Here is a 114064-nt window from a genome sequence, read left to right as displayed (position 1 = left end):
GCAGTCTCCGCTCTTGTTGCGAAGGTAGTTAAGTAGGTTGTTATGACTCGCTGGCGCGGCATTATCGAAGAATACCGGAAGTTTCTGCCGGTGACGGCTCAGACGCCGGTCATCACGCTGGGGGAGGGTAATACGCCCCTCATTCGTGCGACACGGCTGGCAAAAAAAATCGCCCCCGGGGTGGATCTCTACCTCAAGTATGAGGGGATGAATCCGACGGGATCGTTCAAAGATCGCGGCATGACGATGGCCATTTCCAAGGCTGTCGAAAAAGGCGCGCGAGCGGTCATGTGCGCCTCCACCGGCAATACGTCCGCCTCGGCAGCGGCCTACGGAGCCCGGGCTGGCATTGCCGTGTATGTGCTGATTCCGGCTGGAAAAATCGCTCTCGGCAAGTTATCGCAGGCCATGATGCATCAAGCCACGGTCATTCAGGTGGAAGGAAATTTTGATCAGGCCTTGACCATCGTCAAGGAGTTGTCGGCGATCTATCCGGTGGAGCTCGTGAACTCGCTCAACCCGTTCCGCATTGAAGGTCAAAAAACGGCCGCGATGGAGATTTGCGACGATCTGGGTGATGCGCCGACCGTCCATGTACTTCCTGTGGGGAATGCGGGTAATATCACCGCCTATTGGAATGGGTATCGCGAGTATCGTGCGGCCAATCAAACGACGCGCTTGCCTCGGATGATGGGTTTTCAAGCCGCCGGGGCCGCGCCGATTGTCTTAGGGCATGTCGTGGAAGAGCCGCAGACCGTGGCGACGGCGATACGGATCGGCAATCCGGCCAGCTGGCAGTCGGCCCTCACGGCGGTCGGAGAATCGTCTGGCGCAATCGATATGGTGACGGATGAAGAAATTCTTCATGCCTACGCCTTGGTCGCGAGGGAAGAAGGGGTCTTTTGCGAACCAGCATCTGCTACTTCGGTGGCCGGTGTGATTAAGTTGAGCCAAGCCGGGCAATTAAAGGAAGGTGCCACGGTCGTGTGTACATTGACCGGGCACGGTTTGAAGGATGCCGATACGGCGATCGGCATTTCACGTCAGCCTCAAACGGTGAAAGCCACCCGCGATGATGTGGCCCGCCTCCTTCATGTCTGATTACCTCAGGAACATTGCATGAAATATTTGATCCTGCATGCCGACGGGATGGCAGACCTCGCCTGTGCGGAACTCGGTGGGAGTACGCCTCTCCAGGCCGCCAAGACTCCCTTTCTTGACCAAGTCGCCCAACGCGGAGAAGTGGGACTCTTGAGTCTCCCTTCCGACGCAGGCACGACCGGCAGTGATGTCACCGCGGTTGCTGTCCTGGGCTATGACCCCAAGAAGTATTATCCAGGCCCCGGTCCGCTGGAGGCCGCAGGTCTCGGTGTGACGGTGGGTGAGCAGGACGTCGTGTTCCGTTGCACCATGGTCACGGTGCGAAGCGAGTCTGCCTCCGGCGGGAAAGACCGCGCGGCCGACATCAAGAAGCTGGGACCGCATGTGGTCATGGAAGATGCGACCGCCGGGCTGATCGAGACGGAGCAGGCCCGTGAGTTGGTCGAAGCCGTCAACGAACAGTTGGGATCGGAGAGCATTCAATTTTACCCGGGGTCCGGGCATCGGCATTTGATGGTGTGGGTTGGAGGGAAATCGCGCGCGACCTGCGTAGACCCTCAGCAGCTCGTTGGACAATCCATCGCTGAGGCCTTGCCAGCGGGCGATGGCGCCGATGTGCTCCGAAAAATCATGGACGCCTCCTTTTTTATTCTACGCGATCATCCGGTCAATGAGGAGCGCGAGCAAGAAGGGCTCAAGCCGGCCAATTGTCTGTGGTTGTGGGGGCAGGGGCGCGCTCCGTTGTGGCCGCCTGTACCTGAGCGCTATCAGATCGCCGGTGTCGTGGTCTCAGCCAGTGATGTGCATCGCGGACTTGGTCTCTGCGCCGGCTTGGACGCGGCCGACTTGCCGGCCGATAGTGGCGATGAATCAGAAACCTTCGCCGGCTGTGTGAACGCGGTCGTTCAAGAGTTGGCCAAGAAAGACCTTGTTTATCTCCATGCCGGTCTATCGGATGACGTGCTCCATGCGGCCAATGTTCAGGACAAGGTGCAGGCCATTGAGCGTTTCGATGCTCAGGTGGTCGGGCCGATTCTTGCGGCCCTGGCAAAGTATCCGGCTCACCGGCTGCTCGTCGTGTGTGATCCAGGTCTGGCGAAGGGGCACGGTTCAGAGGCTCCGCCGATCTTGTATGCCCTATGCGACGGTGCCGCCCAGCCATCGGTCGGCTCGGCAACCCGCTTTCATGAACAGGATAAGGCCATCGCCGGATCCGCGCCTCGCGATGCCACCAAACTCATGCTGCGGCTATTCCATCGTGGAGCGTAAGGGTTGTGGCACTGATCGTTCAGAAATACGGCGGGACTTCGGTCGGGAACATTGAGCGGATTCATCGCGTCGCCGAACGAGTCGAGCGCGCGCAGAAAGACGGGCATCAGGTGGTCGTGGTGCTCTCGGCTATGAGCGGCGAAACGGATCGACTGCTCAAGCTAGCGCATGAGGCGGCGAACTCACCGGATGAGCGTGAACTAGACATGCTGCTTTCAACGGGCGAGCGGGTCACCATCGCCTTGTTGGCCATGGAGCTTCGAGGGAGAGGAGTGAATGCCCGTTCCTTCACGGGCCGGCAGGTGGGCATTCATACGGACAGTGCGCATACCAAGGCGAGAATTTCCCGTGTCACGGCTGACCGTATCAAAGAAGCCCTCGCCGGCGGGGTTATCCCGGTTGTCGCCGGGTTTCAGGGGATTAACGCCAGCTCGGATGTCACGACTTTGGGACGAGGCGGATCTGATTTGACCGCGGTGGCGTTGGCTGCGGCACTCAAAGCGGATCGCTGCATCATTTATACGGACGTTGACGGGGTGTATACCGCCGATCCCAACATCGTGCCATCCGCGCGTCGTCTCGACAAGATTTCTTACGAAGAGATGCTGGAAATGGCGAGCCTGGGCGCCAAGGTGTTGCAGAGTCGCTCGGTCGAATTTGCGGCGAAATATTCCGTTCCGGTGGAGGTCAATTCAAGCTTCAAGGAAGGAAAGGGAACCCTCGTGACACGTGAAGATGCCGATATGGAAGGGGTCATGGTGTCGGGTGTGACGGGAGACCGCAATCAGGCCAAGATTACGATTGTCGGGGTGCCGGACCGTCCCGGTATCGCCGCGCGTGTTTTTGGTGCTGTGGCGAATGCCAATATCGTTGTGGATATGATCATCCAAAACGTCAGCCAGGCCTCCATGACCGATATCTCCTTCACCGTGCCAAAGCCAGACCTGCGCAATGCCGTTGATCTCGTTCAGCGTTTGTCGCAGGAAATCGGGGCTCGATCGGTCGCTGTGACCGAATCCATCGCCAAGGTGTCTCTTATCGGCGTCGGCATGCGATCCCATTCCGGAGTGGCGGCGAAAATGTTCGAGGTGCTGTCACGCGAAGGCGTCAATATCATGATGATCAGCACATCGGAAATCAAAATTTCCTGTGTCATCGAGGAGAAGTATCTGGAATTGGCCATGCGCACGCTCCACACTGCGTTCGGCCTGGATCGCGTATCAGCGCCGGCGTTGAGCTGATTGCTATGAACGGAACCGTCCGCTGAAGAGGCGGGCCCCGCGACTCTTCAAGACAGGCCGAGCAGCGCTCATATTTATGAAACGTCGAACAACAGCCTCACGCCGGTCTTCTGCTCCAGAATCACCCCGCGTGCTGACGCTCACCGCCGCGCAGGCTTCCGCACTCGAGATCTACGATACGACCTTGCGCGATGGGGCTCAGGCGGAGGACGTCAGTTTCTCGGTTGAGGATAAGCTTCGCGTCGCGCAACAGCTCGATGAACTCGGTGTGCACTTCATCGAGGGCGGATGGCCTGGGGCGAATCCCAAAGACATTGAGTTCTTTCGACAAATCAAAACCCTGCCGCTTCGGAATGCGACTATCGTGGCGTTCGGCTCGACGCGAAAGGCCAGCAATCCGGTCCGGAAAGACAAAAATCTTCAGGCACTGCTGGATTCGGGTACGCCGACCATCACGCTCTTCGGAAAGAGTTGGTCCTTTCAGGTCACGGATGCCCTGGGCATTGCGCTTGCCAAGAATTTGGAACTCATCGAGGATTCCATCCACTACCTGCGTTCCAAAGATCGGCGCGTATTCTATGACGCGGAACATTTTTTTGACGGGTATAAGGCCAATCCCGAGTATGCGCTGCAGACCATCCGTCGTGCCATCGCCGGCGGCGCCGAGCGGGTCATTCTGTGCGACACGAACGGCGGCACGATGCCCTGGGAGATTCGGGAAATTTGCCGGGTCGTGAAGCAGGAGTGCCCGGTACCCTTGGGCATCCACGCGCACAATGACAGCGAAATGGCCGTGGCCAATTCACTGGTCGCCGTGGAGTCGGGAATTTTGCAGGTGCAGGGCACGATCAACGGAATCGGCGAGCGGTGCGGCAATGCCAATCTCTGTTCCATCATCCCAAATCTACAGTTGAAAATGCAGCGCCCGGCACTCGGCAGCAAACTGACACGTCTGAAAGATGTCTCAGGATTTGTGACGGAGATCGCCAATCTGATGCCCAATAAGCGGCAACCCTATGTCGGGGATGCGGCATTTGCGCACAAGGGAGGCGTGCATATTCATGCGGTCCTCAAAAATGCGGCCACCTACGAGCACATTGATCCTGCCGTTGTGGGGAATCGTCGCCGGATTCTGGTCTCCGATTATGCGGGACGCAGCGGATTAATGGAAAAGGTCGAGGCCTACGGCATTTCGTTGACGAAGAATCATGCGAAGCTCCAGGAGCTTGTCGAGACGCTCAAGGAGCGTGAAAGCCAGGGGTATCAATTCGAAGGCGCCGAAGGGTCCTTTGAATTGTTGATGCGCAAAGCGATGGGGAGCCATCGTCCGTCCTTTCAGTTGCTGGGCTTCCGGGTGATCGTCGAAAAGAAGCAGGAACATGGGCTTCTGCTGTCGGAAGCGACGGTCATGGTGAAGGTCGGGGACGTGGTCGAACATACGGCGGCGGTCGGAGCCGGACCTGTGAATGCGTTGGACCATGCGCTGCGCAAAGCGTTGGAGAAATTTTATCCGCAGCTTCGTGAAGTGAAACTGCTCGACTACAAGGTGCGCGTGTTGTCTGCGGACAAGGGCACGGAATCGAAGGTGCGCGTGTTGATTGAATCAGGGGATCATAAAGACAAGTGGGGGACGGTCGGGGTCTCAGAAAATATTATGGAAGCCAGTTGGCAGGCGCTGGCCGACAGCATCGAGTACAAATTGCTCCTTGCCGGTCGCTGACGCGGTTTTCCCTCCATTCGGCGCATATAATCCTTGACAGGCCAGGTAACCTCACGTAACTTATGGGGAAATTCTTTGTCTTGGACGCTCGACACCAAGAAGCACTTCCTAAGGAACGACTCTAGTGGATGGCGGGGGGAAAGGCATGAGAAAGGCGGATATCGCGAACGAAATCTTCAAGCAGGTTGGAGTGTCTAAAAACGATGCAGCTGATATCGTCGAACTCGTGCTCAATCTGCTGAAGGGAGTGCTGCAAAAGGGTGATGCAGTCAAAATCGCAGGATTTGGAAATTTTGTCGTTCGAAGCAAAGGGGCCCGCAAAGGGCGTAATCCGCGAACCGGTGAAGAAATCGGCATTACCCCCCGTCGCGTGGTGACGTTTCGGCCCAGTCAGGTCTTTAAAAAGTACGTGAATTCCTAGTCGCTACCTTGCCACGAGCACACGCAGCATGAGGACCGGTCATGGGGAATGATCCCAGACTGGGAAGTAAGGTTTTTTATAAAATCGGCGAAGTCAGCAAGATTTCTAAATTGCCGGCTTATGTCTTGCGGTTCTGGGAGTCGGAGTTTAGCTTCCTGAGGCCCAAGAAAAGCCGTGGCAATCAGCGTCTGTATGTGCAACGTGATGTGGATACGGTGTTGGAGATTAAGCGCATGCTCTATGATGAAGGGCACACGCTGGCCGGAGTGAAGCGGTACTGGGCTCGCCGGGGACGGGCAACCGTCAAGAAAAGCGGGTCGCGGAAAGAACTGGCACAACGTGTCAGGGGCGATCTCCAGGCGATCATCCGCATGATCGATTCACATTCAGTGTGAACTGTTCCGGTGATGCGGGCGGCTGCGTCCAACCGTGTGGGTAACATCGATGTCGGCCGTGTCGGGGCGTAGCGCAGCCCGGTAGCGCACTCGCTTGGGGTGCGAGGGGTCGTGGGTTCAAATCCCGCCGCCCCGACCATCGGCACGATGGAGTCCCTCACGCACGAATCCTAAAAAACGTTGGTCATTGAGACCGACCATCTTCGCCTACCGGTGATTCTTCTCGTTTTTCTCACCACCACCCTCAAGCCGACGGTTCCGGTACTCCCGTTCACGGTGGTTTCCATGCAGAAGGAGTCTCTGTGGCGCGCGTACGAATTCTGGTAACCAACGATGATGGGATTGCGTCCCCCGGAATTCATGCCGTCGCAGCTGCGCTCGACGCGCTGGGGGAAGTGTGGATTGTCGCACCCGACCGCGAACGAACCGCGGTGGGACATGCGGTCACCCTGCACAAACCGCTGCGCATCACCAAAATGGCGCCCCGCGTGTTCATGGTGAACGGGACACCCGTGGATTGTGTCAATCTCGCGTTGGTGAAAATCTTGCCGGGATCTCCGGCGCTGATCGTATCGGGGATCAATCGCGGCGTAAATCTCGGCGATGATGTGATGTATTCCGGTACCGTGTCAGGCGCCTTGGAGGGAACGATTCTCGGCATTCCATCGGTAGCTGTATCGCAGGAAGGCGGGGAGACATTCCGGTTTGAGGTCGGGGCGAGGTATGCGGCTCGAGTGGCTGCTGAAGTGCTGCGGCACGGATTGCCGGCGGAGACCATTTTGAACGTGAATATTCCCGATCTTCCGTTACGTTCCATCAAGGGGGTCAAGGTCACGTGTTTGAGCCGGCGCCGCTTCAATAATCCCATTGTCGAGAAAGTGGATCCCAGAGGGCGCAAATATTACTGGATTGCGGGGACCCGCCAATCGTGGAGCCGTAAGCAGGATGCAGACCATGAAGCCTTGGAGCGCCGGATGGTGTCCGTGACGCCGATCCATCTCGATACGACCCACCACGCGATGCTGGAACACTTTAAAGCCTGGGAGCAGCCGCTCTCCAAACGGTCCACGACCGGGACCGCGGCGAGCCGGCGTGCGCATAGGAGGTCTCACGCGTGACCGCACTGATCGAGTGGTTGATCGAAGTCCTCGGCAGATTTGTCATTGCGACCATCTCGACCCTTGGCTACACCGGCATCGTGGTGACGATGGCGATCGAAAGCGCCTGCATTCCCCTGCCGAGTGAAATCATCATGCCGTTTTCCGGCTATCTGGTCTCCACCGGCCAATTTACTCTGCTGGGCGTCACTCTGGCCGGTGCGATCGGGAACGTGCTGGGGTCCTTAGTGGCCTATTATGTTGGTGTGTGGGGTGGGCGGCCGTTTGTCGAGCGATACGGCCGATATGTGCTTGTGTCGCAGCATGACATGGAAGTGGCCGACCGATGGTTTGCGAAACATGGAGAGGCGGCGGTGTTGATCGGCCGACTGCTGCCCGTGGTTCGAACGTTCATCTCTCTCCCGGCGGGAATTGCGCGCATGGACATTAAAAAGTTCGTGCTGTATTCGTTTGTCGGGGCGGTTCCGTTCTGTTATGCGCTCGCATATGTGGGATTAAAGATGGGGGAGCACTGGAATGAATTACACCAGTATTTCCATCACGCCGATCTGGTGATCGGTGTGTGTCTCGCTGTGGGCCTCGGCTATTTCGTTTGGTCGCATTGGCCCAGGCGCCGCCACTCCATGGAGTAATGACGCATCATGTTGCGCCTCTATAATACATTGACCGGAAACAAGGAACCGTTTGAGCCCATGGTGCCTGGCAAGGTCCGCATGTACGTGTGCGGAGTGACGGTGTATGACTATTGTCATATCGGACATGCTCGCAGCGCGTTAGTCTTTGATGTGTTGCGGCGCTATCTGGAATACTCCGGCTTTGGCGTGGAGTTTGCCAAGAACTTCACCGATGTCGATGACAAGATTATCAAGCGCGCTCACGAACAAGGGGTCAGTTGCGAGCACATCACGACGACATACATTCAGGCGTATTACGACGATATGGATAGGCTCGGGGTTCGGCGGGCTACCCTTGAGCCGAGGGCGACGGAACACATCGCCGACATTGTCGCGCTGGTCGATACTTTGGTGGCCAAGGGGCTGGCCTATCGCGTCGACGGGGATGTCTATTTCCAAGTTGACCGGTATCCGGTGTATGGCCGCCTCTCCAAACGAAAGATTGATGAGTTGCAGGCCGGCGCGCGCGTGGATGTGGACGAGCGCAAACGCCACCCTATGGATTTTGCCCTGTGGAAAGGGAGCAAGCCCGGTGAACCGTCATGGGACAGCCCGTGGGGCCCGGGTCGTCCGGGTTGGCATATCGAATGCTCGGCGATGGCGATGCGGCATCTTGGTGAAACCTTCGACATTCACGGCGGCGGGATGGATCTCATCTTCCCGCACCACGAGAACGAGATCGCGCAATCGTGTGGAGCAACCGGCAAGGAATTCGCGCGCTATTGGGTGCATAACGGTTTTGTGCAGATCAATCAAGAGAAGATGTCCAAGTCCTTGGGGAATTTCTTTACCATTCGAGAAATTTTCGACAAGTCTGAATGGCCTGATGCGGTGACGGGCGAGATGTTGCGATACTTTTTGCTGTCCACGCACTATCGCAGCCCGTTGGACTTTTCCGATCAAAGCCTGGCGGAAGCCAAAAACGCCCTCAACGGATTGTATGATCTCTTTGAACGACTGAAGGAGTCGGCTCCTGCCCATGGCGCGGCCGATCAGCAGATCCGCGAGGCGAATACCCGAACGCGGCAGGCGTTTGTTGACGCCATGGACGATGACGTCAATACGCCCAATGCTGTGGCCGCGCTGCAGAAGTTGCGCGGAGAAACGAACAAGGCGCTTGAGGCTGGACTGTCCGCTGAGATGCGGCACGCCGTGCGGAGCGAGTTTCGTTCGTTGGGGGCGGTGCTGGGGCTGTTACAGCCTGACCGGTGGCAGTTCAACAGTCAGGTGCGGGATAAAACTCATGGCGCTCCGGGTGTCCCAACGAAGGTTTTGTCCGACGAAGACATCGCTGACAAAATTGCTGCCCGACTGGCCGCAAAACAATCCAAGGACTATAAGCTGGCGGACCGGCTCCGAGCCGAGCTGGCGTCTCAGGGCATTGTGATCGAGGACCGGCCGGATGGCACCAGTCGATGGAAAAGATAATTCGTCGGAAGTGATTTACGGCCTGCATGCGGTGCGCGAGGCGCTTCGTGCCGGGGTCCGTCCTCTTCAGCGGCTGCTCGTGTTGGGAACAGATCGGCAGTTCGGGGAAGTCGTGCGGCTCGCCAGAGAGCGACGCGTGCCGGTGTATGTCGAGCCACGCGCGGCCTTTGATCGGCTTGTTCCCGCCGGCCACCACCAGGGCGTGATCGGCCTGGTCGCCGCCAAGTCTTATGCCGACCCGGATATGATTCTCGCTTCGGCGCAGACCCCTGATCAGACTCCTCTGTTGGTGCTGCTCGACGGTGTCGAGGATCCGCACAACCTCGGGGCGATTCTTCGGACGGCTGAAGCGTCAGGGGTGCAGGGGGTATTCATTCCCGAACGCCGGGCGGTGGGATTGACGAGTGTGGTGGCCAAGGCGTCAGCCGGAGCCATGGATTATATGCCGGTCGGCAGAGTGTCCAACCTGTCGCGATGGATCGAGCGTCTGCAACAGGCCGGCGTCTGGGTATATGCGTTGGATGCCGAAGCGCCGAAGGTCTACACGCAGCTGGACTTCCGCGGGCCCGTCGCCCTGGTGTTTGGCGGAGAAGGGAAGGGCGTGCGGCCAGGAGTTCGCGGTGCCTGCGATGATGCGGCGCACATTCCCATGTCGGGGAAGGTTGGTTCGCTCAATGTCTCTGCGTCGGCGGCCATCGTCCTGTATGAGGCTGTGCGTCAGCGCCGGGAACGAGGGGAAGGGAAGGCCTGAAAGTGAAGATGGCGGATTACCGGAGCTTGAGCATTTTTCCTTGAATGGCGGCCTTGAGCAGCTGCGCGGTGTTAGAGACCCGAATCTTTTTCATCATGTTGGCCCGGTGCGCTTCGACGGTCTTCACGCTGATCTTGAGCCGTTGGGCGATTTCCTTATTCTTGAAGCCAGTCCAGATCAGTTCAAGGATTTCCTGTTCGCGGGTGGTCAGTGCTTCCGGACGACGTTTGCGAACCGGAAGAATCGGCTCGGGTAAGAGGGGTCTGGTTCGACCTTTGGTAGTCCTGGCAGCTGTCGGCATGTACGTCTCGCTCCACTTGGGATAAGGACAATTCTCAGATTGAGTCGTTCGACTTCTCAGGCCCAAACGTTGTCGGATTATACGCAGCGCTTCTGGCGTTTGTAAATGAAAAGAGGCGGGTGCGGAGGGGCGAATGCATGCTCTTATTGTCCTAGGGCTGTATACGTATAATTAAATCCACGCGTGCGGGCATGAGACGAGCGAGCCGTGGCGGGAGGCTTGATGATCCCCTATGTGATAGTGCTGCTGTTCGGTGCGGTCATCGGCAGCTTTCTCAATGTCTGTATCTACCGATTGCCGCGCGAGGAATCTGTGGCATGGCCCGCCTCCCGTTGTCCCGCCTGTGGCCGGCCTGTCGCGGTGTACGACAACATCCCCATTCTGAGTTATCTGATCCTGCAGGGTCGGTGTCGTTCCTGCCATGCGCCGATTTCTATTCAATATCCAGTGGTCGAAGCGGCTAACGCGATCGGATATGTGCTGATTTTTTGGATGTTCGATTTTTCCGCCGAAGCCTGGGCCTATGCGGCCGTACTCTCGGCGCTGATTGTCATTACGGGGACCGATCTTTCCCATACGATGATCCCTGATGCGGTGACTCTGCCGGGGATTGTCGTTGGTCTGGCGTGCGCCGCCGTCATTCTGCCGATCAGCCTGATGGACTCGCTTCTCGGCGTCCTTGTGGGCGGAGGAATTCTATGGTTCTTGGCCTGGGTTAGCCCCTATGTCTTCGGAAAAGAGGGAATGGGCGGCGGGGATATTAAACTCATGGCCATGGTCGGCGCCTTCATCGGGTGGCAGCCGGTGTTGTTGGCCATTATGATCGGATCGTTTTTGGGCTCCGTGGTCGGTGTCGGCCTCATTGCTGCCGGAATCACCCGGCGCGATCAATATATTCCCTTCGGACCGTTCCTCGCGGTGGGATCGCTTCTCGCGCTCCTGTTTCACCAGCCTCTCCTCAACTGGTATTGGTCTCTCATCAATCTGCCACAGTGACTGTCTGCAAAACGGCTTCCATAGCCGCTTTACAGACAGTCATGCTCCTGCGATCTGTATCCGAATGGATGGGGCACTGTATCTGATTTGGAACAGTTCACAATTGTCCATGCCCGTTGACACTCGTCATACGATGGTGTGCGAGCGTCTTCGCTCGCGCACAACCTCGCAATCTCGACATCTTTTCCCGGGTTTCGAAGAAGCCTATCGATGGACTTCCTGGCACGCTGCCGAGCGAGGCAACGGCACGGAACTTGGAAATGCTCTACGCGCTCGACGAAAGGAGCGGACATGAACGAACGGGGAGTCAGTGTAGTGGAACTGTGTACGGTGCTCGCCATCGTGGCGATTGTGATGGGGGTCAGCGCGCCCGGATGGTCGGCTCTCGTCGCGAAACAGCGTCAACGGGCGGTTGTGACAGAGATTGCCTCGGAATTACGCATGGCCCGGCAGTTAGCGATGGCGCGGCACGAACGTATTCGAGTCGTTCTGAACAGGGAACAATCTGAATTGCGCACTGAATGTGTGGACTGTGACCCGAAGGTGCTGCGTCGTTATGAGTTCGCGCACACAGGCACCGTTGTCGATTCGATGAGCACCAGGCCTGAAATTCTTTTCCAGGCCAGCGGCCGTTCCGCTACGGCAACGACCATGGTGCTGATCGATTCCAGGCGGGTGACACATCAGGTGACGGTAAGCATCACGGGACGGGTGTCGATGTCATGACACGACCTGAGGTGAGGTATATGAAACAACACGGTTCGATGACGAGTGCGTCGGGGTTTACGCTGGTGGAAAGCATGGTGGCCTTGGTGGTGCTGTCGATTGGAATCATCGGGACGATTGGAATGTGCGAGTGGGCTCAGCGTGGCCTTCAGCGCGGTGCGATGACGACAACGGCTCTGGCTTTGGCGGAATCGTGCCTGGAGGCGAAACGAAGCCTGCCGTGGGATCAGTTGTTGGCGGATGATCTCGATCAGAACGGGACTCTGGAGTCCATCATGCGCGACGACGGTCTAGTGGACGATGAAATAAATGGCGACGGCATCTTCACCGGCAGTCAGACGCGCTCCAATATCAGACTGGTCTGGACGGTGGAACTGAATCGCGCAGGTCAGCCAGGGTCTTCGAGCCTGGCGACGATCGAGGCGCGGGCGACGTTCACCACGCTCGGCGGGCAGGAACGCGAAGTGCGTGTGCGTACGATCCGGGCAAATCCACGCGTTGTCGGCTCGGTGACGTTGTCATGACACATGCAAGCCTTCTTCGCTCACAACAGGTAGTGCCGATGCGCACAGGATGGTGTCTCAACACCAGGGGCGTAAGTCTGATCGAACTCCTCATCGCCATGGCCATCAGCAGCGTGGCGATATCGGGAGCGATTCAAGCCTTTGCCGCCTACGGTCTTCGGTTGAGCGCCCAGCACGCCAGCATGACGGCCAATCAAGAACTGCGGCTAGGGCTGGATGTGCTGTGTAGCGAACTGCGGTTGGCGGGAGGCGGGTTATTGGGTGGAGAGACGGCTTTTAGGAAGATGGCGGTGGACGAAGTCGAATTTTTTGCCAACTTGAGCGGGTCGTCAACCGTCCTGACCCAAGTTGCGGAAGCTGGTCGGCAGGACTTGCCGGTCGAAGATGGCGCCGATTGGCCAAGGGGCAAGCAAGTGCTGCTCTGTACTGCCGCGCGTTGTGCCTGGAATCGTTTGGCTACTGACGGCCGGAAGCAAACATTGATGCTCATGGCGCCGACTTCCGAGCAGTATCAGGCGAAAAGCGCCGTCTTTCTGCTGAATAGGGTTCGCTATTACGTGAAGCGCCTTGATGAGAAGACAGGGCGATTGATGCGAGAAGTGGACGGCATAGCGAGCACAGTGTTGAGCGATGTGAGCGGAGTGCAGCTGCAGTATTTCACCAGCAGCGGAGGCATAGCGACGGATGCGCGTGATGTCGTGCGGGTTCGTGCGACGATACAGGTTGGACAACAAGGATCGATGCTCTCGCGAGATATTGCGATCCGGATGTAATCAGCAGAGAGGACAAGAGACATGAATAGGAGCGGGGAGCGGTCATCGAGGGCAAAGCAGGGGGATGAACGGGGAATGGCGTTGTTGGCGGTGCTGATGGTGGTATTTCTCCTCACGTTGTTGGGAATGACCTCCATGCAGCTGGCGGGGCAGGAAGTCGTGGGCGCCAGTGCGTTACAGGAAGAGCGGGTGGCGCATCACGCTGCGGAGGCGGCCGTAGATGTGGTGATGGGGTGGTTTCACGATCCGGCACTGCAACCGCAGGAAGTCGCCACGACCTGGTTTGCCAAACGACTGATCAATGCCCAGGGGGATCCTTCTTATGTTGACGCGCAGGGTCATGCGCAATTCGTCGGGACGAGCGCCAACCCTGATATGGTGTTCGATGCAGCGAATCTCCAACACGACCGATTATTGAACGATCCTCAGACAGGCTGGTTCAAATCGATGAAGGGCCTCGCGAAAATTCTCAAGTTGCGAGTATACGGGGCAACGCGGCCGGGTTTGCTCTGCACGGTAGAAGTGACGGCGGGGGCTGGCCCTGCCTCGCGTGTCACAAAGACGTTGAGTATGGAATTCGGCGCCTATGCCGTTCCCGCGCTACATGCGCCGTTGCAGAGCGGCGCTCTTGGAAGTGAGTCGGTGCAGTCCCGATCCGGATCCGTGTTCGCGCATTGGGGTGAAATGGTGATTCGTGGTCGAGCCTATTTCCCCCGGCCGGAAGATGTGCCGATCAAGAGCGGAGTGGCTCCGGTGAGCGGACAGGCGTATGACGAAATGGGTCACCGCGAGGATCGGTGGCTGACGATCCGGCTCGGGGGCGATGCGTTTTTCGCCCAGCTTCCGATCGAGGCCTGGTCAGCGGTGCCATTGAATGTTCATGCTCACCAGGAGCCGGTCCCCGGCATCAAGGCGGATCAGTGGGACTACGCGACCTTGAAGCGGATGGCCATGCAGTTTGGCCGATTATACGGGATCGATCGGGACGGGCTGTTATATGAGGGGGGTGTGATTCAGCCCGGTTTGGGGCGTCCAGCATCCGAGGTGTTTGCCTCAAAGGGGCCGGGAGATCATCGGGGGCTCGTGTTTGTGGACACGCTGGATGGGATGCCGCCCCGCCTCGACAACTTGGGTTCCATTGTGCTCGATCAGGACTATGCCGAAGGCATCTTTATTGTGAACGCGCATGTTCTGTGGAAGGCAGGAAGTTCCGGAAGAGCCGTACCGGCGTTGAGCCCGCCGCCTGAGGGGCAGCAGTCGCTCGGGACGCGGATACCGGTGCAGCTGTCCGGCATTCACCTTCAAGGCGTCTTGTATGCCGCAGGTGATGTGCGATTTACAGGCCATCTGAAAATCTACGGCGGGGTGGCGGCACAGGGGGCGATTGTGGAAGGCGCCAATGGTTCGGGAATGTTGGAGGTGTGGTACAACCACGATCTTCGCGAAGGGCTTGTGCAGGGATTGCCGGTGGTGTTTGTCGCTCCGGGCAGTTGGCAGACCAAAGTTTGAGGCGACAGGTGTTCTCTCGACATCGGGCAATCGGCTCATCGTCAACGTAGGTGGAAAGGGATCAGCGCTATGATTCGCGCAACTTCGACAGGGGTATTGTCAAGCGGACCGACATCAGGGAAACCATGCTCGCCCCGGATACGTCCCTCGGGCCTCTATGAGCCACTCGTTCGTCAGGGGTTTATCCGGCAGGAGGAGCTGACGCTTGCCCTTTCAGAAGCGTGGCGAAAGCGGATGGATGTGGCCACGCTTCTCATGGATCGCTATCGAATTCCCAAACCGGTAATCGGCGCAGTTTTGGCAGAATTCTACGGCTGTCCGTTTCTCGCCTATGATGAGCAGACGGTCGTGGAGCCTGAGTTGCTGAAGAACCTCAGCCTCGACTATCTGAGAATGAATCATTGGGTTCCTCTCCGGCGGCAGGACCTGGGGGTAGAGGTTCTGATCGACGATCCTCAAAACCCTGACAAGTTGCTCGATGTGCGGCGTGCATTTCCAGGTCAGGCGGTCTTGTATCGCGTAGGTTTGCGGGCGGATATCGAGCGCGTGTTGAGTGACATGTGTGGGCGTGAGGTCGGCGATCCGATCACGGACATTCTCGGCGAGCTGGTCAGTGAAGCACAGTTGGAAGAACAGCAGAATGCGACCATTGCCGCAATCACCGAAAACGATTCGGCGATCGTCCGTCTCGCCAATCAGATTATTGCGGAGGCCTATCGGCGTGGCGCGTCGGATATTCATATCGAGCCTTATGCCGACCGTAAAGAAACGGCTGTGCGTTTTCGAGTGGATGGGACGTGTTTCACCTACATGAGGATTCCCGCCGCCTATCGTCGGGCGATTGTCTCGCGCGTGAAGATCATGGCCAGCCTGGATATCGCCGAACGGCGTAAGCCCCAGGATGGAAAAATCCGCTTCAAATTGACTACGGGGCAGGAGATTGAATTGCGTGTCGCAACGCTTCCCACCGCCGGGTTTAACGAAGACGTGGTTCTCCGCTTGCTGAGCGCCAACGGTCCCAGGCGACTCGAAGAGTTCGAATTCAGTGCCGAGACTCGCCGTCTGGTTGAACATCTCGCCCATAAACCGCATGGTATTGTCCTGTGCGCCGGTCCGACAGGGTCAGGCAAGACGACGACGTTGCACGCCATTCTGGCTTCTATCAATACGGACGAACGAAAGATCTGGACGGCGGAAGATCCGATAGAGATCACGCAGGATGGCCTACGGCAGGTGCAAGTCCACCCGAAGATCGGACTGACGTTTGCCGCCACGATGAGAGCCTTTCTGCGGGCCGACCCTGATGTGATCATGATCGGCGAAATGCGCGACAAGGAAACGGCGGATATTGCCATTGAAGCCTCGTTGACAGGCCACCTGGTGTTCAGCACCATCCATACGAATAGTGCCGTGGAAACGGTCGTGCGGCTGCTTGATATGGGTTGTGATCCGTTCAATTTTTCTGATGCCATGCTGGGTGTGCTGGCTTTGCGGCTGTGTAAACGTATTTGTTCGCACTGCCGGGAGTCCTACCATCCGACTCGCGGCGAATACGATGAATTGGCGCAGGCTTTCGGAGAGGAAGAATGGGCAACTCGGCGACCGACGTATGATGGGGCGTGCAGATTGTTTCGCGGCCGAGGATGTGAGGTGTGCAATCACACCGGGTACCGTGGGCGGGTTCCAATCCATGAGTTGATGGTCGTCTCAGAGCGGATGAAAGCGCTCATTCAAGGGAGAACCCGCACCGGGGAATTGCTGGCGCTTGCCAAAAGTGAGGGCATGCACACCTTGCTGCAGGATGGCATTGAAAAGGTCCTCCAAGGGCTCACTACATACAAGCAAGTGCGCGCAGTGGCTATGAAATAGCGGCCTTCCCTTCGGTTGTGCCCATTGCCTGTCGCCCCTTTCCACCCTTCAGCGAAGGTCAGCCGGTTCCAGGCACGAATCGCTTCCAGCGCGGGTCGATTCGTAGAAAAAGATGCCTGTGCTGGTATCCTTCCATTTTTCTAATCTTGCGAACCCTGCCTCGGGCTCACGACAGCCTCTCCCTTCTCTTAGCCCATGGTGTTGACCTGCCACGTGTGGGCAAAGATCGCCCTACATCAGACGAAAATTGTCATCTCCGTGATCAGCAAACGCTCGGAATTGTGCGGCAGCGGATATGAATGCGGCTGAGATATCAATTGCTTAGACAAGTATTTTTCTGAGAATTCATCGGCATGGCACTTGCTCATCTGCCTGTCGCTATGGGTGTCTCTTCTTTCCACCACCGGTCCTCCGTTGCCCGTTGCCAGAGGGGTTTTACCCTCATTGAAGTGATGATCGCCGTTGCGATTGTCGGCATTCTAGCAATGGTAGCCGTTCCGAATTATCTGCAATGGAATGCTCGGTATCAGCTGAAACAAGGCACGACCGAATTGGCCGGCAGCCTGAACCTGGCCCGGATGGCTGCGATGAATCGCAATCTCGCCGTCACCGTGACGTTGGCGCTGGTGTCCGGCAGGGTAAATGTGGATTTTGGCGGTGCGCTGGCCCCCATCCTGCTGCCTCAGGCGATCGTCGGATTTACCGGTGGTCCGACGGTGCAATTCACTCGGCAGGGATTGAGTGGGGCGACGGCGAACGTGCCGCTGACCCTGGTCTCTCAACAAGGGACGGTCTATTCCTTGGTCGTCACTCCCTCCGGCAAGGTGAACTGGTGCGCTCAGGCCACTTGTCCATAGAGGCTGAATGAAACACACGAGACAGCAAAAAGAAGCGTCCGGCCTGATGTCGACCATGCAGCAGGGTTTTACCCTGTTAGAGGCAATGGTTGCAGCAGGAGTGCTTTCAGTCGGGCTCTTGGGTCTCGCGGGATTGTCCGGGATGTCGCTGGGAAAAAATGTTGATGCCAACGATATGGCGCGCGTCACCAATATCGCCGCCGATATGGCTGAGCGCATTCAAAATAATCGGCAACGTGTGTTGGATTACCACAACACCACAACGGCCGCAGCATGTCCGCAAAGCGTCAGCACGCAACGCATGGCCTGGGGCGATTGTGCGCAGTGGCAAACCCTGGTGGCCAATTCCGGTCTCCCCAATGCCGGAGGAGTTGTGACGTCAACCCGCCTCGATCCGGATCCCACTGCGAATCCGGTGACGATGAATCGCTTTTTGGTGACCATCACAGTGAATTGGCAAACCAGAAAGACAGATGTGAGCACCGCTCGGAATAAGACCGCCGTGTTTACGACGGTCGTCGCGCCTGAATAGACATGATGTGGAGCATGCCGATGCGTCGATGTGAACGGAACCAACAGGGCTTTACGCTGGTGGAATTGATGGCCGCCGTGTTGATCACGGTCGTGATTGTGGCGGCTACCATGACCATGGTTGTCACCTCGAATCGTGCCAATGTCGTGAACACGCAGGTGGCGGATACCCAGCAGAATGTCCGGCTGGCGACCGATCTCCTCAGCCGGGACATCAAGCTTGCCGGCTTCAATTACAACGCGACTGATCCGGCGACGGCCGCGGTGGGTAGCTGCAAGGCCACGATCGGCGCTGTGACAAAACCGGTCGGATTGCTTCCGCAGGATCAATCGCCGAATGGAGCTGATACCGGCGCGGATGGTGTGTCGATGGTGTTGCCGATCATGAACACGACGGGATGGACACTGACGGCGGCTGCGGGCGGAACCGCCAATGCGGCGACATTTGACAATTCGATCAGCCTCTCAGGCACCGCCATTACAGAAATGCTTGCTCAGGGCCTTGCCGTCGATTCCACGATTTCAATCGGAGGGGCGGTCTCAAAAACCGTCAAAACTATCGGTGCGACGTCCATCGGATTCGGGGCCGGAAACTATGTGAGCGGGCAATTTCCCATCGGTACGCCTGTGTATCTCATGCAGTGCGTGCGATACCAAATCGTCGTGAATACGCCGGCCACCTGCGGAAGTAATGCGCCATGCCTCGTCAGAGACAACGTGCCGCTCGTCGATGGCGTCGAAGATCTCCAAATCACGTATGCCTGTGACGGATGCAACCAGGCGGCGCCAAATCCGCTCTATGCTGACGGGATCATCGATGATCAAGACGGGACGTCGTCCGGTGGATTTCCGACCTTTTCTCAGGGCGATTTTGTCTCCGACGGCTCCTGGGCGATCACGCCGAGGACGCCTGACAAAATCAGAATGGCGCAGGTGAGTCTCGTCGTCAAGCCGACGAAGGCGGACGACGGCTTGGATGAGAAGGGCACCAAAGCCGTCAACACGACGGGGCCTGTGATTGTCGGCGATCATAATCCGTCGGCCGACACGGGCTATGACGCCCAGACCTACCAACAGCAACGAAGACGGGTGCTGGTCCGCACCATCCAACCGAGAAATCTGTAGCGAGAGACGCCGCAATGAACCCACGACAGGCAGGATCTGCTGCGACAACAGCGAACGGGGAATGCGGGCGACGAAATCAGCGGGGCATTGCCTTGCTGACCGTGATGCTGATGTTGTTGATTCTTTCCATTCTTGGCATTGCCTCTATTACCGTGACGAGCATGGAAAACCGTATGGCTGGATTTTTTCGTACAACCGAAGCCGTGGTCGCGGCTGCGGATTCATGTGAAGGCCTTGCGGCCAACATCATCCAGCAAACGTTATCTCCACCGGGCGTCTTGCCCCCTTCATTTATTGCCCCGGCGGGTCCGGTTCCCGCAGCCAACTCAGCGATTCTTTGGCAGGAGATCTACGGCTCCTCTCCTCTTCCCTCCCCTGCCCCTACCGGCACGCTGGCTGAGAACTATGCCGACTCTGCGGCGACGGACCCCAATTTTGTGATGACGAATCTGCCCGGCTTTATCGTCAATGGCGACATCGACCGTCTCTACGCACATCCGAAGTCCGGGCAGGGCACCGGGGTGACCTCTACGGAATTCGTGTACAGAATCACTTGTACGGCGACGAATGCCGCGACCGGATCAAGCAGTACGGTGACCTCGGTCTATGGCTGTTTGGACGGCGATACATGTGTGAAAAAGGTCAACTGAGAGGAGAGAGCGTGATGAACAACAGGATGCTCCTTGTGGTGCTTGGCCTCCTGGCACTCGTGCTGGTTGGGTCATATTCGGTGCAGGCGGAGACCGAGCAGAACCAGGAGTTGACGCTCTTTTCGACGGTCGGGTTTCAGTCCGGTGTGATTGATGAAGTGCAGGGATCGACGATTCGCATTGACGGGCGGACCTATGTGTTGAAAGCGAACGTTTTGGTGGTCGACCACAGAAGTCGACCCTTGGAGTTGGAGCGCATTGTGCCGACCTCGCTCGTCAAATTCCATCTGAAAGAAGGCCACATCGACAAGATGATGGTCACCTTGCCTCAATAGCGCATGAAAGGTCTTGTCTCAACTCGTAGCCACACTGTGGCGCTGTTGTCTTGCTTGAGATGAGGAGGAAGCACGCATGAATCGCAGAACTTTTGCCTCGCTGATGGTTCTTGTCGGTAGTGTCAGTGTCGGTCTGTTTGGCTCCAGCGATGCGGCAGCCGTCGTCTCCAACGCGGATTACACGGCGTCACCGCCCTTCGTCTCAGGTGCAACGACGCCGAATATCATCATCCTGATGGATAATTCCGGCAGTATGAGCAATCGGGCTTGCGAGTCGACCTCGTGCGGGACGTTAGCGGACGGAAGTACCTCGACCACCACGACATGGACCAATACCACGCGCTATTCTGGCTACTTTGATGCTCTCCGCTGCTATACCTACAACACGACCGACAAGAGATTTGAAAGCGGCACTGCAAAGGCAGCAGTGTCGACGGCTTGCTCGACGACGGAGTGGGATGGGAATTTTCTGAATTGGGCAACACTGCGCCGGTTCGATGCGGTGAAACGGGCGATGTCCGGAGGCGACTGTGCCATAGCCCGAGCGACGGATGGCACCTGTCCGACCAGTGGAACCCCTGCCTTGAAAACTGTCCGCGCACAAGGGAGCGGGGTGAATAATGAACGGGCTGACGTCACTTATAGTGGCGGAACGGGTCTCAATACGTATGTGGATCGCATCCCGTCGACCGACCGTGGCAGCAATCCAGCAACTATCTCAATTCATGTCTCGGCGGCATCTGGGGTGCCGTATTTCTGCGTTGAAGATGATACGAGCTTCAATAGCAATTGTGGCGACTCATTCAGTGTTCGCAAGTATGAATTGAAGGTTGGGTACTCATCTGAACCAACGGGAGTCATTCAGCAGATCGGGAGCAAAGCACGCTTTGGCCTCGTGGAATTTAAGTCCAGCAGCGAAGGCGCGCGCATGTTGGTGGGGGCGGGTTCCCGTCAGTCCATCGACTGGAACGGTACGGGCGTAGAGACGTTCAATACGAACATGGCAGCGATGGTGGACGCGGTGCAGGAGTCTTACCCCTCGACCTGGACACCACTGAGCGAATCGCTCTATGAGACGGCGCGGTATGTCGCACAGATTCAATCGACATTTACAACCGGCTATGTCTATCCGATTGCCTTTTCCGGTGGAATCTCCAACGGCGTCAATTTTGCCACGAGCGGCGCCGGTTCCATTGGGACGGACGAAATCACGGCGTTAGTCGGTACGGAAACCTGCCCTGCCGGATACATCACGAGCGCCTGCGGCCGCGATCCGTATTTCTTTGGTCAGAACCATACCCCGCCCTGGGCGTCGACCTCTCAGGTCGTGAATTGTTGCAGGACGTTTGTCATCATTTTTACCGATGGCGAGCCGACGCAGGATGTGAATGTGCCGTCGGCGATTCAGGACTATGCCCATGCCCATCATGGGCAGCATTGCAATGGCAGTGACAACGGTGTTCCGCCTCGCCCCATCAACGGCACCTGTAATACCAATGCGGCGACGCCATTCAGTGATTTGTTGGCCGAACACAAAACTGACTACAATGATAGCGGCAGTCACTATCTGGACGATGTAGCTTACTGGGCTCATACGAGCGATCTGAGGCCCTGCAGTGGAACAAATGACGGGACAATTGCCGGGTTATCCGTCACCGGCCATTGCATGCCCGGTACTCAGAATCTGACTGTGTATTCATTTTTTGCGTTTGGCAATATCAATGGTCGAGGAATTCTTGCGCAAACGGCCCGTTTGGGAGGCTTCGAGGATTCCAATGGCGATGGCATCCCGCAGACCTCTGAATGGGACAAAGAGAATAATTTGACCGGGGCCTCCACTCCTGACGGCATTCCGGACGCCTATTTCGAATCTTCCAATGTCGATGACCTCCAGGACAAATTGCTGGCCACCATCGCGAGCATTCTTCGGCGCAGTGCCTCAGGGTCCTCCGTGTCCGTGTTGGCTACGGCCTCGACGGGAGAAGGCGCCCTGTATCAGTCCTACTTCTATCCCAGCACTATCGAACCGTCCACACTGAGTGACGTTAAATGGACAGGTTACACGCAAGCGCTTTTTATCGACACCTTCGGCAATACCCGCGAGGACACGAACCAGGATGGCCGTCTCGACTACAAAGTCGACAAGATCATCAAGACTCGTTTTGATTCTGTCTCCAACTCGGTGAAGGTCGATAAGTACGTCGATACGGACGGTGACGGACTGCCGAACGATCAGAATAGCGACGGTCAAGTGACATTGGCCGATTGTAATCCCTGCGGAAAATTGCTGAGTGATATCCTTCCGATTTGGGAGGCCGGCAAGCAGCTGGCGCTGAAAGATTCATCGACTCGTACCATTCTCACCTGGGTCGACTCCGACCATGACGGAGTGGTCGATTCCGGTGAGCAGCTCGCGTTTTCGACGGCGAACGAGCCGACACTTCGTCCCTACCTGCGTGCCACGTCGAGTGCGGAAGGAACCAAGATCATCAACTTTGTGCGCGGATGTGATGCCACCACATGCACAGAACAGGCGACGACCAGAGATCGCCGTCTCCAGGTCCCGGCCGGAAGTGGCACGCTGAAAGTGTGGAAGTTGGGAGATGTGATTCATTCGACGCCGACAGTAGTAGCGGGGCCCAGGGACCGGCACGATGCGATCTATGGAGATCAGAGTTATTCGGCGTTCCTGCAGAAGTGGTACAACCGCAGGCAGGTGGCCTACGTCGGCGGAAACGACGGCATGCTGCACGCCTTCAATGCCGGGTACTACCACCCCGGCGACGATACGAGCGCCTCTGCTCCCGCAAATACCACCGAGCATGGCTGGTTTACGACGGCTCCGGCAGACAATTCATCCGGGGCTCCATTGGGTGATGAATTGTGGGGATTTGTGCCCTATGAACTCCTGCCGCAGCTGGAGTTTTTGAGTCGAGCGGATTACCAGCATGCCTACTACGTCGATTTGCCGCTCAAGGTGGCCGATGTGCGAATTTTTACCAACGACACCGATCATCCCAATGGATGGGGCACGATTTTGATCGGCGGATTCAGAATGGGTGGGAGTTGCGGCGCCTGTACGGCCGGAACCGGTGCGCCACCGATGACGGTCACGATCAGCGGCACAAACTATAATTTTTATAGCTCCTATTTCGTCATGGACGTCACCAATCCCGACAATCCCAAACTGCTCTGGTCATTCAATAGCTCGGATTTGGGTTTGACGACCAGTGTGCCGGCGGTGGTCCGGGTGAACCCGGGCGGGGATGCCAAGGCGAGTAATACGAACGCGAGGTGGCACATGGTCGTGGGATCCGGCCCGACCGGATATGACGCGAGCGTGGCGCAGAGTGCCAAAGTCTTTGTGGTCGATCTGGCCACAGGACCGGGAAGCAGCAATAGTCTCGTGACATCGTATTCCGTAGGGTCTTGGGATTCGTATATCGGAGATATAACGGCGTTCGACAGGGACCTCGATTATCGTCATGACGTCGTCTACTTCGGTCGAGTCATTAACGATGGGGCGCTCCCGTGGAGAGGAAAGATCTACCGGTTGACAATGGGCGCTGGCGGGGCGACGTCGAAATTCGGCACGGTGACGAATCCTGCGCAATGGGGTATCGCTTCCGGCAGCAATCGCGTCCCGACGGAAATGCTGGATACCTTTACCTCCGGAGCGGAAATGGGACCGGTTGCCACCGCGCCATCGGTGACGCTGGATGATGCGGCCAATGTCTGGGTGTTTGTGGGTAGCGGACGCTATTACAGCAAGTCGGATAAGACGGACATCTCGACCCAGTATTTTGTAGGGATGAAAGATTCCGTGCTCAATGCCGGGTGTAATCAATCATCCGGGGTGTCCAGCTGCATGGACAACGACCTTGTAGATGTCACTGCTGCAACCGTCTGCGTGGTAGGCGTCGGCGACTGTGGACTGGCCAGTGGCACCAATCAGGTGACCGGTGTGACCGGTGCGACCACATTTACGGGGCTGATTAGCCTTGTGCAGAGCAAAGATGGGTGGGTGACGAAATTGGTCGAGCCGGCCAACCCGCCCACGAAGCCGGTTCCGTATGGCATCGGAGAGCGGACAGTCAGTAGTCCGACGGTTTTCGGAGGGGTGGTGTTCTTTCCCACCTTTATTCCTACCAATGATATTTGCGTGTCGTCCGGAACAAGCCGGCTCTGGGCGCTGTTTTACAAGACGGGGAGCGCCTATCAAGAACCGATTATCGGTACCACTGCATCGGGCGCCAATCAGACAGTGAATAAATTCGGTTCCCTCGGTGAGGGCTTGGCGTTCGGGATCGTGGTCCATATGGGCTCAGGCCGGGACGGCGGCAGTCCCTTCGGCCTCCTTATCAACATGAGTCAGGGAAACTTCGGTGATTGTTCAACATGCGGAGGACCTGGAGGTGCGCCGAGTTCGGGCATCAATGTTCCCGTCGCCATCGATCCACGAAGTCATTTTTTCTCATGGACAAACCAGTGACACAAGGAATTGGTCGGGTCGTGGAGGGGAGAGTGGGTGAATTACGCTCTCCCGGCCTTCCTCACATGTCTCGTTTAGGGGTGATCGGTGTCGTCATGGCGGCGTGCTGGGGTTGTTCCTCCTCGCCTCAAGACGGATCGGTTGCCAGTGGTGCGCCAAAGAATAACCATCCTCCCGCGGTTCGTCTCGTGACGATTGTGCCCAATCCTCTCGTACTGGCGGGTCCCATCACGGCACATGTGGTGGCAGATGATCCTGACGGGACCGAACCCACGAAGCGATTTCAGTGGATCATCAATGGCACTCCTGTGCTGGGTGCAACCGGTGCTGAACTAGACCCGGTCCATGTGAAGCGGGGTGACCAGGTCGCGCTCGAAGTGGTGGCCGCGGACGGGGAGTTGGAGAGTGCTCCCTATCGCACGGATCCGCTTCCTGTGGTGAACACCCCCCCGCTCGTGTCCCGTGTCACGGTCGAGGGAGATGCCTCTGAAAAGGGTGGTCGGGTTCTTGCCAAGGTCGATGCGGTCGATCCTGACCGGGATGAGATTCACTACAGCTATCGTTGGTGGAGAAACGACAAGCTAGTACAGGAAGGTGAGGACAACGTCCTCGACACCACGGGATTTGGGCGAAAAGATGTGGTGGTGGTCGAAGTGACTGCGCGGGATCACGATATGGCCGCTGCGCCGGTCCGGTCCGCCCCGAGCGCGTTGGGCAATTCCCCACCGTTGATTGTTTCCAGTCCGGCGGCGTTGACGAATCGGGAGCAGTACGAGTATATGGTCCAGGCTAAGGACGTCGATGGCGATACGGTCACCTATGGTCTGGAGACAGGACCTCCAGGGATGACCATCGACAAGGCAACGGGGCAGGTGAACTGGAAGGTCATTCCGGGCGTGGCGGGGACTCATCGGGTGAAGATCATGGCGGAAGACGGGCAGGGAGGGATCGCCTGGCAGGAGTTTGAACTCTCGATTCCCTCCACGGCCCAATCGCAGGCGTCTTTGCCGCCGCAAGGGTAGCCTGCTTTTCAAGACGTCTGATCGCCGAATTTTCCCCTCACACTCCGTTCCGGCCTTGTTCCCCCCTTTCGCTGTTTGCTAGAATCTAGACATACGTTCGGCGAAAGGAGTTTTCGACACAGGCGTGCGCAAGATCAAACTACGTGAAGGCACGAACACCGCGGTTCTGTTTGGGCACCACGATCGCCACCTCAAGTTGATTGAGGAAGAGTTCGGGGTGCGGTGTTCCGCACGGGGCGAAGAAGTCACGGTAGAGGGTACGCCCGAAGCTGTGAAGCAGGCGGAACGGATACTCAATGAACTCGCATCGCTGACCAACGAAGGATACGATCTCAGATCAGATGACGTCACGCACGCGCTGACCGCCCTCCGCCATAATCAAGACGCCTCGCTTAAAGACTTGCTCTTCAGCGCGTCCCCCATCGTAACTCGAAAGCGCTTCATTGTCCCCAAGACCCCGACGCAGAAATACTACCTCGACGCGATCGAAAAGCATGACATCGTCATCGGTATTGGTCCTGCCGGAACAGGCAAGACGTACCTGGCCATGGCCATGGCGGTGAGCGCGCTGATGAAAAAGGATGTCAGCCGTATCATCCTCGCCCGACCGGCGGTCGAGGCTGGAGAAAAGCTCGGCTATCTGCCCGGTGACATGTATGCCAAGGTCAATCCGTACCTTCGTCCGCTCTATGATGCGCTGTTCGACATGATGGAAATGGAACGAGCCAATCGTCTCATCGATCGGGGAGATATTGAAATCGCTCCTCTGGCGTTTATGCGTGGCCGGACCCTTAACGACTCCTTTGTGATTCTGGACGAAGCGCAGAATGCCACCGCTGAGCAAATGAAAATGTTCCTGACCCGGTTAGGTTTTCATTCCAAAGCCGTCGTGACGGGAGATATCACGCAGATCGACTTACCATCCGACCGCGTCTCCGGCCTGATTGAAGTGCGGGACATTCTCCGGGACATCGCCGGTATTGAGTTTGTGTATTTCGATGAACGGGATGTCGTGCGGCATCGCCTCGTTCAAGAAATTATCAAAGCGTATGACCGGCATTCGGTCGCGCCGGCGAATCCCGGAACATCGAGAAAAGGCGGGAATCTCGTGAAAGGGCAGCGTCCTGATCCCAAGGTTTCCCGTTCCTCATCTTCTCCCACAGGTTCCTGGGGCCAATCGCATTAATGCCGGTCGTGGTCGGCATGCGGCTTACGAGGTGGACGCTGCGCCTCGCGCCTCTCAGGAGCCTCGCCAATCGTATCCTCCAGTCCATCGGTGAACGCGAGGCGTTGCTCAGCCTCGAAATCGTAGGCGACGACCGGATGCGCCGCCTGAATCGAAGCTTTCGTCATCGTGATAACACCACGGATGTGCTGGCCTTTGCGACCAGGGAAGGGCCCGGCCCGCCATCGGCCCTGCTGGGGGATGTCGTCATTTCCCTGCCACAAGCCATTCGTCAGGCGCGCCGTCATCAACGGGGTGTCGATCATGAACTGGCCGTACTCCTCATTCACGGCATTCTGCATTTGTGCGGATATGACCATGAGCGAAGTGAACCCGAGGCCAGACGAATGACCCGACGCGAGCGGGCCGTTCTGCGTGGCATCGGTCCGATACCGAGGCTATTGGTATCCGGCGATTCAGATCCAGTATGATGCGTGACCGGGGTGCATGATCGGGAACGTGAAGGCAGAAGAGGATGAGGTGAGCGGTGGGCTGGTTTCAGAAACTGAGCGAGGGGCTCTCAAAAACACGCGATGCGGTCACCGGACAACTGGATCGGCTGCTCGGGCGCGCGGCTGACCCGGCTCTTTTAGATGAGTTGGAGGTTGCCTTAATCAGCGCGGATCTGGGCGTGCCGGTTGTCGAACGCGTCATGGAGAACTTGCGCGGACAGATGCGCGGGGGAAATTTTTCGGCGGCCGAGAAGGTGCGGGATCTGCTGCGGCAATCGGTCTTGGACATTCTGCTTCCCGCACAAGCGGCGTCAATCGACCAACTCATCGCGCAAGGGCCGCGTCCGTTTGTGATTCTTGCCGTGGGGGTCAACGGTGTTGGGAAGACCACCACGGTGGCAAAATTGACCCAACGGTTTCGCCAACAAGGGAACAGCGCGTTGCTTGTCGCCGGCGACACCTTCCGGGCGGCGGCGATCGATCAACTGCAGGTATGGGCGGACCGCACACAGGTTGACATCATCCGGCATCGGCCCGGCGCTGATCCCGCGGCCGTGGCCTACGACGGGATCACGGCTGCGAAGGCGCGCGCGACGGACGTGGTGCTCATCGATACCGCCGGGCGGCTGCACACCAAAACAAATTTGATGGACGAGTTGCGGAAAATCAAACGGATTGTGGCGCAAGAGTGTCCGGGGGCGCCCCATGAGGTGCTGTTGGTCTTGGATGCGACCGTCGGTCAGAATGCGATTGCGCAAGCCAGACAATTTCATGAGGCGGTCGGCGTGACCGGCATTGCGCTGACCAAGCTGGATGGAACGGCCCGCGGCGGCATTGTGGTGGCGATTGCTGATACGCTGAAAATCCCGGTCCGGTTGATCGGAGTCGGGGAATCTGTTGAGGATCTCCAGGACTTCAACGCCAAAGCCTTTGTTGACGCATTGTTCTGACCTGTCCGGCCGGACCGGACCCTCTACCGTCTTTCCTGCGTTTTCGCTCAATTTCTTCTCATCCCGCGAACCTCATGCTAGGCTGTTTCTTGAGAGCCGACCCTGAGGGTGTGCCTGAGCGCAGCAACCGTTGCACATGGGCGAGAAAGAACGATGACGACGTTATTGGTAATCGACGACGACCGATTGCACTGCGATCTTTTGCAGGTGGCATTGTCTCGCCACGGGTATCGCGTCAGTACGGCGACCAGCGGGCGGGAGGGAGTATCCCTGTTCCGGCAACTTCGCCCCGTCGTGACGTTGCTTGATCTGCGAATGCCGGAAATGGACGGGTTAGCGGTGCTCAAAGAGATTCGGACGTACGACCCCCGCGCCGGAGTGATTATTCTGGGGGGTGGGGCCACCGAGGAATTAGAGAATCTCGCCCGAAAATTACACGTCACGGATTTTTTTCGGAAGGGCTTGTCGTTGGATGTGCTGGTTGGCGCGGTGCATCGGATTGCCCAACAAGCAAGGCGTGAGGCATCACGCGCCCAGTCTCTGGCGAGCAATGATGCCGATCAGCCTCCCGGGGAACAGGTTCTCGTCGTTGATGACGATGTGATGGCGCGCGATCTCCTGATGCGTTTTCTCAGTCTGCGCGGATACCGTGTCCGAGGCGCCAAGGATGGCCGTGAAGCCCTGCGAATGATCGAGGAGTCGGCGCCGGATTTGTTAATCCTCGATCTCGTCATGCCGGAGATGAACGGCGTAGAGTTATTGAAAGTCCTGGCCGGGCGCGACTATGCCGGACGGACGATCATTTTGAGTGGACATCAGAATGATCCGTTGCTGACGGACGCCTGGGCGTTGGGGCCGCAAGAAGTGCTGGATAAACCGCTTGATTTGGAGCGAGCCTTGATGGCTATCCAGCTTGTGATGGTGTGCCGGGAGTGTTAATCTTCATCGTCCACCTTGGGGTGCCGGTGAAGAGTGAATTGTTTGCATCGCCTCATCCGCTTCAGTCTGCTTGCCGTTTGCCTCGTTCCTGCGCTTGCAGTCGCTGAGTCTGGCTCCGCTTCACCGACCATTGAACATCACCAGCTGACGCTCGAGCTGCTGCCGGATTCCCATCAGCTCATCGCGACGGATCGCCTGACCCTCGCGGGAGGATCTCCCGGTCAGGTGTGGGCGTTTTCTCTCGCTCCCACGCTTCACGTCGAGCACATCCAGGATGTCACGCATTGTCACGCCCCCTGTGAAACGGCTCCGGAGGTGGCCTTCGAGAGGGAAGAGGCATCAGGCCGGTCGGAGCCGCAGCGCGTGATCCTGAAGCAGCCGGCCACAGGTCGGGGAGACGGCACGGTAGAATTGAAGTTCTCCTATCGCGGGGTGATCGACGATCCGCCGCGGGACCCGCGGCACCTTCGGTTTGTCACGCCGAGCGAGACCTCCGGGCACATTGGCCCTGAAGGCGTGTATCTCAGCAGTGAAAGCCAATGGTATCCCGACCTGAATGGTTCGCTTGCCACCTACGACGTCACCGTGACCTTGCCTGATGGGTGGACCGCTGTGACGCAGGGAGCCCCGCAGTCTGACCCGGCGCGTTGGGTGGTCTCGAGTAAGAGCGAGGCGCTGACGGTCGTCGCCAACCGGTTCATTGTGAAGGCTCGCACTTGGACAGCGCAGTCGGGGCAGTCCATCCGGCTCGCTACCTATCTCTTTCCCGACGAAGCCTCGTTAGCGGATGAATATCTGGACGCCTCGGCGCGATACCTTGATGCCTACATTCCCCTGCTCGGGCCCTATCCATTTTCGCAATTTGCCGTCGTCGAGAATTTCTTCTCCAGCGGACTGGGCATGCCTTCTTTTACCCTGCTGGGAAGCGCCGTGATCAAGCGGCACTATACGCAGCCCTATGCGCTCGGCCATGAGATCGTGCATTCGTGGATCGGAAACGGCGTGTTCAACCGGATCGATCGCGGCAACTGGGTGGAGGGGCTGACGACCTATCTCTCCAATTACTACTACCATGAGCTCATGGGCGATGAGGCGCAAGCCCGCGAGCAGCGACGATTGATGCTCATGGGATATGCCGTCTACGTGCGACCCGGCGAGGAGTATCCCGTCATACGGTTCGCCCAGAAGCACGATGAAAAGGACAACGCCATCGGTTATCAACAATCCGCCATGGTGTTCCATGCGCTCAGACAGGAAATCGGCGAAGCTGCGTTTTGGAAGGCGCTGAAACAGATACCGGAACAGTATCTTGGAAGGGCGGCTGAGTGGCGTGATCTGGAGCGCATCTTTCAGGACGTAGCAGGGCGAGACCTTCGATGGTTTTTTGCTCAGTGGGTCGAGCGGGCCGGCGCGCCTGAAATTGAGCTGACTCGTGTGTGGGTGCAGCCGTCAACCGGAACTTCCGGGGAGACGAATACGGTGGAGGCGATGGTGCACATCGCCCAGCATGGCGTCCCCTATCGAATCGCGGTCGATCTGGAATTTGTGCTGGACGGCGGACGTGCCCACCGAGCGCGTATCCATCTGACGGAGGCCCAGCAAGATGTGGTCGTGCCTCTAACGGAACGTCCGCTGGCGGTTCGACTGGACCCGGGGCTGCAGGTGTTTCGCCGTGTGGCACGGAATGCGTTAGCGCCTATGTTGAATCTGTACGTGACGGATGCCCAACGGACGGTTCTGTTGCCCCGGGTGTCATCAGAGCCACCGAGTCCCTTCACCGACATTGTTCAACGAATTGTCGCACAGGAGGCGTCGAAGCCAGGGAGATCGCGCACGACCGTGAGAGAGCCGGGAAACCATACGACGGATGTGCCGCCGGGATCGTTGCTGGTGCTGGGCGGGCCCGGGGAGAATCCCGCGGCGGCAGACATGCTACGCGACTGCGGCGACCATGTTCGTTTCGGCGAGAAGGGATTTGCGGTGGACGGGAAGGCGTACGAAGGCCCTACGATGGCGCTGCTGGTATCCTGCCGGCGCGACGATCAGCCGGGCAGCGTGGTGACTCTTCTCCACGGGGTGACGCCGCAGGCGCTTGGCCGCGTGGCCCGGCTCTTGTTTTTTTACGGATGGCAGAGTTATGTGGTGTTTCACGAAGGGGCCGTGGTTGCACGGGGAGATTGGGAGGATAAGATGACTGCAGAGGTGCGAATTGAAACACGTTAAACACTTCATGGTAGGAATGCTGGGGCTCGTGCTCTCCCTCGCTGCGACGAGTTCGGGGGGTGCGGCATCCAAGCCGTCAGAAACCGCAGTGACGCCAGCGGCCTCCTCCGAGCGGCACCTCACCAATATCAAGCAACTCACATTCGGACGGCAAAATGCCGAAGCGTATTTTTCGTTTAGCGGCGACAAACTGATTTTCCAGTCCACGAACAATTGGATGAAAGATACGTTTGCTGCGGCGATGCATCCGGCCGATATCCCTCTCGGCTGTTATCAAATGTACGTGATGGATCTCGTGAGCGAAAAGATCCGGATGGTCAGCACCGGTTCTGGCACCACGACCTGCGGCTATTTCTTCCCCGGTGACCGGCGCGTGTTGTACTCGTCCACTCATCTGCGAGGCCCCAATTGTCCCCCCAAACCGAAGCGGGATGGCGGTGCCTACCGGTGGGCGTTGGATGACTATGATTTGTTCTCCGTCCGGATTGACGGGCTGGACCCGCAGCGATTGACCAATACCCCCGGATATGACGCCGAGGCCACGGTGTCCCCCAACGGGAAGACGATTGTCTGGACCTCCATGCGCGACGGGGATTTGGATATTTACACCATGGATCTGGACGGAACGCATCCCCGGAGGCTGACCCAGGAAATCGGGTACGACGGCGGGGCGTTCTTCTCGCCGGACAGTAAGCGGATCGTCTATCGCGCGCAGCATCCGAGCAATCAGGACGAACTGGATCAGTACAAATCGCTGCTGGCTCAAAATCTCGTGGAGCCGGGCCGCCTGGACATCTTTATCATGAACGCCGACGGGTCGAACAAGCAGCAGGTCACGAGTAACGGCGCGTCGAACTTCTCGCCCTATTTCCATCCGGATGGGCATCGCGTCATCTTCTCGTCCAATGTGGAAACGCGCAATGAAGGAGGGCGGCCTGAGTTTCATTTGTATCTCACCAATGAGGACGGCTCAGGCCTGGAGCGATTGACGGTGGCCGGAAAGTTCAACAGCTTTCCCATGTTCTCTCCGGACGGAAAGCACCTCGTGTGGGTGTCAGACCGGAACGCGAAAGAGCCGGGAGAATTCAACGTGTTTCTTGCCGACTGGGTTCCATGACCGAATCAGGTGACGGGCAGGCTGCGCCGGCATCGGCGCAGCCTGGGCCACCACCGGATTGCCCGCCGGTCCCGGCGGTGATCCTCTCCGCGCTTGTGGTGCTCGGGTCATTCGTCGCGCTCTTTTACATCGATATTCCCATCCTGCGGTTCCTCCGCTCGCATAATCTGTCGGCGCTTCAATCCTTGGGCGATCTTGGCGAAAAACTGGGGAACGGGGGGACGTTGATTACCATCAGCGTGCTTCTCCTGGGAACCGGATATCTATTCAAGCGACAAACTTGGATTCGTACGGCGGTGGATAGTCTGCTTGCCCATGGGGCAGTGGCATTGCTGGTGAACAGCCTTAAACATATCATTGGCCGTCCGAGGCCGCGCTTGACCCATTCTGACGGATGGCACTGGTGGCCCTCGTTACAGTCGGGGTTAGACTCGTTTCCCTCAGGCCATACCTCGGCGACGGTTGCCGTGGCGACCGTCTTGGCGCGCGCGTTGCCCAGGTGTTCATGGCTCCCGTTTGTCCTGGCCGGATGGGTCGGGGCCAGCCGGATTTGGAGAGGATCGCATTTCCCCGGCGACGTGGTCGGCGGGATGGTGTTGGGCTTTATGGTCGGATCGGTCTTCAACGGGCCGCTGCATTGGTGGGGCAGATCTTCCGCCCAGGCGATTGTCCGCATCGCGCCTGTCGTCTTGTTGCTGACAGGTATGTTCTGGGTGCTCACCCATCGCATTGTCGATCCGGCGATGGATCACATGCTGGTTGCGTCCGGGGTGCTGCTGGTGGTTGCAGGTTGGGTGCTGCAGGTGATGCCGCAACGGAGATCGGTGACCGGCCGCGGGGTGAAGGCGGTCGTAACCTCGAAAAGCTTGTTGCTGGCAGGGGTAGCGGTTGCGACCGGAGCTCCGCTCGTGATCGGACTCACCGGTCTCCTGTGTGTGGCGCGATGGAATGCTGCCACAAAGGACTCCGGTTTATTTGCTCCGCCATCCTGGCGCAAGGCCGGACTTTGCGCGGCGGGAAGTCTTGCGGGGGTCATCGCCGCCCAGTTCCTCAAAGGCCTTGTGCCGCTGCAGTGATGAACGATCAGTGCCCGGGAATCCGGACCGCTGGTTTCTCTGCATCCTCCGGGACGTGAATCAGCGATTGGTTCGCCAGCAGCGTATAGCCAAATTGTTCAAGCAAGACTGGATAGTCTATGGTTTCCACCGGCAATCTATTTCTGAGTTCCGTCGGCAGGAGGATCATCGTGCGGTTTGGCTGAGTCAGGTAAGGCTTGATGTTTGCCTCCTCATTCTTGGGAACCATGATGGCTTTCCGTTGTGCATAGAACACTAATGAAGGTCGAGGCTGACCATAAATGATCAACCGATCGTTCGGGCCGAGATTCATTCCGGCAATCTCTGCCAGCCGTTGCGGTGGATCGATGACCACGAGATGCACCAATGGAAAGATGAGTTGTGTGGTCGCCAGCACCACAAGAGCCAGCGAGCCTCCGGCCGCCCAGAATGCAGCGGGTCTTCTTGTTTCGCTGAATCCAAAGTAGGCGACGAGGCCCATGCCCACCAGGAAAATCGAGGCGATGGTATAGGGGCCCGGTCCGAGCCCCACCTGTCTCGCCAGGGGAAATTCATTGATCAGTTTTGGGGCTAACCATGTGGGGTAGAGGGGTGGTAATAAAGCAAAAGCCAGTGCCAGGATACAGCCCACGGCGGTAATGGTGTGGATGGCGGCGCGTAGGTTTGGCGCAGCATGGTCGGTCACACAGCGATTCCAGAAGGACGCCGTCAAGATCGCCGCAGCGGGAAACAGTGGCCCGATATAATGCGGCAGACGCGTGGAAGAGAGACTGAAAAACACGAGCCCCCCCAACACCCAGACAGCGGCAAACCACTCGAGCGCCGGTGAGGACCGGGTTGAGTCCTGGTCCTGAGCCGGCGCGAGTGCTCCGGCCTGTCGTGCCTCCCGCCAGCTGCGATAGGCCTGGTACCAGGCAAAGGGCAGGAGTCCGCTCCAAGGGAAGAACCCGAGAAGGAACACGGGCAGGTAGAACAACAGGGTGCCGCCGTGTCCTTCCATGGTTCCAAAGAAACGGCCGATCGTATCGCCCTGCGCGGAGGCCGTATACCGTTGTCCATGAAGGTTCAACATCATGAGATACCAGGGGAGGGCCAGGGCGAGAAAAAGGAGAAGGCCAGGAAAGAGCTGTCCCTGCCGACGGAAGAGCGGCCAGGAGCGCGTGAGCCAGAGATACGGCCCCACCGCCAGCAGAGGAATCAGAAAGCCGATCGGTCCCTTCGTCAGCGTCCCGAGCGCCATGCCGATGTAAAAGAACCATATGAAGTGGCGTTCACGTCCCTCTCCATGGAGGCCCAGCCAGAACCCATAGAGAGACAGCGTGGTAAAGAAGATCAACACACTGTCGGTGAGCGCCATGCGACTCAGCCCGATGATCTCCAGATTCAACAACAGCATGGCCGCGCCGAACAGGCCGGTCACCGGTCCTCGACACCGTGTCAAAAACACATACTGAAGGAGGATCAAGCCTAGACCGAACAGGGCGGACGGAAATCGCGCCGCGAATTCGTTGACACCGAACAGATGGTATGAGGCCGTCATCAGCCAATAGACGAAGACCGGCTTGGCGAAGCGCGGCTCATAGTTGAACGTGGGGCTGATGTAATTGCCCGTTTCGTACATTTCCCGGCCGGCTTCCGCGTTTCGCCCTTCATCCCGATCGGTCAGGCCGAGGGACCCGAGCCCGACAAAGAACAGCACGGCAGCCAAGGCCAACAAGACGAGGAGCGTCACTGGTTGAATCGATCGGTCAATTGGCGCAGGCGTCTGCAAAGACGGGACTTCTCCGTTCATATGAGGTTCCATTACGATTTGATCGCCGGGGATGCTGTGCCGGAGTCGGCAGAGTTCGGGCGGTGAATGAGCATGAGGTTGCGGAGATAGACGATACTGCCGATGCTCTGTCCGGCAATGAAGACCGGGTCCTGCCGATAGATGGCGTACGCGAGCGTGATCAACCCGCCGATCATGCTCATATACCAGAACGCCGTCGGCACGCGGCTCTCGGCATGGCGCTCAGAAGCGATCCACTGGACCACCCAGCGCATAAAGAAGATCCCCTGTCCCAGGAATCCGATAATCAGCCAAATGGTATCGAGTGTCATAGCTGTACGGAGGCCGAGGTCGAACGGGAAGCGGAGGTGGCGGCGATGCGGTAGTGATACCGCAGGCAGCGGTGCTGCATCCATCGTACGGCCACCAGATCGTACAGGCCTTTGAACAGACGGTTGCCAACGCCGTATTTCGAGGTTCCGCGCGTGCGCGGATAATGGCGCACCGGCACCTCGGTGACGGTGAACCCGTGCATCAGGGCCAGGGCGGGGAAAAACCGGTGCATGCCCTCAAAGAGCTGCAGTTTTTCCACCACTGCCCGGCGAAAGAGTTTGAGCGAGCAGCCGGTGTCGTGGACACGGTCGCCTGTGACGGCGCTGCGGACCTTGTTGGCAATCCGGGACGAAATCTTCCGTGTCAGGTTATCGTGGCGGTCTTTTCGCCAGCCACAGACGAGATCGAAGGTCTGGATGTGCGGAAGCAGCGTCGCGATATCAGCCGGGTCGTTTTGCAGGTCGCCGTCGATGGTCATCACCAGTTCTCCTGTCGACTGCTTAAACCCCGCGTCGAAGGCCGCCGATTGCCCGTAGTTGCGATCGAAGTGAAAGACCTTGACCGTGCGGTATTGCGCGGCCAGGCCATCCAGTACGTCTGAACTGCCGTCCGAACTGCCGTCGTCGATAAAGATCAACTCGAACGGGGCCGATCGCGACTCTTCCCGGCCATCCAGGACCTTCACCAATTGCTCTGTCAGGGGGACCAGATTGTCGCGTTCATCCTTGATCGGGATGACCACGGAAGCCCATGGGCGGGTAGCCACAGTCATGGAGCGGGATCAGTTCCTTTGCGCAGCCGTTGATCAGTATGCACGGGGCATATTCTACAAAACGCACGGAGGGGTGGTCAAACGATTCTGTCTCCCGCTCAACGGTGTTGTTGATTCATGCGGATCAGGACGTGCTAATCGATGGACACCTGCCGGTCGACATGTGTTGAAAAGGTCGGATCGTTCGAGACGAAGATCACCGACCAGCGCTCGTCTTTCGCGCAGAGTCGGCGAAGCAGCAGTTCCCTTGTGGCGGGAAGCAGATTGTGGAGGGTTCCGTCGAAAATGAGAATTTGCGGACGGGTGACAATCGCGCGGGCCACGAGAAGGCGGAGAATCTGACTGACTGAGAGATGCGTCTCCCCACCGGAGACGGGGGTATTCAGGCCTTGGGGCATTAAATCGATGTCGTTGTCCAACTCCACAAAACGCAACGCCCATTGAAGATCTTGGTATTCGATCGTAGGTCTGCCCAGCGTGATGTTGTCTTCCAGCGTCCCGTCGAGCAACGTGGGATGGGAGTCCAGGATGAGTCCGCGCACACGGCTGATCGAGTCGCGCCTCACTTCGGCCAGATTCATGGCGTTGTACCGAACGAATCCGGTCGAGGGTGGGTGAAGACCGGCCAGGACTTTGGCAAGGGCGGTCTTGGCCCTGTTGGTGCCGCACAAGACGCTCACGGTTTCTCCCGGGGCTACCTCCAGAGCCACGTTCTGAAAAATCGGCACCCCGTCCTGAGCAGTGTACGAAAGGTTCCGACACGTCAGGCGAATGCCGGAGTCCACGAACTGCGTCGCCGGCAGTGTTTGCTTCGCGCCGTCCTCTTCTGTGGGCAGGGAGAACACGGCGGCCATTTCGCGGCAGGACACGAACGTAAAAAACATCGCGACCATACGCCGAGCCAACGTGTCCATGTTGAGCAGCAGGTTGCCGACCAGCACTTCGGCGGCGGCGAATTGCCCGACCGTCAATTGTCCATCAACCACCAGGAGTCCCGCTGTGATGAGGAGCCCACTATGGCCGACGACTTGCCACAAGGCCGCGGCTTTATACTGCCGTCCGGTAAGCGTATCGGAACGTCGCTGCCGAATTCGGGCATAGATGCGGGTCAGGGTATCGGTTCGCTCCAGCAGATACGGGCTGTCTCCTGCTGCCCGGAGGTGGGGAAGATTGTGCGCGATATTCTGAATCCAGCCGAATATCTCATAGTGCAAACGGGACATTTCTAGGGTGATAAAGAATCCTCCTCGCCCAAACAGGGTGAGCAAGCCCACAAACCCGAGAATCAACACCAGAATGTAGAGCACGAAGTAGGGATGAAACAGGATCAGCAGGGTCATCCCGATGGCGCCGACCACGGCGACGTTAAAGAGATCTGCCACCATGGCCACCAGGGCGCGGGTCAGCAAGTCGGCCTCCATGAACCGGTAGGCTTGCGGCATGGCACACGTATTGTCGCGAAGGCGGGGCAGCAGGCGGGTGAACGCGATGGCGACGCGCGTGTAGATCCGCTGTTGCAAGGTCTCCACCGCGCGCGCCTGTAGCACACGAAAGGCCGCGACGCCGGTCAAGGAACTGGCGACGAACAGCGCCAGCGTGAAAATCATGCGGGGTTCCATTGCAAAGGAGAACGTGCTGACGAGCTCCTGGACGGCAATGGGGACACAGAGGAGGAAAAATCCAATGGCCACTGCATAGGAGGCAATGATGCCCAGGATCGATCGCTCCAGTTTCAGCAGTATGCCCAGGTGAGCGAAAATGTCGCGGAGGACTGTCGTCAGTTGATATTGGGGATAGGCCGGTGTCGTTGCGGGGGACTGGTTCACAAGAAACTCCTACCGCGTGGGCGCTGGTAGGAGTTATCAGCCGTGCGAGGTTCGCAATCGGCGGTTCTCGGTGAACTCCATCACCGGAGGGATGCGTACGGCGGGGCAAAGTCTAGACTGAGGCCCCGTCTTTCGTCAACACCGTGCGACGTTCATTGGGGCTGATGTTCGCGAGCCGTACTGGTTTCGCACGCTGCAGCCTTGCTGGACGAATTGTTTGCGCATCCGGTTAGCGGAGGAAGAGGGATCTGACGATCAAGGCCGTGCCGGACAGAAAGAGAAATGCGGCAACCCGGCATAGCCCGATCCTGGCGCGGCCGTCAATCGGTCTGGGGCAGGCCTGTCCGGTTACCGGATTTTGGCAGGGCCATCCGATTCCGCTGCGGCGGTGATGGTGAAGCGCATGGTGCCCATCAGGCTCATGTCGTTGATTTGCTCGCCGGCGTGGATTTCCACCCGATAGCGTCCCGGTTTCCAGCCGCTGTCCGCAGGAAATAACTTCAGATAGCCGGTTTGATCTTCCAGGGCGATGTACATCGCATCTTCAGCGATCACGAGGCTTGTGTCCGCTCCAGCCACGTCCTCGGGATAGCAGCGCCCGAAGACCTGAAACGATTGGTAGTGCTGGTGCAATTCAAACACGATGAAGATGGGTTTGGTACCGGCGAGGAAGCGCTCGGTTGGTTTGACGGGAACAATTTCATGGGTCCGCTGGAACCCCAATTCTTCGTCGAACCCTTCGGCAAGCACAATGTGGCGAAACATGCCTTCAGGCGGCGCATCGAAATTGTACGGTTTGGCGCTCTCGATACGGTTCTGAAAATCCGGAATCGGGACGTTGCGCGTCAGGGGGAGCTCCTCGGCCAAGAGGAGGGAGCCGGAGAGAAGAACGATGGGACAGGCAAGCGCGCACACCGATCTCATCCTGTCTTGGTACACTCTGCCCGGCGGGCCTGTCAAGAATGCGTCAGCCGCCGGAGCCTCGGCCGGCGTGTCTTTGACGGAGAAACAGTGCGGATGATGGGATGTTGGATTCCTCCAGAAGAGGTTGCGGCTGAAATTTGCTTCCTGTTAGACTTTCCCTCTTTTTACGGGGGGACAGCATGGAACAGCACCTCATGACACCAGTCGAGGATCCCGATGCGCTACCGCAACCGATCGGAGAATATAAGCCGGTCGATTACTGGCAGGCCCATATCAACACTCTGTTCTATCAACTGCGGGGTGATCAGCAACGCAGTTTCTATCAGACCTTCGCCTCGGCCGACTATCGGTTGGCCCATGCCTTGGCGGCCGATTATTTCGAACAGGTGGTCAAGCGTGACAAGAAGGCCGCTGCGAAGCCTTCTGCGTCGGGTGATTCCGCTACCCGGTCATCCTTGATCGTGATGGAGTGGGGGCCCGGCAACGGCAACCTGGCGGCCTGCTTCCTCAGCCATTTGCAGCGTCTCGACAAGGCGGGTCAGGTCTATCCCCGAGTACGCTATCTGTTGGTCGATTCCCACGCCCCTGCGCTGGAGCGGGCGCGCGCACATCCTGATCTGGTCCCGCATGTGTCCAAGGTCGAGTCCCTCTGCGCCGATGTCGAACATCTGGCGACAATCGCCGACGGCACGGTTGATCGGATTCTCTGTAATGAGCTGTGGAACGAATTGGCCACCAAGCTCATTGCGAAGAAGGGCGGCGAGTATGAGGAAGAGCATCTCCGCCCGAACCTCAATGAGCGCAAGGCGGCGGCGATTGCCGATTGGTCCGGCTTTGTCCGCGCGTTTGACGCGAAGGACATCGAGAAGTTGAAACAGTTCCCGCCTTTTCTGGACGATCTGATCTGGGAGCGTGAATATCACAAAGTGGATTGGAAAGACGTTCCCTATCGGAAGACCCTGACCGAATTTATGAAGGCGATCGACGATGAGGTGTTAGTGCCGGTGAATCTCGGCGCCTGCGCGTCGATCAAGGAAGCGAAGCGGGTGCTGGCGCCCGATGCCGTGGGATTCAGCAGTTTCGATGCAGGAACGGCGGACATGCAGGTGCTCAACGATCCCGAGAAGCCTTGTTATGGCCTATTCGGCGGCCAATACAGTTTCATGGTGAACCTGGCGCTCATTCAAGCCGTGGCCAAGCACCTGGGGATCACGACCACGACCATTGAAACCCAACGGGAGTTCGTGGGCAGCCGACTCGGGACGAATGTGATGACGCTGATGGATCTGCTGGCCTGTCATCCGACGGTGGGTTCTAAGGTTCAACCATGGGAGTTGGATCGGCTGACGTTGAAAACCATTCGCACGCTGAATGACATCTACGAGAGCCCGTATCAACGGAAGATCGAGTTCCCCCTGCGCAATGAAATGCCCGCGGAAGAACGGGAGGCCGCGCAGGGGACGCTCCTTTCCATGAAACCCAATGGAATTCCCGATACCATCGCCTATGTCACGGAAGAAGAGTTGAGTCAGGCGCAGGGCGAGTTGGAATCGCTCGGGTACGAGCGAGAGTCCTGGTTGATGGCCCTTGGCGCACCTCCGAGTCCCGTCGAATACTATCATTTCGGGTTTCGGCCGTAGGGGTTGATTTCGCCATTGGAGGACGGGGACGCAAGGAGGCGTTTGTAGGAGAAAGAGCTTGACTAATTCCAGTCATTTCTATAGCCTTTCCCGCGATTTCCGATAGAAGACCCGTCCTTCTCCGTGCGTGGCGAAAATTCAGAAGGGGTTGGGGCTCGCAGGCAAGATCATCTCAGACGACCTACTTCACGAGAGGCAGTCGAGTCGCCGGTTCGTGGATGTCTGTCGTGCGAATAATCGCACAGCTGTAACAAGGAGCATACAGTACCATGTTTGGTTCGTTCGGCTGGATGGAGCTGCTGCTGATTCTCATCATCGTGCTGATCATCTTCGGGGCGGGGAAAATTCCCCAGCTCGGTGAGGGATTAGGTAAAGCAATCAAAGGGTTCAAGAAATCGGTTCACGAAGCGGATGCCATTGACGTGACGGCAAACGAAACGGAACCTGCCGCGGCTCAGCCGGAGGCACAAATCCAGCAAACCGGACAGTCGGCCACACCGCCGCCTGCGCAGCAGGCCGGTGCGGCTCCACCGCCACGGACGACGCAGGGGTAACTTGCGAGACTGAGGATGCAGACCGGGTGACGGCCATTTCATCTCGAGGTCGCAGCACCGGGTCTTTTACACAATCACCTCAGTGGGAACACCATGTTCGGTCTTGGCGCTGGAGAAATTCTCATCATCCTGGTCATCGCGTTCCTGTTGTTCGGGCCCAAGCAATTGCCCGAAATCGGGCGTCAGGTGGGCAAGGCCGTCAAGGGATTCAAGGAGACGGCGGACGATCTGAAGAAGACGGTAGAACCCGAACTCAACATGATCCAGCAGGAAATGAAGATGGTCGAACAGGATTTCGAGTCGTCGATGAAAGAAGCGGAAGAGCAGATTAACCACGCAACATCGGGCGTAGAGCACGGGGCAGAGGAATCGGGTTTGCCCAAGCAGGCCTAATACCATTTTATACTCGCTCTACGGCTGTGAAGGGAGGTGACCACAGCAACAATACAAGACTAACGGTGTGACGGGCTCGCTTCGAGATCGAAGCAGGGTCATGATCGGATGGTGGGCACCATTCTGGTTCGGCAGACCTAGACCCGCACACATAAGTTGGCTTTGTAGTGCAATAGCGGTTGGATTTTAGGCGGCACCCGGAGTGAATGGGTACACAAAGGGTTGCCATCCAATTCACAGGAGGAACGCTATGAAACGCATCCATGGACGGACCAGGTGGGGCCGGTTGGCCGCCATCTTCGGCGCTGCGGCAATCTCAGCTCTGCAGTGTCTGACGCTCCCGGCCTTCGCCGGATTCGAACTTCCCCCGGGCGAACGTATCACCAATCTCCCAGCTATCCCTCGTAACATGCCGCAGAAAGAAGCGTACGAACTGTACGATCCGGTCATCGGCCGGAATTTCGACATCAAGAACCTCTGGATGCGCGCCGACCTGCGTGTGCGTCCGGAAATGCGGAACAACGCCTGCTTCGGCGGTGCGCAGGGGGTCGGGGGAACATGTAACTCGTTCGGAACCAGAGGGACTGCTCCCAGTGGTGGTAACAAGGGTAACGACATGTTCGTACAGCAATGGATGCGATTGGGCATCGGGTATGATTTGTCGCCCGACGTGAACTTCTATGTGGAAATTATCGATAGCGCGACCTGGGGCGGCAACGGCAGCGCCGTGAATGCCGGCAACGGCGGCGACCCCCTGAACCATAATGGTGGTGCTGCGGGTGGCTCGGGAAATGGAGGCCGCTTAGGTGTCCGCGCGGCCTACATGTTGATCAGAAACCTGGCCGATGTGCAGGGCTTGAGCGTGAAGGTCGGCCGTCAATACGTGGTCTTCGGCAATCACTCTCTGTTCGGTCACTTCGACTGGGCCAACACCGGTTATTCGCATGACGGTGTGATGTTCGCGTATCAGACCAAGAATTGGGACAGCTACTTCGGCTGGTTCCGGAATTCGGAAAGCGATCTTGGTCAGGCCGCCCCGGTCGGCAGCGGCGCTCCTAACATCGCTGGCTCGGGTGGACAGGACGCGAACCGTGATGCCGACATGTTCATTTTCTACAACCAGATCAAGATGGTCCCCGGCATGGTCATCGAGCCGTTCTATGTGTTGTACCAGAATCGGTACGGTACTGCTGATAACGGTACCGCTGCGTCAGGCCTTGGTACGGCCAAGCACTCCAACCAGACCCGTCACATGATCGGAAACCGGGTTGAAGTGCGCAAGGGCGGGTTCGATTTCTCGAACGAAATCGCATACCAATTTGGCCAAATGGGGCAAACTGGCGCATGTACTGGTGAGCAAAAGTGTATTCATATCAATGCTTGGGCCACTAGAAACTGGATTGGCTACACGTTCTACGACACGGCCTGGAAGACCCGCCTGGCCTTCAACCTCGATTACGCGTCCGGTGACAGCCGGAACAATTGTGCCACGGGCGGTGGTGGAAATATGGGTTGTAAGACAGCCAATACGTTTGAAAACTTCTTCCCGACGAACCACATCCACATGGGCTACATGGACGTGCAAGCGTGGAAGAACATGCTCGCACCGTCCGTCAACTTGCAGGCCCGCCCTTCGGCGCGTGACCATATCGAATTGTGGTATACGAACCTGAATCTGGCCAATTCCAAGGACTGTTGGTATCGCGGATCTCAGGGGTGCTATGTCTTCTCCAACAACACGAACACGAAGACCCACATCGGCGATGAAATCGACGTGGCTTACACCCGGATGTTCGCCGACGGCAAAGTCGCCCTGCAGGCTGCGTATGGCACCATTTTCGCTGGCGGCTATTTGACCAGCACCTTGAACCAGACGCAGAATCAGCACTGGGCCTATATGTCGTTGTGGATGAACTTCTAGGAAGAAGCGATCAGGTTACAGCTTTCAGCTGACAGCGTCCTTGCTGATCGCTGATGGCTTTCACCAAAGGAGACACGCAATGAAGAAACTCATGTTCGTAACGCTGGGCGTCGCGGCGTTGGCGATCGGCAGTCAGCCGGTCACCGCGCAGGCCCAGGTCGCGGATGCGATTCAAGCAGTGAACGATGCCATCGTCGAGTTGACCGATGCGCCGGGCCTCGGCAAGCGGACGACCGTCGATGTGACGAAGCGGTGGGGATCTGATCGGTCCGTCATCGACAGCGCGACGGCAAAACTCCAGGATGGGCTCAGCAAGGCTCAGTCCGGCGGAGTCGGCGCCGATGCCATGCGTCAATTGAAGATGGCGGTGGATTACGGCAAGGCTCGCTTGCACAAGGAAGCTCGTTTGTCCGCACAGGGGGCATTGCGCTATCTGTGCGTGGCGAATCAGGATCAGGGCCCAGGTTGCGATACGGTGCCGAAGTTCGGCAGCTACACCGCGCCGTAGCCAGACGTTTGGCGATCTTCGAGGTATGAGGGGAGATCCCCTGTCTGTCTCGACGCCTGAAGCCCCGCCGGGTGATCCCCGGCGGGGCTTCTTTTTTGGAGGGGAGTGGGACGAATCGAGCAGCCGCTGAGGTTTGTTGCAGATGCCTGTCATGCTCTCGACCCTGACGGCTTGCCCGTGGTTCGCCGGGCGTCTTATACTCGGCTCGTTCGCCATGTGCATCGTGGGTCTGTTCCTGAGTTCTCCCCGTGGATGATCTGAGTAAACAGCTGAGCCAACAATTCGGATTTTCGTCATTCCGCCCCGGCCAACGGGAGGTGATCGATGCCGTGTTGTCCCGTCGCGATGCCATGGCCGTGATGCCCACCGGCCAGGGGAAATCCCTTTGCTATCAGTTGCCGGCCACCATTCTGCCCGGCCTGACGCTGGTCATTTCTCCGTTGATCGCCTTGATGCAGGATCAGGTGAATAGTCTGAATGCCCGCCACATTGCCGCCGCGGCGTTCCACTCCGGTCTTTCTGAACAGGAGCGGGATAAAATCGTGCTGCACCTCAAGTTGAGACGGCTCCAGCTACTCTATCTCGCCCCTGAACGGATGCAGCACGAGCGCTTTCTTCGCCTCTTGCGATCATTGTGGGTGTCTCTTCTGGTTGTGGACGAGGCGCATTGCATTTCGCAGTGGGGACATGATTTCAGGCCTGACTACCTGAATATCGGTCGCCTGCGCCGGGAGCTCGAAAATCCGCCCTGTCTGGCCTTAACAGCCACCGCCACGGCGCGAGTGCAAGCGGATCTCTGTGAACGGCTGGCGCTCCACGATCCGTTGCGGCTCGTCACGGGGTTTCGTCGGCCGAATCTTGCCCTCTCGGTTCGCCGGTGTCGTTCGCGTCAAGAGAAACTTGCCCAATTGGAGCGGGTGGTGCGCGACTACCCCACGGGGGCGCTGCTCATCTATTGCGCCACGCGTCGCGCGGTGGAGGAAGTGGCGGCCTGTCTGGGGCGCTCCAATTCGTCTGTCGGGTATTACCATGCGGGCCTGTCGGATGAAGAGCGGCGATCGGTTCATGAGGAGTTTCGCGTGGGGACGATCCGGATATTGGCGGCGACCAATGCGTTCGGCATGGGGATCGATAAGTCGGATGTTCGCCTGGTCGTTCATTTTGATATTCCCGGAAGCCTGGAGGCCTATTACCAGGAAGTCGGACGGGCCGGGCGTGACGGGCAGCCGGCCGCGTGCCTGTTGTTGTTTCATGAGCGGGATGTCGCCACGCAGGAATACTTCATTCAACAGGCTTCCAAAGAATCCGGCAATTCAGCGCGCGTGGAACGCATGAAGACGTTGCTCCAAGATTTGCTGGACTATGTGTCGGTGACGACCTGCCGCCAGCTTGCCATCCTGGACTATTTTAGCGATGAGGTGGAGCGGGCCCTGGGGCCATGTGGGTTGTGTGATTGTTGTCAAGCGCCGTTGCAGGCGCCCGCGGACCTCGTGAATGATGAGGCCGGGTGCGCAAAGGCCGTCCTTAGCGCAGTAGCCTGGTGCGGGGGGCGATTCGGAGTGACCCGAATTGTGGAGATGCTTCGCGGAAGTCGTTCGAAAGGCTTGCTGGCCTATGGTGCTGAAGATTGTCCGGGGTATGGACTGTATCAAGCCTGGACGAAGACGGCGCTGACTCGTCTCGTGAAAGCCCTGGTCGACTCCGGCTATCTGCAAGTAGACGGCCTGGAATATCCCACCCTTGACCTGACTCGGCGCGGGCAGGAGGTTATGAAGGGCGTCAGTTCCGTGGACGTGAGTCAGGGGGGCGAGTCTTCGACCACGCCGCGCCTAAAGACACCGGTGAGTGGCCGGAACAACTCCACGACTGCATCACTCACGTCGTCCGTTGATCCGCAGTTGTTCGAACGGCTGCGTCAATTGCGTAAAGAGTTGGCTGAGGAGGAGGGCGTGGCGCCCTTCGTGATTTTTCACGACAAAACTCTTCGCACAATCGCCGGGCATAAACCGGTGACGCTCAGCGCGCTGTTGGAGATTCCCGGAATCGGGGAGATCAAGGTGGAGCGATACGGCCGACGTGTGCTTGGTATCGTGAATGAGGAATGCCGGTAAATTCCTTCGTGTAGTGGTCTTCCGCCCTTCCTCTCACGCTCCTGTTCCTAGGCTCTCAGCCCTCCCGCTTTACGGAACTGTTCCTGCAATTCCGAATAGGTGGTGGTCACAGGAAATTGCGGGAATTCTTTTGGTAGATGTGCCGGCGGACGGAAGAAGAACCCGGCATGGGCTTCTCCCAGCATGGCGGTATCATTGTACGCATCCCCGGCGGCCATGACGTGGAAATTCAGGTTCTTCAACGCGGCGACCGCGTGTTTCTTCTGGTTGGGTTGCCGGAGTTTGTAGCTGACAATACGGCCGTTAGGGCCGATTTCCAGCTGATTGCAGAAGATGGTGGGGAAGCCCAGTTGCCGCATCAATGGCAAGGCGAATTCATAGAATGTATCGGACAGAATGATGACCTGGGCTCGTTCGCGCAGCCAGGCAATAAATTCGGCCGCCCCCTCCATCGGGCCCATGGCGTCGATCACCGATTGAATGTCGGCGAGGGTGTACCCATGCTGATCAAGGATCTTCAACCGCCGCGTCATCAAGGCGTCATAGTCCGGCATTTCGCGGGTGGTGATTTTGAGTTCTTCAATGCCGGTCTTGATGGCAAAGTTGACCCAGATTTCAGGAACCAACACGCCTTCAAGGTCGAGACAGGCAATTACGGGATTCTGCATGCATCTCCTCCAGCAAATCGTACAGTTTAGATAGTGAGTGGTGGGTGGGGTACAGCATCACTCACGCGACGTTCAATACTTAGAAAACTGCCTTCTCTCCAGCGCTTCCGCGCCGGGCCCTTTCCTGAGCCAGGTATCGCCCAATTTTGTCGATGGCCTTTTCGAACAATGCTGTGCCGGCCCATCGGCCAGCCTGCTCGGCGCGATGCCGTTTGGCCCAGTCGACGGCCAGCGGGAGCGGGATGAGTCTGGGCGTTGTGCCGGTCAGGTCCGCCCAGAGCAGACTCAGCGCAGTACTCATGCGCACTGCAACGGGAACCGGTCGGATCGTCTGATTGGTCATGTCTTGGCAGTCGGTGGCGGGCGAGGTGACGGCGAGTTCCCGGCAGGCTGCCGGGCGATCGTCGTAAATGCTGCACACTTCATTGTCGAGAAAAGGGCAGGGCATCCGAAGGGCATAATACGCCCGGTTCAACGGTTCGATGGCTTCGTCACTGACCGGGTCGGGAGACTCAGCCAAAGCGGACAATTGTGTCAGGATTCCGGCTCGGGCCAGCTGTTGCTGCGCCACGTCAATTTTCGACAGGAGCCGTTCGCGCTCCGGTGGGGCGAGGCGGTCGAGGCTCTGTGCGAGGGCAAAGGCTTCGGGTGCGGAAATCGGCACCAGCATGCGGCAACAGGCCGCGCAGCCTTTGTGACAGGACACGGTGTGACCGCCTTGACGTACATGGCCGAGTTCCAGCGTTTGGGCCTCTTCGCCGAGGCTGCGCATCAGGGGAAGGATTGCCGTCACCGGCACGAAGCTCGTCGGAACTCCAACGGCGGTGGAGACTTCGCCGATCGGGGTCTGCAGAGAAATTTCGAAGTGGTCCACTCGTGTCTGTTGACTCACGGATATGATGGTAGCTCGTTTCTTGCGGTCATGAATAGGGATAATCCCCGTTATGGTGTGTTGCCGCAGCTATCATAGAGAACCATCGAATCGGCGGTCAACCGAGGATGCCGGACTCCGGTCTTGCTCCACGGGGAGGGTTGCGGCTACTCTATCGTCGATGCGTGTATCCGGTCATATCATCGGCTTACTCAAAGAATATATGCGCGATCTCGTTGAGCAGGCTCGCCAGGAGTCGCAGGCTCAGCAGGCATTCGGCTTTTCCGCGCCTCCGTATCAGCCGGATCATGCCATTGCGGATTTGCTCTCGATTTTGGACGACCGGATCGAATCCGAAGGGCTGCAAGTCGGCATGCCGCTTGAGTTCCTCCATGAAATGTGGCGGCATTGTAACGAGGCGCGTAGCGAGGTGATAGAACAGGTGTGGCTGGAAACCAATCTTGGTCAGCCGGGCTCATCCAAGGCGCGGATTCGAGAGTTAACCTACGCCGCGCTCATCACGCATCTCGAAAAGGACTCCGCGACAGAGTAACCAATCGCCGGATCGCAAATCGTGAGAACGTCGCTCAGGGTTGCCACTTTCCGGTGATCCAATAGACCAGGATTCCAGCCACTTCGTCGATGGTCTGCGTGCTGAGAAGGAGAGCCCGGGCGGTGGGGATGAAGTCGAACACGGTTTTCTGTTCCCAGGCCTGTTGCGGGTGATGTTTCGATTCATACCCGCAGGCAACCGGGGTAACCTGAAAGCCTTGCTTCTCAAACAAACCCACGGCGCGGGGGAGGTGATAGGCGGCGGTGACCAGTACGATGTGGCCTGGACCCAGAACGGCTTTGGCCTGCACTGCGTTTTCGTATGTCGTTCGGGAGTTCTCCTCCACCTGAATGACCGATTCCGGCACGCCAAGGCGGAGAGCCCACCGTTTCATTTCACGGGATTCCGGCGGTCCGGTTCGAAGCACGGTTGCGTCGCCTCCTGCGAGTAACAGCCTGGGAGCCAGGCCCTGGAACCACAATTCGGCGCCGCAGGCGGTACGCTGGCGTGAGGCCTCTGAGGTTTCGTCGGCCGGCCGCAGCGATCCTTTGTGAAAGACACCCCCTGCCAGGACAACCACGGCGTCGAATTTCGATGCGGAGGACGCTGTGAACGGCGGATACCGTGCCTCAAGCTGGGAGATATACATACTTGAAAGAATGGGGGTGGCGGTAAGGAACAGGAGCAGAATTGTGCTGAAGGCAAAGCGCCTGACCCAGGTGGTTCGTCGAGGCGTGACGGGCAGGATGGCGAAGAGCAGGGTGAACAGTCCTGCAGCGATGATCCATGTTAAGGGGTACAGCAAATATTTCGAGGCCTTGTATACACCGAACCACATGGGGGTTAGATCCATAGGTGCTCCAAAGTTGGCCGAAGAGGTAGAACGCCCAGCATACACGCAGGTGTGAGAGACACCAAGTATTCAGGAGGATTGCATGGCAGAGGGACGACATTACTGGTTGATGAAATCCGAGCCCAACGCGTTTTCAATCGACGATCTGGCACGCGCGCCCAAGCAGACAACGTCCTGGGATGGTGTCCGGAACTACCAGGCGCGTAATTTTTTGCGGGCGATGAAAACCGGTGATCAGGTCTTGTTTTATCACAGCAATGCCCAGCCTCCTTCCGTGATGGGGATCGCCGAGGTGGTGAAAACTGCCTATCCAGACGCGACGCAGTTCGATCAGAACGATGCGCACTACGATCCGGCTAGCGTTCCCGGCCAGCCCCGGTGGGATGTGGTGGATATCCGGTTCGTGCGCAAGTTTGCGGCGCCGCTCTCGTTGGATTTTCTACGGGAGCAGGCCGGTTTGAAGGGGATGGAATTGCTTCGAAAGGGATCGCGCTTGTCGGTGCAGCCTGTGCAGCCCGCCGAGTGGAATGAAATTCTTCGACTCGCCCGCGCTCACGCCGGCTGAGGTCCTGCTCCGGGGCAGGATTGTTTCTTCATTCTCCCTCTTCATTCCCAAGGCAAGGGTTAGCTACGGGCTTTTCCGTCGTCCAAATAGCGATGTTGCCAATCGAGCCAGGCATGGCCGAGCTCATGGGCGAGAATGTAGCGTCGTCGCGTGACGGGGAGCCGCTTGCGGATATAGATCGTTTTCGCTTCGTTGTCCCAAATTCCATCCGCGTTGGCATCCTGGCGGTCCATCTCCGAATCGGTGACTTGCCGGATCATGATGTGATAACCGAATGGAAGGACGACTTTGTTTGGTATTCGCACCATGTCCCTCACTGTCTTTACTTATGGGCGCGCTCTGCGCCAAATTCCTGCTCCCGGATAGCCTAACATATTTCCTGTTTCGTCATCCCCGTTTAAAAAGTGATTGTTTTCAGTTAGTTGCGTCGAGTTCCCCTGTCTCCGCATGCCTCCTGACCTCATAGTGTCTCCCGGCCCCGAGATCGTGTTGAGGATTTCAATTGAAAGATCGGATGGTGTATCATCCGTCCATGGTCGATAAACTTCTCGCTCAAGAACTTGCGAAGCCCTACCCGTCGGTCGTCAGGATTGTGGGAGTGAAGATCCGTGACCGCGGTGAGGTCAAGAAATTCGATGCCGGGGAAACCGGCCTGACTGTGGGCGATCGCGTATTGGTCGAGGTTGCCGGCGAACTGAGCTATGGAGTCGTCTATGGGGCCCCTCAGGCGGTGCCGTTTATTCCGCCCATGCGTGTCTTGCAGTCCATTGCCCGCAAAGCCACCGCTGAAGATGCGGCGACGATCGATCGCTACGAACGGCTGGCTTCCGAGGGCATGAAGGCCTGCCGGGAACAGGCCGCAGCACTGGGACTCAGGATGAAACTGGTCGAAGTGTTCTGCTCGTTTCATCGCCGGCAGATGACCTTCGTCTATACGGCTGAGGATCGTATCGATTTCCGCGAATTAGTTCGCCTGCTCGCTCGCCGGTTCGGCGGGCGGATTGAAATGCGTCAGGTGGGGGTCAGGGATGAAGCAAGCCGATTGGGCGGGATCGATACCTGCGGATTAGTCTTGTGCTGCGCGGCATTTCTGACGGAAGTCAAACCGGTGACCGTGAAACAAGCTCGGGTGTTAGGGCTTCCGGTGGATGACCCCAAGTTGCTGGGAGTCTGTGGTCGCCTCAAGTGTTGCCTGCTGTTCGAGGCGATGGAGAGTCAACCCGTCTCCTCATCGTCGAAGTCGTCCGCGCTCATCACACCCGCTCGTTCCCGTCTGGCCTCCTCCTAACCTGCACCCATTCCGATACGCCTTTTTGTTGTAGACGTCCGCTCCTCTCGTACCCATCGGTTGCGCTCATAACGTCTCGTGATTTGAACCTGAAAGAGTATAATGAGCAGGAGGTGACAGATGCCTCAGGTGCTGGTGCTCGGATCCGGGAAAATCGGGTCTCTCATCGCAGGGCTGCTGTCGGCCAGGGAACAGTACCAGGTGCATCTGGCCGACCTCACCCTGGATGCGCCAAAACGATTGATCGATGCCCTGGCGCTTTCGACGGTGACTCCCTGCGCATTGGACCTGCGCCGACCCGAGTCGGTGGTCGACTATGTTGTTGCGCACGGCTTTGACGCCGTGATCTCCAGTCTACCGTATTTTTATAATGCGGCGGTCGCAGAAATTGCGCGAGCGCATCATCTCCACTATTTTGACCTGACCGAAGACGTGGCCGTGACCAGCCGCGTCAAGGCCATCAGCGACGGCGCCGACCGGGCGTTTCTTCCTCAGTGCGGGCTGGCGCCCGGCTTCATCAGTATCGTTACGAACGACCTGATCGGCCATTTCGAAGCGATCGACAACGTGAAGATGCGCGTTGGCGCGCTTCCGGTCCACCCGAGTAATGCCTTGAAGTATTCCCTGACGTGGTCGACCGACGGGTTGCTCAATGAATATGGAAATGTGTGTGTCGGGATTGAAGGCGGGGAAGAGGTTCACCTGCGGCCCTTGGAAGGATATGAGACAATTGAATTGGACGGTCTGCTCTACGAAGCGTTCAATACGTCGGGCGGGCTGGGCACCCTCGCGGACACCTATCGTGGCCGGGTTCGGACGATGAATTACAAGACGCTGCGGTATCCCGGCCATTGCGAAAAGATCCAGTTTCTTATGAACGATCTCAAGTTGAATGAGGACCGGGAGACGCTCAAACGTATCCTGGAGCAGGCCATTCCGCAGACGCACCAGGATGTAGTGTTGATATACGCGGCTGTCACCGGCACGCGGCAGGGTGAGTTGTTTGAGGAGACCTACGTGAAGAAGGTTTATCCTCAAACAATGCTCGGACGGACGTGGTCTGCGATTCAAGTCACGACGGCGTCATCCCTTTGCTGCGTCGTGGACCTGGTTATGACCAAGCCATCAGCCTATCGGGGATTCATCAGGCAGGAACATTTTTCTTTGCAGGACGTCTTGGACAATCGCTTCGGGGACTGTTTCCGTCCTTAGATGAATGATGACGACGGAAGAACTATTCACACAGCTGGGTTTGGCCCGGGAACAGTCGGGAGGCGGCTGTGCTTCCTCCGCCTGGACACGTACGACGCATGCCGGAGTCATGGAATCCAGAAATCCGTCGACAGGAACGACGCTGGCGCGGGTATATGGTTGCTCCGATGAGGATTACGACGCCCTGGTGACCGGTCTCCAGCAGACTCACCGGTCATGGCGGACGGTACCGGCCCCCAAACGAGGCGAGGTGATTCGTCGGATCGGACAGGCGTTGAGGGAACAGAAAGAGGCTCTCGGCAGTCTGATTTCTCTCGAAGTGGGGAAGATCAAGGCTGAGGGCGATGGTGAAGTGCAGGAGATGATCGACATGGCTGATTTCGCCGTCGGGCTCTCCCGCATGTTGTACGGGCAGACCATGCATTCGGAACGGGCGCAGCACCGGATGTACGAACAATGGCACCCGTTAGGCGTGACGGGCGTGATCACCGCGTTCAATTTTCCGGTTGCGGTCTGGGCCTGGAATGCATTCATCGCTGCCGTGGCGGGGAATACGGTGTTGTGGAAACCCTCCCCCAAGGCGCCGCTCTGCGCTGTCGCCATACAACACCTCTGCAATCGTGTCCTGGAAGAGGCCGGATACCCCGGTGTGTTTGCGCTGATGACAACGGATCGGGTTGAACTGGCCGAGCGCATGGTTCGAGATGAACGGCTTCCTCTGATCTCTTTCACCGGTTCTGTGCCGGTGGGAAGGCATGTGGCGGAAGTGGTCGGGCGTCGCCTGGGCCGCAGTCTGCTGGAATTGAGCGGGAACAACGCCATCATTGTCGATGAGACCGCCGACCTCGAATTGGCCACGAGAGCGATTGTCTTCGGGGCCGTCGGCACCGCGGGACAGCGCTGCACCAGCACCAGGCGTGTGATCGTGCAGGAGTCCCAGTACGAAAAGTTGATACCACGGCTCCTTTCCGCCTATGCGCGGGTGACGATCGGGGATCCGCTTCAGCCGAATGTCATGATGGGACCGCTGATCGATGGCGAGGCGGTGGCGCGATATCGGTTGGCACTCGATGCGGTGATACAAGCAGGCGGTGAGGTGCTCTGCGGAGGGCGGGTGTTATCCCGTCCGGGGTATTTTGTCGAGCCGACGATTGTCCGAGCCCAGAATCATTGGGAGATTGTTCAGCAGGAAACGTTTGCGCCGATCTTGTACGTGATGACCTATCGAACCCTGGATGAGGCCATTCATATCCAGAATGCCGTGTCTCAGGGATTGTCGTCCGCGCTGTTTACCACTCATCTTCGCCATAGCGAGGTGTTTCTCTCGACCCTGGGGAGCGATTGCGGCATTGCCAACATCAACATTGGCACCTCTGGCGCGGAGATCGGGGGCGCATTCGGCGGGGAGAAAAGCACGGGCGGCGGACGGGAGGCAGGATCCGACGCCTGGAAGGCGTATATGCGGCGTCAGACCACCACGATCAATTGGGGGACTGAATTGCCGTTGGCACAGGGTGTTACGTTTGGTCGGGCGGAAGGAGGGAACCATGGGGCAAGCCGCTGATCTTGATGCCGTGATTGCTCGAATGACGGCCGACTTTCTCGCACAGAATAGCGCGGCCGGCATGCTGCGCCATGCGTTGGACGACATTGGGGTCGGGTTTGTGCCGGTCATGGACCACTTGACGATCAGAACCATGAACATTGATCAGCGGGCGGAGGAATTCATCGCCCTCGGGTACGACTACGATGAAACAATTTACTACGACGATTGGTATGCAAAAGTCTTCAGGAAAGCCGGATATCCGGCCTTGTTTGTCGACCAGGCGTATCCAGACGCTCGTGGCCAGACCAGTATTATTCCGCGTTGGGTCGAAAAGTTCGGCGATGGTGTGTTTCATCATGTGGCTGTCCGGGTAGAGAATATCGAGCACGCGATTCTGAAGCTGAAATCGAAAGGTGTGGTCTTTGCCGGGGAAATTGTCGGGGCGCGGGGAGGCCCGCTGCGGCAGATTTTTACGGCTCCTGAGATGATTGACGGCCAGCCTTTTTCGGTCCTGGAACTCGCCGAACGGCATCACGGCTATCTGGGATTTCTTCCGCCGCAAGCCGACAGTCTCATGCGTTCCACCCTGCGCTAGATGCCCTGTTGCCTTCACTGGTCCATCGCGGCCAGCCGCACGTATGGGGCGGTGTCTCACTGTCAATGAGACTCTCGACCAGCTCCACGAATCTGCGTACAATGTCCGGCGTGGTGGCAGTCATTCCATTGGTTCGGCGTCACGGAATCCATACAGGAGGTCATGCATATGGCGCGAACGGTTGTGCCGCTCTGCTTCATCTTCGTACTGATGGTTGTCTCTGTGTTCGGGACCGGCGAGAGTCTCGTGGGCGCTTCTCCTTCAGCCCATGCGCCGCACGGGACCGTGACCATCGACAACACAACGGTGCCTGATATCGGGCCACTGCCGACTGTGGTTCCGACCCCTTCTTCGAACCTGAATTACGCTGCGAAAATTGAACTTGGAAAGCAGCTGTATTTTGATGGACGACTCTCAAAAAACAACGCGATCTCCTGCGCGTTCTGTCATAACCCGGGAACCGGATTTGCGGACCCCCGGCAGACGTCCATCGGGGTGGGCGGCGGAGTCGGTGGTCGCCAATCGCCGACCGTTTACAATGCAGGGTTCAATCACGTGCAATTTTGGGACGGCCGTGCGCGATCGTTGGAAGAGCAAGCGATAGGGCCGATCCACAACCCTGTTGAGATGGCGGAGACCCACGAACATGTGGTAGCCAAGTTGGGGAAGATCAAGGGCTATCAACAGCAATTCCGGGCCGTCTTTGGGACGGATGTCAATTTACAGGGCATTGCCGAGGCCATTGCCGCCTATGAGCGGACGGTACTCTCCACGAATTCCGCGTTTGACAAATACGTACTCGGCGACGCGAAGGCCATGGACGAAGCGGCGGTTCGAGGGTTGGGACTCTTCAGGGGAAAGGCCCGTTGTATTCTGTGTCACAATGGGGCGAACTTTACAGACAACCAGTTCCACAACCTCGGGGTCCCTCAGGTAGGGCCGATGAAGGAGGATCTGGGACGGTACAGTATCAGTAGGGCGGAAAAGGACAAGGGGGCGTTCAAAACGCCTACTCTTCGCAGCATTACCGAAACTGCTCCCTACATGCACGATGGCGCCTTCAAAACATTGGAGGAGGTCGTCGACTTTTTAGATCAAGGCGGCGGCAGCAATCCTGCGCTAAGTCCGCTCATGCGCCCGCTGAGTCTGACTGCGGAGGAGAAAGCCGATCTCGTCATGTTCCTGAAGGCGTTGACGGGAGAGCCGATACCATTCAGCATGCCGAAGTTGCCAAAATAAATCGCGAATCCTTTCGGACAGCTGTGACTCTTACGGGCTGAGAGGCACGATGGATAGGTCTGTCGCTAGGACATATCAACGCATTCCAACCCCAACCAGAGGAGGCCTTCTATGTTTCGACATCTTTGCGTGCTTGGCGCGAGCACGCTCGCACTCGCCATTGGTGGGCCAGTATCGGCAGCGGACATGAAGCCGGGTCCGGCCGACGGGTTCGATATTCATGTGATGGCCCCGCATAAGATGGAAGACGGGTCGGTGGCTGGCCCCTTCCATCACTACTGCAAAGCGATCAAGCCTGAGGTTCTGCAGTGTTTGTTGTTCGAATCCACTGAGCCGAATGCCGTGTTGACCGATGTCGAGTACTTCGTGGCGAAACCCGTCTCTCGATCAGCGGTATCACTCGATGTGTGGAACAAATTCTATCACGATCACGAGGTCGAAATTGCCACCGGTCGTGTTCAGGTGCTGGACATGTCGGATGCGCAGGCCAAGGAGGTGGCTGCGGCGGCAGCCAAGACGGACGGCATTATTTTCCATTTATGGCCTAAAGGTGCGAAAGCTCCTGACGGATCGGTCGGGCATCCGACGTCAGTGGGGCATAAGCCTCGGACGGAATAACATTGGTTTTATGAAAGATCGATAATTTGTCGACCTATGTAAGGAGGCCATGATGCGAAGTGCGATTGCAATGATCGGGCTGTGTGCGGCGGCCTTCACGGCTGCCGGCTGTGCGGAAACGTCTCACGAAATGAAGTCCGCGGCCGCGGCTGCTCCGGCCGCAGCAGCGGCGAAAGCCATGCCGACACCGGCTCAGGGGTATACCATCCACGTGATGGCCCCCCATAAGTTTGAAGACGGGTCGGTACATGGCCCGTATCACCATTACTGTAAGCCGATCTCGCCGGAGATCTTGCAGTGTTTGTTATTTGAATCGACGGACTCGAACGCGTTGCTGACCGACATCGAATATTTCGTGGCGAAATCCGTGTCGCGAGCACATGTTCCGTTGGAGACCTGGAATAAGTACTACCACGATCACGAGGTCGAAATTGCGACGGGACGGGTTCAGATCCTGGATATGCCGGATGCGCAGGCGAAGGAAGTCGCCGCCGTCGCGGCGAAGACCGACGGCATCATTTTCCATCTCTGGCCGGACGGGGCGAAGGCGCCGAACGGGGAAGTGGGGCATCCGCAGTCAGTCGGCCACAAGCATCGGACGGAGTAAACAGACTGCCTGAAGTCACCGGGCGGAGAGGACAGGTTCTGCGTCCTCTCCGCCTGTGCTGTTTTGTAGAGAGGAAGAAGCTGTGATGAAAGCCATGCGTCCCTTTCTTTTGGCCTGGGCTTTGGTCAGCGCGGGGACCGTCGTGTGGCCCGCGGATTCCGAAGTGTTGCGTCCTCGCGTGCCGATCGATCAGATAGAATCGGCCCGTATGGTGACGAATCCATTTCCTGTGACTCCGGAGATGCGTGAAAAAGGAAAGCTCCTGTTTGAAGGAAAAGCCTTCTGTCGTGCCTGTCACGGGGCTGATGGGAAGGGCCTGGGTATGGATTTGGACTATTCCACGTTTAAGGGCCCGCTTCCACGAAATTTCACGGACAAGTTGTGGCAACAGGCCCGCACGGACGGCGAACTGTTCTGGATTCTAAAAAATGGGAGCCCGGGGACAGATATGGCCTCGTTCATCCCTTTGGTCCTGACGGAAGAAGAGGCCTGGCAAGTGCTGATGTATGTGCGTTCATTCAGCGGGAGATGAGGCGTGGATCGGCACCTGACCGGGCTTTGCGGCCAGGATTTCTTGCAGGCTGCCTAATTAGTGCAACATGTGTCCGGTTCTTCCGCTATCTGCGAGCGGTTAACCTGGCCGAAAAAGTTTTCTATACTGACGATGCTTCCGGCCATGCCGATCGAATCTCGGCAGTTCCATGCAATTCGGTAAGTCCTGCCGCCGGTGGGTGATGATTGGTAAGATCATCGGCGATGAGCGGCTAAGAAGCGCTCAAGGCGGCTGAGCTCTAGCGTGGGGAGTCGAAGAAATTCGATGCCGAAATAGTGCGTGTGAACCCAGCGAACAGCCGCGAGGTCTATGACCAGCGCAGGGGCATGGTCGGGAAGCAGCAGCCGTACGCTCAGATAGCTGCCCTCCATGACAATCCGTTCGCCTTCTAGGAGGCACCCATCTGGCGAGAGATTGAGAACAGTTCCTTCTCCAATGAACCTGGCGCCAGCGAACATGGCGGGACAGACCACTCCAAGACGGTCCAGGGATCGTTGAAAGGAAATCGTGGTTTCTGAAATCGAGGTGCGAACTCGTGAAGTTCGTGGTGATGAAAGATGTGACTGCATGGACGGCATTGTAGTGTTACGAGAGAGAACCGTAACATCCCACCTTAGAGGGGGCTACTCCACTGGTGGTCATTTCCAAATATTGCCAGGAGCACGGGAGGAAATTATTCGCGATTGACGGCATGGAAGCGATGACTGCAGGAGCGACACCGCCAGGGAAAGCGACCCAAGAGATGCCAAAAGAAATCGCGCCACCCACGGCGTTCAGATCGACGCACGATTCCAGCACACAGAGGGCAACAATACGAGGGTTTGATGGACATATGGTCATCTGTCGAGTGCACGTTCGTCGGTGGGTATCCGATCCAGGGGTATCTGTCCGATCCGGATGGTGTTGGGGATATCCGTGTGGAGATTGCGCTCATAGTGGACCTGTGTTGCCATGGAGGATAATCGGTCTCGATACGGGACGGTAAGTATGTCAAACGGGGTGTAGCGCAGATAGGCTGCGTATTCCTCTCGACCGTGCTGCACCTGAGAATTCATCACTCCTGCCACCATACCAAACGAATAAGGTAAATTCCCGCGACATAGGTTCCGGCAATGATAATGGCCCAGATCATGATCCCCTCGCTTTCTTTTGTCGGCATGCTGCCGCATCAATTGAGACGTGATGCCCTGATCAAGAGCAACTCGCGTACCACGAGCTATCATTTATGGCCGGGTGAGAAAGCCAAAATTCCCTTATATTGACCAGCCATCTTGTTGTGGAAAGCACTCTGTTGTCCTAGGTAAGAATGGACGTCGTATCTGATCCGATAATGGTGAATCCGTTTAGATACCGGGGCCAAAACCGGACGCGATAAGTCGATGGCATAGTGGGGGGTGCGGTGGGCCGAGTTCACTGGCTCGATCGTGGTGTCCCGTCGAGGGAATATGCACGTAGATAGTTGTTGGCGTGGATCGAATGCGGGAGGCAGTCGCAGTGGCGGAGAGTTTCAAGATCTACAAAGAGATAAAGACACAAAAGGGTAGGCGCAGTGGGCAAGCCACTGCACCCTTTTTCTCAAGGGTACTGGATTGGAGGGTCAGTGTTTCGGGGTGTGCTGCGAGGGGTTGCGTGCCCGTAGTTCAACGGCTAGGGCACAGGCCGTGATGGCGAAGTCGCACTGTCCGCAATACAAAAAACCTCCGGTTGGAACCAAGCTGCGGTGTCGGCATCGGGGGCAGTCATAAATCTTCATTGGTGAACTCCTGCATCACTGATAGAGCGTATTGTGAATGTATCGTGCTAAGCCGAAGGAAGAAGCGCGGTGTGCGCATGATTTTCCCGACGATTGGACATGGTTTGCGGCGATTTTTCTGCAGGGATATGAGAATAATGGGAATGACGCGCGTCGCGAGCTCCGCAGTTGACGCATCGCCAACGACCTTCGGGACAATAGAAATCATTGGATGGTTCGGTCGCCATATACCCACCACATCGGGAGCATTTCATCGTTCGGTCCTTTCCCGCCCCAATATTGTGTCAGAAGCCGTTGAATGGAGAGGGGCCAGGGGACGGTGTCGCCACCTCTCCATCCAGCGGGTTCATTCCCACGCTGCTTCTCCGGACTGATGGGCATGGTCAGCGCCGTCACACCTTCATGCGCGGGACTTTATGAATCCTTCAAGTCCCGGTTACGCCGAAGATCGAAGCAGGGTAGCTGTTACATGATATTAAGTATCAAAATCATAATACTGTCTAGGGGGAAGTGTTGGGAATGTTTATTTTCCTGACATCAGAAGATTGCTGAACGTATAAGAACGGGGAGGAATTTGCCGGTCTTTGTCACAATTTCAAACGTACCCGTGGGTGTCTGCAGACTAGAACCTATCTCAAAATTAAAAAACGACAGTCCGATGAACCTCCCTATGCAAGCGCCAGGATATCGATTGCGATATTTGCAGGGATTTTGCCATTTGCTCATGTTCAAACCCCTTCGAGCAAACGGGTCCCCGACCGATGAACGATTTTAAGGCAAGTTCTGGTCTGTGAACCGTTCAACTACTTCTTCCCCCTCGTTCGTGCAGCCCTGTCCCCAGCGTGGGCAATTGTTGCTATGACGAATCCTGTTCTACCCTGCCTCCAATCGCGAATGGTCGGATGCCGTGATTCGGTGATACTGCTGCACTAGTACGTAAGTACGTACCGGTCAATGAGGCGACGACCATAGTCACCGGAGAAGAGGTAATCCCTAACCATGCACAACCAGCCCGCAGTCGGCCTCAAAGAGCCATCCGACCAGTCGCCTACCCACCTCCAAAGAGCGCAGTCACCTGCGGTATACTCTCCTCATCGCTTGGTGACTCTGTTTGTGAACCCCTCGCACTTCTTTACGTCCCTTGACGATCTTGCGCGGCCGCTTCTCCTCCTCTTGGCGACGTTCTGCCTCGGGGTCGCCTCTATGGTGGACAGGATTGAGCAGCACATTCTCCGTGCGGAGATGGGTCAGAGTGTTTCCGGATGGTCGGAAGTAAGTCCGTGGTTGCTCAATTCGTGGAGTACGCTCTGGGCCGCGTTGTTGGTGCTCGGGGCGTTCAATATTCCCCTGTTCTGGTATCTGGGTGGTTGGTGGTATCGCCTTCGTCTCAAGTGGTCGGGAGCCACCACGTTGGATGCCCTCCGGCCTCGGCTACTGTTCGTCTATTCGTCACTGGTGTATGCTCTTCCGGTCGTCGTGGTCATGATAGCCGAGACCCTCCTGTTTCCCAATTACCGCATGGCTAGGAATGCGGAGGGGAGTTGGACGCTCATCTTCGTGCTGCTGTCGTTTTGGTCTGTGGTGGTGAGTTACTGTGGCGCAACCAAAACCTTCGCCCTCGCGTGGCGAAAGGCGCTGCTTTGGTTTCTCCTCCTGCCCTGGATGCTCTATGCCGTTGAGCTTGGCCTCTGGATGTGGTTGTTTGATGCGTTCAATGACTCAATGAGAGACACAGTGTGAGTTGAATACGGTAGGTATGCGCTTGCCAATATGAGGGAGTAGACATGCAACATACGGACGCTGCCTGAGGAATACGCCCCGCATGGAGATTCTTCCTCGATGTGATGGACGTGCCTAGATCTGAATATAATTTTCTCCTTGTAGATTCTTTCTCTGATCTCAGTAGCTCTACCTGGATCGGATCTGATATTTCTCCTGTATGATCCCGATCTTGGCATGTGCCACTTAGAATATGGGTCGAGGCGTGAAGGCCCGAGGCGCTTCCCCCCAACCAACTCGTTGGTAGACAATGGCGCGTGAAGAACCTATTCATTACTGTCCTTCGTGCCGGATTCCAGTCGTCCCAGAACGTCTCTTGATCAGGCCGGACCATCCTCGGCGGCGTGGCGCGATCCAGCGACCGGAGTGGCATTGTAATCAGTGTGGACGTACCTTCTCGCCGGATTATTTCGACGCCCCGAGTTAGGCCACATTTCTGTTGCCAGAGTGCTCTGATCTGGACAGATGGATCGCGTATGCCGCCGACACGTCCACGCCTCTTTACTACTGTCTGAATGGCTGCCGTTAGGCTAGGTCCTTCAACAGCTCGGACACTCGAAGCCGACGACGACCTTGAAGCACTACGCCAAATGGATGCCGAGCGGGAACCGCCGCTATGTCGATGTGCTAGATCGGGAGTTTGAAAAAGTTTGACACCAAAAGTCGGCACCAACGGTAGAAATGAGGGGAGAGTCAGTCCGGCCAGAATCGCAAGTGTTTGAGAAGATTAAGGAAGAAAATGGTGGGCCGTGTAGGGGTCGAACCTACGGCCCGCTGATTAAGAGTCAGCTGCTCTACCAACTGAGCTAACGGCCCCACCGGTGTGTACTATGTCTCGATCGTGACGTGCCTGACAGAGCGATTGGTGCGCCTGACAGGATTTGAACCTGTGGCCCTCAGCTCCGGAGGCTGATGCTCTATCCAGCTGAGCTACAGGCGCTCCCGTCGGTCAGACCAGGCACATTAGCATAGCGGTTCTGTTTCTGTCTAGGGAGTTGATGCGCGAGCTAGACGAATCCATATGGCAGGAGCAGTTCGTCGCCCGCCTCCGGCTGAACCCGGCGCAGGATTGACAGGGCCATCGCCTCGTCTTCAGCCAATCGTTCCGATTCTGTCTTCAAGCTCCGTGAGGGCCGGATAATGGGTATGGCGGTCTGGACGCTGCAGGCGCCATGGACCATTCCATCAGATTCAACAGGCACACCCATTGTGCGGCAAGTGATGGGTCTGAACGCATAAATGCCGCAACTTCCGTCTTCTGCGAGGGCAGGACAGGGAAGGTTTGCAAAGCGTTCAACCATGTCATCGATGCTGCTATCCGCCCATTCATCAAGATTCGGTTTGGATCGAAGATCCGGGTAGGTTACTTCAAGTGAGGCGATCTGCTCTTTCGCACGCGTGACGATTGCGGCTCGGTGGTTGGAGGGTAACAGGTTGAGGCCACGGTGCAACTCCAGGACATCGAGCTGAGTAACGGGAAAGATACCGATACAGCACTGGCAGCAGCCTTGACTGCAGGGAATGGCGCCAAGCAACGAGGCCCGGGCACGCCGAAACCAGTGTGAGGCCTGTTGAAAGATGGGCAGGGGGAGCGGGGCGGATGCATCGGTCCCCATGAGGCTACTCTTCAGGCAGGGAGAGATCGACGATGAGTTCTCCTTTCGGAGAAAAAAACCCTTGCTGATCGATCTGCACAATACCGTTACAGTGCTCCTGGAAAAACTCCAGGATCCAGCCGTTGAAATCGTAGCCTTCCTCCGTGACATCGGCCTCAATCATGCGGGTGGTCAGGATGAAGCGCGCGCGTGTCACGTGTTCCTGCGCCAGGCTGGCTTCAAGCTCATCATGGGAGGATAGATCTTCGCGAAATTGTTTCTGCTCTTGTTCGAAGAGATCCTGATACGTCCCGCGGTCGCGGATACAAAACACATGGATCGGTTTGCGTTCGCGCGCATACCCGAGCACCACCTGGACCCATGCCCATTCATCCAGCATAGAGTCGTCCATGTCCGGAGGAAGGATCGGCGTCTGCCCTCGCGATTTCAAAAACTCCACCAGCAGGCGAAGGGGAGGGGCATTGTCATTCTTACAAAAGACCCGCGAGTAGATAACTGCTTCGGGTGCGGTGCCTTCAGCGGGCTGGGCAGTCGAGGGGAGGATAGGAAGTTCTTTGGCCATGAAGACGCCTCTTGTTTCTGAGTATGACGCTGAGCAACGATGCGTCCGTGTACTCTACTCTGTGATCTGCGTGGCGCGCAAGGGCATCAAACGTGCGTGTCGCCAGTCTGGGCGCGCATGATTCCATCTGTCGGCTCTTGACAGCCCCTGGGGCTTTGGATACACTCTCGCCCTGTTTTCGGACTGATTCTGCAGACCACGCGCAGATTTCCGGCTCCACCTCTGTACGTACGAGTTTATAGATCGCAGACCGCACAAGTCAGTTCACTTTCATTCGTTGTTCAAAGGGAGGAACGCATGGCCAAGTCGATGACGAAATCGCAGATTGCTGACCATCTTGCTGGAAAGGCGGGAATTACGAAGAAGACGGCCGTCCAATTCCTGGACGATTTCGCCGCCCTTGCCTATCGTGAAGCGAAGAACGCTTTCGTGGTCCCCGGCATCGGGAAGCTGGTGCTCGCCAATCGGAAGGCGCGCATGGGCCGAAATCCGCAGACCGGTGAGCCGATCAAGATTCCCGCCAAGCGCGTGGTGAAGTTCCGGGTTGCCAAAATGGCCAAAGATTCGATCCTCGGAAAGAAATAGTCAGCCTCGTTCCTCGTTCGATTCCAGGGCCGGTGCGTTCCTGTATGGCACCGGCCCTTGCATTGTCCGCAGCGATCCGGCCTGACGGTCAGTGGCGGTATGGTTGTCTTAGAATGACGGGGCCAACCCGCTCCCTCCGGCGCCGTCATGCCCCACGAAACGCACTGCATCTCCATCCTGCACCATCGAATCTTCGCTGGCGATGCGTTTGTTGATGGTGACCAGTACCTTTTTCTCCCGCAAAAGTTGCAGCATGTGGCGAAGGCCGCGGCCCTGCCGTTGAATCACCTGCCGCACCGTCACAGGGGCGGGCAATTCGCAGGCGATGTCTCGTTCTCCGTCTGTCGTTTGAAGTTGTCCCATCAGTGTAATCGTAATCATGCGAAGCTATCCTCTTGATCGATATACAGCATGCAGCCGGTTCTCATTGTGCCGCTTGGGTGCATGGATGCAAATTGACTCCCCTGGCGGCCGCGACTAATATTACCATTATGCAATCCCTCAATATCCAGCGCCCGGGAATGCCCGACCTTCAATTCGTGCTCGTGGTGTCGGCCCTATGTACGTCAGGCCTTGAAACACTGAATGTGCCGGAAGACCTCCGGCGCAGGGTGTTCGATGCCTGTTGGGCGCTGGTCAGCACTGATCCTCCGCCGACCAATGAGCAGGAACGCGTGCTGGATTTGCGCTCTGGCACTGAGTTAACGCTCGACGCCCTGGTGGCCACGATTCGACAGCTCTTTGCGGAGGCGGGGGTTTCAACGTTGACCTGGGACCATCCCCCCAGCGAGCCCACACGCCCCAGCAGTCCTGCCGCAGAACCGCTGATTGATCGTTTGCAGAAGCTGTATCCGGATACTCCTCCGACATCCGATCCTTGACATCCGATCCTTCAGGCCGCGACTAGTCGCGCGCGTTCTTCCTGCGCGGGGTTCGCTCGCGCTGTGCACGATCAGCTGTTCCCCATGCGAAGAAGAGGGTATGATGCGCCTGTCCAACGGTATTCCATTCAAGAGGGGGTCATGCAGATTACACCAACGCCGCTCAGCGGCCTGTTTCAGATCGAGCCGGATGTCTTCGGGGATGCGCGTGGAAAGTTTGTGGAGATCTTTCGCGAGTCGCGCTATGACGCGGCAGGAATCACCAAGCCCTTCGTGCAGGATAACTTTTCCTGGTCCGTCCGCGGCACGTTGAGAGGCCTGCACTATCAGTTGGCCCGCCCCCAAGGGAAACTGGTCATGGTCGTCAAAGGGACGGTCTATGACGTGGCGGTCGACATTCGACAGGGCTCACCGACATTCGGACAATCATACGGGGTAGAATTGTCCGGGACGAATATGCGGCAGCTGTACATCCCTCCAGGCTTTGCGCATGGGTTTTGTGTGCTCAGCGAAGAGGCCGGGTTTCTGTATAAGTGCACCGACGTCTACTCCCCTCAGGATGAACGGGGTATCATCTGGAACGATCCGGAATTGGCGATCGCATGGCCCGTCACGGCGCCACTCCTTTCGGCAAAAGACCAAGCCTATAAGTGCCTCGCCGACATGACGGAGGAGTTGCCTCGTTATCAGGGTCGTTAGCCGAAGACTGTCTCAACCAATTCAAGGTTCCACGGTTCCTTCCATCAACACTCCGCGACCGTTCATCTGAAGGACCCGCTCTCGTTTCACGCGGTACCCTGATCGTTGCAAGTTTGGGCGCTTGCTGACTTCAAGCCAGTGACCGGGTCTCCCTCGGCCTTGCTGTGCGATGGATCTCCATGCTATGTAGGAATCATTCCTGTCTCACGGTCAATGGTATGAACGTACACCCGCAAGAGATTGAGGCTCGTTTTCGTCGGCACGCGGTACGTGTCACTCGCCAGCGCGCAGCGATTTACGCGGCATTGGTAGAGACTGCCAGTCATCCGAGCGCTGAGGATCTTTACCGGATGGTGAAGCGCCAGCAGTCGAGGATATCGCGCAATACCGTCTACTACACGCTGGGCGTATTGCGGAACGCGGGGTTGGTGCGGGAAGTCAACGTCGGCCATGCCATGGCGCGGTATGACGGGAATGTGAGCATGCACCACCATCTGATCTGCCTGGGATGTGGCCAGATTATAGATGTGATGGACGATGATTTGAATCGGTTACAGCTGTCGAGCAGACAGGCGAGAGGATTTGATGTCCTCGGGCATCGAGTCGAATTTCACGGATATTGTGTGAGTTGTCAGCAAGCCGGGCGCGACGTGCCGCCGCGTCGCGGGTAGGCCATCATTTATTGAAGGAGGAGAGTATGGGAAACAGTTTGAAGGGCACGAAAAGTCATGAGAACCTCAAGCACGCATTTGCCGGTGAGTCGCAGGCCAACCGGCGGTACCTGTATTTTGCGCGCCGGGCCGATATTGAGGGGTATCCCGATGTCGGCGGACTCTTCCGCGACACGTCCGAGGCGGAGACCGGCCATGCTTTTGGACACTTGGATTTTCTCAAAGAAGTCGGCGATCCCGCCACCGGCGTGCCGATTGGAAACACCGAAGCGAATTTGAAGTCCGCGATCGAAGGGGAAACATACGAATACACCCAGATGTATCCGGGCATGGCGAAGACAGCGCGTGACGAAGGTTTCTCGGAGTTGGCGGAGTGGTTCGAGACGTTGGCCAAAGCCGAACGATCCCACGCCAACCGGTTTACCAAAGGCCTCGATAGCTTGAAGCAGTAACAGTCCCTGCCTTGGCAGGTCCTGAGCGCATGATGACCGGGTGGGGCGGAGCGTTCCGCCTCACCCGGATGTCCGCTCCCCATCGACTGGCGTCGTAAAGGTCCCTTTCGTGATAGAACTTCGTCTTCTCCAACCGATCGATCAGGCTACCCTCGAACAGGAAACACTGCGGATCTACGATGTCTGCGACGGCTGCCGCCGCTGCTTCAACCTCTGTCCTTCTTTCAACACGCTCCTGGACCGGATTGATGAGTATGAGAGTGTGGTCACGAAGTTCACACCGGCCGATCATCATCGAGTCGTCGACGAATGTTACTACTGCAAGCTCTGCTATAACCATTGTCCCTATACGCCGCCGCATCAATACGGAATCGATTTTCCGCTTTTGATGGCGGTATGGAAAAAGCGGTTGGCCACTGTGCGAGGGATTCGGTGGCGGGATTGGCTATTGACCAGAACGGACCTCTTGGGGCGAATCAATAGCGCCCTTGCGCCGTTCGTCAACTGGGGGTTGGACCAGCGGTGGGTGAGAAGTCTCATGCAAATGGTGATGGGCGTTCATCAAGATCGGCAGGTCCTGCGCTATCAACGGGAAACATTCACGCGGTGGTGGGCCGGGCGGTCGTCCCAGAACAAAGCGGCGACAGGCAAGAAAGTCGCGTTGTTTGCGAGCTGCCTGGTTAACTATCAGGCGACCGATGTCGGGAAGGCGACCGTGCAAGTCCTCGAAAAAAACGGCATTCACGTGGTGTTGCCAGACCAGTCCTGTTGCGGAATGCCCTCCTTTGACATCGGTGATACGGCGGCGATGGTGAAGGCGGCCGAGCACACGATTGCATCACTGAAACCCTGGGTCGATCAGGGGTATGATGTCGTGATTCCCGCTCCCAGCTGCAGTCTCATGGTGAAGCGGGAGTATGCGAATCTCGTTTCGGGGGACGATGCAACACGGGTTGCATCGCGCACCTACGATGTCTGCGAGTATCTCATGAAGCTCAAGCGAGAGGGGGGCCTAGCCACCGATTTCACGCAACAACCTGGACGGGTCGTCTATCAAGTGCCCTGTCACTTGCGAGACCAAAACATCGGGTTCAAGTCGAAGGAGCTGATGGAATGTGCCGGCGCGCAAGTCGAGGTGATTGAAAAATGCTCCGGTCATGACGGCTCGTGGTCGGCCAAAACAGAATTTTTTCCGCTGTCGATGAAAATTGCGCAGAAGGCCGTCCGTCAGGTCGAGCAGGTCCTGGCTGATCAGGTGGCATCCGATTGTCCGCTCGCAGGCCTTCAACTCGATCAAGCCGGGGCTGCAGCCCATGTCGGCGGGAAGGCGGCGCAGCATCCCATTCAAATTGTGCGCGATGCCTACGGGTTACCTCGAGACCCGCGGCCTTCCTGACAGATCCACGTTTCGCCCGGACAGAATAATGGACCAGCTGACGCATGATGATCTGATCGCCCCCGACGCGTATGAGCAGCAGCGCGAGGCGTATCGGCAGACCATTATCGATCTCAAGCGCCGTCGTCGGATCGGCCTCGGCGACAAGATCACCATGGTCTTCGAGAATCGAGACACGCTGCGCTTCCAAATCCAGGAAATGATCCGCGTGGAGCGGATTGTCGATCGGCAAAAAGTGCAGGATGAATTAGATGTGTACAATGCCCTCCTGCCGGCTTCCGGTGAATTGAGCGCGACCCTACTGATCGAGCTGACCGATGCCGACACGATGAAACAGTGGCTTGATCTGTTTATGGGGTTGGACCATGGTCAGAAGCTCGGCTTGCGGGCCGGCGGCGAAGTCGTCTACGGCGAGTTCGAAGGCGGGCACAGCCATGACACAAAGATCAGTGCGGTGCATTTTGTGCGCTTCCGTCCGACTTCGGCCATGATAGCCGCCTTGGCCGATCCGGCCGTGCGTGTCGCCCTCTCAGTTCGCCATGCCGGATATGAGGCTGACGCCGAAGTGCCCTGGACGATGCGGCAGGAATGGTTGTCCGACCTCGGTGCATAAATGTTGAGTTTTTAGTTGTGAGTTTCAGGGTAACAATCCACTATAATCTTCTCAAGCAAGTCTAAGACCACAACCCATCGCTCTTGATCTATGGCAGCTGTGCTTCTGAATAAGCGAATCGAGTTTTGCGCCTCCCACCGCTATCATAAGCCGGAGTGGGATGCCGCTAAGAACCGTGCGATCTTCGGCGCGTGCAATAACGATCCCGGGCACGGGCACAACTATATGCTGGAAGTGACCGTCGCGGGAGACGTTGATCAGCGAACCGGTATGGTCGTGAACCTCTTCGATTTGAAGCGCGTGTTGCTGCAGGTGCTGGAAGAATTTGATCACAAGCACCTGAATTTAGACCTGCCCTATTTCACTCACCAGATTCCTACTTCAGAAAACCTGGCGCGTGTTCTCTGGGGCAAACTCCAGGCCCAGCACGACATCGGCACGCTTCAACGACTGTCGCTCTATGAGGATGAGGATCTGTGTGCCGACCTTACGGCAGAGGCAGGCCAGGAAGTCGCGTCAGTCACGAGACGATACTCGTTTACGGCCGTGCATGAGGGCCATCGAGGTCATACCTGGGATGTATTCGTGTCTGTATTCGGGCCGATTCATCCTGAGACCGGAATGGTAACCGATATCGTTGCTCTGGATCGACTGTTGAAGGAACGTGTGGTGGTTCCGTTTGATGGACGAGATCTGCGCATGGTGTTAGCGACTCCGTCTGTCACGGGAGAATATCTCGCCAAAGCCGTTTGGGATCGCATCGTGTCGGCCGTTCCCGCAGGCCGCCTTCAACTTGTGAAACTCGTTCAAACCCGCGACCTCTCCTACGAATACACCGGCTGAGTCGTTTCTCGCCCATCCTTGATTCTCATCTCTGCTGTGACGTGATGCCTCTCGTTTGCCGGCGAGTGACTGCGCCGTGTGATCGCGCATGCGCTCCGTCAAGCCAGAATTTCATGATCAGGCAGGTCTCAAGCGTCTCTTGCGGAGATCGGTGATTGATTCGATCTCAGGCCCGGAAGACCAAGTATGCGAGCATTATGACGGAGAGAAGCACGGTCATGGCAAACAGACTCCAGGCGAGAGTCAATGATCGTTGAGTGGCGCGCAAGGTCGTCTGAAATTGCCCGATTGTGTCAGCCTGCAGCGCGATTGTCTTCTGCAGGCTGTTGATCTGTTCCTGCAAGAGAGCGATGGCCGGGTCGGCGGGCGCCGGGTCCGGCACAGAAGGGGTTGCTCGAATGCGTCCGATAGTCTTCAGCAACTCCGGAGCGTGGTCAACGACGACCGGTAGCACCTTCTTGGCAATTTGCAGCGCTGCGATCCAGGGAATGCTCATATAGGCCTGCCGTAATCGCACAATCACACAATCTTCCTCTATTCATGACACAGGAGTGATGTCCAAATCCACACGGTCTTAGCCAGGGCATGGGCCTGCGGGTTGTCCGGAAGGTTTTCTGGTTCCAGCCGAAAAGTGCCCTCGCCGGATCTATCGTCGGAAGAATCGTGGCTCATACGGGCTGCAGAAAGATTCCAGCAGGTCGGCAGTTCTTGCCTGGCTTCCCCATTCACGAAAAGCCTGAGCCACCAAACTCCGTGATTTGTTGGAGATCCAATGAACTGAGCCTCCTGGCCTGATTGTTGAAAGCTCCGGCTATCGCGTGGTGGTTTTGCTGAGGTGGACGCGGAGGTGTAAGCGCCATGATGTCTATGTGGGAATTTTTCGGCCGGGACGTGACCCTCTTTGGAGACCTTCATAGCCCGATGTTGAGTTGGCTCGGGTCCGGAGGGCTGATTGCGCTGTTCATATGGCACGCTGGGCGATTATCGACGGCCATTTCCAGCGTGCAGGGTTGTTACATGCGAGTGTGGCCGACATTGACGAGCCTTGCCGCCAGCCGCAAGAGCCTTCAGTCCGAGTGGTTAATGGTTCCGAGTTTGAGCGACGTCAAGAAAAGCGCTCAATCCAGCGGTCAACCCGAACGGGTGGATCTCGATGATCTCCACGCGCTGGACAAGGCTATGCGCCGAGAGCCGCGCCTGGAGCAGGCTTGGCTCCACTTTCGCAAAACCTTCGTCGTCGAGCGTACGGCTTGGTTTATCGAGCCCAAAGTGTTCGCCACCCGTACGGCGGCGGAGTTTTTTCCTCGTGACTTGTTGAGCAGCCGCCTCAATCTGGCTTTTTATCATCAGTTTCCTTCGCTGATCACGGGGGGCGGCCTGTTGCTCACGTTTCTGGCGATCCTGATCGGCCTAAGCAAGCTTCATGCGGACGGGTCTCATATCGTCGGGATTCAAGGATTGATTAACGGTTTGGCAGGAAAGTTTCTGACATCGATCGTGGGATTGCTCTGTGCCAATCTGTTCGTGTTGCTTGAGAAGTCGGCTATGCATCGTTTGGCGACGACACAACAGCAATTCGTCACGATGGTGGACGAGTTGTTTCCCCGTAAGACCATGGAACAGATGCTGGAGAACTTCACGCCGGGGGCTGGTCCGGCGACCGCCCAAGGTCAGGTTGCAATGGGTGCGGTGCCAGGCGACCTCGGTGATCGTCTGGCGGGTAGCCTGAGTGATCGATTGAGCCCTACGGTCACGGCCCTGAGAGAGGCGGTGGAGGTGCTGGCCAGACGGGAGCAGGGAGGTCGAATAGGGGCTCCGGATCGGTTGGCAGAGGAACTTTCACGGGTGATGCAACAGACGATGGCGGCACCGATTCAGGAATTGAATCAGGCCATTCAGACACTCGCTCGATCGGTCGAGGAATTAAAGCAGGACCGAAGTCTCAAGCCGGAGACAGGCGAATGTGAAGTCGACTCGCTGGATGAGGCGCCGACCTCTCACATAGCCCAGGAAACTCAGGAAGAGGCCGAGCCTGATGACAGTATGCTCGGATTGCGGTGGTTTGCGAATTGGCGACAAGAGGCCTCGATGAAAGGCGCAGCCTGATATGCGCGCCAATCACTCGCCGCAATCTCCGGAACATTCATCAGTGCTCACCATCGGGGTCACGGACTTGATGACGTCGCTGGCCGTCATTTTTATCCTGCTGTTCAGTGCCTACGTGACCAAGGTGTCTGAAACTGAACCGCAAACGAAAGTGAAGACCCCAGTACCGGCGCCTGACCGGAATGTGGCGAAGAACACGACCGAGGATATGAAAGGGCTGCTCCGTGATCACTTCCAGCGGTTCGATCTGTCACTGGATGCCGATCCTGCAGACCCCAATGTCGTACGGATTGTGGTGCCCGATGCCTTGCTGAACTTTGAGTTCGGAAAGGGAACGCTATCGTCCGTCGCGGATCAGTTTCTGGCGGATGCGATGCCGACCTATGCGGCGCTGCTCTGCGGCGCCATGCGTGATCGCATCGACTCGCTGGTGATCGAAGGGCATACCGACGATCGCGGGTCCGACATTTACAATTTAAAGCTCAGTCAGGAACGATCCCTGAACGTCATGGTGAAGGGGCTTGAGGTGATCAAAGACGCAGCGCCCTGGGCCTATCGCTGCTTCCATGAAAAAACGTCGGCCAGCGGACGAGGTCGGCAGGATCTGGTGGTGGATCGGTCGCGCGTACTCGACCGAGACAAAAGCCGGCGCGTGGTCTTTAAGATCCGGTTGCGCGCCACGGATCAGTTGGCCGAAGTGAATCAAGCCATGCGGCCGCTCGAGTCTCCCGCCTTCAGCTCTCGCCTGTTCTAGCGCCCGGTCGAGGGCGCCGCGTCCGTTGCGCAGCGAAACCCGACATCGTTTCTTCGCGCATCGGGCGCATATCCGGCGCGATTAGCGGATCGAATGGACTTGGCATCATTATTCCAGGCCCCGCCGCGCAATGCCCTGAGCGGGCCTGCCGTGGGACCGGATGGATTTTCACGCGGGCTGAATTGATAGTAGGTGGCATCGTACCAATCAGCGACCCATTCCCAGAGATTTCCAGCCAAGTCGTACACTCCATTCGGGGTCTTGCCTAATTCGAACTGCCTGACGTTGGTTAGCGTGTCGTAGCCGCGCCATTTGGTGTGCCCGGCGTTGGTGTGACCCTTGGTAGGATGGGCGTCTCCCCAGGGATACACCCGTCCCTCCGTGCCGCGAGCTGCCAGTTCCCATTCCGCTTCTGTCGGCAATCGTTTTCCAACCCATCGGCAATAGTCTCGCGCATCATACCAATTGACGCCGACCACCGGTTTGTTTTCGTGGGAACCGCCGGTGGCCTCGTTCCATTTGAAGGGTGGGTCTGGTTTTTGTGAGGCAAGAAACTCGGCATAACGCGAGACGGTCACTTCCTGCGCATCCAGATAAAACGCCTTGACCGAGACGCGGTGTACCGGCTGCTCGTCATCCTGGCCGCGATCACTCCCCATGGCGAACTCGCCGGCGAGGATAAAGGCCATCGGGGCGCTCTTGGGAAGGCTCATTGAGACGTTGCGGGATTCAGCATGGCCGGCGGACGAGGCGCCCGGCAGGGAGTCGTGGCCGCTGCTGGGATCGGGAGCCACGAGGCACAGCAGGCCAGCGACAACAGACGTGAGGCGGAAAGTTGTGCGTATCGCCTGAACGGTCATCCAGGCGCATCTCATTTGAACGCGGCTCCTCACGCGTCTATTGTATCGTGTCTGTGTCGGGAAGTGGGATGTGTCACAATGCTGGCAGCGTTCATCCCGGATTAAACTGAGGGAGGCGTGCGACGGACGCCGAATGCGGGTTGTCAGGAGAGATTACTTCAACAGATGGTCGGAAATTAATGCGGCCAGCTCGGCCGGTTGGACCACTCCTTCACGAGTCAGCAGCAGTTTGCCATGCGCGAAGAAGTGTGTGGTGGGGTAGGTCTCAAACGTATGCGTTTTTTTGATCTCACGGCAACGGCCGGGTACATGCATCTTGGCTTTGCCGATCTTGATGGTCGGAAATTTTGCCGCGGTTTCTTCCAAAATGGGATCGTACTCCTTGCAAGGCTCGCAGGTGGCCAAGCCATACGCCACTACCGCACCGGCGCTCTCGGTGAATTCTTTATAGTTCTCGTCCCGAACGTCTTCAACGGTGCCGGTCATGAGATCTCCTCGGCTGGAAGGGATGATCGAGGGGAAGGCCTTGTCATGGCTCCTTCCCCCCGGTCCCTGTCCTGGCTTAGCTCAATTTCGCGAGAGCGGCGAGAATGTCCTTGTCTTCCCGCGCGACCTTGATTTCCTGAACTTTGACGTAGGCCACTTTGCCGTTCTTGTCGACGATGACCGTTGCGCGCTTGCCGCAATTCAGCGGTTCAAAATACAGCCCGTACTTCTTGACGACTTCGCGGTTAAAGTCGGAAAGGAGGCGGTGCTTCAGATCCAGCGAATCCGCCCAGGCCTTGTGAGAAAAGAAGCTGTCGCAGCTGATGCCGAACAGTTCGGCATGGGCGCTTTGGAACTTGGGAAAGTCATCGGTCAGGCACTTGTTTTCACCCTGACAGACCGGGCTCCAGTCGAGCGGGTAGAACGCGAGCACGACGTTGCTCTTCCCTCGAAAATCGCTCAGCTTGACGTCCTTCTGGTCCTGATCCTTTAATGTAAAATCCGGCGCGGTATCGCCGACTTTAATTTCTGCAGCCACATCACTCATTGAAATCCTCCTAGGTTAGACCTGCGGAACTGCGCAAACTCATTCGTGGTACCATGCCTGGAAAAACCTTGTCAACGGGGCCAGAAGGCCTAGGCGGAGAGGTTGACCAATCACAATCACTTGATTTCGTTTGGGTTGCGTGGTGTGCGGGGTTATCCGAAGAGGTGGATCAAAGCTGGTCGGTCGTGATTTGTCGAAAGGCCACCATGCGGCCGGTTGGTGCGGCAGTGCGATGCCTGATGAATCGAATGGTATGGGCCAGAGCATGGAGATCCATGGTGCATCCCACCTTCTGATTCTGTCCCTTTCGCAACACCCCGTCAGCGGCGCAGTGCAGGAGCGCGATGGTCTCTCTCTCCGGAAGGCCTCGTGGCTGAATCACTTCCAGCTCGTCTAAGCCGAACTTTGTGAGACCGAGCGTATAGAGCCAGTCTGACGAACGATCAGCGGTCTCGCTCTGTTGGACGGTGATATGGTCGGCAGCGACAAACACATTCAGCGGCCGGTCATTCCAATCCGAAGGGTTCAGATATTCATGGCAGGCGACATCGAAGGCTGTGCCTTGTGTGAGTAGCGTCAGGCCGCGGGCGAGTCGGGCGGTGACCAGCACGGTGTCTGCGATGGTACTGGGTGTGGCGGAGGAGAGAGACACGGCGCCGAGTTGCTGATGATCCCACGACAGGACCTGCTGCCATTGTGCCGCTTCGGAATCAGGCAGACTCGCCAGGATATGTGCACGCCAGGGACCGTGGCCGGCGCTGGCACGGCCTTCCGCGATCTGTTCAATCCAGGCGAGGGGGCCTCCATACTGGAGGTCGTACCAGATCTTCAGCTCATCGAGGGACGGCGGCATTCCTCGATAGCCGACTACGTAGAGCGGAGCCTTTGCGGGCGCAGGTTTCGGGGCTTTTTTCCGAATCTTCATGCAGTCCGCACGAGCAGGCGCGAGGCTCTGTCGGGGATTACTTCGCGCTTTTCTTCGCCTTCCGGCGGTCGTCAGGATTGAGGAGCCGCTTACGAAGGCGCAGATACTTCGGTGTCACCTCAACCAATTCGTCCTGGCCGATATACTCCATGGCGAATTCGAGCGACATTTCACGCGGCGGCGTGAGCACCAGGGCCTCGTCGGTGCCGGCGGCCCGCATGTTGCTCAATTGTTTCTGCTTGCACACGTTGACGTCCAGGTCTTCGTCGCGGCTGTTTTGCCCGACGACCATCCCTTGATAGACCTCGACCGACGCGCCGATGAAGAGTTCGCCGCGTTCCTGAGTCATAAAGAGTGCATACGCGGTGCTGGTTCCGGCTTCGAAAGCCACCAGCGAGCCATGGGGCGCCACGAGCAACGCTTTTTCGTCAGCCGGGGCATACCCCGAGAACACGTGGTGCAAAATGATGGTGCCGCGCGTCTTCGCGAGCAGAATGTTTTTGAGGCCGATGATGCCGCGCGTCGGGATGTGATACTCGATATGCATTTCGCTGGCGGTGCCCTCGGAATGCACGAGTTTCATATGGCGGAGTTCTCCGCGCCGTTTTCCGATCTCCTCGATCACTGGACCCTGATATTCCGAAGGGACCTGGATCGTCAGTTCTTCAAACGGTTCCGTGACCGTGTCCCCGTCTCGATGCAGAATGACTTCCGGCTGCGAGATTTGAAGCTCATACCCTTCACGCCGCATCTGCTCGATGAGCACGCCGAGATGAAGTTCGCCTCGTCCGGCCACGAGGAATCGGTCGGCGCTGTCGGTCTCCTGGACGCGCAAGGAGACGTTGGTTTCCAATTCCTTGAACAATCGTTCGCGCAGGTGGCGTGACGTCAGGTATTTTCCATCGCGGCCGGCGAAAGGACTGTTGTTCACGGAAAAGGTCATTTGCACAGTCGGTTCGTCGATCGTGACGCGTGGAAGCGCGACGGGATTGCCCGGATCGGCAATGGTATCGCCGATGTTCACTTCTTCCAGTCCGGAGATGGCGACGATTTCACCGGCTTCAGCGGACTCTACATCGCTGCGCTCAAGGCCGGAGAACACCGCAAGGTCGGAAATCTTGCCGGCAACCTGACCGCCGTCTTTGGTCAGAGTCACCACGTTTTGACGGCGGGCGATCGAGCCGGATTGAATTTTGCCGATCCCCATTTTGCCCTTATAGGAATCCTGCGCCAGAGCCAGCACCAGGAGCTGGAACGGGTCGTCGCGGTTAATAGCCGGCGCGGGGATCTTGTCGAGAATGGTTTCCAGCAGCGGAGTGATATCCGTCCCCGGCTGTTTGAGGTCAAGGGTCGCGATGCCTTTGATGGCGGAGGCATAGACAATCGGGAAATCGAGCTGTTCGTCGGTGGCGCCCAAATGCACGAATAAGTCGAAGGTACGGTTGACGACATCGTCGATGACGGCGTCGGGACGATCGATCTTGTTGATGACGACGATGGCTTTATGTCCGAGGGCCAACGCTTTCCGCAAGACAAACGTGGTTTGCGGCATGGGGCCTTCCTTGGCGTCGACGAGGATCAGCACGCCGTCCACCATGCGGAGCGTGCGCTCGACTTCGCCGCCGAAATCGGCATGGCCCGGCGTGTCGACGATGTTGATCTTCACCCCTTTATACGTCACGCTGGCATTCTTGGCCCGGATGGTGATGCCGCGCTCGCGCTCCTGATCCATTGAGTCCATGATGCGTTCGCCCATGTCATCGATTTTACGATGCACATGGGTCTGCCGCAGCACCGCATCGACGAGAGTGGTTTTCCCGTGGTCGACGTGCGCGATAATGGCGATGTTGCGAATATCGGTCCGACGACCTTTCGGCGCGTGCAAACCTGTGGTGGATGAGGGCGCTGAGCTGTTCATAATCTCCAATGCCGTGAAAGTGCCAAAAAAAAGACGCCTTCCTATGAAGGCGTCTAATCCTATGGACTATACCCGATTCAAATCGCTTCCCGCAAGCTGATTATGGAATGTGCGATGGAAACTTCTTTCGACGACGATTCGCGCCTTGCTTGAGTTTGTCGGGTGCGCATTGTATGGTGGGGTTGTCGCGGGTTGACCGCTTTCCTCGCTACCACCCAACTTCATGCCTGAACTCGATCACTTGCTCGATAAGCCGGAGAAGCCACGTCGTCGTCGGCGCTGGTGGAAAATTGTTCTGATCGGACTGCTGCTTGCCATTGTGCTTGGCGGCGGGGGAGCTGCCGGCACGCTCTGGTATTTTTCCCAAGATCTGCCGTCGCTCGATCCACTCCAGAACTATCAGCCCAGTTTGGTCACGCGCGTCTATTCAGATGACCGGCAGGTCATCGGCCAGTTTTTTATCGAGCGGCGTTTTCTCAAGCCCATTCAGGAGATGCCTAAAAGCCTGACTGAGGCTGTCATTGCGACCGAAGATACGCGGTTTTTTGAGCATCCCGGGCTGGACATCGTGGGAATTCTTCGGGCCGCGTGGACCAATATTCGCCATGGCGGGCGGAAGGTCGAAGGCGCCAGCACGATCACGCAACAGCTGGCGCGGTCGCTGTTCCTCTCAGCGGAGCGAACGTTCGATCGCAAAGTGCGCGAACTCATCCTGGCCTACAAGATGGAGTTGGTGCTGTCCAAGGAACAGATTCTGGAGATGTATCTCAACCAGATCTATTTTGGGCAAGGCGCCTACGGTGTGGCGGCGGCCGGTCAGACCTATTTCGGGAAGGAACTGTCGAAACTCACGCTGGCTGAATCGGCTTTCCTGGCGGGGCTTCCCAAATCGCCCAGCCACTACTCGCCGTTCAAGGCCTATGATCGGGCCAAGAAGCGGCAGGAGCATGTGCTTAGCCGCATGACAGAGGCGGGTTTCATCAGTGTCGCCGACCGGGATCAGGCCATTGCAGAAAAACTGAACTTCCGCCGCCCCGGCAGCGAACATCTTGGTCCGTATTTTGTGGAATACATTCGCCAGCTCCTGGTCGCAAAGTTCGGCGAAAGCATGGTGTACAAGGGTGGACTGGAAGTCTTCACCACGCTCAACGCCGATATGCAGAAAGCGGCGGAGGCGGCCGTGTTTAACGGCTTGCGCGACGTAGACAAACGCCAGGGCTGGCGCGGACCGCTCCGCACCGTTGATGTGGCCACCCTGGAAGTTCCGGCACACGATCCCTCCGTAAAGCTCGCCGAGGGCGATATGATGGAAGGGGTGGTGACAAAGATCGCGAAGGATCATGTGCTGGTTCAGATCGGCGGCGGCACCGGCCGCCTCGCCTTCGACGACATGGCCTGGGCTACCAAATATCTCAAAGGCAAAGATCCCACGAAGGACGCCGTTCCAGTCAAGAACATCAAGCAACTCCTCACGCCCGGCGATGTGATCGAGGTCGGGGTGAAGAAGCTTGACAAAGAGGTCGTGCATCTACGGTTGGAGCAGACACCGGTCGTCGAGGGCGCGCTTGTGGCCGTCGACCCCAAAACCGGCGCCATCCGCGCCATGGTCGGCGGGTATGATTTCGCGCGCAGCGAATATAATCGAGCCGTGCTTGCCCGCCGTCAGCCAGGGTCGTCATTTAAACCGATTATCTATGCGACGGCCATGAATCAAGGGATGAGTCCGGCCTCGGTGGTGTTGGATGCGCCGGTGGTGTATGAGCAGGAAGAAGAAGATAAGACCTGGAAACCCGAAAATTACGGCAAGCGTTTTCACGGCATCGTCAGCCTGCGGGAGGCATTGATCCATTCACACAACCTCGCGACGGTGCGGCTTCTAGACAAGGTCGGGATTCGGAACGTGATCGATTTTTCACGGACCGTGGGCGTCGTGAGCCCGTTGGCCGCGGACCTCTCGCTCGCATTGGGTTCTTCGAGTGTCGGCTTGATGGAACTCGTGTCGGTCTATGGGGTGTTTGCCAATCAGGGTGTGCGCGTGGAACCCTATGCCGTAGCCAGCGTGCAGGATAGCGGGGGGCGCACGTTGGAGCAGGCGGCCATTCAGCCGCGCCAGGTGGTGTCCCGTGAAACCGCCTACCTGATCACGAACATGATGGAAGATGTGATCCAGCGCGGCACGGGCATTGCGGCGAAAGCGGTCATTGACCGTCCTGTGGCGGGAAAAACCGGCACGACCAACGATTTTACTGATGCCTGGTTCATCGGTTCCACGCCCAATTTGGCAACCGGAGCGTGGGTAGGATTCGATGACCGTCGTCCCTTGGGTGAAACTGAATCAGGCGCGCATGCAGCCTTGCCGATTTGGATCGCATTCATGAAGGACGCCCTCAAGCAACTGCCGGTAGTGCCCTTTGAAATTCCCGAGGGGGTCATGTTTGTCAAGGTCGATCCCTCGACGGCGCTCCTGACCGATCAGGATGAACAACGTGGCACGGTGGAGTTGTTTACCAAGGGCACGGAACCGACGAAGAGTGCCGGCTCTAAGATCGATCCCACCGAGTTTTACAAACTTGACCAGGCCCAGGAAAGTGTTCCTCCCGCTCCCGTCGAGCCGTAACGGAATCGCCCCTCAGCGAGTCTGGATTGTTGCCGATGGCAGTTTCCCGCGCGCCCGTTACGTGACTTCGCTGGCGGCATCAGGTGGGTATTGGGGGGAGCGCCTGTGATAGACCGATCAGGACCGGGAGTCCTGATATTCCTCGTGCCAGGCCATCTGGATGGATTCGAGGATTTTCTCGTTTGATTTTTTGGGATCGTCTTTGAAATCCGGGAGGGCGACGATCCAGGCGTGCATGTCCGTAAAGCGGATGGTCAGGGGGTCAGCATCCGGGTGTTCTTCCACCAAGCGAATTGCAATATCTTCTGCATCCTGCCATTTCAAATCCATCAGGGCTCCTCGCGTCGGGAATCACGTCACGTCAGAGACTTTTTTGCCTTGGAGTCCTTGCTTCAAGGAATCGTCCAGCATGGCCACGGTGAGGCCTTTGGCGGCTTGTTCCAGATCGGCCATACGTCCGCGGATAGCACGGGGGTCGGTTCCCTCTTTGGCCGAAGCCAAGGCGGCGAGTGCCGCGTGAATCGTAGCGACTTCCTCTGCCGCAACGAGATGTCCGCCATCGGCCAATGACTTTTCGGTGGTCGTGATCAGAGCGCCCGCATCCAGCCGGGCTTCGATCACTTTTCGCGCGCTGACATCGTCCGCCGCAAATTTAAATGAGTCTTCGATCATCCGTTCGACTTCTTGATCCGACAATCCGTACGACGGTTTGACATCGATGGACTGGGTCGCGCCAGTCCGCATATCCTTGGCCATGACATTCAGAATGCCGTTGGCATCGATCAGGAATGTCACTTCGATCCGGGGGACTCCCGCCGGCAATGGCGGAACCTTGAGGCGAAAGCGGGCCAGGCTGCGATTGTCCTTTGCCAGCTCGCGCTCCCCCTGGAGAATGTGGATGTCCACACCGGTTTGGCCATCGACATACGTCGTGAACATTTCCTTGGCGCTTGCGGGAATAGTCGTATTTCGTCTAATCAAACTGCTCATGACGCCGCCCATGGTTTCAATCCCCAGGGACAGCGGGGTGACGTCGAGCAACAACATGTCGGTCGTGCCACCGCTCAAAATATCGGCTTGCACCGCAGCGCCGAGCGCGACGACTTCGTCCGGATTCAGTTCGCAATGCGGATTTTTGCCGAAGAGGGCCTGAACCCGTTGGCGGACGAGCGGCATACGGGTCGATCCGCCCACAAGCACCACTTCATCAATGTCCGTCGGATTGAGTCCTGAATCTTTCAGGGCCAGGCGACAAGGCCCGAGAGAGCGCTCAACCAAGGCGCTGCAGAGTCCTTCGAGTTGGTCGCGTGTGAGCTCGCGCGTGAACCGACCCTGTCCGTTCGGCAGGTCGAGGCTCACCGTGGTTTTGAGTTCCTCCGACAGGCGAATCTTTGCGCGCTCAGCTTCCAGGCGCACGGCCTGCATATGATCGGGATGGGTGCTCAGATCGAGCCCATGTTGCGCGCGGATCTCATTCAGCAGCAGATCGGCAACTAGCTGGTCAAAGTCGTCGCCACCGAGATGGGTATCGCCGTTTGTGGCGAGGACCTCGAAGATGCCGTTTTTCAACTTCAGGATCGAGATATCGAATGTTCCCCCGCCCAGGTCGTAGACGGCGATGGTCCCCTGTGTCTTCTCCTGGAGGCCATAGGCCAGTGAGGCGGCGGTCGGCTCATTGATGATGCGCAAGACTTCCAGTCCCGCGATCATGCCCGCATCTTTCGTGGCCTGCCGCTGGCTATCGTTGAAATAGGCCGGCACCGTGATGACGGCCTTCGTGATGCTTTCTCCGAGAAAGGCTTCGGCGCGGAGTTTGAGTTCCTTCAGAATCATCGCGGAAATTTGCGGCGGCGAGTAGGACTTCTCGCCCAGCTTGATCCGGATGACTCCGCCCTTTTCGGTGAGCGTGTAGGGAAAGTAGGTGAGTTCGCCCTGCACATCCGCGAGGCTTTTGCCCATGAAGCGTTTGACGGAGTAGACCGTGCGTTCAGGATTTCTTGTGAGATGCTCCTTGGCCGGATCGCCGACGATCAGTCCGTTATCAGTGAGTGCGACAACGGAAGGGACCATAGCGCGTTCGTGGCGGGCCGAAATGACGCGCGGGGTTCCCTTGTCCATGTAGGCGACAAGAGAGTTCGTGGTGCCGAGATCGATACCGACAATGCGTGCCATAGGAGTTAGGCGATCGTTTCGACGAGATCGTTGACGATATTTTTTACATACGTGCGGTTGGAAAGAAGGTCCCGCATGTCTTTGAGAATGCGATTTCGTTCCGCTCGCGCTTGCTCAGTGGCTTCGCCGCGATCTTGCAAGGCATCCCACCGGCTGAACAATTGTTGGAGCCTGGCTTCCATATCCCGCTGCCGTTCCTCGAGATTCGTTCGATCGGCATGGAGTTTTGCGCGGAGCGTGGCGGCATGGTCTGAGGCGCGATCGCTCTCCCGGAATTCGTCAAGCGTCTCCTGCAGCTCAAGGATCTCCTCGAACAGATCAGCGGGCGGCGACGTTCGGATCTCTTTCACCGACCCGGCTTCGAGATCCAGCAGATACTCGGCGCGTTGAATCGGATCTCGCAGAGTGCGATAGGCCGTGTTCAGCATGGCCGAATTATCGAGACTGATGGATTGCTCCGCATCGCTTTTGTTCTGATAAAAATCAGGGTGAAATGCCCGGCTTAATTCGTAAAACTTGGCTTCCAGGACTTGCGTATCGATGACGAGGCGCCGAGGGAGCCCAAAGCAGGTGAAGTAATCGAGATCTTTCGATACCGGTTGAACTTTCACGCAGCGGTCGCAAAAGTATTCGCCGGCCATTTCTGACTGGCAATGCCAGCACATGCTGCGGGCCATCTGAAGCTCGCGGCGGTCGTCGGTGCTATGGGGATGATGGGAATGTCCACTCATTTGCATTCGCTCGCTCAGGCTGAAAACGATTCGCCACAGCCGCACGTTTTATTGGCATTCGGATTCACAAACTTGAAATTTCCACCCATCAGGTCTTTCTGAAAGTCCAATTGAGTGCCTTGCAGATAGATGGCGCTCTTGGCATCCACAATGACCTTCACACCGTCGAATTCGTACACCTGATCGTACTGGCCGATTTTTTCATCGAAGTTGATGGTGTAGCTCAGTCCGGAACAGCCGCCTCCTTTGACGCCCAGACGGAGGCCGCCTTCCTCAATGCCTTGGACATTGATGAGGCGCTTCACTTCTTTGAGCGCGGCATCGCTCAGAGTAATGACCGGGGCTTGGGGATCGGCATTCGTGGTGACGTCCATAGTGCGCTCCTTCCTGTCGGTTACTTCGGGTCGGCCTTCTTTTGATAGTCGGCAAGAGCCGCTTTAATGGCATCCTCGGCCAAGACCGAGCAGTGAATCTTGACTGGGGGCAGATTGAGCTCCTGGACGATATCCGTGTTCTTAATCTTGCCGGCTTCCTCCACCGTTTTGCCTTTCAGCCATTCGGTGGCCAGGCTGGAGCTGGCGATAGCGGAGCCGCATCCGAAGGTTTTGAACTTCGCGTCGACAATCGTATCGTTTTGAACCTTGATTTGGAGCTTCATGACATCCCCGCACTCGGGGGCGCCGACGATGCCCGTACCCACCCCGTCTTCTTCCTTCTTAAAGCTGCCCATATTGCGGGGATTGTTGAAATGGTCGACGACTTTTTCGCTGTAGGCCATGGTGTCCTCCGAAAAGAATCAATCAGATGGTGATGGTTTCAAATTAATGCGCTGCCCATTGCACGGTTTTCAGGTCGATGCCTTCTTTCGCCATTTCATAGAGCGGCGACATTTCGCGCAGCTTGGTAACGGTTTCAATAATCTTCTTCGCGGCATAGTCAACCTCTTCGTCGAGCGTGAAGCGTCCCAGACCAAATCTGATGGAGGAATGCGCGAGCTCCGCTCCCACCCCCAAAGCTCGCAAGACGTAGGAAGGTTCCAGCGTCGCGGAGGTGCAGGCCGAGCCGGAAGAGAGGGCGATTTCTTTGCAGCCCATCAGCAGCGATTCACCTTCGACATAGGCAAAGGAAATATTCAGATTGTGCGGGAGTCGTGCTGTCGGATGGCCGTTCAGATAGACATCCTCCAGCGCCTTGGTAATGGTCGCATGCAGACGATCACGCATGACAGAGAGCCGCGCGGCGTCGGCGGCCATTTCCTGCTCGCAGAGCTCGCAGGCCTTGCCGAATCCCACGATCAATGGCACGGGCAGCGTCCCGGATCGCATGCCACGTTCGTGTCCGCCCCCATCCATTTGAGCCGCGATGCGGACCCGGGGGTTCTTTTTTCTGACATACAGGGCGCCAATGCCCTTGGGTCCGTAAATTTTATGGGCGCTGAAGGACATGAGGTCGATCCCCATCTCTTGCACGTCGACCGGGACCTTTCCCACGCCTTGGGTCGCATCGCAGTGAAAGAGGATGCCCTTTTCTTTGGCGATCTTCCCGATTTCCTTGATGGGGTTGATCGTCCCGATTTCGTTATTCGCGAACATGACGGAAATGAGGATGGTTTTGTCGGTGATCGCCTTACGGACGTCCTCCGGATTCACCATGCCGAACTTGTCGACCGGAAGATAGGTGACCTTCACGCCGCGCTTGGTTTCGAGCGTCTTGGCAGTGTCCAGCACCGCGCGATGCTCGGTTGACGAGGTGATAATGTGGTCGCCCTTCTCGTGGTACATCTCCACCACCCCTTTGAGAGCCAGGTTGTTGGATTCGGTGGCGCCACTCGTGAAGACGATTTCTTTGGCATCCGCGTGGATTAACTTGGCGATTTGTTTGCGCGCGGTCTCCACACCCTCTTCAGCCTCCCATCCGAACGCGTGGTTCCGGCTGGCGGCGTTCCCGAACTTTTCCGTGAAATAGGGGAGCATTGATTCCAGCACCCGAGGGTCCATCGGGGTGGTCGCATGGTTATCCAGGTAGATGGGGAACTTCATCGCTCGACTCCTTGTTGTTCCGTCGCGACGGATTGAATGGTGATGAGAGGGGTGCCCCCCAGCATATCTTGCAAGGTCATATTATTCAGAAGCTGATAGATGCTGTTCTGGATTTTCAGGAGCGGGGTCCGGATGTTACAGTGCTCGCGCTGCATGCAGGCATCGCCGTCTTTCTCGTGTGAGCAATCCATGATGCCGAGCGGTCCTTCCAAGCTTTCGAGTACGTGGGCAATCGTGATTTCACGTGGATTTTTGCCGAGGAGATATCCACCCTTGGGGCCGTTATGGCTTTCAATGATGCCGCTCTTGGAGAGGGTTTGAAGGACTTTCGCCAGTAGTTCGACCGGAATGTGATATTCCTCGGCGATTTCTTTGGTGTTCACCACACGGGCATGAGCGACATCGCCATATTGGTTGGAGGCAATATGTTGCAGCGCCATTAATCCGTAATCTGCCTTTTTTGATAATTTCAGCATGGCCTATTGCCGATCTTTAAAGTCGGAGACTATAATGATCTCCGATCAAATGAGTCGTACAAAAGCTATCATGTGATCTTTTATACTGTCAAGGGCGAGAGAACTCCGAGGGGAGTCCGAGAGCGGAAATATATGGCTTCCAGCTGGAACGGCCGGGTGATGGGCAGGTGGATAATCCGGCATATCTCTTAGTCAGAGGAATGAGAAGAAAAGGGGCTGAGCAACATGGGTGGAACGAATCCCTATATTGAAAAGGCCGACATTGAGTTACCGTCTCAAGCCTACACTGTGACTTTCATTTTCCCGGACAAAACCGAAAAGAAGGTGGCGGTGCAGCCGGACAAGATTCCCTATGGTCCGACGGGGCTGCCGGGCAGCATTCTGGATATCGCCATGGGGAATGACATCGATCTGGAGCATGTCTGCGGAGGGGTTTGCGCTTGCTCTACCTGTCACGTCATGGTGAAGAAGGGCCTGGAGACGTGTAATGAGGGGACTGATGATGAGTTCGATCAGTTAGACGAGGCTCCCGCCACGACGTTGCAGTCCCGGCTCGGGTGCCAGTGTGTGCCGAATGGAAGGACAGACATCACGGTGGAAATCCCCGCCGTCAACAAGAATCTCGCGAAGGAAGGTCATTGATCCAGCAAGACACAGCCTGGTTAGGCTTCAATCGTATGTTTCGAGCTTCACTTCCCGGCGATCAAATCCCAATTCCATAAACAGGCTGCGCAGCGGGCGGGCAAAAGCCTTGATCCCTGCGATCATCGGTGTGACGCGGTGGCCGTTTCCGGTAAGTTGTTTGATCGCCTCCACCGTCCCTGCATGGCCCTCCGGGGCCTCGCTCACAAACGGCAGATACTGAAAGTTGGAATGCCTCGCGGCCAGCGCCGTGAACTCTTCGTGGTACAGCTGTTCGCTGGTGGTCGGTGCATGGGCAATCAGAGTGGTTGAGGGCAGGGTGTCCTGTTCCGCCAGAGCACGGACCATACAGCGGAGCGGAACAAGGCCTGAATAACGGCCGATCAATAGCAGGTGCTGCGTTTTTGGTTCGGGAAGCACGAAATGACCATAGGGGCCCGACAGAGGAACGTGGTCCCCCGGGTTACGTGACGAGAGATAGCCTGAGCCTTTGCCTCCCGGTACATGATCAAAGACGAGCGTGAGATGTCCCTCGGGTGTCGGGGGCTCCGCCAGTGAATAGGCACGATTCAACGGTGGATGGTCTCCGACTGGCAATTGAAGGGAGATCCACTGCCCCGGCTTAAACGCCAGCGGAAATTCAACCGGGCGGAGCACGAGTTCTGTGGTGTGCGGCGTCAAGGCCGTGAGCGAGACGACTTCAGCAAGTTGTGTAGGTTCAGCCATGGATTGTTCTTAGCAAAAACGGATTCGGAATGGAACTGCCTTTTCTGTACATCGTTTCGGCGCCATGTTATAGATAGCCCCCCGTTGCACGTACATTATTCCGCACAGACTACGGTGACGCGATGAGTCAGGTCAGGGTTCGATTTGCGCCCAGTCCGACCGGCTTCCTCCATATTGGCGGGGTGCGGACGGCCTTGTTCAATTGGCTGTTTGCCCGGCAGCAGAATGGCGTGTTTATTCTCCGGATCGAAGATACGGACCAGGATCGTTCCACCGACGCATCGATTCAAGCCATTCTTGAGGGCATGCGCTGGGTCAAATTGGATTGGGATGAAGGTCCCTTTCGGCAGACCGAACGCATGGATCTCTATCGAAGTCATGCCATGCGGTTGTTTGAGCAGGGCCATGCCTATTGGTGCGTGTGTACACCGGAGGAACTTGAAGCTCGCCGGAAAGACGCTGAAGCCAAAGGCGGATCACCCAGATATGACGGTCGGTGCCGAAATCTGGGGCTGGCCAAACCAACCGGTGATGCGGCGCTTCGGTTCAAAGCCCCACAGGACGGTCAGACGATCGTCGATGATTTGATCAAGGGCCGGGTGGTGTTTGACAATCAGATTCTGGATGACGTCATTATTCTCAGGTCGAACGGCTTTCCCACCTATAACTTCTCCGTGGTGGTGGATGATGCCTTGATGGGCATTACCCATGTGGTGCGGGGGGACGACCACCTCACGAATACGCCTCGCCAGATCCCGATTTTTCAGGCCCTCGGGTTTCCGCTGCCGCGCTTCGGCCACTTGCCGATGATCTTGGGCTCGGACAAGACGCGGCTGTCGAAACGTCACGGCGCGACGTCGATCATGGCCTACAAGGACATGGGCTACCTGCCCGACGCCATGGTCAACTATTTGGTCCGGCTCGGATGGTCACATGGAGATCAGGAGCTGTTTTCGCGAGAAGAACTGATCGAAAAATTCTCCTGGAAGAATGTCCAGACCTCCCCGGCTGTCTTCAACCCCGAAAAGTTATTGTGGATCAATGCCGAATACCTCAAGACCAACCCGCCCGAACAGGTGGCGGAGGCGCTGGTGCCGTTGCTCGAACAGACCGACCTCAAAGACGAGGTCCGCGCGGTATCGATGGAGTGGCTTGCGCAGCTCGTGGTCCTGGTGAAAGAGCGGACGAAAACCTTGGTTGAAATGGTTCATTGGGTGAGGCCCTATTTCGGCGAGGCAGTGGCGTTCGAAGAGGAGGCGGCGAAAAAATTTCTCACGCCTGCCCATGCGCCGATGCTGACCAAGTTGACGGAACGATTTGAGGCCTTCCCCTCATATGACAAGCAGACGTGGGAGGAGGCGTTCAAAAAACTGGTCGAGGAAGAGGGGATCAAAATGGGGCAACTGGCTCAGCCGGTGCGTGTGGCCTTGACCGGCCGGACGGCGAGTCCCGGTTTGTTCGAGGTGATGGACGTACTTGGCCGGGAGCGTACGTTACTTCGACTGCGCAAGGGGATCGAGCAGGCGTCCAGATCCTGACTGGCCGCTCAAGAATCACGCTCGATCTTGACGCAATGGAGAGGCTTATATTACTGTGTGGACCGGTTGGGGGATCGTCTAGCGGTAGGACGTCAGTCTCTGGATCTGACTACCTAGGTTCGATTCCTAGTCCCCCAGCCAAAATCTTTTCCACGCCCTGCTCTTCAGCTCGATGTCTCGGTTCCGTACCGCGCTGGGGGATCGTCTAGCGGTAGGACGCCAGCCTTTGGAGCTGGCTACCTAGGTTCGATTCCTAGTCCCCCAGCCAAATTTCTCTTCACGAACTCTGCACGGTCTGTGCGCGTTTCTCATCCAGTTCAGCCCAGCGCGCATAAAGTCTCTCCACTTCAGCCTGGGCCTCCACCAAGGCTTCGCTCCGTGCCTGTAATTCCGCGGCATTCGACACCACCGCCGGATCCTGTATCGCAGCCTGACAGGCGGCAACCTGCTCTTCGGCCTTCAGAATCGTCTCTTCAATGGTGCCCCATTCCTTCTGTTCTCGATAACTCAGTTTCTTAGGTTTGCGAATCGTCGCAGTTCCTGCCTCTTGGTCGACCGCTGCGGAAACGGTGCCCTCCTCGTTCGCGGCCGTTTCAGATTCAACGGCCCGTTCCTGTGCGCTTTCCCACTGGGCATAGTCGGCGAACCATTCGAGCTGGCCGGTGCCGTCCAGTGCCAGCAGGATGGTTGAGACACGATCCAGCAACCACCGATCATGCGTCACGAGCACCAGCGCGCCGGGGAATTCGAGCAAACTATCCTCCAGTACATCCAGCGTCGGAATATCTAAATCATTCGTCGGTTCGTCGAGAATAAGCAGGTCCGCAGGCTGCAACATCAGTTGGGCGATCAGCAGTCGCGCCTGTTCACCGCCGGACAGTCGCGAGACCGGAAGGTCGAGTTGTTCAGGTCGAAAGAGGAAACGCTTCGCCCACGAGGCCAGATGGACAGAACGGCCTTGATAGACGACCGCATCACCTGAGGGAGCTAGCGCGCGCCGCAAGGTGGCGGCCTGATCCAATGACTCGCGATGTTGTTCGAATGACACGATACGCAGCCCCTCCGCTCGCATAATCGTGCCTGAATCTGGTTCCAGAGTGCCGGCGAGTAATCGAAGCAGAGTGGTTTTACCGCTGCCGTTCGGGCCAAGGAGACCGAGGCGTTGCCCGGGCCCGAGGAGCAGATCCAAATTGGTGACGACGGGCTTCTCGTTGAAGCGCTTCGTTACCTCTTTCGCGACGAGCAGTTGTTTCGACTTTCGCCCCGAGGCGGAAAAGTCGATACCGATCGACGACTGGGCGGCGCGGGACTCGACCTGGTCCAATTCCTCGATCAGTTTGCCAGCCGATTGAATGCGGCCTTTGGCTTTGGTTGTGCGGGCCTTGGGCCCTCTACGCAGCCATTCCACTTCTCGCCGGACTCGATTGGCCAGCGACGATTGATAGTCGGCCTGTGCTTGAAGGGCGGCATCCCGTTGCTCCAGAAAGTCGCTGTATCGACCTTTGGCTTCAAAGCGCCCCTCGGGATAACAACGATTGAGTTCCACCATGCGTGTGGCGATCGACTCTAAAAAGCGGCGGTCGTGACTGATGACGAGAAAGGCCTTGGCGCGGTTCTTCAGGATCCGTTCCAGCCAGAGAATCCCCTCGACATCCAAATGGTTCGTCGGTTCGTCCATGAGCAGCACGTCCGGCTCGAGCAGCAAGGCCTGTGTGATGGCTAATCGCTTGCGCCACCCTCCCGAGAGGGTGGCGACGCCGTGTTCCGGATCGGGAAAGGCGCCGATGCTGAGTGCTCGGGCAATCCGGCCTCCTTCTTCGTGAGGATCGCGGCCCGCGTCGGTGAGGGTTTGCTGCAAAACGTGTTCGATGCTGGAACCGTCAGGGAAGCTCGGCTCTTGCGGCACGTACCCGACACGGGTATGACCACGTAGAGTGCGAGTGCCTTGGTCGGGCGATTCGAGGCCGGCCAGGATTTTGAGCAAGGTCGACTTGCCGGACCCGTTCGGGCCGATTAGTCCGACATGGTCACCTTCGCACAAGGCCAGGGTTAGGTTGGCAAACAAGGCTCGCACCCCATAACTTTTGCTGATCGATTCGCAACTCAACAGAATATTCGGGGCCATACCTGGAGCACCTCTCTCGCGACAGTGAAAGCGTGCAGTATACGGTGTGGGGGAGGCTCGGGGCTAGCGGTACGTCGGGTAGCAGCCGTGCTGTTTGAGCGGGTGAATCAGTCGATTCCAAGGAAGCGAGCGTGACGTTAGTGAGCGGTTCTGGCGCGTCCTGTGCTACGCCGTTGGTGAAAACAGGCCGGGCAGAGATGATAACCGCCCTGCGTCGAGGTATGGAACGACTCCATGTTTGTCGTTCCGCAATCAAAGCAGCGAACGTGGCTGACGAGAGAGCGGGGCAGGAGAGGCGTCACATCGATGCGCTGAAGCTGTTCGTGGAGCCGACGGACGGACCGGTGAATGTTCACCAGGACTGGTTGCGCGCCGGTCGCTGCGCCGGGAATCGCGGCTTCCAACTGCAGCAGGCGCTCCCGGAATGAACCACGTTCTGTCTGATGATCTTCGCTTCCCGATCCTGTCACCATCGTTGTAACTCCTTTGGCGTCAATGAAGTGACCAACTGTGCGTCGGGTCATTCTCGTTCATAGCCAGGAGAGGGTTCAAGGCTGCCGAAGGCCGGCGCACCAGTACTTTGTGTGGGACAGCGAAATGCCGAATCGAGTGGCAGCGGAGTGGATCAGCGCGGGGCTTGGGCTTTTTCGATCTTCGCCCAGGCGTCCTTGAGCGTGACAGTTCGGTTGAAGACCAACTTGGCGGGAGAAGAGTCAGGATCGACACAGAAGTAGCCAACACGTTCGAACTGCACGCTGGTGCCGGGAGCCAGCTCTGCAAGGCTGGGTTCCACTTTACACGCCGGCAGCCGTTCCAGTGAACGGGGATTCAGATGTTGGGTCCAATCCTGATCGGCAGGAATCTTGGCTGGATCCGTGAGCATGAGCTGCTCATACAGCCGCACTTCTGCGTCGAGGGCATGAGCGGCCGACACCCAGTGGATCGTGGCTTTCACTTTTCGTTGTGCCTGCGCGCCGCCGCTTTTGGTTTCGGGATCATAGGTGCAGCGGATCTTGGTGACCTCGCCGGTGGCCGGGTCCTTCACGACGCCAACACAGGTGATGATGTAGGCGTACCGCAACCGCACTTCCCGGCCCGGGGCGAGTCGGAAAAATTGTTTGGGCGGGTCTTCTTTGAAATCTTCCTGATCGATGTAGAGCACGCGTGAGAAGGGGACCTGACGCGTGCCGGCGGACGCATCTTCCGGATTGTTGACGGCATCGAGTTGCTCGACCTGATGCTCAGGATAATTCTCGATCACGAGGCGCAAGGGGCGCAGCACGGCCATCACGCGGGGAGCGCGCTTGTTCAGGTCTTCGCGGACAAAGTGTTCGAGGAGCTGCATTTCGACGATGGCATCCCGTTTGGCTACGCCGATGGCTTCGCAAAATGCGCGTAGGGCTTCCGGCGTGAACCCGCGGCGGCGCAACCCTTTGAGCGTCGGCAGGCGAGGATCGTCCCAGCCGTTGACCAGCTTGCGTTCGACGAGATCGAGTAATTTGCGCTTGCTCATGACCGTGAAGGTCACATTGAGCCGGGCAAATTCGATTTGTTGCGGGCGTCTCGGCGTCTCGCATTGCTCGACGACCCAGTCATACAGAGGCCGGTGGTCCTCGAATTCCAACGTGCAGATTGAATGGGTGATGCCTTCGATCGCATCAGACAGCGGATGCGCGAAATCGTACGAGGGATAGATGCACCAGGTGGTGCCGGTGCGGTAATGGGCGACATGCCGGATGCGGTAGAGCACTGGATCGCGGAGATTGATATTCGGCGACGCCATGTCGATTTTGGCGCGAAGCACATGGGCGCCGTCGGGAAATTCTCCCGCCCGCATGCGGCTGAACAGGTTCAGATTCTCCTCGATGCTGCGGGTGCGATGCGGGCTGGGTTGCCCCGGCTCCGTGAGCGTTCCACGGTACCGGCGCATGTCGTCGGCCGTCAGGCTGTCGACATAGGCGAGGCCTTTTCGGATGAGTGTCTCGGCATATCCGTACAGCCGCTCGAAGTAGTCGGACGCGAAAAACATGTTGTCGCGCCAGTCGAATCCCAGCCAGCGGACATCTTCCTGAATGGCCTGCACATATTCGGGATCTTCTGTCGTCGGGTTGGTATCATCCATGCGGAGATGGCAGATTCCGCCCGGTTGCTCGTTGGCAATGCCGAAGTTGAGGCAAATCGACTTGGCATGCCCGATATGGAGATAGCCGTTCGGTTCCGGCGGAAAACGGGTGACCACCCGGCCGTCATGTTTACCGGCGGCACGATCGGCTGCAACAATCTCGCGAATGAAGTCTGAGCGTGTCGGGGGTTCTGGCATGGTGGACATGCTGGGTGCGATCTCGTCGAATTGCCGATAATCAAACGCGCATGGTTCTATCACAGAATGGCGGATGGGAGAAAGGGATTGATGGGCGGCCTGTGCCGTGTCGATTTTTTCTGGATCGATTGGGGTGAGTATTTTAGAATCAATCTTCCATCGCAGGCTGCCTGACGTGTGGTGATTCAGTGAGGGAGATCGGATGATGCGTGGTCAACGGATGGTTCTGGCGCTGGTGGCGCTGCTTGGTATGGGCGGGATTGACTGGCTCCACGCGGAAGAGCCGGCATCGCCAGAGTCGTGTCGGGTCCAGCCATTTGACGCCAAGATGCCGTGTTATCAAACGCATCTGGAAATGGTGTTGCAGGCCCAGGGCACCGAGGCGGCGCTGACGGCCCTGGAGCAGATCACTGTGCAAGATCCCGAGGCCATGCGAGAGGCGCATCCGCTTGTGCATCATGTCGGTCAGCGGTCGTTTACACGCTACGGGACGGCGGCACTCGCGATGTCGCATTGCCGGGATGTGTTTTGGTCTGGTTGTTACCATGGTGTGCTCCAGGCCTTCCTGAGCAGTCTGCCTGCTGTGGAGCCCGAGCATATCCTGTCTCTCTGCCCCATCAGCGAAACGGTCTCGGCCTATTCGTTTCAGCGATATAACTGTCTTCATGGGTTAGGCCACGGCTTGACCATCCAATTTCGCTACGATCTGCTGAAGAGTCTGGCCTTTTGTGATGCCTTGCCCGGAAGTTGGGACCGCGAATCCTGCTATGGCGGCGTGTTTATGGAGAACATCGTCACGTTTCAGCAGGCGCGCCGTGCGCAACCGGCCGGCGAGCATCATCACCATGAGGCAACCAGCTTTTTGAATCCTCACGATCTGTTATATCCCTGCTCCGTCCTGACGGAAAAGTATCTGCGCGCCTGCTACCTGATGCAGACGTCTGCGGTACTGACCTTTCTGAATTACGATTTCGCGCAGGCGTTCACGCAATGCGCCCGTGTGGAGGGGGAGCATCAGACGACCTGTTACCGAAGTTTGGGACGCGATATCAGCGGGTACACGCTGCGTGATGCTCCGCGCGTGAATGAGCTGTGCCGGCTTGGGCAGGGCGATCAGATCACGCAGTGTTTCATTGGCGCGGTAAAGGACTTCATCTTGACCGACGCGAATCCCGATCCCGGCCTGGCGCTATGCCGCAGCCTGGATGGCCCGTTCAAACGAGACTGCTATGCCACCGTGGGCGAAATGGTGGTGCCTCTGTTTGATGATCACACGAAGCGTGTCCAGGCCTGCCATCGCGGCGAAAACGAATATGTCGACGCTTGTCTTGCCACTGCCACGGCCTTCTAGCCATCTGCCGCATTCATTGCTTTCCGATTCGCCTGCCTGAGCAAACCGTCTCGGTACATATGATGTCCGCCGAGGAGTCACGTTCGGATGCCTCATGCATCCCGGTCACGCACGCTTTCGCAAGCGTGAACGAGGCTGGTTAGGCGGCAGGTGGTGAAGGCAATTGGATGACATTGAAATCTTTTTGCGCGATCACGCGGTTGTTCATGCGCAAGCGAAACTCATAACGACCTGGATGGGGAAACAGAAGGGCGGGGATGTTGATGCCGAAATCGGCAATCTGCAGGCGATCGCCGATGACGATGTCGGGAAGGGAGGCGCGGCAGACCAACTGATCGGTGTTCACATACATCAGATCGATCTCCAGGTGGTACGTTCCTTCAGCATCGGTCATGCAGAAGTACAGGCCCAGTTGGTGGTGCTGAAACGGGAACGTCACTGCCTGCAGATGGGTGAAAATACCGATCAGAGATTTTTTCTTGGTGAGGCTGTCTTCGATGACACTGTCACAGACCAGGAAGGCATGGATACTGGGGTTTGGCGCGTCAGTCATGTGATCCGGCCGTCTTCAGCCGAGCACCGCCGTTCCGCCACGCGCTTCAAACACATCACCGAACAGGGTGTGCGTCGATCCGATGCGGCAAAAGTGGGAGGTGATTTCGATGAGTTGGCCGCGATGCGAATAGAACTTGCCCGTCGCCACATGGATCTTTTCGCCCGGGGTGACGGCCGCTTCCAAGACCGTTTCGCCGGTTTCCTGATCCGTCACCTTGAGCCAGGGAAGATTGGGGAAGAGGGTCGGCGGAGAGTCGCTCGTGTTGAGCAAAAAGCGGTTGCCGTCGTTGAAGGCCCAGCGATTGCGGCGGAGATGCGCCACATGGTTGCCGCTCCCGTCATACAAATCGATGGTGAGCAGGATACGGTCTTGTTCCGGCGCCAGTTCCAGGACGAGTTGTTCCTTGCCCTGAACCCGGATCACACCATTGGTATTGCGAAAAATGTTGGAGCCGAGCCGAATCTCCAGGCTGTGTTTATGCCGCTCTGATTCGGCCTCGTGGGAAGGAGGTGATGCGTCAGGTTTGCGTAGTTCCATGCGTAGAAATCTAGTGCGACCTGAAGACCGGCTGGGCGACGCATTCGGCCCTCTGTGCCGGCCTGAGCAAGTGGATGCAAGGTAGGCCCTTAGCGGGGCGCTGTCAAGTCTGTTCTAGCGGGATGCTAGGGCGTGGCGGGGCCTTCACGGTCGTCGGAGTCGGTGGCTGTCACGCAGACGGTCACGTCCTGCTCTGCCTGGTTCGGCGTGGGTATCATGATGACTTGAGAGACGGCTGCCCCGCCGGTCTTTTGTGATGCCGGCACAACTTTCGCGATCACAGGGCCGTCCCCGGCATTATAATAAATGGTTGTGTAGGCAAGGTTGGTCAGGGGTTTGCCGTCAGTGCCGGTGGTCGGCTCCGTATACGCGACCGTGATAGTGGATTTAGGCGGCTTCACGCGCACTTTGGTGGTGCTTCCGCACTTCGTCCAGGCGCTGGAGTTGGGCGGCGCGATCGTCCCCTCAAGGAAACTGGCTCCGCAGCCGGCCAATGCGAGAAGAGCGGGAATCAGGCCGGCAACAAGAATGCGTGTGGGTTTGAAGCCATGACGATACATACACGTACTGTAGGCTAATTCAAAAGGCTCTGCAAGCGGGCCTGGTTGATCGAGTCATGCCCGCGTCTTGAGCGGCCCCTCCGGGCAGACCGCTGTGACTTGCCGTTTGAAAAGCCAAAACTCGCTATGGTACAGTCCGGTTCTTTCCGCTGTAGTTGGACTACCTCACCGGTCCCATCGTCTAGCTTGGCCTAGGACGGAGCCCTCTCAAGGCTCAGACACGGGTTCAAATCCCGTTGGGACCACCAACCTTTTCCCTGATCTTCCGAGGAGTTGGCGACCTTCCTGAGTTCTGGCTCAGGAGTGGTTTGCCTCTCATAGGACAATCCATAGGACAAAACGGGCTTCGTGTACGTAGTTTCTAGTTGCGTCACGGCCTCGCGAAGCTTGAGATTCCAGCCATGTCCGCCATGTGAATACTGTTTTGAGACTGGTAAGAGAAGGGCCCTCGACCGCGCCGCTGATGTTCTGCAACGCTCCCAAAGTTCCCATTCGACCGACTCCTTTTTCTGATGGTTAGCGCTTCTGCTCGTCCTGTTTCTGAAACTCGCGTTCGAGCAGGCTGCGAATAAATCCGCTCGAGGTGGTGCCTTGTTTTCTCATGGCGTCGAGCTTGGCCTTTAATGTCTTTGGGAGTGAAATCAGGAGCCTGATCATCGGCATGGGGTAGACCTCTTTGTCTGACGAGTGAAGTATATATCAGCATATAACTGGATAGCAAGTTATATGGTTGACTCGGTAACCAGCGTTGCGTATTGTGCGCTTCCATGACAAAGAAGCAGTCAGGATCGACTCGAAAACTCTACGGAATTCGCATGGATCAGGCGGTAATGCTGGAGATCCAGCACCTTGCGTTGGATCAGGACAGGTACGTGAATGAACTGCTGGAAGAGGCGGCGCGGGATCTGCTGAAGAAGTATGGAGAGAAGAAGAAATGAACAGGCGTCACATGCCGCGCATCACCCTCGCCCTCGCAACGCTCATTCTTCTGGTTTGGCAAACGGCTTTTGCGGAAGAAGTCCTGCAGCGGGAATCGGCCAATGGATCTCGGAACCTGCGTCCTTTCACAGCGAAAGATGGATGGGAACTTCGGTGGGATGCCAAAGGGGAAAGTTTTAGGGTCTCGCTCTATGCCATGAATGGGGACCCGGTTGACAACCTCGCTTCGCAGCACAAGCCAGGATCAGGTAGTAGTTACTACCCCAAAGCCGGCACTTACTATTTGAGCATCATTTCTGGTGGAGATTGGACCGTCACTGTCGTGCAATTGCCGTGAGGTAGAAATCCGTCAGCTCGGCGGTGAATTGGGACAGGTATGTGAACGGGCCGCTGGAAGAGGCGGCGCGGGATCTGCTGAAGAAGTATGCAGAAAAGCGGAAATGAGTCTCGTCGAGTGGCCTGTGAAGCGACAGCGGGCCACTGGTAAGCCACAATTGACCATGAGCTTAGATCAGCACCAAACTAGGAGGGGATGAATGCGCAGGACAGTGATCGCTGCTGGCTGTTGTGCTGTCTCGCTGCTCCTTGGCGGGTGCGTCAATATCTCCTCTCGGATCACCCCTGAGAATCAGGCCGTAAAACCGATGACTGAGGGGAGTGATTGCTCATACATCATTTTCGGCTTCGGTTTTGGCACCAATACAGTAGAGCAGGCCATGGCGAACGCCAGCCCTCCTGTGCGGCACATTCGCAGTGTCACGCTCGATACGTTTGCGTTCTGGTTCTTTGGATCACAGTGCATTACCGTTGTGGGAGAGGTGGTTCCCGGTGCCACGAAACCCAAGACCTATGACCCCACAGAGCAGCGGCCATAGAGTGAGGCTCGCTGCCCTCGCGTTTTATTTCTGCTGAATGTCGCCTTCCGTCTTACCTGTTGATGGCCTATAACAGAAATGTTATAGTGCTGATATGCCATGGACGGTGGTGTACTACGAAACCAGGACCGGAGAGACGCCGGTCGAGGATTTCCTTGACGCGCTCTCCCCGAAAGCCCGGGCGAAGTGTTTGGCCTACATCAGTCGATTAGAAGTGGATGGAACCCGGCTGCCCGCGGCAATTGCCAAACATGTTCGCGGGAAGATTTGGGAGCTCCGTCCGGAATGGTCGGGGAGCGAATACCGGTTCTTTTATGGGGCGATCGTGGGGCAGCGTTTTGTCATTCTCCATGCGGTGCAGAAGAAGTCTCAGAAGCTGAAGGCGGGAGACATTGTGCTGGCGGAACAACGGTATGCCGATACGCTGAAGAGGTGAAACGATGAAAACCCATCGAGACTATATCGACGAGCAGATTTGTAAGAAACCCTCGTTTGCCGGCGAATTGGCCGAGGCGGAGAAGGATGTGGCCTTGGCGGTTGCTTTAGCCAAGCTGCGAGAACGGCGCGGCCTGAGTCAGACGGAATTGGCGAAACGCGTCGGCATGAAGCAGCCGCAGCTTGCAAGGCTGGAAAGTGGAGCCCAACGGCCAGGAATCGGTACGCTGATCCGATTGCTCGGTGCGCTGGATGGTACCTTGGAACTCAGCGCGACGACTTGCCGGCTGACACCGACGAAAGGTGCCTCATCACGGCGAGGCCGCTTGGTACCTGTCGGCTGACTCTCTATGCGAGCGAGGTAGCCTTGGCTAATTGTCTAGAGCCGAACCGCATGTGGTCGTGATGCGGCTTCCACAATTCCATGAAACGGAATTCCCCCAGCGGAAGATAGCCGCTAACAAATCGCCTCCAGCTCTGTAGGGGGCTCCATTCCTTTGCATACTTAGTCAGCCGCTGACCGATCGCTACCATCTCTATGCCTGTCCTATATCGGACAGCCTATCTGTAAGCCATTGTAAAAGCTCATCACTCATTGGACGTTTCCGAAGAATCATCCTGTTGATTTTCCTCAGTTTGGTCCGTTCTCTCAAGGCTCAGACACGGGTTCAAATCCCGTTGGGACCACCAAATTTTTCCATGTCGGGGAATAATCGCTTGAGAGTCTGATCACGGACCGGCAAGAGCGCCTCTTCTCAAGGCACTCAATTCTCTGTTCAATTGATTCCCCTCGTTCCGTTGCTTCAGGCCAAATATCTGCCCTTACCAGCGAAATCCTGCGCGAGGTGTTCATTGCCCATAAGAGGGTTTGGCAATGTCCTTTCTGGTTAGATGAAAAAAACAGTGCTTTGTTTGACAGCGTGAAAAAGACAGCTATGGTAGGAATCGCGCAGAGAGGAATCCGCGAGCCGTCTCTGAGCGGCGGCGGTGATACGTGGAAACACAAGGGAGATCGTATGAAGAAACAAGGAATCCTAGCGCTTACAGGTATGCTGATCACTCTTCAGTTCGGCCTGGCGTTCGCGGTTAATCCGGACAACGGTCCTGGATGCGGCTTGGGGAAATTGGCCTGGTCTGATTACAAGACGCCGAAAAATATTGCGCCCCAAGTCATGATGGCCACCACCAACGGCACCTTCGGCAGCCAGACATTCGGGATCAGTTTTGGAACCTCGGGTTGCACCAATGACGGCAAGGTCATGGCGGCACAGGAGACGAATACCTTCGTCGCCAGTACGTTCGACACCCTGTCGGCCGATATGGCGAGGGGCGGCGGGGAACATCTGGCGGCCTTGGCGACGCTGATGAACGTGCCGACCGAACAGCAGCCAGCGTTTTTCCTCTTGGCGCAACAGCAGTATCTCGCGCTCACAGAGGCGGGAGAAGTGTCGTCAGTAGCAGTCGTCAAGGCGTTGCAGGAAGCAATGGCCGGACATCCGACTCTGGCCCGGCTCGCCGGTTCGCGCTAACCCGGTCCCCCCGTTCCCGCTCCTCCGAGATCGGGAGTGAGTTTCTGGGCAGCTGTCGGGGGCGGTCACTTTTCGTGCCGTCCCCCCTCAGTGATGTCCGCTCGTCCTACCTCTCTTTCCTTCAGCATGCGGCAGGATCACGCTCGCGAACGCGCCTTCCCACGTGATCGCTATCTGCCTTGGGGAAATCGAAACGGGGGGCCGTCGAGCGGCTGCCCGCCGTTTTCCTCATCAAACTTTCATGTTGCCCTCAGGTCATTTTCATCTGTTGGTCGTACCCTCTGCGCTCCCGTGAAGCGAGTCGGTTTCCCTGCATACGTATGCAGATGGCTCGAGCATATCAGCGAGTAGCGCCGTATCGCCTCGGCACCTGCCCGTCGTAGCTGTCTGGAGTCACGCTTCGAATGGGGTGGACGGGAACAGGTTCTCCTTGGAGTCACGGAGTGGTAGGAGAGATCGACGAACAAGAAAGGGAAGAGGGTATGCGTATTGCCCAGGTCAGTCAGTTTTTTGAAGAGGTGTGCAACGAGAGTGAAAGCCCGGACGTGAGGGGCGTGGAGTTCTTGACGAGGAGCTTGATTCGATTCGGCCATGAAGTGACGGTCTTCGCCAGTGGGGACAGCCGGGTATCAGGAACATTAGTGCCGGTGTCGCCTCTGGCACTTCGGCACTATCCGGCCCCGAAGCGGCATCTCTCCGAAGGATTGACGTTTCTGGCTCTCGAGCAAGCCTTCTCCATGGGGACTTCTTTTGATCTGATCCACGTCCATGCGGGGTTTGCCGCCTTTCCGCTGATGCGTCGCAGTCCGCTTCCCACCCTGGCCACGGTCTACGGTCCGCTGGATGCGCCAGAAATTCTGTGCGTATTCCGGGAGTTCAGGGAATTAGCTCTGGTAGCAACATCGGTCGAGCAGATTCGACAGTGCCCTGATCTGAATTGGCTGGCCCTCATCCCCGTTCCTGCTACGTGTCAGCCGAGCGAAGTCCATGTGGACACACTGGACTCACTTGTTGAAACCGCGACGGCCTATACGGCGGTCTACGAAGGAATCGTGAAGAGGGCGTCCAATCGGACGCAGACGGTCCCCCCGGTCTATTCGCTGCAGGGCGCACACACGGTCCTCTGACGAACCGGGGTGATTTCAGCGTGTCTTCGGCCTTTCCTCCAGGGCCTGATTCTGATAGAAGCGTGCCATGCTTGATGTTATGGCTCTCGGTGCGGTCGCTGGTCTCATTCCGGTCTACCTCGGGATTCTTGCCGCCCTCTATCTGGGCAAGGTGCTCCCGCGCACCTGGGAGGGTGGGTTTATCGGGGTGGCGAACGGGGTGCTGGTCTACCTCTTTTTCGACCTCATGCACGAGGCCACCGAGCAGACAGGCGCGCGTGATCCGATCTCGTGGCTGGTGTTTCTGGGTAGTCTGGGCGTGAGTTTTGTGGGCTTAGTCGCATTGGAATCCAGTCAGGTGTTCGGCGCCCGTTCCGGAAACCGGATCCTGTCGTTGCCCTACATGATTGCGGTGGGCATGGGGTTGCACAATCTGGGGGAAGGGCTCGCAATCGGGACCAGCTACGCCGGTGGGGAATATACGCTGAGCGTCTTGCTGGTGACGGGGTTCGGCCTGCATAACGGAACTGAGGGATTCGGTATCGTCGGAGCTGCCGGGAAAACGCCGATCTCGTGGCGCGATGTCGCGCTGCTCGGGCTGATTGCCGGGTTGCCGACCTGCATAGGGACCTTTCTGAGCGGGCAGGGGGTGTCCTCCTACTTCTCGATTTGTTTCTACGCGCTGGCTGCCGGGTCATTGCTCTATGTGGTGCTCTCGCTCACCGCGATGTCCTATACGGCGATGCGTCGGGTGCAGGTCGCGGCAGGCATGTTCGCCGGCATGACCGTCATGTATCTCACTGCCATGATACTGACTCTGGTCAGCGGCGTCCGAAGCTGACCCGTTCTTTCGCGACGGCGATACCCCCAACACTGTTTTACACGCTGACCTGCCTGCCCATGGATGGTTGTACGCGTGCCTCCCACTCCCTTCCACGAAGCCATGTGTGAATGGTGATGGGCCGCTGGTCGCGCTTCAATTGACCCCGCGACAGTCGGTTGTGTATAAAATGGTCTGCTTAATCGGAAGGCTGATTTTTTTTCGGGAGGCGTTCATCATGGCGGGACGGGAATTTCACGACGGAGCCAAGGATGGCTTGGAGGCATTGGAGCCTCTAGATCCCGAGAAAATTCATTCTTTCACGGAGTTGCTGGAAGCGATGCGCAAGACGGCGTTCGGGGGCCGTCGTCTGGGTGAGGCCTACGAAACGCTCGCCGCGATGATCGAGGATCCTGAGTGCAAGGTCGTGTTGACCCTGTCGGGTGCCATGACGATTGCCAAGATGGGCAAGATCATCAGCACCATGATCGACCGCGGCATGGTGCAGGCGATTGTCTCGACCGGCGCGCTGGTGGCGCACGGATTGAGCGAATCAGTGGGCAAGCTGCACTACCGTCATGAACCGTCCCATACCGATGAGGAGCTATTTCAAAAGGGCTACAATCGGGTCTACGACACGCTCGAGATGGAATCGAATCTCAACTATGTCGAGCATGTGGTATCGCAGACTATGAAGCGCATCAATATCGATCAGCCCCTGTCGTCGAACTTTTTGACTCGCGAATTGGGCAAGACGCTGGCCGAGGAATTCGAGGGCCCGGGCATTCTCAAGAGCGCCTATCTCAAGAACGTTCCGGTCTATATTCCCGCCTTTACCGATTCTGAAATGGGCCTGGACGTCGGGACCTGGGCCATGGGCAAACAGATCGATTTTACCCGCAGCCAGATCAAAGAGGGCGGGGATCTCGCGATACTACGCAGGTTGCACCAGACCTGTCCGGTGTTTAACCCCTACCTCGATCTGAATCACTATGCAGAGGAAGTCCTCGGCTCCACGCGGCTCGGGATTTTTACCATCGGCGGCGGCGTGCCTCGCAATTGGGCGCAGCAAGTGGCCCCCTATATTGAAATCAGCAATACGCGTCTCGGGCTCAATGTCCAACCGCCACGCTTCCACTATGGCGTGCGGATCTGCCCTGAGCCGGACTATTGGGGCGGATTGAGCGGCTGCACCTATCAAGAAGGCATCTCCTGGGGCAAGTTCGTCCCGCCGGCTGAGGGCGGCCGTTTCGCCGAAGTCCTCAGTGATGCGACGCTGGTGTGGCCGCTGCTCATGGTGGGATTGTTGGAACGATGCGCTGCGAGAAGTGTCTCCGCATGACAGCCATGGCTGGTTGGATGATGAGGGTCGGGGCGCCGGTTCTTCTGTTCGTGCTGACGACGGCGTCGGTCATGGCGGCGGGCGCGCCGGCAGTCGACAATCGTATGCGGGGCAAGATGGATGCGCCGATCACCCTGATCGAATATTCGGATTTTACCTGCGGCTACTGTCTCAAGTTTTTCAAGGAAACCTGGCCCAAGATTCAAGCGCGATACGTGGATACGGGCAAGGTGCGGTTTCTCTACAAGGATTACCCACGTGCCGATCAGGGCCCCGGCGTGACGGCTGCCTTGGCAGCCCGTTGTGCAGGAGATCAAGGCACCTATTGGCCCATGCATGACCGCCTGTTTGCCGCCGACGGCCGCTTGGATGTGGATAGTTATTCCCAGCATGCCAAAGCCATCAATCTCGACCAAGCGAAGTTTCGGCAATGTCTGCGCGACGCTCCGCACATGAAGGCGATCTTTCAAGATCGCGACGAAGCCAATTCCTGGGGATTTCACGGCACACCCGGCTTCATTCTGATGCGGACGACGCAGCAGCCCACGGCCCAAAATCCGGCGCTCGCGATTCCCGGAGCCTTCCCCTTTGCTGCCTTCGAGGAAGAAATTGAGAAGCTTCTCGCGGCGTCGGAAGGGAAGGTGAAGTAGAGCCACTCATGCGCGAGGGAGCCAGCGTGGTGACTAGCGTGACGAGATGTATCGTTTAGCCAGGAAAGAGGGAACTGCACTATGGGGTCGAAACAAGCTTTTTGGACGGTGCCTGCAAAGGATGGAGAGGCGGATCTGTATGTGTGCATGTCCTGTTTGAGCGAGGCGTTTTGCCGAAAGGTACCCATGCCTGCCTGTCCGACCTGTCACGGGGTCTCGACATACGAAGCGTTTACCCTGGCGGCGGTGCAGGATTGGGGAACCGCCGAGTTGATCGCCAAAGCGGTGGCCGCTCAACAAGAAGGCGCGGCGCTCAGCGCGGCCGCTTCCGTGACGCCTCCTGTGGAGTCTGTCCAGTAGCGAATATTCCTCTCCGGGAGTTGGTCCGTTGGAAGATGGACGTCCATTCCTAGTCGGCGGCCGCTGGTCTCAGTCCACGACGGTCGCCCCTGTACGCAATCCCTACACAGGCGAGACGATTGCCCATGTCTGCCAGGCGAGTCCTGCGGATGCGGAATCGGCGATGCAGTCTTCGGTCGAGGGTGCGGCGGCGATGCGCCGCTTGTCGGGCTATGCGCGGTCGACGCTGCTTGCCACCGCGGCCCAGGCGCTGCAGGCGCGCCAGGAAGAATTCGCGCGTACCATGACGGCGGAAGCCGGCAAACCTCTGACTGATGCCCGTCGTGAAGTCGGTCGTGCCATTCAGACCCTGTCCATTGCCGGAGAAGAAGCCAAACGAATCGGCGGCGAGGTGGTGCCGCTGGATTGGTCGCCGGGAATGGAATCCTATTGGGGGGTGACGCGGCGGTTCCCCATCGGTCCGATTCTCGGTATTACCCCGTTCAATTTTCCACTCAATCTCGTCGTGCACAAGGTGGCTCCGGCCCTGGCGGCGGGCAACTCGATTGTGATCAAGCCGGCTCCTCAGACCCCGCTGACGGCGCTCCTGCTTGGCGATGTGCTGCTCAAGGCCGGTGTGCCGCCGGGGGGGCTCAATGTGCTGCCCTGCGACAATATTGTCGCGGAACAATTGGCGGTCGATCCCCGCTTCAAATTGTTGAGTTTCACCGGGAGCGCGCCCGTCGGCTGGATGCTGAAGGCCAAGTGCGGCAAGAAAAAGGTCGTCCTTGAATTGGGCGGCAACGCCGCCGTGATCATCGAACCTGACGCGGATTTGGAGTACGCGGCCCAGCGCTGCGTCACCGGCGGGTTCACGTATGCGGGGCAGACCTGTATTTCCGTTCAGCGGATCTTTGTGCACGAGTCCGTCGCCGAGTCGTTTACCGAAAAGCTCGTGGCCCGGGTGCGTGGGTTGGCGACCGGGGATCCGGGCGACGAGCGCACCGTGGTGGGTCCGTTGATCGACGCCGGCGCCGCGCAGCGCATCGAGGGTTGGATTGGCGAAGCGGTTGCGCAAGGCGCGCGCCTGCTGTCTGGCGGACCGCGTGAGGGATCGGTGGTGCGTCCAACCGTGTTATCCCAGGTGGCCCCCGCGATGAACGTGTCCTGCCGGGAAGTCTTCGGGCCGTTGGTCACCATTACGCCCTATCGTGAGTTTGAGGCGGCGTTGAACGCCGTCAATGACTCGGACTATGGGTTGCAAGCGGGAATCTTCACCAACCATATCGGGCGCATTTTTCAGGCATTCGAACGGTTGGAGGTTGGCGGAGTGTTGGCGAATGAGATTCCCACCTTCCGTGCGGATCACATGCCCTACGGCGGCATCAAAGATTCCGGCATCGGACGCGAAGGCCTGCGGTATGCGATCGAGGATATGACCGAGCCCAAATTGCTGGTCGTGAACCTCCGGCGCCCGTGAAAGAAAGCGCCGGCAGGGCAAAAAAACCCTCTCGCCGTATTGCGGATGCGGAACAAACTTGATACAACTTTCGCGCGTGTCGGCGCGTGATCACACGCGCGGCCAAGGCCTTGTGACAATTCATCGAACACTCACGCGGAGTGCGTTCGACGCGGGATGAAGAGGGAGACCTACATGGTACCAACACACATGTTTTTGACGAGGGGCGTCGGAGTGCACAAGGAAAAGCTGGCTGCGTTCGAGCAGGCCTTGCGCAGTGCCGGCGTGGCCTATTGTAACCTCGTCAGCGTCTCGTCCATTCTTCCGCCCAACTGCAAAATCCTTCCGCGCAAACGCGGCGAGAAATTGTTGAATCCAGGGGAAATCACCTTTTGTGTCATGGCCCGGTCCGAGACCAACGAACGCAACCGGCTGATCTCCGCATCCATCGGCTTGGCGATTCCGACGGATCGTGATACCTATGGGTATCTTTCCGAGCACCATGCCTACGGTGAAACGGACGAAGAATCCGGTGAATACACGGAAGACCTGGCGGCTCAGATGCTCGCCACCACCCAAGGGATCGAGTTCGATCCGGATGTGGCCTGGAAAGAGCGCGAGCAGGTCTTCAAGATGGGCGGAAAAATCGTCCGGACCCTCAACATCACGCAATCTGCCGTCGGCCGGCCGAACCGCTGGACCTGCGTCATCGCGTTGGCGGTGTTTATCCCGACGGAAAACATCCCCAAGAGCCTTCTGAACAAGGCCTAGCGGCAGGTATGACGCTCCCGACCGGATGGCTTGGGCAAGCCGACAATTTCCTCGGGATCGACGAACCCTGGTGTCATCCTGATCAGGCCGGAGTCTACGTACTGCCGGCTCCTTACGAGCACACCTCAAGTTATATCCTCGGTTCCGATCGAGGCCCCTCCGCTATCATTGAAGCCTCCCAACAAGTCGAACTGTATGATGAGCAGCTGCGGTACGAGCCGTATCGCGAGTGGGGCGGGGTCGCCACGGCCGCCACGTTAAACCTTGCCGGGCTGGTGGATGGCCAGGCCGTGCAGGCCATTCAGGAGTTTGTGGCGCCGCATGTCGGTCGAGGGAAGTTTCTGGTGACTCTGACCGGCGAGCATACCGGCGCCTTAGGCGCCATTCGCGCGCATGCGCGGGCCTACCCGGGAATGACCGTCGTACAAATCGACGCCCATGGCGATCTCCGTCAGGCCTATCAGGGCAACCCTTACAGTCACGCCAGTGTTATGGCCAGAGTGGTGCAAGACGGGTTGCCGCTCGTGCAGGTCGGCATCCGGTCGATCAGCCCGGAAGAAATCGAGCTTATCGACAAGACTCCCCAGATCAAGACGTTTTTTGCCGCCTCGATTCTGGATCCGTCCGAGCCCTACGAGGGGCGGGCCGCTCGCTGGATCCCCGAGGTGGTGGCTGCGTGCACCGGGCCGGTGTATCTCACCTTCGATTGTGATGGGCTGGATGCGTCCCTTGTTCCGGCATTGGGAACACCGGAACCGGGCGGGCTGGGGTGGTACGATACCCTCGCGCTGGTGACGGCCCTGGCGAACGGGCCTGGCATCGTCGGCATGGACATCAGCGAGATCGCCCCGATTGAAGGCTTCGTCGCTCCCCAGTTCAGCATTGCCCGCTTGATCTACCGCATGCTGGGACGGATTCGAGCCGGCCGGCGTGTGCAGTGACTCTCATATTGTGAAGCGGTTCTTGTTAGAGCGCGGAATGTATCGCTCATGACTTGGCACACAGGTCATGACGGATCTGTGCCTGCCTGTTTCGGTCGAGGCTGTTGTCCACATCCTCTTTACGAGAGACGAACTACGCTTTACGAGGGACTGCTCACGCGAGTTCATTTCCCGCCATGCGCATCAATAAATTCTTCACCGAGCAGGGCCTGTGTTCACGACGGGAAGCTGATCGACTGATTGCCGAAGGTCGAGTCACGATCAACGGCATGGTGGCCAAGCTCGGGGATCAGGTCTCGCCGCAGGATCTGGTGGCGCGTGACGGAACAGTGCTGCAGCGGGGCAACCGCGTCGTCTACATCAAATATCACAAGCCCGTCGGGGTGACGACCACCACCGAACTGCATGTGCCGCGGAACATCATCTCCGAAATCGGCCATGCTGCCAGGATCTTCCCGATCGGACGTCTCGACAAGGATTCGTCCGGTCTCATTCTCCTCACCAATGACGGGGATATCGTCAACGAAATCTTGCGGGTTGAGCACGGGCATGAGCGGGAATATCGCGTGGAAGTTGATCGCGAGTTTGATGAACCCTTTCTCTCGCAGATGGCACAGGGCGTGGTCATATTAGGGGAGCGTACGCGGCCTTGTCTCATGGCGCGATTGGGGCCCCGACGATTCCGGATCATCCTGACCGAGGGGCGGAATCGTCAGATTCGACGCATGTGCCAGGCGCTCGGCTACCGGGTGGTGTCACTACATCGCGTGCGGATGATGCACATCACCATAGAAGGGCTTCATGCGGGGCAGTGGATGGACTTGAGTCAGGAGGAACGTCGTCGACTGTTCCAGGCGTTGGGCCGGCCGCCCGAATCATCGATGTGAGGGGGGCAAGCAGCCGCCTAATCGGCCCGGAGCGCCGAATTGGGATGGTCACCCGGCAGGTTCAAGCCGGAACCGATGGATTCTTCAGGTCTGGATGCGGGCAGTTGCGGCGATCTCGCGGTTCGACTGAGGAACAGATTCAACAGGGCGATAAAAAAACTCCCTCCCACAATCCAATAGCTGGTCGAGCGGATGGTTTTGGTGCCTTCGTCGCGCATGTCTTTGGCCACTTCCGCCACGGTCTCCAACAGACGGTCCAAGGCCAGGCTGACTTGCATCACTTTGGGCCCGCCGTTGTCGGCTGCATGGATTTCAGCTTTGCGCCGAAGTTGCGACGCCTCTTTCGGCGATCCCGCTTTCCATTCCTGCGCCAGCAGATCGATCGTCTGGCTGGCGACATGGAAGTATTGGTCGAGGCTGTCACGCACGGCCTGGATGTCTTTTTCTTCGCTGCGTCCGCTACGCGACACGCGCAGGCCGGCTGCGGCATAACGATCCACCGCGTGCTGGATGCGCGCTCGTTGCGCCGGGAGCGACTCGGTGATGCGTTCAAAGACGGTCTGATTTTCCGCTTCCAACGACCGGATGATGGTGTTGCGGTAGCGGATGACGTCGGCGGAGATATGGGCGAGGTCGGCGGCTCCGAGCGTGTACTCGGTATACATGATGCGCAGGTCCTGGTCGATACGACTGAGGGCCTGCCCACTGATCCATCCCAGTCCTGCGATCAGGATGCTGATGATCAATTGATTGGCGCTGGGAAAGGACAGTTTAAAGCGTGAGGCAAGCGACACAAATGTCCCCTTCCGACCGGAGGCGGCGTGGATGGCCCGCGTGGTTCAGCCCACTCAGTCTAGCAGATCGCGCCTAAAGAAAGAAATTGAGGTTGGTTTTTGAGAAATGCCGGTCAATCGAGGATGACACGTCGCTCGACCAGTTGACCGACTTCCGGATCATTGGAGACGAACACGACGGACCAGGGCTCCTCTTTTGAGCAGAGCCTTCGCAACAGAGTCAGTCGCAGGGCCGGATCGATATTGTGAAGACTGCCGTTGAAAATCAGCAATTCCGGCCGGGTGATGATCATCCTGGCCAGAAGAATGCGAAGAACCTGGCTGCGGCTTAAGTTGGTGCCGTTCCCGTGCACGACCGTTTCCAGGCCTTGGGGCAACGCGTCGATCTCTTCTTCAAGCTCCACGAACCGGAGCGCCCAGCTCAAATCCGCGAATTGAATCGACGGGCGCTGGAGCGTCACATTCTCCTCCAGGGTACCATCGAACAGGGTGGGGTGGGAATCGAGCATCAAGCCCCGGCAACAATTCACATAATTGAGTGACACGTCGCGCAGGTCGATGTCGTTGTAGCGAATGACTCCGCTGGCGGGATGATAGAGTCCGGCGAGGAGAAGCGCCAGGGACGTTTTGCTTTTGCTTGTTCCTGTGAGCACGCTGATCTTTTCGCCCGGCAACACTTCCAGGTTGAAATGATCGAACAGCATCGGTCCGTCCGGGCTGGCAAAGGATACGTCTTTGCACGTCAGGCGTACGCCCTGCAGCGTGGGATTCGGCAGCCAGGCGGCGATCGGACCGGAGATCTCTTCTTTCGGCATCTCGAACAGGTCGGAGAGCTCCTGCAAGGAGGTGGCGGCATAAATTGCGGCGTACATACGCCGGGCGACGATGTCGAGATTGAGGAGCAGGGTGCCGACAATGACCTCCGCCGCAACGAATTGGCCGAGCGTAATGTCCCCCAACGACAATAACCATCCGCCGAGGCCGATCATGCCGCTGTGGGCGAAGGCCTGAAATATCACCGCGCTCTTATATTGGGATCCCGTCAAAATGTCGGATCGTGTCTTCCGCGCCATGACATAGGCTTGAACGAACACATCGGTTTTCTTGAGCAACAGGGGCAGGCTGTCGGTAGATTTAAAATGGAGCCGGTTGATGCCGATGTCCTGCAGCCAGTGAAAGGTCTGGTAGTGAAGTTTCGATACCTGTTGAGTGATACGGAGTCCCCCGCGACCGAAAAAGGTCAGGAGAAAAGCAAAACCGGTAATCAGGAAGATGTTATAGCCGAGGAAGTAGGGATGGTACATGATCAGGATCGCCATGCCGATCATGCCCGACACGAACACATTGATGAGATCGACCAGCATCGCAACCAGCGCGCGCGGCAACAGCTCCGCTTCGATGAAGGTATTGGTATGTTGGGGAAGAAACACGTTCTCGCGAAACCGGGGAAGGGCTTCGGTAAAGGCGACGGCAAGCCGCGTATAGATCCGCTGAACTAGGATCTCCACCGCTCGTCCCTGCAGAACGCGGAACGCACCCATCAGGAGCAATGCGCCCAACATGATGGCCACCAGCGTCACAATCATGATCGGTTGAATGGCGAAGGCAAAAGTGTTGACGAGCTCTTGTACGGTGAGCGGAACGATCAGCGCGAACGAGCCGATCACGATGGCATAGGAGGCGATGATTGCCAGAATGCGGCGCTCGAGTCCGATCAGGAGGTGGAGACGCGCAAGAATGGTCCATGCTGAAGGTGTGACGATCGTTGATTCAGAGGCGTCGTGGTTCACGCGATGGCTCGTGTCGGCGGATGGTGGGGCGCAGTGTGGGCGAATGCCGCATCCCTGTCAAGGATGGGGACCGGTCCGGCTTGACGGGTGAGGGGGAAGCGAGAGCCTGATGCAAAGGGTCCGGTGACTGCGCGGCAACCCGCTAGTTCAACATGATCCGGCGGTCGACATGCGTGGTCAGATTGGGATCGTTCGAGACGAAGATCACCGACCAGGGTTCCTCCTTGCTGCACAGGCGGCGGAGAATCGTCTCGCGCATCGCGGGGTGCATATTGTGGAGGATGCCTTCGAAAATGAGGAGCTGCGGGCGCCCCAGGATGGCCCTCGCCACCAGGATACGCACGATGTGCGTAGGGGCGAAGATTTTTCCGGCGGAACGCACATGTGTTTTCAGGCCGTGGGGCAAGGCATCGACCTCTTCTTCGAGTTCCGTGAAGCGCAGCGCCCATCGCACGTCGCTGTAGGGAATGTAGTCACGTCCGAGCACAATGTTTTCTTCCAGCGTCCCCTCGAACAGGGAGAGTTGTGAATCCAGAATGAATCCTCTGAAGCGATTGACGGAGTCCAGATTGAGGTGCCGGAGATCAACGCCGTTGTAGCGGATGACGCCGGCGGTGGGCGATTCCAGCCCGCCGAGCACCCGGGCCAGCGCGGTTTTGGCCATCGTCGTATCTGCATAAATGCCGATTTTTTCACCCGGTGTCACTTCCAGGTTGAAGTGCTCAAATACAGGCGGGCCATCGGCGGGCGCAAAGGTGAGCTCTTTGCAGGTGACTCGAATACCGTGAACCGTCGGATCAGGCAGGGGAATGGACAGTGTGGCGGCGTCCTGATCTTTAGGCAGCGAGAAGAGAAAGCTTAATTCGGTCAGGGCGGTCAGGAAATAATAAATATGCCCCATGCGCTTCACGACGCCGTCGAAGCTAGAGAGGATACCGCTCACCACGACCTCGGCAGCGACAAATTGTCCGAGTGTGAGCTGGCCGATTCCCAGGAGCCAGCCCGCCGTCGCGATGAGACCGCTATGGACGATCGCCTGCCATCCCAGAGAGCCCAGGTATTGCCGGATGAGGATTCCGAATCGGGTTCTGCGCACGCCGACATACGTATCCAGGAGCTGATCCGTCTTTTTGATCAGCAGCGTCTGGCTATCGGTGGACTTAAAATGGAGCAGGTTGTAGGCAATTTCCTGGAACCAGTGCAGGGTGTCGTATTTGGCGTGTGACATGTCCATGTCGGCCTTCAGCCCGCCGTGACTCATGAGGAAAAACACGACATTGAACCCGACCAGCAGGATCGCGTTAAACAGCAAGAAGTAGGGGTGGTAGAACACAAGGATGGTCATGCCGACCGCCCCGCCCACGATGACGTTGATCAAGTCGACCAGCAGAACCGAAACGGCCCGCTGCATAAGAATGGTTTCGACGAAGTAATTGGCGAATCGCGGCTTGAATCCCTGATAGCGCAGGTGCGGGAGCTGCTGCGCCATGGCAATGGCGACCCGGGCAAAAATGCGCCGCTCCAACACTTCGACGGCATAGTATTGGAGGGCCCGGAAGGCCCCGACGAAGAGCAGGCCCGCCACCATGACCGCGGCCAGAGTGACAATGGTGATGGGCTGCAGCGCGAAGGCGAAGGTGTTGACGAGTTCTTGGACGGTGAGGGGGACGATCAGCGAAAAGAGCCCGATGGCGATCGAATAGGAGCCGATAAGGCCGAGGATGCGCCGCTCGAGACGAAACAGGAGACCCAGATGGCCGACGACCGCTTGGAACAGATTGCTTTGGTTGTCGGAATGATCCTGGGCCATCCTACTACCCCTGCCACCTGTCACCAAGCCGCCGGACTTGCTGTGGCGACCGCCGGTTGATGCCGTATCGGCGACCTGTCCGCGCAGGCCTGCACCAGCTAAAACCTATCAGAGCGTACCGCAAAATACTACTATTTGGAGAAGCTCGCGCCGACCCGATAATTCACCGGCACGGCGGACGGCTGGCTCCTGGCCCAGGAGCCGGTTGCCCATTGATAGAGGGCGAGGGCCTTCTGGTAATCAGCCTTTGCCCGCACAAGTTGCATTTCCGAATCGACGGAATTCCGTTCGCGAAGGTTCACAAACAGCACGCTCGTAGCGCCCAGACTGAACCGGAAGCGTTCGCCTTCCTCCAGGGTCTTGGCCATGCGGAGCGATTCCGCGGCCGCCGCCACCCGCTCCTTCGCGCGTTCAATGGCTGACAGGGCATTGTCCACATCCACGACCACTTGCTGTTCCCGGTATTTCTGCACCAGCACCAGGCGATCGGCCTGCGCCTGGGCTTCCATCACTTCGCCGCGGCTTCTGCGTTGAAGGATCGGGATGCGCAACTCCGCTCCGAACCGATAGCCCAATCCCAACACAAATTTCTCCGGAGCTCTGGCCGGCGCCGCTTCCAGATCGAGGCTCGGCAGGAGATTATTCTTGGCGAGCTCCAGATCGATATTGTTGACCTTGGCTTCGATATCGACTTCGCGGATTTCCGGGCGATCGCTTTTCGCTTGCAGCTTATCGGCCTTGACGATGTCTGCCGTCGGGGCCGCGGCGGGAGGAGGGAAATCCGGAACACGCTCGAGCTGCGGCGCCGTGGGCGTCTGGTTTTCCCAGAGGAACATCGACATTTTATATTGCTCCTGCTCCACGGTTCGCTGTGCGGTGATGGCGATTTCACGACGGCGCTGAACCTCCTGCCCTGCCTCGACGACGTCGAGGGGCGCCACGGCTCCGGCCTTGGCTCTGCCCTCGACCTGCCGCAACCGTTCCTCCGCGACGCCGAGGGCCCGGCGTTGCACGTCCACAAACTTGGCGGCCGAGACCCAATCCCAGAATTGGCTCGCAGCGGCCAGAAAGAGATCCTGTCTCGTTTGCGAAATTTTGACCTCGGCGCGAGGATCAGCCAGTTCCGAACGCTGTAGTTCCGCGTTCTCCGGGTTGATCATGAGACCTTTCAGGAGGGGTAGAAAGCCGCCGAGAATGACCTGCTGGCCGTTTCCAAAGGCGAGGTCCGGGATCTTCGCGTCCCCGATGGCCTGCCGAATGCCTGCGCTCCCCCGGAATCCCCATGGGGTCCGCGCTTCGACCAGAGTGTCGTTAAATCCCACGCTTTGAGTTTTGGTCGTGCCTTTGTCGATAAAGCGTTCAATCTCCGTGTCGTTCACCAAGACCGGTTCGAAAGCGCCCAGGGCCTTGAGCATTTTCCCTCGCGCTGACACCTTTTCAGTGCCGGCCCCCTTCAGGAGGGGATGGGAGCGATCGATCCACGCGAGCACCTCATTCAGAGAGAGGGGAATGGGGGGAAGGGCTTTTGACTTGGCCGCATCCTCCGCCCTGGCGCTCCCTTCCGGCAACCAGCAGAACGCACAGGCGGCAATGACCAGAATCCACGCAGAGTTCTTCATGAGACGCACTCCTTTCTGAGGTCACGAGGCAGAAATAGGGGTCGAAGGATGTCAGCGCTCCGGCATGCGCCGGTGAGGCGGGACCGGTTATTTGGCCCCGCGACCGGCTTTCGGCAGGAGGGTATCGATCAGGCTTGGAGGCCGTTCCTGGTAGTCGGGCGGGAAGAGATTGAACCGGCGCCAGAGCTCGTACCAGAGCGGGACGCGGTTGAGAATGACCCAGCCCATGGCTTTGGTGCCCTGGCGGACATGTTCTTGCGGAGGCCAGGGACGTTCTTCCAGATCGGGGACGACCCAGAAGCGGAAGTTGCCCTTGCCGTCGTCGACCTGGTCAATGACCTTGATCACACCGTTATAGGTTCCGGCCATCATTTCCGGCCAGGCCGGCAGG

General features: G+C 57.7%; 113 protein-coding genes and 6 tRNA genes (1 of these 119 running past the window's edge). 79 read left to right on the top strand and 40 right to left on the bottom strand.

The features are described 5' to 3' along the window. The first annotated feature begins 42 nt into the window (after positions 1–42). The 11 genes from GDA65_02185 to rlmB all read left to right on the top strand — a co-directional run bounded on the left by GDA65_02185 (position 43) and on the right by rlmB (position 10118). Entirely contained in the window at positions 43–1101 is a 1059-nt protein-coding gene (locus GDA65_02185; GenBank protein ID MBA5861506.1) for a threonine synthase, read from the top strand. A gap of 18 nt (positions 1102–1119) precedes the next feature. Beyond that, positions 1120–2370 carry a phosphoglycerate mutase gene (locus tag GDA65_02180; GenBank protein ID MBA5861505.1) on the top strand — a complete coding sequence of 417 codons (1251 nt, stop codon included), beginning with the start codon at positions 1120–1122 and terminating at the stop codon, positions 2368–2370. Between the two features lie 5 nt (positions 2371–2375). Continuing rightward, positions 2376–3611, top strand: coding sequence for an aspartate kinase (locus GDA65_02175; protein MBA5861504.1), 1236 nt, complete (start codon positions 2376–2378; stop codon positions 3609–3611). Positions 3612–3741: 130 nt separating this feature from the next. Continuing rightward, the gene (locus tag GDA65_02170) at positions 3742–5331 is read left to right on the top strand and encodes a citramalate synthase (protein ID MBA5861503.1); all 1590 of its coding nucleotides are present in this window, start codon (positions 3742–3744) and stop codon (positions 5329–5331) included. 145 nt (positions 5332–5476) lie between these two features. After that, positions 5477–5752, top strand: a complete 276-nt coding sequence (locus tag GDA65_02165) for an integration host factor subunit alpha (protein MBA5861502.1) — start codon at positions 5477–5479, stop codon at positions 5750–5752. A 41-nt stretch (positions 5753–5793) separates the two neighbouring features. Next, on the top strand, positions 5794–6147 hold the full coding sequence (locus GDA65_02160; GenBank protein ID MBA5861501.1) for a MerR family transcriptional regulator: 354 nt from the start codon (positions 5794–5796) through the stop codon (positions 6145–6147). 62 nt (positions 6148–6209) lie between these two features. Continuing rightward, positions 6210–6286: transfer RNA gene (locus GDA65_02155), tRNA-Pro, on the top strand. Between the two features lie 163 nt (positions 6287–6449). Continuing rightward, positions 6450–7265 carry a 5'/3'-nucleotidase SurE gene (surE, locus tag GDA65_02150; protein MBA5861500.1) on the top strand — a complete coding sequence of 272 codons (816 nt, stop codon included), beginning with the start codon at positions 6450–6452 and terminating at the stop codon, positions 7263–7265. A gap of 5 nt (positions 7266–7270) precedes the next feature. Further along, complete coding sequence (locus GDA65_02145; protein MBA5861499.1) at positions 7271–7897, top strand: DedA family protein; 627 nt, start codon at positions 7271–7273, stop codon at positions 7895–7897. Between the two features lie 9 nt (positions 7898–7906). Continuing rightward, positions 7907–9367, top strand: a complete 1461-nt coding sequence (locus GDA65_02140) for a cysteine--tRNA ligase (GenBank protein ID MBA5861498.1) — start codon at positions 7907–7909, stop codon at positions 9365–9367. Further along, on the top strand, positions 9342–10118 hold the full coding sequence (gene rlmB, locus GDA65_02135) for a 23S rRNA (guanosine(2251)-2'-O)-methyltransferase RlmB (GenBank protein MBA5861497.1): 777 nt from the start codon (positions 9342–9344) through the stop codon (positions 10116–10118). Before GDA65_02140 ends, rlmB begins: the two co-directional genes overlap by 26 nt. A 16-nt stretch (positions 10119–10134) precedes the next feature. Here the strand turns inward: rlmB and GDA65_02130 are convergent, their stop codons facing one another. Then, entirely contained in the window at positions 10135–10419 is a 285-nt protein-coding gene (locus tag GDA65_02130) for a hypothetical protein (GenBank protein MBA5861496.1), read from the bottom strand. A 222-nt stretch (positions 10420–10641) separates the two neighbouring features. On the opposite strand from GDA65_02130, the gene GDA65_02125 reads away from it, so the two are divergent. From GDA65_02125 to GDA65_02030, 20 genes are all read left to right on the top strand, one after another. Beyond that, on the top strand, positions 10642–11415 hold the full coding sequence (locus tag GDA65_02125) for a prepilin peptidase (protein MBA5861495.1): 774 nt from the start codon (positions 10642–10644) through the stop codon (positions 11413–11415). A 210-nt stretch (positions 11416–11625) separates the two neighbouring features. Continuing rightward, positions 11626–12141, top strand: a complete 516-nt coding sequence (locus GDA65_02120; protein MBA5861494.1) for a hypothetical protein — start codon at positions 11626–11628, stop codon at positions 12139–12141. Next, positions 12138–12665 carry a prepilin-type N-terminal cleavage/methylation domain-containing protein gene (locus tag GDA65_02115; GenBank protein ID MBA5861493.1) on the top strand — a complete coding sequence of 176 codons (528 nt, stop codon included), beginning with the start codon at positions 12138–12140 and terminating at the stop codon, positions 12663–12665. The genes GDA65_02120 and GDA65_02115 overlap by 4 nt, the downstream gene beginning before the upstream one ends. After that, positions 12662–13438, top strand: coding sequence for a prepilin-type N-terminal cleavage/methylation domain-containing protein (locus tag GDA65_02110; GenBank protein MBA5861492.1), 777 nt, complete (start codon positions 12662–12664; stop codon positions 13436–13438). The genes GDA65_02115 and GDA65_02110 overlap by 4 nt, the downstream gene beginning before the upstream one ends. A 21-nt stretch (positions 13439–13459) precedes the next feature. Continuing rightward, a complete protein-coding gene (locus GDA65_02105) occupies positions 13460–14947 on the top strand; it encodes a hypothetical protein (protein ID MBA5861491.1) in 1488 nt (495 codons plus the stop codon). 69 nt (positions 14948–15016) lie between these two features. Then, entirely contained in the window at positions 15017–16816 is a 1800-nt protein-coding gene (locus GDA65_02100) for a general secretion pathway protein GspE (protein MBA5861490.1), read from the top strand. Between the two features lie 353 nt (positions 16817–17169). Continuing rightward, complete coding sequence (locus tag GDA65_02095) at positions 17170–17673, top strand: prepilin-type N-terminal cleavage/methylation domain-containing protein (protein ID MBA5861489.1); 504 nt, start codon at positions 17170–17172, stop codon at positions 17671–17673. Positions 17674–17680: 7 nt separating this feature from the next. Then, a complete protein-coding gene (locus GDA65_02090; GenBank protein ID MBA5861488.1) occupies positions 17681–18205 on the top strand; it encodes a prepilin-type N-terminal cleavage/methylation domain-containing protein in 525 nt (174 codons plus the stop codon). 2 nt (positions 18206–18207) lie between these two features. Then, positions 18208–19329, top strand: coding sequence for a prepilin-type N-terminal cleavage/methylation domain-containing protein (locus tag GDA65_02085; protein ID MBA5861487.1), 1122 nt, complete (start codon positions 18208–18210; stop codon positions 19327–19329). Between the two features lie 14 nt (positions 19330–19343). Continuing rightward, a complete protein-coding gene (locus tag GDA65_02080) occupies positions 19344–19979 on the top strand; it encodes a hypothetical protein (protein ID MBA5861486.1) in 636 nt (211 codons plus the stop codon). A 14-nt stretch (positions 19980–19993) separates the two neighbouring features. Next, a complete protein-coding gene (locus tag GDA65_02075; GenBank protein ID MBA5861485.1) occupies positions 19994–20314 on the top strand; it encodes a hypothetical protein in 321 nt (106 codons plus the stop codon). 76 nt (positions 20315–20390) lie between these two features. After that, positions 20391–24806, top strand: a complete 4416-nt coding sequence (locus tag GDA65_02070) for a hypothetical protein (protein ID MBA5861484.1) — start codon at positions 20391–20393, stop codon at positions 24804–24806. Between the two features lie 32 nt (positions 24807–24838). Further along, on the top strand, positions 24839–25828 hold the full coding sequence (locus tag GDA65_02065) for a hypothetical protein (GenBank protein ID MBA5861483.1): 990 nt from the start codon (positions 24839–24841) through the stop codon (positions 25826–25828). A 124-nt stretch (positions 25829–25952) separates the two neighbouring features. Further along, a complete protein-coding gene (locus tag GDA65_02060; GenBank protein MBA5861482.1) occupies positions 25953–27014 on the top strand; it encodes an AAA family ATPase in 1062 nt (353 codons plus the stop codon). Further along, positions 27014–27484, top strand: a complete 471-nt coding sequence (ybeY, locus tag GDA65_02055) for an rRNA maturation RNase YbeY (GenBank protein MBA5861481.1) — start codon at positions 27014–27016, stop codon at positions 27482–27484. Before GDA65_02060 ends, ybeY begins: the two co-directional genes overlap by 1 nt. Positions 27485–27540: 56 nt before the next feature. Beyond that, positions 27541–28455, top strand: coding sequence for a signal recognition particle-docking protein FtsY (gene ftsY / locus GDA65_02050; protein MBA5861480.1), 915 nt, complete (start codon positions 27541–27543; stop codon positions 28453–28455). Positions 28456–28608: 153 nt separating this feature from the next. Continuing rightward, positions 28609–29394 (top strand): response regulator, encoded by a 786-nt coding sequence (locus GDA65_02045; protein MBA5861479.1) that lies wholly within the window; start codon positions 28609–28611, stop codon positions 29392–29394. Positions 29395–29436: 42 nt separating this feature from the next. Further along, complete coding sequence (locus tag GDA65_02040) at positions 29437–31617, top strand: hypothetical protein (protein ID MBA5861478.1); 2181 nt, start codon at positions 29437–29439, stop codon at positions 31615–31617. A gap of 7 nt (positions 31618–31624) precedes the next feature. Further along, positions 31625–32734, top strand: a complete 1110-nt coding sequence (locus GDA65_02035; protein MBA5861477.1) for a hypothetical protein — start codon at positions 31625–31627, stop codon at positions 32732–32734. Then, entirely contained in the window at positions 32731–33810 is a 1080-nt protein-coding gene (locus GDA65_02030; protein MBA5861476.1) for a phosphatase PAP2 family protein, read from the top strand. Before GDA65_02035 ends, GDA65_02030 begins: the two co-directional genes overlap by 4 nt. A 7-nt stretch (positions 33811–33817) precedes the next feature. Here the strand turns inward: GDA65_02030 and GDA65_02025 are convergent, their stop codons facing one another. From GDA65_02025 to GDA65_02005, 5 genes are all read right to left on the bottom strand, one after another. Beyond that, on the bottom strand, positions 33818–35614 hold the full coding sequence (locus tag GDA65_02025; protein ID MBA5861475.1) for a phospholipid carrier-dependent glycosyltransferase: 1797 nt from the start codon (positions 35612–35614) through the stop codon (positions 33818–33820). After that, positions 35614–35913, bottom strand: coding sequence for a lipid A biosynthesis protein (locus tag GDA65_02020; GenBank protein MBA5861474.1), 300 nt, complete (start codon positions 35911–35913; stop codon positions 35614–35616). The genes GDA65_02025 and GDA65_02020 overlap by 1 nt, the downstream gene beginning before the upstream one ends. Next, positions 35910–36686, bottom strand: a complete 777-nt coding sequence (locus GDA65_02015) for a glycosyltransferase (GenBank protein ID MBA5861473.1) — start codon at positions 36684–36686, stop codon at positions 35910–35912. Before GDA65_02015 ends, GDA65_02020 begins: the two co-directional genes overlap by 4 nt. 134 nt (positions 36687–36820) lie before the next feature. Then, positions 36821–38512: an ATP-binding cassette domain-containing protein gene (locus GDA65_02010; GenBank protein ID MBA5861472.1), complete on the bottom strand. Its 1692-nt coding sequence runs from the start codon at positions 38510–38512 to the stop codon at positions 36821–36823. 348 nt (positions 38513–38860) lie between these two features. Next, the gene (locus tag GDA65_02005; GenBank protein ID MBA5861471.1) at positions 38861–39436 is read right to left on the bottom strand and encodes a hypothetical protein; all 576 of its coding nucleotides are present in this window, start codon (positions 39434–39436) and stop codon (positions 38861–38863) included. A gap of 179 nt (positions 39437–39615) precedes the next feature. Here GDA65_02005 and GDA65_02000 point away from each other — a divergent pair, with 179 nt between their 5' ends. The 6 genes from GDA65_02000 (at position 39616) to GDA65_01975 (ending at position 46563) form a co-directional block, all read left to right on the top strand. After that, on the top strand, positions 39616–41076 hold the full coding sequence (locus tag GDA65_02000; protein ID MBA5861470.1) for a hypothetical protein: 1461 nt from the start codon (positions 39616–39618) through the stop codon (positions 41074–41076). A 269-nt stretch (positions 41077–41345) separates the two neighbouring features. Beyond that, positions 41346–41630 carry a twin-arginine translocase TatA/TatE family subunit gene (gene tatA / locus GDA65_01995; protein MBA5861469.1) on the top strand — a complete coding sequence of 95 codons (285 nt, stop codon included), beginning with the start codon at positions 41346–41348 and terminating at the stop codon, positions 41628–41630. 93 nt (positions 41631–41723) lie between these two features. Next, the gene (tatA, locus tag GDA65_01990) at positions 41724–42023 is read left to right on the top strand and encodes a twin-arginine translocase TatA/TatE family subunit (GenBank protein MBA5861468.1); all 300 of its coding nucleotides are present in this window, start codon (positions 41724–41726) and stop codon (positions 42021–42023) included. 250 nt (positions 42024–42273) lie between these two features. Continuing rightward, on the top strand, positions 42274–43944 hold the full coding sequence (locus GDA65_01985) for a hypothetical protein (protein ID MBA5861467.1): 1671 nt from the start codon (positions 42274–42276) through the stop codon (positions 43942–43944). 79 nt (positions 43945–44023) lie between these two features. Next, positions 44024–44452, top strand: a complete 429-nt coding sequence (locus GDA65_01980; protein MBA5861466.1) for a hypothetical protein — start codon at positions 44024–44026, stop codon at positions 44450–44452. Positions 44453–44700: 248 nt separating this feature from the next. Continuing rightward, the gene (locus GDA65_01975) at positions 44701–46563 is read left to right on the top strand and encodes a RecQ family ATP-dependent DNA helicase (protein ID MBA5861465.1); all 1863 of its coding nucleotides are present in this window, start codon (positions 44701–44703) and stop codon (positions 46561–46563) included. Between the two features lie 47 nt (positions 46564–46610). On the opposite strand, the gene thrH is transcribed toward GDA65_01975, so the two are convergent. Beyond that, a complete protein-coding gene (thrH, locus tag GDA65_01970) occupies positions 46611–47231 on the bottom strand; it encodes a bifunctional phosphoserine phosphatase/homoserine phosphotransferase ThrH (GenBank protein MBA5861464.1) in 621 nt (206 codons plus the stop codon). Positions 47232–47310: 79 nt separating this feature from the next. After that, complete coding sequence (locus GDA65_01965) at positions 47311–48123, bottom strand: YkgJ family cysteine cluster protein (GenBank protein MBA5861463.1); 813 nt, start codon at positions 48121–48123, stop codon at positions 47311–47313. Positions 48124–48283: 160 nt separating this feature from the next. Here GDA65_01965 and GDA65_01960 point away from each other — a divergent pair, with 160 nt between their 5' ends. Beyond that, positions 48284–48655 carry a hypothetical protein gene (locus tag GDA65_01960; GenBank protein MBA5861462.1) on the top strand — a complete coding sequence of 124 codons (372 nt, stop codon included), beginning with the start codon at positions 48284–48286 and terminating at the stop codon, positions 48653–48655. A 34-nt stretch (positions 48656–48689) separates the two neighbouring features. On the opposite strand, the gene GDA65_01955 is transcribed toward GDA65_01960, so the two are convergent. Continuing rightward, positions 48690–49508, bottom strand: a complete 819-nt coding sequence (locus tag GDA65_01955) for a hypothetical protein (protein ID MBA5861461.1) — start codon at positions 49506–49508, stop codon at positions 48690–48692. Between the two features lie 82 nt (positions 49509–49590). On the opposite strand from GDA65_01955, the gene GDA65_01950 reads away from it, so the two are divergent. Beyond that, positions 49591–50073 carry an EVE domain-containing protein gene (locus GDA65_01950; protein ID MBA5861460.1) on the top strand — a complete coding sequence of 161 codons (483 nt, stop codon included), beginning with the start codon at positions 49591–49593 and terminating at the stop codon, positions 50071–50073. Between the two features lie 59 nt (positions 50074–50132). Here GDA65_01950 and GDA65_01945 read toward each other — a convergent pair whose 3' ends face one another. After that, on the bottom strand, positions 50133–50381 hold the full coding sequence (locus tag GDA65_01945; protein MBA5861459.1) for an ImmA/IrrE family metallo-endopeptidase: 249 nt from the start codon (positions 50379–50381) through the stop codon (positions 50133–50135). A gap of 194 nt (positions 50382–50575) precedes the next feature. On the opposite strand from GDA65_01945, the gene GDA65_01940 reads away from it, so the two are divergent. The 8 genes from GDA65_01940 (at position 50576) to GDA65_01905 (ending at position 57710) form a co-directional block, all read left to right on the top strand. Further along, the gene (locus tag GDA65_01940) at positions 50576–51361 is read left to right on the top strand and encodes a hypothetical protein (GenBank protein MBA5861458.1); all 786 of its coding nucleotides are present in this window, start codon (positions 50576–50578) and stop codon (positions 51359–51361) included. Positions 51362–51481: 120 nt separating this feature from the next. Then, complete coding sequence (locus tag GDA65_01935) at positions 51482–52573, top strand: saccharopine dehydrogenase family protein (GenBank protein ID MBA5861457.1); 1092 nt, start codon at positions 51482–51484, stop codon at positions 52571–52573. Between the two features lie 7 nt (positions 52574–52580). After that, positions 52581–54137: an aldehyde dehydrogenase family protein gene (locus GDA65_01930; protein ID MBA5861456.1), complete on the top strand. Its 1557-nt coding sequence runs from the start codon at positions 52581–52583 to the stop codon at positions 54135–54137. Positions 54138–54147: 10 nt separating this feature from the next. Then, positions 54148–54714: a hypothetical protein gene (locus GDA65_01925; protein MBA5861455.1), complete on the top strand. Its 567-nt coding sequence runs from the start codon at positions 54148–54150 to the stop codon at positions 54712–54714. 162 nt (positions 54715–54876) lie between these two features. Then, positions 54877–55953, top strand: a complete 1077-nt coding sequence (locus tag GDA65_01920) for a cytochrome-c peroxidase (protein ID MBA5861454.1) — start codon at positions 54877–54879, stop codon at positions 55951–55953. A 111-nt stretch (positions 55954–56064) separates the two neighbouring features. Further along, the gene (locus GDA65_01915; protein ID MBA5861453.1) at positions 56065–56571 is read left to right on the top strand and encodes a DUF1264 domain-containing protein; all 507 of its coding nucleotides are present in this window, start codon (positions 56065–56067) and stop codon (positions 56569–56571) included. Between the two features lie 52 nt (positions 56572–56623). After that, positions 56624–57178 carry a DUF1264 domain-containing protein gene (locus GDA65_01910; protein ID MBA5861452.1) on the top strand — a complete coding sequence of 185 codons (555 nt, stop codon included), beginning with the start codon at positions 56624–56626 and terminating at the stop codon, positions 57176–57178. A gap of 85 nt (positions 57179–57263) precedes the next feature. Further along, positions 57264–57710, top strand: coding sequence for a c-type cytochrome (locus tag GDA65_01905; protein ID MBA5861451.1), 447 nt, complete (start codon positions 57264–57266; stop codon positions 57708–57710). Between the two features lie 215 nt (positions 57711–57925). On the opposite strand, the gene GDA65_01900 is transcribed toward GDA65_01905, so the two are convergent. After that, positions 57926–58309, bottom strand: coding sequence for a hypothetical protein (locus tag GDA65_01900; protein MBA5861450.1), 384 nt, complete (start codon positions 58307–58309; stop codon positions 57926–57928). A gap of 2378 nt (positions 58310–60687) precedes the next feature. On the opposite strand from GDA65_01900, the gene GDA65_01895 reads away from it, so the two are divergent. Then, positions 60688–61224, top strand: coding sequence for a hypothetical protein (locus GDA65_01895; protein MBA5861449.1), 537 nt, complete (start codon positions 60688–60690; stop codon positions 61222–61224). A 779-nt stretch (positions 61225–62003) separates the two neighbouring features. Here the strand turns inward: GDA65_01895 and GDA65_01890 are convergent. The 3 genes from GDA65_01890 to GDA65_01880 all read right to left on the bottom strand — a co-directional run bounded on the left by GDA65_01890 (position 62004) and on the right by GDA65_01880 (position 63029). Beyond that, positions 62004–62079, bottom strand: a tRNA-Lys gene (locus GDA65_01890). A 47-nt stretch (positions 62080–62126) separates the two neighbouring features. Continuing rightward, positions 62127–62203 (bottom strand) — tRNA-Arg (locus tag GDA65_01885). Positions 62204–62270: 67 nt separating this feature from the next. Next, positions 62271–63029, bottom strand: coding sequence for a hypothetical protein (locus GDA65_01880; protein MBA5861448.1), 759 nt, complete (start codon positions 63027–63029; stop codon positions 62271–62273). A gap of 709 nt (positions 63030–63738) precedes the next feature. Between GDA65_01880 and GDA65_01875 the strand changes: the two genes are divergently transcribed. Further along, positions 63739–64026, top strand: coding sequence for an HU family DNA-binding protein (locus GDA65_01875; protein ID MBA5861447.1), 288 nt, complete (start codon positions 63739–63741; stop codon positions 64024–64026). A 108-nt stretch (positions 64027–64134) separates the two neighbouring features. Here GDA65_01875 and GDA65_01870 read toward each other — a convergent pair whose 3' ends face one another. Further along, complete coding sequence (locus tag GDA65_01870) at positions 64135–64407, bottom strand: hypothetical protein (GenBank protein MBA5861446.1); 273 nt, start codon at positions 64405–64407, stop codon at positions 64135–64137. 74 nt (positions 64408–64481) lie between these two features. Between GDA65_01870 and GDA65_01865 the strand changes: the two genes are divergently transcribed. The 7 genes from GDA65_01865 (at position 64482) to GDA65_01835 (ending at position 69581) form a co-directional block, all read left to right on the top strand. Beyond that, positions 64482–64907: a hypothetical protein gene (locus tag GDA65_01865; GenBank protein ID MBA5861445.1), complete on the top strand. Its 426-nt coding sequence runs from the start codon at positions 64482–64484 to the stop codon at positions 64905–64907. Between the two features lie 141 nt (positions 64908–65048). After that, positions 65049–65606: a dTDP-4-dehydrorhamnose 3,5-epimerase gene (gene rfbC / locus GDA65_01860; protein MBA5861444.1), complete on the top strand. Its 558-nt coding sequence runs from the start codon at positions 65049–65051 to the stop codon at positions 65604–65606. 179 nt (positions 65607–65785) lie between these two features. After that, positions 65786–66277, top strand: coding sequence for a transcriptional repressor (locus GDA65_01855; GenBank protein MBA5861443.1), 492 nt, complete (start codon positions 65786–65788; stop codon positions 66275–66277). A 26-nt stretch (positions 66278–66303) separates the two neighbouring features. Further along, positions 66304–66729 carry a rubrerythrin gene (locus GDA65_01850; GenBank protein ID MBA5861442.1) on the top strand — a complete coding sequence of 142 codons (426 nt, stop codon included), beginning with the start codon at positions 66304–66306 and terminating at the stop codon, positions 66727–66729. A gap of 109 nt (positions 66730–66838) precedes the next feature. Continuing rightward, the gene (locus GDA65_01845; GenBank protein ID MBA5861441.1) at positions 66839–68125 is read left to right on the top strand and encodes a Fe-S oxidoreductase; all 1287 of its coding nucleotides are present in this window, start codon (positions 66839–66841) and stop codon (positions 68123–68125) included. Next, positions 68043–68738 (top strand): DUF3501 family protein, encoded by a 696-nt coding sequence (locus tag GDA65_01840; GenBank protein ID MBA5861440.1) that lies wholly within the window; start codon positions 68043–68045, stop codon positions 68736–68738. Before GDA65_01845 ends, GDA65_01840 begins: the two co-directional genes overlap by 83 nt. A 90-nt stretch (positions 68739–68828) precedes the next feature. Beyond that, a complete protein-coding gene (locus tag GDA65_01835) occupies positions 68829–69581 on the top strand; it encodes a 6-pyruvoyl tetrahydropterin synthase (protein MBA5861439.1) in 753 nt (250 codons plus the stop codon). A gap of 166 nt (positions 69582–69747) precedes the next feature. Here the strand turns inward: GDA65_01835 and GDA65_01830 are convergent, their stop codons facing one another. After that, positions 69748–70104: a hypothetical protein gene (locus GDA65_01830; protein ID MBA5861438.1), complete on the bottom strand. Its 357-nt coding sequence runs from the start codon at positions 70102–70104 to the stop codon at positions 69748–69750. 335 nt (positions 70105–70439) lie between these two features. On the opposite strand from GDA65_01830, the gene GDA65_01825 reads away from it, so the two are divergent. Further along, positions 70440–71687: a hypothetical protein gene (locus GDA65_01825; protein ID MBA5861437.1), complete on the top strand. Its 1248-nt coding sequence runs from the start codon at positions 70440–70442 to the stop codon at positions 71685–71687. Between the two features lies 1 nt (position 71688). Next, positions 71689–72441, top strand: a complete 753-nt coding sequence (locus tag GDA65_01820) for an OmpA family protein (GenBank protein ID MBA5861436.1) — start codon at positions 71689–71691, stop codon at positions 72439–72441. On the opposite strand, the gene GDA65_01815 is transcribed toward GDA65_01820, so the two are convergent. From GDA65_01815 to typA, 5 genes are all read right to left on the bottom strand, one after another. Further along, positions 72438–73316 (bottom strand): SUMF1/EgtB/PvdO family nonheme iron enzyme, encoded by an 879-nt coding sequence (locus GDA65_01815; protein ID MBA5861435.1) that lies wholly within the window; start codon positions 73314–73316, stop codon positions 72438–72440. The genes GDA65_01820 and GDA65_01815 overlap by 4 nt on opposite strands. 138 nt (positions 73317–73454) lie before the next feature. After that, positions 73455–73787: a hypothetical protein gene (locus tag GDA65_01810; protein MBA5861434.1), complete on the bottom strand. Its 333-nt coding sequence runs from the start codon at positions 73785–73787 to the stop codon at positions 73455–73457. Positions 73788–73863: 76 nt separating this feature from the next. Continuing rightward, on the bottom strand, positions 73864–74325 hold the full coding sequence (locus GDA65_01805) for a redoxin domain-containing protein (GenBank protein MBA5861433.1): 462 nt from the start codon (positions 74323–74325) through the stop codon (positions 73864–73866). A 178-nt stretch (positions 74326–74503) separates the two neighbouring features. Beyond that, the gene (locus tag GDA65_01800) at positions 74504–75259 is read right to left on the bottom strand and encodes a hypothetical protein (protein ID MBA5861432.1); all 756 of its coding nucleotides are present in this window, start codon (positions 75257–75259) and stop codon (positions 74504–74506) included. Positions 75260–75296: 37 nt separating this feature from the next. Continuing rightward, positions 75297–77177, bottom strand: a complete 1881-nt coding sequence (gene typA, locus GDA65_01795; GenBank protein ID MBA5861431.1) for a translational GTPase TypA — start codon at positions 77175–77177, stop codon at positions 75297–75299. 223 nt (positions 77178–77400) lie between these two features. Here typA and GDA65_01790 point away from each other — a divergent pair, with 223 nt between their 5' ends. Beyond that, positions 77401–79794 (top strand): PBP1A family penicillin-binding protein, encoded by a 2394-nt coding sequence (locus tag GDA65_01790; protein ID MBA5861430.1) that lies wholly within the window; start codon positions 77401–77403, stop codon positions 79792–79794. Between the two features lie 117 nt (positions 79795–79911). Here the strand turns inward: GDA65_01790 and iscX are convergent, their stop codons facing one another. The 7 genes from iscX to GDA65_01755 are packed head-to-tail and all read right to left on the bottom strand — an operon-like array spanning position 79912 to position 85212. Then, positions 79912–80124 carry a Fe-S cluster assembly protein IscX gene (gene iscX / locus GDA65_01785; protein MBA5861429.1) on the bottom strand — a complete coding sequence of 71 codons (213 nt, stop codon included), beginning with the start codon at positions 80122–80124 and terminating at the stop codon, positions 79912–79914. 21 nt (positions 80125–80145) lie between these two features. Then, complete coding sequence (gene dnaK, locus GDA65_01780; protein MBA5861428.1) at positions 80146–81966, bottom strand: molecular chaperone DnaK; 1821 nt, start codon at positions 81964–81966, stop codon at positions 80146–80148. A 5-nt stretch (positions 81967–81971) separates the two neighbouring features. Beyond that, positions 81972–82703 carry a Fe-S protein assembly co-chaperone HscB gene (gene hscB, locus GDA65_01775; GenBank protein MBA5861427.1) on the bottom strand — a complete coding sequence of 244 codons (732 nt, stop codon included), beginning with the start codon at positions 82701–82703 and terminating at the stop codon, positions 81972–81974. Between the two features lie 8 nt (positions 82704–82711). Then, complete coding sequence (locus GDA65_01770; protein ID MBA5861426.1) at positions 82712–83071, bottom strand: iron-sulfur cluster assembly accessory protein; 360 nt, start codon at positions 83069–83071, stop codon at positions 82712–82714. Between the two features lie 20 nt (positions 83072–83091). After that, entirely contained in the window at positions 83092–83475 is a 384-nt protein-coding gene (gene iscU / locus GDA65_01765) for a Fe-S cluster assembly scaffold IscU (protein MBA5861425.1), read from the bottom strand. Between the two features lie 43 nt (positions 83476–83518). Then, a complete protein-coding gene (locus GDA65_01760) occupies positions 83519–84736 on the bottom strand; it encodes an IscS subfamily cysteine desulfurase (protein ID MBA5861424.1) in 1218 nt (405 codons plus the stop codon). Continuing rightward, positions 84733–85212 carry an Rrf2 family transcriptional regulator gene (locus GDA65_01755; GenBank protein ID MBA5861423.1) on the bottom strand — a complete coding sequence of 160 codons (480 nt, stop codon included), beginning with the start codon at positions 85210–85212 and terminating at the stop codon, positions 84733–84735. The genes GDA65_01760 and GDA65_01755 overlap by 4 nt, the downstream gene beginning before the upstream one ends. A gap of 225 nt (positions 85213–85437) precedes the next feature. On the opposite strand from GDA65_01755, the gene GDA65_01750 reads away from it, so the two are divergent. Next, positions 85438–85854, top strand: coding sequence for a 2Fe-2S iron-sulfur cluster binding domain-containing protein (locus GDA65_01750; GenBank protein MBA5861422.1), 417 nt, complete (start codon positions 85438–85440; stop codon positions 85852–85854). Positions 85855–85881: 27 nt separating this feature from the next. On the opposite strand, the gene GDA65_01745 is transcribed toward GDA65_01750, so the two are convergent. Continuing rightward, positions 85882–86580 (bottom strand): hypothetical protein, encoded by a 699-nt coding sequence (locus GDA65_01745; protein ID MBA5861421.1) that lies wholly within the window; start codon positions 86578–86580, stop codon positions 85882–85884. A gap of 122 nt (positions 86581–86702) precedes the next feature. On the opposite strand from GDA65_01745, the gene gltX reads away from it, so the two are divergent. The 3 genes from gltX to GDA65_01730 all read left to right on the top strand — a co-directional run bounded on the left by gltX (position 86703) and on the right by GDA65_01730 (position 88386). Next, positions 86703–88118, top strand: a complete 1416-nt coding sequence (gltX, locus tag GDA65_01740) for a glutamate--tRNA ligase (protein ID MBA5861420.1) — start codon at positions 86703–86705, stop codon at positions 88116–88118. Between the two features lie 67 nt (positions 88119–88185). After that, positions 88186–88259: transfer RNA gene (locus tag GDA65_01735), tRNA-Gln, on the top strand. Between the two features lie 53 nt (positions 88260–88312). Further along, positions 88313–88386 (top strand) — tRNA-Gln (locus tag GDA65_01730). Between the two features lie 9 nt (positions 88387–88395). On the opposite strand, the gene GDA65_01725 is transcribed toward GDA65_01730, so the two are convergent. The 3 genes from GDA65_01725 to GDA65_01715 form a co-directional block, all read right to left on the bottom strand. Beyond that, positions 88396–90243 (bottom strand): ATP-binding cassette domain-containing protein, encoded by a 1848-nt coding sequence (locus GDA65_01725; GenBank protein MBA5861419.1) that lies wholly within the window; start codon positions 90241–90243, stop codon positions 88396–88398. 137 nt (positions 90244–90380) lie between these two features. Next, on the bottom strand, positions 90381–90716 hold the full coding sequence (locus GDA65_01720; GenBank protein ID MBA5861418.1) for a hypothetical protein: 336 nt from the start codon (positions 90714–90716) through the stop codon (positions 90381–90383). 152 nt (positions 90717–90868) lie between these two features. Beyond that, positions 90869–92572 carry a glutamine--tRNA ligase/YqeY domain fusion protein gene (locus GDA65_01715; GenBank protein ID MBA5861417.1) on the bottom strand — a complete coding sequence of 568 codons (1704 nt, stop codon included), beginning with the start codon at positions 92570–92572 and terminating at the stop codon, positions 90869–90871. A gap of 193 nt (positions 92573–92765) precedes the next feature. On the opposite strand from GDA65_01715, the gene GDA65_01710 reads away from it, so the two are divergent. Beyond that, on the top strand, positions 92766–93914 hold the full coding sequence (locus tag GDA65_01710) for a hypothetical protein (protein ID MBA5861416.1): 1149 nt from the start codon (positions 92766–92768) through the stop codon (positions 93912–93914). Between the two features lie 139 nt (positions 93915–94053). Here GDA65_01710 and GDA65_01705 read toward each other — a convergent pair whose 3' ends face one another. From GDA65_01705 to GDA65_01695, 3 genes are all read right to left on the bottom strand, one after another. After that, complete coding sequence (locus tag GDA65_01705) at positions 94054–94467, bottom strand: hypothetical protein (protein ID MBA5861415.1); 414 nt, start codon at positions 94465–94467, stop codon at positions 94054–94056. 15 nt (positions 94468–94482) lie between these two features. Beyond that, entirely contained in the window at positions 94483–95007 is a 525-nt protein-coding gene (locus GDA65_01700; GenBank protein MBA5861414.1) for a hypothetical protein, read from the bottom strand. Positions 95008–95132: 125 nt separating this feature from the next. Beyond that, positions 95133–95567 carry a hypothetical protein gene (locus GDA65_01695; GenBank protein MBA5861413.1) on the bottom strand — a complete coding sequence of 145 codons (435 nt, stop codon included), beginning with the start codon at positions 95565–95567 and terminating at the stop codon, positions 95133–95135. Positions 95568–95737: 170 nt separating this feature from the next. Here GDA65_01695 and GDA65_01690 point away from each other — a divergent pair. From GDA65_01690 to GDA65_01620, 15 genes are all read left to right on the top strand, one after another. Further along, positions 95738–95815: transfer RNA gene (locus GDA65_01690), tRNA-Glu, on the top strand. A 701-nt stretch (positions 95816–96516) separates the two neighbouring features. Beyond that, complete coding sequence (locus tag GDA65_01685) at positions 96517–96843, top strand: hypothetical protein (GenBank protein ID MBA5861412.1); 327 nt, start codon at positions 96517–96519, stop codon at positions 96841–96843. Between the two features lie 199 nt (positions 96844–97042). Continuing rightward, a complete protein-coding gene (locus GDA65_01680) occupies positions 97043–97381 on the top strand; it encodes a hypothetical protein (GenBank protein MBA5861411.1) in 339 nt (112 codons plus the stop codon). Between the two features lie 94 nt (positions 97382–97475). Beyond that, positions 97476–97817, top strand: coding sequence for a hypothetical protein (locus GDA65_01675; protein ID MBA5861410.1), 342 nt, complete (start codon positions 97476–97478; stop codon positions 97815–97817). A gap of 4 nt (positions 97818–97821) precedes the next feature. After that, the gene (locus tag GDA65_01670) at positions 97822–98160 is read left to right on the top strand and encodes a helix-turn-helix domain-containing protein (protein ID MBA5861409.1); all 339 of its coding nucleotides are present in this window, start codon (positions 97822–97824) and stop codon (positions 98158–98160) included. A 672-nt stretch (positions 98161–98832) separates the two neighbouring features. Beyond that, the gene (locus GDA65_01665; protein ID MBA5861408.1) at positions 98833–99345 is read left to right on the top strand and encodes a DUF3015 domain-containing protein; all 513 of its coding nucleotides are present in this window, start codon (positions 98833–98835) and stop codon (positions 99343–99345) included. Positions 99346–99749: 404 nt separating this feature from the next. After that, complete coding sequence (locus tag GDA65_01660) at positions 99750–100472, top strand: glycosyltransferase (protein MBA5861407.1); 723 nt, start codon at positions 99750–99752, stop codon at positions 100470–100472. Between the two features lie 67 nt (positions 100473–100539). Next, positions 100540–101292, top strand: a complete 753-nt coding sequence (locus GDA65_01655) for a zinc transporter ZupT (protein MBA5861406.1) — start codon at positions 100540–100542, stop codon at positions 101290–101292. 217 nt (positions 101293–101509) lie between these two features. After that, complete coding sequence (locus tag GDA65_01650) at positions 101510–102613, top strand: deoxyhypusine synthase (protein ID MBA5861405.1); 1104 nt, start codon at positions 101510–101512, stop codon at positions 102611–102613. Then, the gene (locus GDA65_01645) at positions 102586–103263 is read left to right on the top strand and encodes a thioredoxin domain-containing protein (protein MBA5861404.1); all 678 of its coding nucleotides are present in this window, start codon (positions 102586–102588) and stop codon (positions 103261–103263) included. The genes GDA65_01650 and GDA65_01645 overlap by 28 nt, the downstream gene beginning before the upstream one ends. A gap of 81 nt (positions 103264–103344) precedes the next feature. Beyond that, entirely contained in the window at positions 103345–103623 is a 279-nt protein-coding gene (locus GDA65_01640) for a hypothetical protein (protein ID MBA5861403.1), read from the top strand. Positions 103624–103651: 28 nt separating this feature from the next. Continuing rightward, positions 103652–105082, top strand: coding sequence for an aldehyde dehydrogenase family protein (locus GDA65_01635; protein MBA5861402.1), 1431 nt, complete (start codon positions 103652–103654; stop codon positions 105080–105082). A gap of 174 nt (positions 105083–105256) precedes the next feature. Continuing rightward, a complete protein-coding gene (locus tag GDA65_01630) occupies positions 105257–105832 on the top strand; it encodes an arginine decarboxylase, pyruvoyl-dependent (GenBank protein ID MBA5861401.1) in 576 nt (191 codons plus the stop codon). Positions 105833–105840: 8 nt separating this feature from the next. Next, entirely contained in the window at positions 105841–106773 is a 933-nt protein-coding gene (gene speB / locus GDA65_01625; protein ID MBA5861400.1) for an agmatinase, read from the top strand. A 176-nt stretch (positions 106774–106949) separates the two neighbouring features. Then, positions 106950–107660 (top strand): pseudouridine synthase, encoded by a 711-nt coding sequence (locus tag GDA65_01620; protein MBA5861399.1) that lies wholly within the window; start codon positions 106950–106952, stop codon positions 107658–107660. A 17-nt stretch (positions 107661–107677) separates the two neighbouring features. On the opposite strand, the gene GDA65_01615 is transcribed toward GDA65_01620, so the two are convergent. The 5 genes from GDA65_01615 to GDA65_01595 form a co-directional block, all read right to left on the bottom strand. Next, complete coding sequence (locus GDA65_01615; GenBank protein MBA5861398.1) at positions 107678–108487, bottom strand: hypothetical protein; 810 nt, start codon at positions 108485–108487, stop codon at positions 107678–107680. An 80-nt stretch (positions 108488–108567) separates the two neighbouring features. Beyond that, a complete protein-coding gene (locus tag GDA65_01610) occupies positions 108568–110244 on the bottom strand; it encodes an ATP-binding cassette domain-containing protein (protein MBA5861397.1) in 1677 nt (558 codons plus the stop codon). Between the two features lie 142 nt (positions 110245–110386). After that, complete coding sequence (locus tag GDA65_01605; GenBank protein MBA5861396.1) at positions 110387–112054, bottom strand: ATP-binding cassette domain-containing protein; 1668 nt, start codon at positions 112052–112054, stop codon at positions 110387–110389. A gap of 131 nt (positions 112055–112185) precedes the next feature. Further along, positions 112186–113673, bottom strand: coding sequence for a TolC family protein (locus GDA65_01600; protein MBA5861395.1), 1488 nt, complete (start codon positions 113671–113673; stop codon positions 112186–112188). Between the two features lie 87 nt (positions 113674–113760). Then, on the bottom strand, positions 113761–114064 hold the 3' portion of the coding sequence (locus GDA65_01595; GenBank protein ID MBA5861394.1) for a biotin/lipoyl-binding protein. The gene runs 1283 nt beyond the window's last position; only the last 304 of its 1587 coding nucleotides appear in the window; the start codon falls outside the window, past its right edge — the gene reads right to left on this strand; the stop codon is at positions 113761–113763.

Source organism: Nitrospira sp. CR1.1 (assembly GCA_014055465.1).
In the GTDB taxonomy this organism is placed as follows: Bacteria; Nitrospirota; Nitrospiria; order Nitrospirales; family Nitrospiraceae; genus Nitrospira_A.
This window is presented reverse-complemented; position numbering and strand designations above follow the sequence as displayed.

What these genes read in the sequence shown, in the direction of transcription:
- GDA65_02185 (MBA5861506.1), top strand. Translation starts at nt 43, where the DNA reads ATGACTCGCTGGCGCGGCATTATCGAAGAATACCGGAAGTTTCTGCCG.
- GDA65_02180 (MBA5861505.1), top strand. Translation starts at nt 1,120, where the DNA reads ATGAAATATTTGATCCTGCATGCCGACGGGATGGCAGACCTCGCCTGT.
- GDA65_02165 (MBA5861502.1), top strand. Translation starts at nt 5,477, where the DNA reads ATGAGAAAGGCGGATATCGCGAACGAAATCTTCAAGCAGGTTGGAGTG.
- GDA65_02160 (MBA5861501.1), top strand. Translation starts at nt 5,794, where the DNA reads ATGGGGAATGATCCCAGACTGGGAAGTAAGGTTTTTTATAAAATCGGC.
- GDA65_02140 (MBA5861498.1), top strand. Translation starts at nt 7,907, where the DNA reads ATGTTGCGCCTCTATAATACATTGACCGGAAACAAGGAACCGTTTGAG.
- rlmB (MBA5861497.1), top strand. Translation starts at nt 9,342, where the DNA reads ATGGCACCAGTCGATGGAAAAGATAATTCGTCGGAAGTGATTTACGGC.
- GDA65_02130 (MBA5861496.1), bottom strand. Translation starts at nt 10,419, where the DNA reads ATGCCGACAGCTGCCAGGACTACCAAAGGTCGAACCAGACCCCTCTTA.
- GDA65_02125 (MBA5861495.1), top strand. Translation starts at nt 10,642, where the DNA reads ATGATCCCCTATGTGATAGTGCTGCTGTTCGGTGCGGTCATCGGCAGC.
- GDA65_02120 (MBA5861494.1), top strand. Translation starts at nt 11,626, where the DNA reads ATGGACTTCCTGGCACGCTGCCGAGCGAGGCAACGGCACGGAACTTGG.
- GDA65_02115 (MBA5861493.1), top strand. Translation starts at nt 12,138, where the DNA reads ATGACACGACCTGAGGTGAGGTATATGAAACAACACGGTTCGATGACG.
- GDA65_02110 (MBA5861492.1), top strand. Translation starts at nt 12,662, where the DNA reads ATGACACATGCAAGCCTTCTTCGCTCACAACAGGTAGTGCCGATGCGC.
- GDA65_02105 (MBA5861491.1), top strand. Translation starts at nt 13,460, where the DNA reads ATGAATAGGAGCGGGGAGCGGTCATCGAGGGCAAAGCAGGGGGATGAA.
- GDA65_02100 (MBA5861490.1), top strand. Translation starts at nt 15,017, where the DNA reads ATGATTCGCGCAACTTCGACAGGGGTATTGTCAAGCGGACCGACATCA.
- GDA65_02095 (MBA5861489.1), top strand. Translation starts at nt 17,170, where the DNA reads ATGGCACTTGCTCATCTGCCTGTCGCTATGGGTGTCTCTTCTTTCCAC.
- GDA65_02090 (MBA5861488.1), top strand. Translation starts at nt 17,681, where the DNA reads ATGAAACACACGAGACAGCAAAAAGAAGCGTCCGGCCTGATGTCGACC.
- GDA65_02085 (MBA5861487.1), top strand. Translation starts at nt 18,208, where the DNA reads ATGATGTGGAGCATGCCGATGCGTCGATGTGAACGGAACCAACAGGGC.
- GDA65_02080 (MBA5861486.1), top strand. Translation starts at nt 19,344, where the DNA reads ATGAACCCACGACAGGCAGGATCTGCTGCGACAACAGCGAACGGGGAA.
- GDA65_02075 (MBA5861485.1), top strand. Translation starts at nt 19,994, where the DNA reads ATGAACAACAGGATGCTCCTTGTGGTGCTTGGCCTCCTGGCACTCGTG.
- GDA65_02070 (MBA5861484.1), top strand. Translation starts at nt 20,391, where the DNA reads ATGAATCGCAGAACTTTTGCCTCGCTGATGGTTCTTGTCGGTAGTGTC.
- ybeY (MBA5861481.1), top strand. Translation starts at nt 27,014, where the DNA reads ATGCCGGTCGTGGTCGGCATGCGGCTTACGAGGTGGACGCTGCGCCTC.
- GDA65_02045 (MBA5861479.1), top strand. Translation starts at nt 28,609, where the DNA reads ATGACGACGTTATTGGTAATCGACGACGACCGATTGCACTGCGATCTT.
- GDA65_02035 (MBA5861477.1), top strand. Translation starts at nt 31,625, where the DNA reads ATGGTAGGAATGCTGGGGCTCGTGCTCTCCCTCGCTGCGACGAGTTCG.
- GDA65_02030 (MBA5861476.1), top strand. Translation starts at nt 32,731, where the DNA reads ATGACCGAATCAGGTGACGGGCAGGCTGCGCCGGCATCGGCGCAGCCT.
- GDA65_02025 (MBA5861475.1), bottom strand. Translation starts at nt 35,614, where the DNA reads ATGGAACCTCATATGAACGGAGAAGTCCCGTCTTTGCAGACGCCTGCG.
- GDA65_02020 (MBA5861474.1), bottom strand. Translation starts at nt 35,913, where the DNA reads ATGACACTCGATACCATTTGGCTGATTATCGGATTCCTGGGACAGGGG.
- GDA65_02015 (MBA5861473.1), bottom strand. Translation starts at nt 36,686, where the DNA reads ATGACTGTGGCTACCCGCCCATGGGCTTCCGTGGTCATCCCGATCAAG.
- GDA65_02005 (MBA5861471.1), bottom strand. Translation starts at nt 39,436, where the DNA reads ATGAGATCGGTGTGCGCGCTTGCCTGTCCCATCGTTCTTCTCTCCGGC.
- GDA65_02000 (MBA5861470.1), top strand. Translation starts at nt 39,616, where the DNA reads ATGGAACAGCACCTCATGACACCAGTCGAGGATCCCGATGCGCTACCG.
- tatA (MBA5861469.1), top strand. Translation starts at nt 41,346, where the DNA reads ATGTTTGGTTCGTTCGGCTGGATGGAGCTGCTGCTGATTCTCATCATC.
- tatA (MBA5861468.1), top strand. Translation starts at nt 41,724, where the DNA reads ATGTTCGGTCTTGGCGCTGGAGAAATTCTCATCATCCTGGTCATCGCG.
- GDA65_01985 (MBA5861467.1), top strand. Translation starts at nt 42,274, where the DNA reads ATGAAACGCATCCATGGACGGACCAGGTGGGGCCGGTTGGCCGCCATC.
- GDA65_01980 (MBA5861466.1), top strand. Translation starts at nt 44,024, where the DNA reads ATGAAGAAACTCATGTTCGTAACGCTGGGCGTCGCGGCGTTGGCGATC.
- thrH (MBA5861464.1), bottom strand. Translation starts at nt 47,231, where the DNA reads ATGCAGAATCCCGTAATTGCCTGTCTCGACCTTGAAGGCGTGTTGGTT.
- GDA65_01960 (MBA5861462.1), top strand. Translation starts at nt 48,284, where the DNA reads ATGCGTGTATCCGGTCATATCATCGGCTTACTCAAAGAATATATGCGC.
- GDA65_01955 (MBA5861461.1), bottom strand. Translation starts at nt 49,508, where the DNA reads ATGGATCTAACCCCCATGTGGTTCGGTGTATACAAGGCCTCGAAATAT.
- GDA65_01950 (MBA5861460.1), top strand. Translation starts at nt 49,591, where the DNA reads ATGGCAGAGGGACGACATTACTGGTTGATGAAATCCGAGCCCAACGCG.
- GDA65_01945 (MBA5861459.1), bottom strand. Translation starts at nt 50,381, where the DNA reads ATGGTGCGAATACCAAACAAAGTCGTCCTTCCATTCGGTTATCACATC.
- GDA65_01935 (MBA5861457.1), top strand. Translation starts at nt 51,482, where the DNA reads ATGCCTCAGGTGCTGGTGCTCGGATCCGGGAAAATCGGGTCTCTCATC.
- GDA65_01930 (MBA5861456.1), top strand. Translation starts at nt 52,581, where the DNA reads ATGACGACGGAAGAACTATTCACACAGCTGGGTTTGGCCCGGGAACAG.
- GDA65_01920 (MBA5861454.1), top strand. Translation starts at nt 54,877, where the DNA reads ATGCATATGGCGCGAACGGTTGTGCCGCTCTGCTTCATCTTCGTACTG.
- GDA65_01915 (MBA5861453.1), top strand. Translation starts at nt 56,065, where the DNA reads ATGTTTCGACATCTTTGCGTGCTTGGCGCGAGCACGCTCGCACTCGCC.
- GDA65_01910 (MBA5861452.1), top strand. Translation starts at nt 56,624, where the DNA reads ATGCGAAGTGCGATTGCAATGATCGGGCTGTGTGCGGCGGCCTTCACG.
- GDA65_01905 (MBA5861451.1), top strand. Translation starts at nt 57,264, where the DNA reads ATGAAAGCCATGCGTCCCTTTCTTTTGGCCTGGGCTTTGGTCAGCGCG.
- GDA65_01900 (MBA5861450.1), bottom strand. Translation starts at nt 58,309, where the DNA reads ATGCCGTCCATGCAGTCACATCTTTCATCACCACGAACTTCACGAGTT.
- GDA65_01895 (MBA5861449.1), top strand. Translation starts at nt 60,688, where the DNA reads ATGGTGGACAGGATTGAGCAGCACATTCTCCGTGCGGAGATGGGTCAG.
- GDA65_01880 (MBA5861448.1), bottom strand. Translation starts at nt 63,029, where the DNA reads ATGTCACGGAGGAAGGCTACGATTTCAACGGCTGGATCCTGGAGTTTT.
- GDA65_01875 (MBA5861447.1), top strand. Translation starts at nt 63,739, where the DNA reads ATGGCCAAGTCGATGACGAAATCGCAGATTGCTGACCATCTTGCTGGA.
- GDA65_01870 (MBA5861446.1), bottom strand. Translation starts at nt 64,407, where the DNA reads ATGATTACGATTACACTGATGGGACAACTTCAAACGACAGACGGAGAA.
- rfbC (MBA5861444.1), top strand. Translation starts at nt 65,049, where the DNA reads ATGCAGATTACACCAACGCCGCTCAGCGGCCTGTTTCAGATCGAGCCG.
- GDA65_01855 (MBA5861443.1), top strand. Translation starts at nt 65,786, where the DNA reads ATGCTATGTAGGAATCATTCCTGTCTCACGGTCAATGGTATGAACGTA.
- GDA65_01850 (MBA5861442.1), top strand. Translation starts at nt 66,304, where the DNA reads ATGGGAAACAGTTTGAAGGGCACGAAAAGTCATGAGAACCTCAAGCAC.
- GDA65_01840 (MBA5861440.1), top strand. Translation starts at nt 68,043, where the DNA reads ATGTCGGCGGGAAGGCGGCGCAGCATCCCATTCAAATTGTGCGCGATG.
- GDA65_01835 (MBA5861439.1), top strand. Translation starts at nt 68,829, where the DNA reads ATGGCAGCTGTGCTTCTGAATAAGCGAATCGAGTTTTGCGCCTCCCAC.
- GDA65_01825 (MBA5861437.1), top strand. Translation starts at nt 70,440, where the DNA reads ATGATGTCTATGTGGGAATTTTTCGGCCGGGACGTGACCCTCTTTGGA.
- GDA65_01820 (MBA5861436.1), top strand. Translation starts at nt 71,689, where the DNA reads ATGCGCGCCAATCACTCGCCGCAATCTCCGGAACATTCATCAGTGCTC.
- GDA65_01815 (MBA5861435.1), bottom strand. Translation starts at nt 73,316, where the DNA reads ATGAGATGCGCCTGGATGACCGTTCAGGCGATACGCACAACTTTCCGC.
- GDA65_01810 (MBA5861434.1), bottom strand. Translation starts at nt 73,787, where the DNA reads ATGACCGGCACCGTTGAAGACGTTCGGGACGAGAACTATAAAGAATTC.
- GDA65_01800 (MBA5861432.1), bottom strand. Translation starts at nt 75,259, where the DNA reads ATGAAGATTCGGAAAAAAGCCCCGAAACCTGCGCCCGCAAAGGCTCCG.
- typA (MBA5861431.1), bottom strand. Translation starts at nt 77,177, where the DNA reads ATGAACAGCTCAGCGCCCTCATCCACCACAGGTTTGCACGCGCCGAAA.
- GDA65_01790 (MBA5861430.1), top strand. Translation starts at nt 77,401, where the DNA reads ATGCCTGAACTCGATCACTTGCTCGATAAGCCGGAGAAGCCACGTCGT.
- iscX (MBA5861429.1), bottom strand. Translation starts at nt 80,124, where the DNA reads ATGGATTTGAAATGGCAGGATGCAGAAGATATTGCAATTCGCTTGGTG.
- dnaK (MBA5861428.1), bottom strand. Translation starts at nt 81,966, where the DNA reads ATGGCACGCATTGTCGGTATCGATCTCGGCACCACGAACTCTCTTGTC.
- hscB (MBA5861427.1), bottom strand. Translation starts at nt 82,703, where the DNA reads ATGCAAATGAGTGGACATTCCCATCATCCCCATAGCACCGACGACCGC.
- GDA65_01770 (MBA5861426.1), bottom strand. Translation starts at nt 83,071, where the DNA reads ATGGACGTCACCACGAATGCCGATCCCCAAGCCCCGGTCATTACTCTG.
- iscU (MBA5861425.1), bottom strand. Translation starts at nt 83,475, where the DNA reads ATGGCCTACAGCGAAAAAGTCGTCGACCATTTCAACAATCCCCGCAAT.
- GDA65_01760 (MBA5861424.1), bottom strand. Translation starts at nt 84,736, where the DNA reads ATGAAGTTCCCCATCTACCTGGATAACCATGCGACCACCCCGATGGAC.
- GDA65_01755 (MBA5861423.1), bottom strand. Translation starts at nt 85,212, where the DNA reads ATGCTGAAATTATCAAAAAAGGCAGATTACGGATTAATGGCGCTGCAA.
- GDA65_01750 (MBA5861422.1), top strand. Translation starts at nt 85,438, where the DNA reads ATGGGTGGAACGAATCCCTATATTGAAAAGGCCGACATTGAGTTACCG.
- GDA65_01745 (MBA5861421.1), bottom strand. Translation starts at nt 86,580, where the DNA reads ATGGCTGAACCTACACAACTTGCTGAAGTCGTCTCGCTCACGGCCTTG.
- gltX (MBA5861420.1), top strand. Translation starts at nt 86,703, where the DNA reads ATGAGTCAGGTCAGGGTTCGATTTGCGCCCAGTCCGACCGGCTTCCTC.
- GDA65_01725 (MBA5861419.1), bottom strand. Translation starts at nt 90,243, where the DNA reads ATGGCCCCGAATATTCTGTTGAGTTGCGAATCGATCAGCAAAAGTTAT.
- GDA65_01720 (MBA5861418.1), bottom strand. Translation starts at nt 90,716, where the DNA reads ATGGTGACAGGATCGGGAAGCGAAGATCATCAGACAGAACGTGGTTCA.
- GDA65_01715 (MBA5861417.1), bottom strand. Translation starts at nt 92,572, where the DNA reads ATGTCCACCATGCCAGAACCCCCGACACGCTCAGACTTCATTCGCGAG.
- GDA65_01710 (MBA5861416.1), top strand. Translation starts at nt 92,766, where the DNA reads ATGATGCGTGGTCAACGGATGGTTCTGGCGCTGGTGGCGCTGCTTGGT.
- GDA65_01705 (MBA5861415.1), bottom strand. Translation starts at nt 94,467, where the DNA reads ATGACTGACGCGCCAAACCCCAGTATCCATGCCTTCCTGGTCTGTGAC.
- GDA65_01700 (MBA5861414.1), bottom strand. Translation starts at nt 95,007, where the DNA reads ATGGAACTACGCAAACCTGACGCATCACCTCCTTCCCACGAGGCCGAA.
- GDA65_01695 (MBA5861413.1), bottom strand. Translation starts at nt 95,567, where the DNA reads ATGTATCGTCATGGCTTCAAACCCACACGCATTCTTGTTGCCGGCCTG.
- GDA65_01685 (MBA5861412.1), top strand. Translation starts at nt 96,517, where the DNA reads ATGCCGCGCATCACCCTCGCCCTCGCAACGCTCATTCTTCTGGTTTGG.
- GDA65_01680 (MBA5861411.1), top strand. Translation starts at nt 97,043, where the DNA reads ATGCGCAGGACAGTGATCGCTGCTGGCTGTTGTGCTGTCTCGCTGCTC.
- GDA65_01675 (MBA5861410.1), top strand. Translation starts at nt 97,476, where the DNA reads ATGCCATGGACGGTGGTGTACTACGAAACCAGGACCGGAGAGACGCCG.
- GDA65_01670 (MBA5861409.1), top strand. Translation starts at nt 97,822, where the DNA reads ATGAAAACCCATCGAGACTATATCGACGAGCAGATTTGTAAGAAACCC.
- GDA65_01665 (MBA5861408.1), top strand. Translation starts at nt 98,833, where the DNA reads ATGAAGAAACAAGGAATCCTAGCGCTTACAGGTATGCTGATCACTCTT.
- GDA65_01660 (MBA5861407.1), top strand. Translation starts at nt 99,750, where the DNA reads ATGGGGTGGACGGGAACAGGTTCTCCTTGGAGTCACGGAGTGGTAGGA.
- GDA65_01655 (MBA5861406.1), top strand. Translation starts at nt 100,540, where the DNA reads ATGCTTGATGTTATGGCTCTCGGTGCGGTCGCTGGTCTCATTCCGGTC.
- GDA65_01650 (MBA5861405.1), top strand. Translation starts at nt 101,510, where the DNA reads ATGGCGGGACGGGAATTTCACGACGGAGCCAAGGATGGCTTGGAGGCA.
- GDA65_01645 (MBA5861404.1), top strand. Translation starts at nt 102,586, where the DNA reads ATGCGCTGCGAGAAGTGTCTCCGCATGACAGCCATGGCTGGTTGGATG.
- GDA65_01640 (MBA5861403.1), top strand. Translation starts at nt 103,345, where the DNA reads ATGGGGTCGAAACAAGCTTTTTGGACGGTGCCTGCAAAGGATGGAGAG.
- GDA65_01630 (MBA5861401.1), top strand. Translation starts at nt 105,257, where the DNA reads ATGGTACCAACACACATGTTTTTGACGAGGGGCGTCGGAGTGCACAAG.
- speB (MBA5861400.1), top strand. Translation starts at nt 105,841, where the DNA reads ATGACGCTCCCGACCGGATGGCTTGGGCAAGCCGACAATTTCCTCGGG.
- GDA65_01620 (MBA5861399.1), top strand. Translation starts at nt 106,950, where the DNA reads ATGCGCATCAATAAATTCTTCACCGAGCAGGGCCTGTGTTCACGACGG.
- GDA65_01605 (MBA5861396.1), bottom strand. Translation starts at nt 112,054, where the DNA reads ATGGCCCAGGATCATTCCGACAACCAAAGCAATCTGTTCCAAGCGGTC.
- GDA65_01600 (MBA5861395.1), bottom strand. Translation starts at nt 113,673, where the DNA reads ATGAAGAACTCTGCGTGGATTCTGGTCATTGCCGCCTGTGCGTTCTGC.